Annotated in this window: 102 protein-coding genes, 1 rRNA gene, 2 pseudogenes and 3 other annotated features; of the genes and pseudogenes, 22 read left to right on the top strand and 83 right to left on the bottom strand. The window is 42.2% G+C overall.

Annotation, left to right across the window (positions count from 1 at the left end; genetic code table 11):
• Window positions 1-62: 62 nt before the first annotated feature.
• From infC to BLR82_RS19240, 20 genes and pseudogenes are all read right to left on the bottom strand, one after another.
• The gene (gene infC, locus BLR82_RS19340; protein WP_139187014.1) at window positions 63-566 is read right to left on the bottom strand and encodes a translation initiation factor IF-3; all 504 of its coding nucleotides are present in this window, start codon (window positions 564-566) and stop codon (window positions 63-65) included.
• 79 nt (window positions 567-645) lie between these two features.
• Window positions 646-767: a sequence feature (ribosomal protein L20 leader region), on the bottom strand.
• Between the two features lie 270 nt (window positions 768-1,037).
• Window positions 1,038-2,987: a threonine--tRNA ligase gene (gene thrS, locus BLR82_RS19335; RefSeq protein ID WP_074601080.1), complete on the bottom strand. Its 1,950-nt coding sequence runs from the start codon at window positions 2,985-2,987 to the stop codon at window positions 1,038-1,040.
• 365 nt (window positions 2,988-3,352) lie between these two features.
• Entirely contained in the window at window positions 3,353-4,204 is an 852-nt protein-coding gene (ytxC, locus tag BLR82_RS19330; protein WP_074601079.1) for a putative sporulation protein YtxC, read from the bottom strand.
• 554 nt (window positions 4,205-4,758) lie between these two features.
• Window positions 4,759-5,691 (bottom strand): primosomal protein DnaI, encoded by a 933-nt coding sequence (gene dnaI, locus BLR82_RS19320; RefSeq protein ID WP_074601077.1) that lies wholly within the window; start codon window positions 5,689-5,691, stop codon window positions 4,759-4,761.
• A 53-nt stretch (window positions 5,692-5,744) separates the two neighbouring features.
• Complete coding sequence (locus BLR82_RS19315) at window positions 5,745-7,121, bottom strand: replication initiation and membrane attachment family protein (protein ID WP_074601076.1); 1,377 nt, start codon at window positions 7,119-7,121, stop codon at window positions 5,745-5,747.
• 41 nt (window positions 7,122-7,162) lie between these two features.
• Window positions 7,163-7,624, bottom strand: coding sequence for a transcriptional regulator NrdR (gene nrdR, locus BLR82_RS19310; protein ID WP_026569739.1), 462 nt, complete (start codon window positions 7,622-7,624; stop codon window positions 7,163-7,165).
• Between the two features lie 34 nt (window positions 7,625-7,658).
• Window positions 7,659-8,066: a cytosolic protein gene (locus BLR82_RS19305; RefSeq protein ID WP_074601075.1), complete on the bottom strand. Its 408-nt coding sequence runs from the start codon at window positions 8,064-8,066 to the stop codon at window positions 7,659-7,661.
• A 203-nt stretch (window positions 8,067-8,269) separates the two neighbouring features.
• Window positions 8,270-8,647, bottom strand: a complete 378-nt coding sequence (gene speD, locus BLR82_RS19300; RefSeq protein ID WP_074601074.1) for an adenosylmethionine decarboxylase — start codon at window positions 8,645-8,647, stop codon at window positions 8,270-8,272.
• A 368-nt stretch (window positions 8,648-9,015) separates the two neighbouring features.
• A pseudogene (locus BLR82_RS19295) lies at window positions 9,016-10,046 on the bottom strand (glyceraldehyde-3-phosphate dehydrogenase).
• Window positions 10,047-10,331: 285 nt separating this feature from the next.
• Window positions 10,332-10,934: a dephospho-CoA kinase gene (gene coaE / locus BLR82_RS19290; protein ID WP_074601073.1), complete on the bottom strand. Its 603-nt coding sequence runs from the start codon at window positions 10,932-10,934 to the stop codon at window positions 10,332-10,334.
• A gap of 13 nt (window positions 10,935-10,947) precedes the next feature.
• On the bottom strand, window positions 10,948-11,577 hold the full coding sequence (gene ytaF / locus BLR82_RS19285) for a sporulation membrane protein YtaF (protein WP_074601072.1): 630 nt from the start codon (window positions 11,575-11,577) through the stop codon (window positions 10,948-10,950).
• A 70-nt stretch (window positions 11,578-11,647) separates the two neighbouring features.
• Window positions 11,648-12,472 carry a DNA-formamidopyrimidine glycosylase gene (mutM, locus tag BLR82_RS19280; RefSeq protein WP_074601071.1) on the bottom strand — a complete coding sequence of 275 codons (825 nt, stop codon included), beginning with the start codon at window positions 12,470-12,472 and terminating at the stop codon, window positions 11,648-11,650.
• A gap of 17 nt (window positions 12,473-12,489) precedes the next feature.
• Window positions 12,490-15,129 (bottom strand): DNA polymerase I, encoded by a 2,640-nt coding sequence (polA, locus tag BLR82_RS19275; protein ID WP_074601070.1) that lies wholly within the window; start codon window positions 15,127-15,129, stop codon window positions 12,490-12,492.
• 367 nt (window positions 15,130-15,496) lie between these two features.
• The gene (gene pnpS / locus BLR82_RS19270; RefSeq protein ID WP_074601069.1) at window positions 15,497-16,882 is read right to left on the bottom strand and encodes a two-component system histidine kinase PnpS; all 1,386 of its coding nucleotides are present in this window, start codon (window positions 16,880-16,882) and stop codon (window positions 15,497-15,499) included.
• A complete protein-coding gene (locus tag BLR82_RS19265) occupies window positions 16,869-17,576 on the bottom strand; it encodes a response regulator transcription factor (RefSeq protein WP_074601068.1) in 708 nt (235 codons plus the stop codon). Before BLR82_RS19265 ends, pnpS begins: the two co-directional genes overlap by 14 nt.
• A gap of 155 nt (window positions 17,577-17,731) precedes the next feature.
• Window positions 17,732-18,208: a MaoC/PaaZ C-terminal domain-containing protein gene (locus BLR82_RS19260; RefSeq protein ID WP_074601067.1), complete on the bottom strand. Its 477-nt coding sequence runs from the start codon at window positions 18,206-18,208 to the stop codon at window positions 17,732-17,734.
• A gap of 122 nt (window positions 18,209-18,330) precedes the next feature.
• Entirely contained in the window at window positions 18,331-19,269 is a 939-nt protein-coding gene (gene mdh, locus BLR82_RS19255) for a malate dehydrogenase (protein WP_074601066.1), read from the bottom strand.
• 25 nt (window positions 19,270-19,294) lie between these two features.
• Window positions 19,295-20,566 carry an NADP-dependent isocitrate dehydrogenase gene (gene icd, locus BLR82_RS19250; protein ID WP_074601065.1) on the bottom strand — a complete coding sequence of 424 codons (1,272 nt, stop codon included), beginning with the start codon at window positions 20,564-20,566 and terminating at the stop codon, window positions 19,295-19,297.
• Window positions 20,567-20,721: 155 nt separating this feature from the next.
• Window positions 20,722-21,837 (bottom strand): citrate synthase, encoded by a 1,116-nt coding sequence (gene citZ, locus BLR82_RS19245; RefSeq protein WP_074601064.1) that lies wholly within the window; start codon window positions 21,835-21,837, stop codon window positions 20,722-20,724.
• Window positions 21,838-22,608: 771 nt separating this feature from the next.
• Window positions 22,609-23,079, bottom strand: coding sequence for a DUF441 domain-containing protein (locus BLR82_RS19240; RefSeq protein ID WP_083334956.1), 471 nt, complete (start codon window positions 23,077-23,079; stop codon window positions 22,609-22,611).
• A 145-nt stretch (window positions 23,080-23,224) separates the two neighbouring features.
• Between BLR82_RS19240 and ytvI the strand changes: the two genes are divergently transcribed.
• Entirely contained in the window at window positions 23,225-24,331 is a 1,107-nt protein-coding gene (ytvI, locus tag BLR82_RS19235) for a sporulation integral membrane protein YtvI (protein ID WP_175486858.1), read from the top strand.
• 363 nt (window positions 24,332-24,694) lie between these two features.
• Here ytvI and BLR82_RS19230 read toward each other — a convergent pair whose 3' ends face one another.
• The 8 genes from BLR82_RS19230 to dnaE form a co-directional block, all read right to left on the bottom strand.
• Complete coding sequence (locus tag BLR82_RS19230; RefSeq protein WP_074601061.1) at window positions 24,695-25,087, bottom strand: FxsA family protein; 393 nt, start codon at window positions 25,085-25,087, stop codon at window positions 24,695-24,697.
• A 94-nt stretch (window positions 25,088-25,181) separates the two neighbouring features.
• The gene (gene pyk, locus BLR82_RS19225; protein ID WP_074601060.1) at window positions 25,182-26,942 is read right to left on the bottom strand and encodes a pyruvate kinase; all 1,761 of its coding nucleotides are present in this window, start codon (window positions 26,940-26,942) and stop codon (window positions 25,182-25,184) included.
• A gap of 41 nt (window positions 26,943-26,983) precedes the next feature.
• Entirely contained in the window at window positions 26,984-27,943 is a 960-nt protein-coding gene (pfkA, locus tag BLR82_RS19220; protein ID WP_074601059.1) for a 6-phosphofructokinase, read from the bottom strand.
• 193 nt (window positions 27,944-28,136) lie between these two features.
• Complete coding sequence (gene accA, locus BLR82_RS19215; protein WP_074601058.1) at window positions 28,137-29,102, bottom strand: acetyl-CoA carboxylase carboxyl transferase subunit alpha; 966 nt, start codon at window positions 29,100-29,102, stop codon at window positions 28,137-28,139.
• A complete protein-coding gene (gene accD, locus BLR82_RS19210; RefSeq protein WP_074601057.1) occupies window positions 29,099-29,959 on the bottom strand; it encodes an acetyl-CoA carboxylase, carboxyltransferase subunit beta in 861 nt (286 codons plus the stop codon). Before accD ends, accA begins: the two co-directional genes overlap by 4 nt.
• A gap of 82 nt (window positions 29,960-30,041) precedes the next feature.
• Window positions 30,042-30,659: a FadR/GntR family transcriptional regulator gene (locus BLR82_RS19205; protein ID WP_074601056.1), complete on the bottom strand. Its 618-nt coding sequence runs from the start codon at window positions 30,657-30,659 to the stop codon at window positions 30,042-30,044.
• A 177-nt stretch (window positions 30,660-30,836) separates the two neighbouring features.
• On the bottom strand, window positions 30,837-32,075 hold the full coding sequence (ystJ, locus tag BLR82_RS19200) for an NADP-dependent malic enzyme (RefSeq protein WP_074601055.1): 1,239 nt from the start codon (window positions 32,073-32,075) through the stop codon (window positions 30,837-30,839).
• A gap of 147 nt (window positions 32,076-32,222) precedes the next feature.
• Window positions 32,223-35,546: a DNA polymerase III subunit alpha gene (gene dnaE, locus BLR82_RS19195; RefSeq protein WP_074601054.1), complete on the bottom strand. Its 3,324-nt coding sequence runs from the start codon at window positions 35,544-35,546 to the stop codon at window positions 32,223-32,225.
• Between the two features lie 165 nt (window positions 35,547-35,711).
• Between dnaE and ytrH the strand changes: the two genes are divergently transcribed.
• Together ytrH and ytrI are read left to right on the top strand one after the other, a co-directional pair.
• Entirely contained in the window at window positions 35,712-36,044 is a 333-nt protein-coding gene (ytrH, locus tag BLR82_RS19190) for a sporulation membrane protein YtrH (protein WP_074601053.1), read from the top strand.
• Window positions 36,045-36,548: a sporulation membrane protein YtrI gene (ytrI, locus tag BLR82_RS19185; protein ID WP_074601052.1), complete on the top strand. Its 504-nt coding sequence runs from the start codon at window positions 36,045-36,047 to the stop codon at window positions 36,546-36,548.
• A gap of 64 nt (window positions 36,549-36,612) precedes the next feature.
• Here the strand turns inward: ytrI and BLR82_RS19180 are convergent, their stop codons facing one another.
• Window positions 36,613-37,560, bottom strand: coding sequence for a DHH family phosphoesterase (locus tag BLR82_RS19180; protein WP_074601051.1), 948 nt, complete (start codon window positions 37,558-37,560; stop codon window positions 36,613-36,615).
• Between the two features lie 101 nt (window positions 37,561-37,661).
• Between BLR82_RS19180 and BLR82_RS19175 the strand changes: the two genes are divergently transcribed.
• Entirely contained in the window at window positions 37,662-37,955 is a 294-nt protein-coding gene (locus tag BLR82_RS19175; RefSeq protein ID WP_074601050.1) for a YtpI family protein, read from the top strand.
• Window positions 37,956-38,017: 62 nt separating this feature from the next.
• Here BLR82_RS19175 and BLR82_RS19170 read toward each other — a convergent pair whose 3' ends face one another.
• The 8 genes from BLR82_RS19170 to BLR82_RS19135 form a co-directional block, all read right to left on the bottom strand.
• Entirely contained in the window at window positions 38,018-39,331 is a 1,314-nt protein-coding gene (locus BLR82_RS19170) for a DRTGG domain-containing protein (protein ID WP_074601049.1), read from the bottom strand.
• A gap of 73 nt (window positions 39,332-39,404) precedes the next feature.
• Entirely contained in the window at window positions 39,405-39,632 is a 228-nt protein-coding gene (locus BLR82_RS19165; protein WP_074601048.1) for a hypothetical protein, read from the bottom strand.
• A 351-nt stretch (window positions 39,633-39,983) separates the two neighbouring features.
• On the bottom strand, window positions 39,984-40,664 hold the full coding sequence (locus BLR82_RS19160) for a metal-dependent hydrolase (RefSeq protein WP_074601047.1): 681 nt from the start codon (window positions 40,662-40,664) through the stop codon (window positions 39,984-39,986).
• Window positions 40,665-40,748: 84 nt separating this feature from the next.
• On the bottom strand, window positions 40,749-42,299 hold the full coding sequence (locus BLR82_RS19155; RefSeq protein WP_074601046.1) for a polyamine aminopropyltransferase: 1,551 nt from the start codon (window positions 42,297-42,299) through the stop codon (window positions 40,749-40,751).
• Between the two features lie 98 nt (window positions 42,300-42,397).
• Window positions 42,398-42,793 (bottom strand): DUF350 domain-containing protein, encoded by a 396-nt coding sequence (locus BLR82_RS19150; protein WP_074601086.1) that lies wholly within the window; start codon window positions 42,791-42,793, stop codon window positions 42,398-42,400.
• A gap of 26 nt (window positions 42,794-42,819) precedes the next feature.
• Window positions 42,820-43,473: a DUF4247 domain-containing protein gene (locus BLR82_RS19145; RefSeq protein WP_074601045.1), complete on the bottom strand. Its 654-nt coding sequence runs from the start codon at window positions 43,471-43,473 to the stop codon at window positions 42,820-42,822.
• Between the two features lie 131 nt (window positions 43,474-43,604).
• On the bottom strand, window positions 43,605-44,273 hold the full coding sequence (locus BLR82_RS19140) for a PspA/IM30 family protein (RefSeq protein ID WP_074601044.1): 669 nt from the start codon (window positions 44,271-44,273) through the stop codon (window positions 43,605-43,607).
• A gap of 17 nt (window positions 44,274-44,290) precedes the next feature.
• Window positions 44,291-44,800 carry a DUF4178 domain-containing protein gene (locus BLR82_RS19135; RefSeq protein WP_074601043.1) on the bottom strand — a complete coding sequence of 170 codons (510 nt, stop codon included), beginning with the start codon at window positions 44,798-44,800 and terminating at the stop codon, window positions 44,291-44,293.
• A gap of 220 nt (window positions 44,801-45,020) precedes the next feature.
• On the opposite strand from BLR82_RS19135, the gene BLR82_RS19130 reads away from it, so the two are divergent.
• The gene (locus BLR82_RS19130) at window positions 45,021-46,115 is read left to right on the top strand and encodes a M24 family metallopeptidase (protein WP_074601042.1); all 1,095 of its coding nucleotides are present in this window, start codon (window positions 45,021-45,023) and stop codon (window positions 46,113-46,115) included.
• A 129-nt stretch (window positions 46,116-46,244) separates the two neighbouring features.
• Here the strand turns inward: BLR82_RS19130 and BLR82_RS19125 are convergent, their stop codons facing one another.
• From BLR82_RS19125 to BLR82_RS19115, 3 genes are all read right to left on the bottom strand, one after another.
• Window positions 46,245-46,775: a DinB family protein gene (locus tag BLR82_RS19125; protein ID WP_074601041.1), complete on the bottom strand. Its 531-nt coding sequence runs from the start codon at window positions 46,773-46,775 to the stop codon at window positions 46,245-46,247.
• A gap of 307 nt (window positions 46,776-47,082) precedes the next feature.
• The gene (gene ald / locus BLR82_RS19120; protein ID WP_074601040.1) at window positions 47,083-48,204 is read right to left on the bottom strand and encodes an alanine dehydrogenase; all 1,122 of its coding nucleotides are present in this window, start codon (window positions 48,202-48,204) and stop codon (window positions 47,083-47,085) included.
• A 66-nt stretch (window positions 48,205-48,270) separates the two neighbouring features.
• Window positions 48,271-49,038 carry an SDR family oxidoreductase gene (locus BLR82_RS19115; protein WP_074601039.1) on the bottom strand — a complete coding sequence of 256 codons (768 nt, stop codon included), beginning with the start codon at window positions 49,036-49,038 and terminating at the stop codon, window positions 48,271-48,273.
• Window positions 49,039-49,178: 140 nt separating this feature from the next.
• Here BLR82_RS19115 and BLR82_RS19110 point away from each other — a divergent pair, with 140 nt between their 5' ends.
• Complete coding sequence (locus BLR82_RS19110) at window positions 49,179-49,619, top strand: universal stress protein (RefSeq protein WP_074601038.1); 441 nt, start codon at window positions 49,179-49,181, stop codon at window positions 49,617-49,619.
• 44 nt (window positions 49,620-49,663) lie between these two features.
• On the opposite strand, the gene BLR82_RS19105 is transcribed toward BLR82_RS19110, so the two are convergent.
• The 6 genes from BLR82_RS19105 to BLR82_RS19080 form a co-directional block, all read right to left on the bottom strand.
• A complete protein-coding gene (locus tag BLR82_RS19105; RefSeq protein ID WP_074601037.1) occupies window positions 49,664-50,470 on the bottom strand; it encodes an EcsC family protein in 807 nt (268 codons plus the stop codon).
• Between the two features lie 381 nt (window positions 50,471-50,851).
• Window positions 50,852-52,036 carry an acetate kinase gene (locus BLR82_RS19100; RefSeq protein WP_074601085.1) on the bottom strand — a complete coding sequence of 395 codons (1,185 nt, stop codon included), beginning with the start codon at window positions 52,034-52,036 and terminating at the stop codon, window positions 50,852-50,854.
• Between the two features lie 143 nt (window positions 52,037-52,179).
• Window positions 52,180-53,166: a class I SAM-dependent methyltransferase gene (locus tag BLR82_RS19095; protein WP_074601036.1), complete on the bottom strand. Its 987-nt coding sequence runs from the start codon at window positions 53,164-53,166 to the stop codon at window positions 52,180-52,182.
• 225 nt (window positions 53,167-53,391) lie between these two features.
• Window positions 53,392-53,892, bottom strand: a complete 501-nt coding sequence (gene tpx / locus BLR82_RS19090; protein WP_074601035.1) for a thiol peroxidase — start codon at window positions 53,890-53,892, stop codon at window positions 53,392-53,394.
• Between the two features lie 87 nt (window positions 53,893-53,979).
• Window positions 53,980-54,522, bottom strand: coding sequence for a GerW family sporulation protein (gene ytfJ, locus BLR82_RS19085; RefSeq protein ID WP_074601034.1), 543 nt, complete (start codon window positions 54,520-54,522; stop codon window positions 53,980-53,982).
• Window positions 54,523-54,537: 15 nt separating this feature from the next.
• Window positions 54,538-55,167, bottom strand: coding sequence for a DUF2953 domain-containing protein (locus BLR82_RS19080; protein ID WP_074601033.1), 630 nt, complete (start codon window positions 55,165-55,167; stop codon window positions 54,538-54,540).
• Between the two features lie 194 nt (window positions 55,168-55,361).
• On the opposite strand from BLR82_RS19080, the gene BLR82_RS19075 reads away from it, so the two are divergent.
• Complete coding sequence (locus BLR82_RS19075; RefSeq protein WP_074601032.1) at window positions 55,362-56,162, top strand: NAD kinase; 801 nt, start codon at window positions 55,362-55,364, stop codon at window positions 56,160-56,162.
• A 91-nt stretch (window positions 56,163-56,253) separates the two neighbouring features.
• Here BLR82_RS19075 and BLR82_RS19070 read toward each other — a convergent pair whose 3' ends face one another.
• The 7 genes from BLR82_RS19070 to refZ form a co-directional block, all read right to left on the bottom strand.
• Window positions 56,254-57,867 (bottom strand): amidohydrolase, encoded by a 1,614-nt coding sequence (locus BLR82_RS19070; RefSeq protein ID WP_074601031.1) that lies wholly within the window; start codon window positions 57,865-57,867, stop codon window positions 56,254-56,256.
• Window positions 57,868-58,039: 172 nt separating this feature from the next.
• Complete coding sequence (locus tag BLR82_RS19065; protein ID WP_074601030.1) at window positions 58,040-58,234, bottom strand: alpha/beta-type small acid-soluble spore protein; 195 nt, start codon at window positions 58,232-58,234, stop codon at window positions 58,040-58,042.
• A 789-nt stretch (window positions 58,235-59,023) separates the two neighbouring features.
• On the bottom strand, window positions 59,024-60,223 hold the full coding sequence (thiI, locus tag BLR82_RS19060; RefSeq protein WP_074601029.1) for a tRNA uracil 4-sulfurtransferase ThiI: 1,200 nt from the start codon (window positions 60,221-60,223) through the stop codon (window positions 59,024-59,026).
• A 5-nt stretch (window positions 60,224-60,228) separates the two neighbouring features.
• Window positions 60,229-61,368, bottom strand: coding sequence for a cysteine desulfurase family protein (locus tag BLR82_RS19055; protein ID WP_074601028.1), 1,140 nt, complete (start codon window positions 61,366-61,368; stop codon window positions 60,229-60,231).
• 95 nt (window positions 61,369-61,463) lie between these two features.
• Window positions 61,464-61,745, bottom strand: a complete 282-nt coding sequence (locus BLR82_RS19050; protein ID WP_139187011.1) for a hypothetical protein — start codon at window positions 61,743-61,745, stop codon at window positions 61,464-61,466.
• Between the two features lie 7 nt (window positions 61,746-61,752).
• Window positions 61,753-63,444, bottom strand: coding sequence for a septation ring formation regulator EzrA (gene ezrA / locus BLR82_RS19045; RefSeq protein ID WP_074601026.1), 1,692 nt, complete (start codon window positions 63,442-63,444; stop codon window positions 61,753-61,755).
• A gap of 345 nt (window positions 63,445-63,789) precedes the next feature.
• Entirely contained in the window at window positions 63,790-64,437 is a 648-nt protein-coding gene (gene refZ, locus BLR82_RS19040; protein WP_074601025.1) for a forespore capture DNA-binding protein RefZ, read from the bottom strand.
• Between the two features lie 163 nt (window positions 64,438-64,600).
• Between refZ and BLR82_RS19035 the strand changes: the two genes are divergently transcribed.
• Entirely contained in the window at window positions 64,601-65,080 is a 480-nt protein-coding gene (locus tag BLR82_RS19035) for a GAF domain-containing protein (protein ID WP_074601024.1), read from the top strand.
• Between the two features lie 36 nt (window positions 65,081-65,116).
• Here BLR82_RS19035 and BLR82_RS19030 read toward each other — a convergent pair whose 3' ends face one another.
• Window positions 65,117-66,991, bottom strand: a complete 1,875-nt coding sequence (locus BLR82_RS19030) for a sensor domain-containing diguanylate cyclase (protein WP_245693896.1) — start codon at window positions 66,989-66,991, stop codon at window positions 65,117-65,119.
• Window positions 66,992-67,431: 440 nt separating this feature from the next.
• On the opposite strand from BLR82_RS19030, the gene rpsD reads away from it, so the two are divergent.
• Window positions 67,432-68,034: a 30S ribosomal protein S4 gene (rpsD, locus tag BLR82_RS19025; protein WP_074601023.1), complete on the top strand. Its 603-nt coding sequence runs from the start codon at window positions 67,432-67,434 to the stop codon at window positions 68,032-68,034.
• A gap of 536 nt (window positions 68,035-68,570) precedes the next feature.
• Here rpsD and tyrS read toward each other — a convergent pair.
• The gene (gene tyrS, locus BLR82_RS19015; RefSeq protein WP_074601021.1) at window positions 68,571-69,842 is read right to left on the bottom strand and encodes a tyrosine--tRNA ligase; all 1,272 of its coding nucleotides are present in this window, start codon (window positions 69,840-69,842) and stop codon (window positions 68,571-68,573) included.
• A 78-nt stretch (window positions 69,843-69,920) separates the two neighbouring features.
• Window positions 69,921-70,128: a binding site (T-box leader), on the bottom strand.
• 150 nt (window positions 70,129-70,278) lie between these two features.
• Here tyrS and BLR82_RS19005 point away from each other — a divergent pair.
• The 4 genes from BLR82_RS19005 (at window position 70,279) to BLR82_RS18990 (ending at window position 76,161) form a co-directional block, all read left to right on the top strand.
• Window positions 70,279-73,296, top strand: a complete 3,018-nt coding sequence (locus tag BLR82_RS19005; RefSeq protein ID WP_074601019.1) for a transglycosylase domain-containing protein — start codon at window positions 70,279-70,281, stop codon at window positions 73,294-73,296.
• 393 nt (window positions 73,297-73,689) lie between these two features.
• Window positions 73,690-74,343 carry a GNAT family N-acetyltransferase gene (locus BLR82_RS19000; protein ID WP_074601018.1) on the top strand — a complete coding sequence of 218 codons (654 nt, stop codon included), beginning with the start codon at window positions 73,690-73,692 and terminating at the stop codon, window positions 74,341-74,343.
• Window position 74,344: 1 nt separating this feature from the next.
• Complete coding sequence (locus BLR82_RS18995) at window positions 74,345-74,992, top strand: acetoin utilization AcuB family protein (protein ID WP_074601017.1); 648 nt, start codon at window positions 74,345-74,347, stop codon at window positions 74,990-74,992.
• Window positions 74,989-76,161: an acetoin utilization protein AcuC gene (locus BLR82_RS18990; RefSeq protein ID WP_074601016.1), complete on the top strand. Its 1,173-nt coding sequence runs from the start codon at window positions 74,989-74,991 to the stop codon at window positions 76,159-76,161. The genes BLR82_RS18995 and BLR82_RS18990 overlap by 4 nt, the downstream gene beginning before the upstream one ends.
• A 731-nt stretch (window positions 76,162-76,892) precedes the next feature.
• On the opposite strand, the gene motS is transcribed toward BLR82_RS18990, so the two are convergent.
• From motS to BLR82_RS18970, 4 genes are all read right to left on the bottom strand, one after another.
• Complete coding sequence (motS, locus tag BLR82_RS18985) at window positions 76,893-77,654, bottom strand: flagellar motor protein MotS (protein WP_074601015.1); 762 nt, start codon at window positions 77,652-77,654, stop codon at window positions 76,893-76,895.
• Window positions 77,644-78,468: a flagellar motor protein MotP gene (motP, locus tag BLR82_RS18980; RefSeq protein ID WP_074601014.1), complete on the bottom strand. Its 825-nt coding sequence runs from the start codon at window positions 78,466-78,468 to the stop codon at window positions 77,644-77,646. The genes motS and motP overlap by 11 nt, the downstream gene beginning before the upstream one ends.
• A 111-nt stretch (window positions 78,469-78,579) precedes the next feature.
• A complete protein-coding gene (ccpA, locus tag BLR82_RS18975) occupies window positions 78,580-79,581 on the bottom strand; it encodes a catabolite control protein A (protein ID WP_074601013.1) in 1,002 nt (333 codons plus the stop codon).
• A gap of 207 nt (window positions 79,582-79,788) precedes the next feature.
• On the bottom strand, window positions 79,789-80,847 hold the full coding sequence (locus tag BLR82_RS18970) for a bifunctional 3-deoxy-7-phosphoheptulonate synthase/chorismate mutase (RefSeq protein WP_074601012.1): 1,059 nt from the start codon (window positions 80,845-80,847) through the stop codon (window positions 79,789-79,791).
• Between the two features lie 170 nt (window positions 80,848-81,017).
• On the opposite strand from BLR82_RS18970, the gene BLR82_RS18965 reads away from it, so the two are divergent.
• Window positions 81,018-83,150, top strand: coding sequence for a cell division protein FtsA (locus BLR82_RS18965; RefSeq protein ID WP_074601011.1), 2,133 nt, complete (start codon window positions 81,018-81,020; stop codon window positions 83,148-83,150).
• A 143-nt stretch (window positions 83,151-83,293) separates the two neighbouring features.
• Here BLR82_RS18965 and BLR82_RS18960 read toward each other — a convergent pair whose 3' ends face one another.
• From BLR82_RS18960 to BLR82_RS18920, 9 genes are all read right to left on the bottom strand, one after another.
• Window positions 83,294-83,689, bottom strand: a complete 396-nt coding sequence (locus BLR82_RS18960) for a YtxH domain-containing protein (protein WP_083334954.1) — start codon at window positions 83,687-83,689, stop codon at window positions 83,294-83,296.
• Window positions 83,690-83,703: 14 nt separating this feature from the next.
• Window positions 83,704-84,120 carry a DUF948 domain-containing protein gene (locus tag BLR82_RS18955; RefSeq protein ID WP_026569673.1) on the bottom strand — a complete coding sequence of 139 codons (417 nt, stop codon included), beginning with the start codon at window positions 84,118-84,120 and terminating at the stop codon, window positions 83,704-83,706.
• A gap of 445 nt (window positions 84,121-84,565) precedes the next feature.
• Complete coding sequence (gene murC / locus BLR82_RS18950) at window positions 84,566-85,873, bottom strand: UDP-N-acetylmuramate--L-alanine ligase (RefSeq protein ID WP_074601009.1); 1,308 nt, start codon at window positions 85,871-85,873, stop codon at window positions 84,566-84,568.
• 126 nt (window positions 85,874-85,999) lie between these two features.
• Window positions 86,000-87,115 (bottom strand): nicotinate phosphoribosyltransferase, encoded by a 1,116-nt coding sequence (locus BLR82_RS18945; RefSeq protein WP_074601008.1) that lies wholly within the window; start codon window positions 87,113-87,115, stop codon window positions 86,000-86,002.
• Between the two features lie 153 nt (window positions 87,116-87,268).
• Window positions 87,269-89,713, bottom strand: coding sequence for a DNA translocase FtsK (locus BLR82_RS18940; protein ID WP_074601007.1), 2,445 nt, complete (start codon window positions 89,711-89,713; stop codon window positions 87,269-87,271).
• A 581-nt stretch (window positions 89,714-90,294) separates the two neighbouring features.
• On the bottom strand, window positions 90,295-90,900 hold the full coding sequence (gene ytpR / locus BLR82_RS18935; RefSeq protein ID WP_074601083.1) for a YtpR family tRNA-binding protein: 606 nt from the start codon (window positions 90,898-90,900) through the stop codon (window positions 90,295-90,297).
• A gap of 4 nt (window positions 90,901-90,904) precedes the next feature.
• On the bottom strand, window positions 90,905-91,732 hold the full coding sequence (locus BLR82_RS18930) for a DUF1444 domain-containing protein (protein WP_074601006.1): 828 nt from the start codon (window positions 91,730-91,732) through the stop codon (window positions 90,905-90,907).
• 165 nt (window positions 91,733-91,897) lie between these two features.
• Entirely contained in the window at window positions 91,898-92,218 is a 321-nt protein-coding gene (locus tag BLR82_RS18925) for a thioredoxin family protein (protein WP_074601005.1), read from the bottom strand.
• A gap of 35 nt (window positions 92,219-92,253) precedes the next feature.
• Window positions 92,254-93,270: a PTS sugar transporter subunit IIC gene (locus BLR82_RS18920; RefSeq protein ID WP_074601004.1), complete on the bottom strand. Its 1,017-nt coding sequence runs from the start codon at window positions 93,268-93,270 to the stop codon at window positions 92,254-92,256.
• A gap of 216 nt (window positions 93,271-93,486) precedes the next feature.
• On the opposite strand from BLR82_RS18920, the gene BLR82_RS21190 reads away from it, so the two are divergent.
• A complete protein-coding gene (locus BLR82_RS21190) occupies window positions 93,487-95,742 on the top strand; it encodes a methyl-accepting chemotaxis protein (RefSeq protein WP_074601003.1) in 2,256 nt (751 codons plus the stop codon).
• Between the two features lie 55 nt (window positions 95,743-95,797).
• On the opposite strand, the gene BLR82_RS18910 is transcribed toward BLR82_RS21190, so the two are convergent.
• Window positions 95,798-96,307, bottom strand: a complete 510-nt coding sequence (locus BLR82_RS18910; RefSeq protein WP_074601002.1) for a hypothetical protein — start codon at window positions 96,305-96,307, stop codon at window positions 95,798-95,800.
• A 186-nt stretch (window positions 96,308-96,493) separates the two neighbouring features.
• Between BLR82_RS18910 and BLR82_RS18905 the strand changes: the two genes are divergently transcribed.
• Together BLR82_RS18905 and BLR82_RS18895 are read left to right on the top strand one after the other, a co-directional pair.
• Complete coding sequence (locus tag BLR82_RS18905; RefSeq protein ID WP_074601001.1) at window positions 96,494-96,934, top strand: YtoQ family protein; 441 nt, start codon at window positions 96,494-96,496, stop codon at window positions 96,932-96,934.
• Window positions 96,935-97,152: 218 nt separating this feature from the next.
• Window positions 97,153-97,413 (top strand) — a binding site (T-box leader).
• Window positions 97,414-97,492: 79 nt separating this feature from the next.
• A complete protein-coding gene (locus BLR82_RS18895; RefSeq protein WP_074600999.1) occupies window positions 97,493-98,728 on the top strand; it encodes an MFS transporter in 1,236 nt (411 codons plus the stop codon).
• 380 nt (window positions 98,729-99,108) lie between these two features.
• Here the strand turns inward: BLR82_RS18895 and BLR82_RS18890 are convergent, their stop codons facing one another.
• Both BLR82_RS18890 and BLR82_RS18885 read right to left on the bottom strand, forming a co-directional pair.
• Window positions 99,109-99,609, bottom strand: coding sequence for a DUF84 family protein (locus BLR82_RS18890; RefSeq protein ID WP_074600998.1), 501 nt, complete (start codon window positions 99,607-99,609; stop codon window positions 99,109-99,111).
• Between the two features lie 69 nt (window positions 99,610-99,678).
• Window positions 99,679-100,746 (bottom strand): M42 family metallopeptidase, encoded by a 1,068-nt coding sequence (locus BLR82_RS18885; protein ID WP_074600997.1) that lies wholly within the window; start codon window positions 100,744-100,746, stop codon window positions 99,679-99,681.
• A gap of 183 nt (window positions 100,747-100,929) precedes the next feature.
• Here BLR82_RS18885 and BLR82_RS18880 point away from each other — a divergent pair, with 183 nt between their 5' ends.
• Window positions 100,930-101,244 carry a PepSY domain-containing protein gene (locus BLR82_RS18880; protein ID WP_074600996.1) on the top strand — a complete coding sequence of 105 codons (315 nt, stop codon included), beginning with the start codon at window positions 100,930-100,932 and terminating at the stop codon, window positions 101,242-101,244.
• Window positions 101,245-101,285: 41 nt separating this feature from the next.
• On the opposite strand, the gene BLR82_RS18875 is transcribed toward BLR82_RS18880, so the two are convergent.
• Both BLR82_RS18875 and trmB read right to left on the bottom strand, forming a co-directional pair.
• Window positions 101,286-102,158: a YtnP family quorum-quenching lactonase gene (locus tag BLR82_RS18875; RefSeq protein ID WP_074600995.1), complete on the bottom strand. Its 873-nt coding sequence runs from the start codon at window positions 102,156-102,158 to the stop codon at window positions 101,286-101,288.
• 23 nt (window positions 102,159-102,181) lie between these two features.
• Window positions 102,182-102,823, bottom strand: coding sequence for a tRNA (guanosine(46)-N7)-methyltransferase TrmB (gene trmB, locus BLR82_RS18870; RefSeq protein WP_074600994.1), 642 nt, complete (start codon window positions 102,821-102,823; stop codon window positions 102,182-102,184).
• Between the two features lie 263 nt (window positions 102,824-103,086).
• On the opposite strand from trmB, the gene BLR82_RS21185 reads away from it, so the two are divergent.
• Both BLR82_RS21185 and BLR82_RS18865 read left to right on the top strand, forming a co-directional pair.
• Entirely contained in the window at window positions 103,087-103,254 is a 168-nt protein-coding gene (locus BLR82_RS21185) for a hypothetical protein (protein ID WP_175486857.1), read from the top strand.
• A 208-nt stretch (window positions 103,255-103,462) separates the two neighbouring features.
• Window positions 103,463-103,750: a YtzH-like family protein gene (locus BLR82_RS18865; RefSeq protein ID WP_074600993.1), complete on the top strand. Its 288-nt coding sequence runs from the start codon at window positions 103,463-103,465 to the stop codon at window positions 103,748-103,750.
• Here the strand turns inward: BLR82_RS18865 and BLR82_RS18860 are convergent.
• From BLR82_RS18860 to BLR82_RS18835, 6 genes are all read right to left on the bottom strand, one after another.
• Window positions 103,740-104,534 carry a phosphotransferase gene (locus BLR82_RS18860; protein WP_425440915.1) on the bottom strand — a complete coding sequence of 265 codons (795 nt, stop codon included), beginning with the start codon at window positions 104,532-104,534 and terminating at the stop codon, window positions 103,740-103,742. The genes BLR82_RS18865 and BLR82_RS18860 overlap by 11 nt on opposite strands.
• Before the next feature lie 227 nt (window positions 104,535-104,761).
• A complete protein-coding gene (locus tag BLR82_RS18855; RefSeq protein WP_074600992.1) occupies window positions 104,762-105,709 on the bottom strand; it encodes a diacylglycerol/lipid kinase family protein in 948 nt (315 codons plus the stop codon).
• A gap of 363 nt (window positions 105,710-106,072) precedes the next feature.
• Window positions 106,073-106,990, bottom strand: a complete 918-nt coding sequence (locus tag BLR82_RS18850; protein WP_074600991.1) for a hypothetical protein — start codon at window positions 106,988-106,990, stop codon at window positions 106,073-106,075.
• A 9-nt stretch (window positions 106,991-106,999) separates the two neighbouring features.
• Window positions 107,000-107,551, bottom strand: coding sequence for an RNA 2',3'-cyclic phosphodiesterase (thpR, locus tag BLR82_RS18845; protein ID WP_074600990.1), 552 nt, complete (start codon window positions 107,549-107,551; stop codon window positions 107,000-107,002).
• Window positions 107,552-107,556: 5 nt separating this feature from the next.
• Window positions 107,557-108,735 carry an MFS transporter gene (locus tag BLR82_RS18840; RefSeq protein ID WP_074600989.1) on the bottom strand — a complete coding sequence of 393 codons (1,179 nt, stop codon included), beginning with the start codon at window positions 108,733-108,735 and terminating at the stop codon, window positions 107,557-107,559.
• 30 nt (window positions 108,736-108,765) lie between these two features.
• The gene (locus tag BLR82_RS18835; RefSeq protein WP_245693894.1) at window positions 108,766-109,791 is read right to left on the bottom strand and encodes a potassium channel family protein; all 1,026 of its coding nucleotides are present in this window, start codon (window positions 109,789-109,791) and stop codon (window positions 108,766-108,768) included.
• A 151-nt stretch (window positions 109,792-109,942) separates the two neighbouring features.
• Between BLR82_RS18835 and BLR82_RS18830 the strand changes: the two genes are divergently transcribed.
• Window positions 109,943-110,161 (top strand): DeoR family transcriptional regulator, encoded by a 219-nt coding sequence (locus BLR82_RS18830; protein ID WP_074600987.1) that lies wholly within the window; start codon window positions 109,943-109,945, stop codon window positions 110,159-110,161.
• 45 nt (window positions 110,162-110,206) lie between these two features.
• On the opposite strand, the gene BLR82_RS18825 is transcribed toward BLR82_RS18830, so the two are convergent.
• Window positions 110,207-110,929, bottom strand: coding sequence for a pseudouridine synthase (locus BLR82_RS18825; protein ID WP_074600986.1), 723 nt, complete (start codon window positions 110,927-110,929; stop codon window positions 110,207-110,209).
• Window positions 110,930-110,948: 19 nt separating this feature from the next.
• A complete protein-coding gene (locus tag BLR82_RS18820) occupies window positions 110,949-112,574 on the bottom strand; it encodes a putative polysaccharide biosynthesis protein (protein WP_074600985.1) in 1,626 nt (541 codons plus the stop codon).
• A gap of 279 nt (window positions 112,575-112,853) precedes the next feature.
• Here BLR82_RS18820 and BLR82_RS18815 point away from each other — a divergent pair, with 279 nt between their 5' ends.
• Window positions 112,854-114,116, top strand: coding sequence for a BaiN/RdsA family NAD(P)/FAD-dependent oxidoreductase (locus BLR82_RS18815; RefSeq protein WP_074600984.1), 1,263 nt, complete (start codon window positions 112,854-112,856; stop codon window positions 114,114-114,116).
• Between the two features lie 223 nt (window positions 114,117-114,339).
• On the opposite strand, the pseudogene BLR82_RS21405 reads toward BLR82_RS18815, so the two are convergent.
• Window positions 114,340-114,578, bottom strand: a pseudogene (locus tag BLR82_RS21405) (transposase).
• Window positions 114,579-114,792: 214 nt separating this feature from the next.
• Window positions 114,793-114,908: ribosomal RNA gene (gene rrf, locus BLR82_RS18800) — 5S ribosomal RNA — on the bottom strand.
• Window positions 114,909-115,042: the final 134 nt, after the last annotated feature.

The raw sequence follows: 115,042 nt of genomic DNA, 5'->3' as shown, positions 1-115,042 counted from the left end.
ACTTCCTTGATCTACTTGGTTCTTTTCATCCTCGTATGAACTGCAATGTGTTCTGACAAAACTTACTTTTCGGTAGTCGGTGCTAGCATTAGAAACATGCTGCGGCCTTCCATTTTCGGCTTTGTTTCAACAGTGGAAATGTCTTTACATTCCTCTGCCATTTTTTCAAGGACTTCCTGTCCTAATTCTTTATGCGTAATAGCACGACCACGGAACCGAATGGAAGCTTTCACTTTATCGCCTTTTTCAAGAAACTTTCTGGCATTGCGCAACTTCGTATTGAAATCATGCTCTTCAATGCCAGGGCTTAAGCGAACTTCTTTGACATTAATAACTTTTTGTTTTTTACGTGCTTCCTTGTCTTTCTTTTGTTGCTCAAAGCGGTATTTACCGTAATCCATGATCCGGCATACCGGCGGTTTTGCATTTGGAGCTACTAATACAAGATCCAAATTTCTTGTTTGAGCAATATCTAATGCTTCTTGGCGGGATTTTACCCCAAGTTGGTCTCCATTTGAATCAATGAGCCTGACTTCGCGAGCACGAATTTTCTCATTGACGTTCATATCTTTGCTAATAATGAGCCACCTCCATAGAGTTTGGAAAAACAATATAAGATCTTATCGACAAGTTGTTGTAAATGAAAGCATAAAAAAAATGTCGGTACATACTGCACCCACACATCTTCCCATACAATAAGGATGTTGTAACCTGCCAACTGCAAAATGCGTCGATCAGGTGAGAAGCGGGTGCTTCTGCTTGCCTCAGATCATTATTTAATTTCACCTATAAAATAATAGCATAAGCACGCTAAGATGTCAACAACCATGGTTGTGTTTCTATGAAAACGACTATTTCATCATACATAACTCAGAGCAAAAACACAAGGGGGGATTTTTCAGTACTTATCCAGGCATCCGATCTGTTTATACAGAAAAGCGGAGCAGGTAGGATTTTCTTTCTTAATAAAAAAATCACCAGCATTTCGTATACTGGTGATTTCCACTCTGGAACTCGAGTCCATCTCTTCCGTTCGCTTACTGTTTGGCTAATGTTTTTTCACGGATCTCCGCTTCGATTTGATCAATAAACATATTAAGCGGCTTTGTTTCTGAATTTTTCTCGCCATAACGCCGGACATTTACAGCATTGTCCTCTATTTCTTTGTCACCTACGACAAGGGCGTACGGGATTTTTTGTGTTTGCGCTTCACGAATTTTATATCCGATTTTCTCATCCCGCTCATCCACCTCTACACGGACACCGCGATAACGCAAGTCCTCTTCCACTTTTTTAGCATACTCTAAGTGAATCCCGGGGGATACAGGAATAATCCGGGCCTGGACAGGTGCAAGCCATGTAGGAAATGCACCTTTATATTCCTCGATAAGAAATGCCACAAAGCGCTCCATCGTAGATACAACCCCGCGATGGATGACGACAGGCCTATGTTCTTTGCCGTCTTCTCCAATGTAGGTCAGATCAAACCGCTCCGGCAAATGAAAGTCCAATTGAACGGTGGACAATGTTTCATCTTTACCTAACGCCGTTTTAACCTGAACATCCAGCTTAGGACCATAGAAAGCAGCTTCACCTTCGGCTTCCACATAATCAAGCTCCATGTCTTCCATTGTCTCTTTCAACATAGCCTGGGCTTTTTCCCACATCTCATCGTTATCGACATACTTTTCGGTATCCTCTGGATCACGGTAGGATAGACGGAAGTAATAATCATCAATACCGAAATCTTTGTAAACTGCCTGGACTAACTGTACAACACGAATAAATTCATCTTTCAGCTGATCTGGGCGCGCGAAGATATGGGCATCATTCAATGTCATAGCCCGAACACGCTGTAAGCCGGCAAGTGCACCCGACATTTCATGGCGGTGCATGGTGCCAAGTTCTGCAATACGGACAGGAAGATTACGATAGCTGTGCAGTTCATTCTTAAACACCATCATATGATGCGGACAGTTCATCGGGCGCAGGACAAGATCTTCGTTGTCCATTTCCAGTGTAGGGAACATGTCATCCTTGTAATGATCCCAATGACCACTTGTCTTATAAAGATCTACACTACCCAGAACCGGAGTATAAACATGATCATATCCCAGCCTTTCCTCCAGATCGACAATGTAACGTTCGATTGTCCGACGGATCGTGGCGCCTTTCGGCAGCCAAAGAGGTAAGCCCTGACCTACTTGTTGAGATACCGTAAACAAGTCCAATTCTTTTCCCAACTTACGGTGGTCGCGTTCTTTTGCTTCTTCACGAAGGCGCAAATATTCATCAAGACTGCTCTTTTTCTCAAAAGCAGTGCCGTATATGCGTTGCAGCATTTTATTGTCGCTATCACCTCTCCAATAAGCACCAGAAATACTCAACAGTTTAACAACTTTGATTTTGCTCGTGGAAGGGACGTGGACCCCTCGGCATAGATCAAAGAATTCACCTTGCTGATAAATGGAGACTGTTTCTCCCTCGGGAATAGCATCGATTAGTTCGAGCTTTAATTCATCACCAATTTCCCGGAACATTTCCTTCGCCTCTTCGCGTGAAACCTCTTTGCGAACAATTTCTAAATTTTCGTCGATAATTTTTTGCATTTCTTTTTCAATTCTAGGCAAATCTTCTGGAGTTACCGACTCTTCCATATCAAAATCATAATAAAATCCATCCTCAATGACAGGACCCACCCCGAATTGAACATTCTCGTACAAGCGCTTGATCGCTTGTGCCATCAAGTGGGCGGCAGAATGGCGCATTATTTCAATTCCTTCTTGCTGTTTATTGGTAATAATCTCAATCTCGCCGTTTCCAGGCAGCTCGCTGCGCAGATCATAAGGGATTCCATCCAGTTTGACTGCCAACGCCTGTTTTTTCAATCCTGGTGAAATCGAAGCTGCTATATCTTCTCCAGTCGTTCCCTGAGGAAATTCCTTCCGGGCTCCGTCTGGAAACGTAATGTGGATCATTTCTGACATAAGTAGTCTCTCCTTTAAAAATAGTTTTGTCGTTTTAAACAGAATAAATAAAAAACGCCCGTCCCGATAGCTGTTAAAAGCTAAGGGACGAGCGTTGGCCTCGTGGTTCCACCCTAATTCCCGCACACAAAGTACGGCTCATTTAGCATCTGTAACGTAGATGACACGCTGTTACTTACTATCTCAGTTCAATAACAGGGTTCAGAGGTGGTAATCAGAATCACGGTAATACAGGAAGCTTTCAGCCGGACGACTTCCCTCTCTACAGTATTCCTGGTCGATTCGATCGTGTCCTCATCAAAACCGATGTGTTAATCATTTATGAACGTAATTATAGCGATACAGTCATCAAAAATCAAGTGTATTTAATGATTTCTTAAATAATTCGGGAAAGGAAACCGGGTGAACGGTTCGAAAACCGCTTTTTCCTGAAACACATTGATTACAGTCAATGTTTTTGGCTCAGAAGGATGATCTCCGTATATGACCACCCGCTCAGGTGCCATGGCAAGCAGCGGTGTTATATTCAGCTCTGCTTCATCCAAACCGACTATGTACAGCGGTTCCTGTTGGATCAGCATTTTTATTTCCATTTTGGAAAACGGCTTTCCATTTGCTTTATAAAATTTGAAGTTCCTGCCCTGTACAACGTGGACAACTTGAAATTTGGACTTCTTTTTAGTCACGTATTCCCGTAGCGATTGAACAAACGATTGATAATCTTCTTCCCGTTTAAATTCATCAATCGCCATTCCGATGATTTCGATAAGTTCTTCTTTGTAGGGCTGTAGGCGAAAATTCACTAATGAGTCGAAGTGAACCGCTTCTTCAGTATGGATATTTTTCTGGAAGCAATTTTTCAATGTCTTCCTCAAGTCGATATCAACCGGTATCGGGACATCCCCTGATTCATCACCGGATAAAATAGAGTGGGCCAGTTCCGAAATTCGATGCACTTCCTCCTTATCTTTATAATAATAAACATTTTTGATTATATCAGCGACCCAGCTGCTTTCTTTATGCTTTGTGAAAACATATGCCATCGCCTCTGCAGTGTTCGCCAGTTGCTCCTCCATGGATCGGCTTTCCCGGATTTTGATTCGGTTTCCCCACGTGTCGTTGGTTTTCCAGTTCAGTTCTACATCGAGGCCATACTGAACTACCCGATCACAAAATGTCATGGTTTCTGCTTTTGTCTCAAAATAAACTTCAAGCAATACTCATCACCCTCATCACGATCAAACTGTTACATTATATGGATGAATGCTTCAAAAAATGTGTGATCTATCGGAAGAAAACTTATTAGATTGCAAAAAAATGGCCGAGGTGCACCATTCATTTCAGAGAAAGTTCAGTAAAGATAAACAAGGGGAATGGAATATAGAGGAAAAGGCAGTGTGCTTTAGCGTAGAGCTATATACGAGAATCCAAAATAGGATGGACGCGGGATTGAAGAAATCGCGGACATCTTTCCCATTCGAAAAAATAGAAACAATCGAGAAGCATTTACGGTTTTGTGATACCACTAAAATGGAAAGAGTAGTGATGGATTTTTGTCAAAGTCATTTAAGCAACTCCGTAAAACAATAGGAGATCCACTAATCATCGCTGATCGATTTCATTTCATGCGACAAATTCACCGGGGACTGGATGCAGTTTGTCCAACCATTAATTCACAGTTTATAAAAAACAAAAAGCCAAAAGGGCTCGAATGCCTCGGGCCCTTTTGGCTTTTTCTTTAACAACTATGCTTTTGTCCCATCCTTTTTCCTTACTCCCTCCGGTTCACTCCGAACAGAGGGATCTCTCGGCTTACTTGTTTGATTCTTTCAATAATCCTTCCAGCTTTAACTTTTTCGATGTCGCCTCTTGTAGTAGTCGCTAAATGGTTTTCCAGCTGCTCAAGACTATAATTGGAGGTAAAAAACACAGGTAACTTTTCCATCATTCTGTACTGGAGAATAGATCCCAAGATCTCATCTCTGAACCAGGCGGACTGCGACTCGGCTCCTATGTCATCCAGCATCAGAACTGGTATCGTTTTGAAACGCTCCACTTTCTGATTCAACGAGTCATCCTTTAAAGATGCCTTTATTTCTCTGACAAATTCAGGCATATAGATAATCATGGTTGCAATCCTTTTTTTTGCCAACTCGTTAGCAATTGCACCTAAGAAATGCGTTTTTCCCACTCCGAAGGGTCCATAAAAATACATTCCTTTATCAGCTTGTTTATCGGTTCCAATCGACTGAAGGTAACGAAGGGACTCTGTAATAGCCTGCCGTCGTTTATCAGTATGGTCTAAATCCGAAAAAGTGGCATTGAGGATATCCTTTGGCATATAAAGACTCTGAATGAGCGACTTATGTTTCTCCTGCTCGTCATGCTGGATTTTTTTATAGCATTTTTCATAGCTTAAACGAACCGTTTTTCCTTCTACTTGCAAGTAAGGTGTATAGCCCGGAAGGATGTTTTTACACTCTTCCAGGGCCGGACAGTCAGCACAATTTTTAGACTGCGATATAAATTCATAAAGCTTCATTAAATTCCTGTCGATGTCCTTTGTATCCAACTGAGGATTATTTAAAAGCAGCTGCTTGACCTGCGAGTCATTTACGATTGCGCTTCGCAGGTGGCTAAAATTATTTTGGAAGTTTTTGTTATCTTTCATCCATTTTTTCAAGGAAGCTTGAATAGGTTCCATCTTCGATCATCCTTATTCTTTTACTTCTGTGACCCACAAACAGATACTGCGGACTAGCTGCCATTTTCCAAATAGCTTTTTATCAAATCGCCAAGGTCTTCCTGGTTTTCTTCTTTATCGATGGAAGTTTCCGTCTCTTGCGCATTTTTTCCATTCTGCTGCGCTTTTCTTTCCTTAAACCAGTCTGGGATGACCTCTTTTTGGGCAGGTCTACGATAACTTTGCTTTGTCGAACCCCATTGCTGATATTTTTGGTTCTCCGATTTGGCTAGAGCCATTGCCTGTTTCACTGTTTTTACATTTTTTCTGGCCCAGTGACTCGCTATCTTTTCCAAATAAGCCTTGGACAGTTTCATGTCTGTTTTCAAAAGTACGTAATGAACCAACACATTCATGACACCTGGCGAAAGTCCCTGTTGTGTCATCACATCTCTGATTGTTTTTAAGTCCTGTGCCGAGGCCTGGTTACCACCCGATAAATCCTCTAACAATTGTTTAGGAGAAATTTCTTCCAGCATCTTCACAAACTGATCTTCCTTGCTTTCCGGTTCCTCTGTTGCATTTTCAGCTTTTACACTGCCAGCCTGTTTTTCCACCAATTTTATATCTGACTTTCTTGCAGAAGCCTGGAATAAATCATGGCAGGCCGATTTGAATTCCTTTGCATCCAACTGATTATCTTCATTTATTGCCCAAATCACGGCGCTTTCCAAGTCTTGAACAGGCAAATCATACAACACGCTCATTTGCCGAATCAGTTTTTTGTTAGCGACAGTCAAGACAGAACGAGAAGGTATCATCCTTTTTTGCAACATCTGTTCAATCCAGACAAAATCAACTTCCTTGTCTAGATGAGCAAGGGCCTTCTGACTTTCCTGCTGCTTTTCTTCCATCGGGGCATCGGGAGCAGCAAAATGGTGGATGTGTGTATCAAACACCTCCGCGAATTCCATGGTTACATCTTCACCCTGTAAGTGATCATGACCCTCTATATCAAATAACTGCAGCAATTCTGCGTGTTTTTTTTCACCAAGATGATGATAAAGCAACTGTGATAGCATGCCATCATTAAAAAAATCCATCGGCAAAAAAGGAGGGTTCAACTGGTATGTATACACGTTCTTTTGTTCTTGCTCAGTCTTATAAGTACTTAACAAGCCGATGCCTTCCAGTTTTAAACGGGCCTGATACAACTTATCAAGCGGAAGAGACAAGTAATTCATCAAGGTATGGTGGGTTTGCAATTCCTGGTGGTTGTTTCTTAATTGGCACTCACTCATCAAAGTGTGATATAAAGAAATGGCATCACTGCCTACAAGCGGCTGATACAAATGGGTCAAAGATTGAAGACTGTCTATGGATAAGGCCGCGGTTGTCTTTATAGCAAATCCGTCGATCGGGAGTAATTTACCAATATGTTGATGATTCACGATGTTGTCTCCTTTCTTTCCCTGGATTAGCACCCATCCACTTATTTATTGTCTGATCGGATCAAATCCTTCAATTCATCCAAAAAAACACTAATATCTTTGAACTGTCTGTACACAGAAGCAAACCGGACATATGCTACTTCATCTACTGAAGAAAGCCGATCCATGACCATTTCGCCAATTTCTTTGCTTTGCACCTCAGAGGTACCTCTGTTACGCAGTTCTTTTTCTACTTCTACGGCAATCGACTCGATTTGCTCCAACGCTACCGGACGCTTTTCGCAAGCCTTGATCAACCCTCTCATTAACTTTTCACGACTGTACTCTTCTCTTGTCCCTTCTTTTTTGACGACAATCAATGGTACTTCTTCCAGTCTTTCAAAGGTTGTAAAACGGAAAGAACATTCTTCGCATTCTCTTCTTCTTCTGATCGAACGGCCCTCTTCAATCGGACGGGAATCAAGCACTTTAGTACTTTTAAATTGGCAGTTAGGACATCTCATTATGTATCAACCCCATACTTTTATAGCAGTTTCATTATAAATCAGCATTCTTCGTCATCGATGTTTCCAAAAAAGTGAGTTCTTTCTTTAGCTGGCTGTACAATTTGGGAATCAGGTTATGACTAAATCCGAAATCAAACGGGAGAATCGATTCAGTCGTTACTGAAAAGTCGATTGCCGTTCGATAAGGTTTTACCATTATGACGGTAGCAATGATGAAAGCCTTTCTTCCCCCGGTGTAATTAACGCTGATTTCTCCGTGCTCTTTCGATTGAGCTACTATCTCATAAGAATCGGATCGTTTAAAGTATTCCTCAACAGCCTGTAAGCCTTTTTCTTTTGTCGTTTTAAAATAGTGTGTCTGTAAATTTGCATCCCAATGATTTTCACTGGTTTCTGCATGATTGCCGAAATACTTTGTAACTGTTTGTCGAAAACTCATGACAGGCACCTCATAACTTAGACAAAGTCTTTTCTTTTTATTTTAACACGTTTTCAACGATTAAACGATGATCAAAGTCTTTTCTTTGTTTTATAGCCGTCCAATCGAATTTAGCAATCGGGAAAGCCTTGAGTAACAATATGGTTTCGGCATAAAAAACCCTTGCCGTCTCCTCTCTGGCAAGGGTTTTCCTGTTTTGTTCATTATAAAGCTTTAAATTGGCTGACTTCCACGGGTCCCATTCCCCGCGGCACCTCTACTTTTTCGCTTCGATTTGACTCAAGCGATTCGGCAATATATTCCGCAGCTACGTTTGGATCGATTACATCGCCGCAAGTATAGACATCAATGCTTGCGTATCCATGTTCAGGGAAGCTGTGGATTGTTAAATGGGATTCTGAAATAATCACGACGCCGCTCACACCATAAGGAGCAAACTTATGAAATGCAACCTCGCGAATTTCGGCTCCGGCTTTTAAAGCTGCATTCACGAAAATCTTCTCGATTAAACCCATATCATTCAGCTTATCTATATTACATTCCCATAGTTCTGCGATAACGTGCCTGCCCATTGTATCCATTCAATTAATCCCCCTTTTAAAAGTAAAAAAGTTTCCTCAATAAAAGCATGGACCGCCATGGGGGAAAGTTAGTCCTAAGAGGTCCTAACCCTTAAAGCAGTGGATATCCATGCTCGGTGAAGAATTACCGGAAACCGGGTTGTAGTTGAAACAGCTTTGCATTATTTGGTATACCTCTTTTGCTCGAAGCATTAAACCATAAATCTTTCTTGCATACGACAACCGTCTACAAACGGTTGATGTGCAAAAAAAGTATATACGGTTTACCTTTTTTTTGCAAGCATGTTCAAAAACTTTTTTGTAGAGAGAATATGGGGGCATTATTCCCTCCACCTTATTATTAGGCAATCGGCAGGCACTTATCCGCATCAGGAATACTGATATCGTTCCTGCTTGGTTAAGTCTACGGAGATAAATCTGGCAAGATCCACTACACGGCAGGCATATCCCCATTCATTGTCATACCATGCTATGATTTTTATGTTATTTTCGGCAACTGCCATTGTCGATAAACCATCTACCACCGCCGAAAAATCGGAAGTTGTGTAATCGATAGAAACCAGCGGCTGATCACTATATTGTATAATACCCTCCATTGCCCCTTCGCTGGCTCGTCTAAAGCTTTCGTTTACTTTGTCAGGAGTGACGGCTGTTTGGAGGTCAATGGTTAAATCGACCAGTGAAACATTTGGAGTTGGTACACGTAAGGCAATGCCTTTTAGCTTTCCCTCCATGGCAGGTATTACATCCTTGATTGCTTCTGCAGCACCAGTGCTGGTAGGGATAATCGATTGTGTACACCCTCGTGCTCTTCGTAAATCCTTATGTGGATTATCCAAACTCTGCTGGTCATTTGTAAAAGCATGAACCGTAGTCAGCAAACCATGTTCTATACCAAAATCATGATGAAGTACTTTTAGCAACGGGGCCAGACAATTTGTTGTACACGAAGCTGCAGATATCACTCGATGCTTTTCCGGCTGAAAATCGGCTTGATTTACTCCCATAACAATGGTTGCATCCACATCCTTGCCGGGTGCGGTTATGATAACTTGCTTAGCTCCAGCCTCCAGGTGCTGTCCGGCTGCCTCTTTCGTTTTAAATTTCCCTGTTGCTTCGACAACAAGGTCTATTTCCAACTGGCTCCAGGGAAGCTCACGTGGGTTTCTGTTGGAGACAAGCAGAACTTTTTTCCGTTAACCAGCACACCATCCGAAACCGCTTTCACTTCTTGCGAAAATTTTCCATGAACGCTGTCATAATTGATTAAATGTGCGATAGTTTCTGCGGGATAACTGGCATTAATGGCGACTATATCTAATTCATTATCGCAAATAGCCCTTCTGAACACCATTCTCCCAATACGGCCAAATCCATTAATTGCTATACGAGTAGTCATTAAAGCGACCTCCTATTAAAGTGCTTTTTTAACATTAATCATACAATAGTATAGCACATTTATTTTAATAGTGTGTCACTTTTTAAAACGCAAAATAAAAAAGCCTGGAATTTCAGGCTTCTTTCAATTCATCGACTTTCTTAGCTTCTAAACAAGATTTTTCCATTCACATCAATTTCCTCACAGTATTCATTTTAGTTCATACCCAAAAAACTTCCTGTAGACAGTACATTCTATGCAAATAGTGTTCACGGTGAAGATTTTAAAAGCTGTATCGAAGTTTGTTTAGAAATGAATTTTCCATTTTTTTAAAATAGTAAGCAACTGCTCACGGGAACACTCCATACTGCCATTATTATCAATTATTTCATCTGCCATTTTTGCTTTTTTGTCTAAGGGCAGCTGGGAGTGGATGCGATCGATTGCTTCTTCTTCCGAAAAGCCATTCCGATTCATCAATCTTTGTTTTTGTGTTTGTTCATCGACATAAACTACTAATACCTTATCAACAAAATGAGTAAGGTCGCTCTCATATAATAATGGAATATCCATTACGACGGCCTCTTCCCCTTTGTCTGCATATGTGTCTCGTTGTTCAAGCATTTTTTTTCTTACTGCTGGATGGACGATACTGTTAAGTTGTTCTCTTTTTTCCTTATCTTTGAAAATAATCCTGCCCAATTTTCCACGATCTAAATTCCCATCGGAGAGAAGCACTTCTTCACCGAATACATCGACAATTTGTTCATATGCAGTCTCTCCCCTTTCTACTACCTGTCTGGAAATGATGTCTGCGTCTACTACAGGAATATCCCATTCGGCAAAAATACCGGCTATGGTACTTTTCCCACTTGCAATGCCTCCAGTCAGTCCGATTACGAGTGCCATATCTATCACACCTTCAGGTAATTTTTATGATCCCGATAACGATGAGAATCAATCCGGGAAGAAACGTCAGTCGCTGTAACCAGCGCCAATAAGAGAATAAGTAGCCGCTTTTCAATCCACCAGTCAAAAAAATGCCGGTGGTGACCCCAATTCCACATGCTGCCAGCAATGGGGCGAACCCAAGCATGGCTGCGCCTATCCCTGCTCCAAAAGAGTCAACAGACAACGCTAAACCAAGCAACAAAGCTTCTATCCCGTTTATGTTTCCAGATTTATCAAAGTCAGCCGCCATCGGTTTTTTTAATATTTCAATGACAATACCAAGCGACTTTATTTCAAATTTCAAGACGATCGGCTGATCCGGTTGGGAATTATCGGTTCGGAAAAACTGGTAAACGACCCAAATACCAATCAATATGAGCACTGTCCCACCGAACACTTCTGCTACTGAAGGATCAAGAAAAGAAGCAATTACTGAGCCGATCAACATGGAAATATAAAAAACTACGGCCGTTATTAACGCAATTAGAAGGATAGTCCGGGGTCTTATAATCATTTTCCGTAATCCATAAGTAAATCCGACCATAAAACTGTCCAAGCTGACAGCAAAAGCAAGCAGCACAAAGGTGGAGATATCAGCCATATCCTTAACTCCTTTATCCGTATACTTTTACGAGTTAGTATATGGATGGAGTATTCCACCTGTGCCTGCGTTATTTTTGACAGGTTAAGCAAATATGCGTCCCTCTGCCACCTACTTTGATTTTGGTTATAGGTCCTCCACACCTTTTGCATGGTTCATTTTCCTGGCCGTAAACAAACAATTCCTGCTGAAACATACCAATTTGCCCCTGGCTGTTTACATAGGAACGGATAGTCGTTCCTCCTTGTTCAATTGCCTGTTCCAGAGTTTCTACAGCCTTTTGATGAATGACGGAAACTTCTTTCTTAGACAAGCTGGTTCCCTTTCTCACCGGGTGAATACCTGCTTTGAACAGCGTCTCATCGACGTAAATATTCCCCAATCCAGCAATCACCGTCTGATCCAGCAAAATCGATTTAATCGTCCGTTCACTTTTATGGACCTTTTGATAAAAAACAGTAAAATCGAAATCCGGGCTGAATGGATCAGGCCCGAGCTGACTTAAAGGTTTTTGCTCGTTTGCTGTTCCCTTTTCAACCAAGTGCATTGTTCCGAATTTCCTCACATCTTTGTAGCGAAGCTCACTACCATCGGTGAACGTGAATACAACATGCGTATGATTCAACACAGGCTCATGCTGTTGATAAACTCCGTATTTGCCCTCCATGCGTAAATGGGAAATCAGAGTAAAATCATCAAGTTCGAACAACAAAAATTTCCCCTGACGGTCGATATCAAGAATTTTTTGCCCTTTTAACAGCTGTTTAAATACGTGAACATCTGTCGGCTGTTTGATTATTTTATCCCAATATACTTTTACATTAGCAATTTGTTTATCTTGTACCAGTTGCAACAAGGTTTTTCTGATTGTTTCCACTTCAGGCAATTCTGGCATTACCTATTCTCTCCCTACTATTTTGCATCATACCAAGTCTTCCCAAAAGCATAATCCACTTTTAACGGTACATTCAATTCTACTGCACCTTCCATCGCTGATGGGACAATGGTTTTCAATTTATCAATTTCACCTTTTGGTGCTTCCAAGATCAATTCATCATGTACTTGAAGCAACATTCTTGCTTCCACTTGCTCGTCCTTCAATTTCTGATGGAGATTGATCATAGCCAGTTTGATAATATCGGCAGCACTTCCTTGAATCGGCGTATTCATTGCTGTCCGCTCGGCAAAGCTCCGTTTGTTGAAATTTCTACTGGTGATATCCGGAAGATATCTTCTCCGATTCATCATCGTGGAAACGTAGCCCGTTTGCTTCGCCTCCTGAATGATTTCCTCCATATAATCTCTTACACCCAAATAAGTATCCAAATACCGGTCGATAAATTTCTTTGCTTCTTTCCTGGTAATTCCAAGGCTCTGTGATAACCCATAATCGCTTATTCCATAAACTATTCCAAAGTTGACGGCCTTCGCCTGCCTGCGCATATTCGAGGTTATCTCATCTTCAGCAACATGAAAAACCTGCATAGCAGTTTGCGTATGAATGTCTTTGTTGTCATTGAAAGCTTCAATAAGTTTTTCGTCATTGGCTATGTGCGCTAAAACCCGCAGCTCGATTTGCGAATAATCGGCCGCAAATACAATCCAATCCTCTTCAGAAGCTGTAAACGCCTGTCTTATTTTCCTTCCTTCTTCCAGACGAATCGGGATGTTTTGTAAGTTAGGATCTGTCGAACTCAGCCGGCCCGTTTGGGTGAGAGCCTGGTTGAAACGCGTGTGAATTTTATTGTTGTCTCGATGGACCACCTTTAACAATCCTTCTATATACGTGGACTGCAGTTTTCCTAACTGTCTGTACAATAACAAGTGCGGGATGATTTCATGCTGATCCTGCAACTGTTCCAAAATATCCGCAGAGGTTGAATAACCCGTTTTCGTTTTTTTGATAACAGGTAAGCCGAGTTTTTCAAACAAAATCGGCCCCAATTGTTTTGGCGAATTCAAATTGAATTCCTCACCAGCAAGCTCAAACACTTTCTCTTCGATTTCCTTGAGCCGGCGCTGGAGTTCCGTCCCCATTTCCTCCAGCCGGTTTATATCTACCCGCACACCGGTGTGTTCCATTTCACCGAGTATAATCGCAAGTGGCATTTCCAATTCATCAAACAGTTCAAACTGTTGATTTTCTTTCAGCTGTTCTTCCATTCGATCTTTTAACTGATAGATGAGCCGGGTTTTTCTGGATACATGATCGGCAAGCAGTTCCTGCTCAGGCACCTTCAGTTTCGCGCCTTTCCCATACACTTCTTCGTCATACAATACCTCTTTTTCCCCCATTCGATGGCAAATGGCTGGGATATCGTGATGATTTTCGGAAGGATTGATTAGATAGGAAGCAAGCAACAAATCAAAAGTAATACCCTTCACGTCTATTCCCTTGTTCAACAAAGCGACCGTAGTCTTCTTTGCATCAAAAACATACTTCTTCATGGACGGATCTTCTGCCCACCTTTTGAAAACAGCAGATTTTACAGCAGTTTCGGTTGGAACGAAGTAGTTGTGCTCCGCATTAACGATACCGAATCCTTCTATCGGAGCAGAATGGTAGTTGTCCTGCAGCATTTCCACCACCACAGCTTCTTCACCTGTGAACAAATCCTCGGTGATTTCCTCTAGAATGGTAACATTTAATTCCGGCAGTTCTTCCCTAGCTTCTGTATCCTCTGCATCCTCACCATCTATTCTGCTTAACAAGGATTGAAAACCCAATTCTTTGAACATGGAACTTACCTTATGCGCTTGATACCCGGGATATGGAAGGTCTTCCAAGCCTATTTCCAGGGGAGAGTCACAAGATATCGTCACCAGTTCTTTACTCATATAGGCATCCTGTTTATGGTTTTCAAGTTTTTCCTTCAGCTTTTTCCCACTGACTTCATTCAAATGGTCAAAAAGATTATCAAGTGTTTCATATTGCTTCAACAGTTTGACAGCCGTTTTTTGACCAATCCCCGGTACGCCGGGAATATTGTCAGAACTATCCCCCATCAAGGCTTTCATATCGATGATTTGCTCAGGCCTTACTTCCATCTTTTCCAGCATGAAGGAAGGAGTATATGCATCAATATCGCTAAGTCCTTTCTTCGTCAAGCTAACTGTAATATTATCAGAAACGAGTTGAAGAAGGTCCTTATCACCAGAAATAACGTTTACTTCCCATTCCTTTCCCTCGCCTTGTTTTGCAAGGGTTCCGATGATATCGTCTGCCTCGTATTGCTCCAACTGATAATGAGGAATGCTGAAGGCATCCAGCAAATCGCGAAGCAATGGAAACTGTTCGGATAGCTCAGGTGGCGTTTTCTGTCTTCCGCCTTTGTACTCCTTGTATGTTTTATGACGAAAGGTAGTTTTTCCGGCGTCAAAGGCAACAAGCATATGAGTCGGTTTTTCTGTTTCCAGTATCTTCAAAAGCATGTTGGTAAATCCATATATAGCATTGGTATAAACACCTTTGTCATTGTTCAATAGCGGCAATGCAAAAAAAGCCCGATAGGCAATACTATTGCCGTCAATAAGGATAAGTTTATTGGTCATCTTTCGCTCTCCTTTTCTTTTTAAGTAAAATATGTATTTTCATGCAAGATTTAAGTTTTGCACGTTTTGCATCTGTTTTCCAATCATCTCGTGTCATGTACCTCTGGCTACTCCTCTATCTTACCATGTTTACGGAAAAGAAGAAAAAAGGGGCGACGATTAACCATACCATACGGAGAAATCCATCTTATTACAGATTGATTTTATCATATCCATTCGTTTTCATTTAGGAATCGCAATTTGACGTCCGGGTTGAAAATTATACGAAAGATTCATCTACAAAAGGGCTCTCCACCAGTCGTTTTTTCTGACTAGTGAACAGCCCGTTCCCCTTTAGTATGAAAAGAAAAAATGATTTCTATTTTCATTAAAAATGCTCCGGTTTTAAAGGCAATTCAATCGTGAACACCGTTCCTTCGTTTACTTTGCTATCCAAATATATCGAGCCTTTGTGCGCTTCAACAATATGCTTTACAATCGCCAAACCAAGCCCCGTACCGCCGGTATTTCTGCTTCTTGCCTTATCAACACGATAAAAACGCTCAAAGATCCTGCTTTGTGCCTTTTCTGGTACTCCGATTCCAGTATCAGTAACAGTTATCTTCAATTTGTCAACATTCGGAAAGACAGACAAAGCCACTTTTCCCTGTTCTTGTGTGTAATTAACTGCATTATTCAATAGATTGATTAATACCTGTTTCAGCCGTTCTTCGTCTACCACAGCCTTCAGATGATCAGGAAGATCGACAGTCAACTCAATCTGCTTTTTGTCAGCCTGCTGCTTGACCACAGGCAGTAAGTCATGGACTACCGACGGCACATTCACTTCTTTGTACTCCAACCGTAATTCTTCTTTTTCCAACTTGGACAATTCCAGTAAATCATGTATCAAAGTCTGAAGACGACCACTCTCTTTTAAAATGATTTCCAGGAATTGCCGACGGATCTCTGTATCTTCCATCGCACCTTCCAACAATGTTTCAGCAAAACCTTTGATAGAGGTAATCGGTGTTTTTAATTCGTGGGAAACATTTGCGACAAAATCCTTTCGCATTTCTTCCAGTCTCTTCATTTCCGTTATATCATGAAAAACCAGTACTGCACCTTTCAGTTCCCGCTTATCATTAAATATCGGAGCACCGACTGTTTCTACCGCTTTTCGTTCCAGGCCAGAAGTGATCGAAAAGGAGACCTTCACCTTTTCTTCGTAAAGGAATGCTTCCTGTACCGCTTTATGTATTTTCTCCGTATCCAAGACATCATAATATAAAAATCCCAGATAATCTTTTTCGGTCGAACCAAATATAGATAAAAACTTGCGATTAACCATGTGGACATAGCCTTTCTCGTCAATCAGCATCAAACCGCTTTCCATATTGTCAATCACGGTGCTCATCTGATTTTCCTGCATTTTTTCCTGTAATGTGATCTGCTGCAGGCTTCTGGCCAGTACATTGATGGAATTACTCAGCTTGCCGGCCTCCCCGAAATAGCTGACATAGGTTCTCGCCTTGTAGTTTCCCTGCACTAATTCATCTGCAACCCTTGCTGCTGACTGAATGGGTTTTATGTATTTTTCAAAGACATTCATAATTAAAACCAAAAAAACAATTAATCCGCCAAGAAGTACACACAGGCCCATTATTCTTTCCGTAAATTCAAGCAGCGGAAGAATGATGACAGCCATCCCGGTAAATATTAGCACAACCACAAAAAGGTAGCTTAGAAAGGGCCGAATATTAACCGATCCCATTTAAATGATCCTCCATTTTGTACCCTAGTCCCCTAATGGTTTTGATGTAGACAGGGTGTTTTGTATCTGGCTCGATTTTCTCTCGTAAATGGCTGACATGAACATCCACGATGCGTGTGTCCCCGACAAAATCATAATTCCAAACTGCACTCAGCAATTGATCCCTCGATAATACCTTGCCTTTATGCTTGGCCAAATAAAGTAAAAGCTCGAATTCTTTTCTTGTAAATAATAGCGATTCTCCCTTCATAACTGCTTCGTATTGTTCGGGATAAATCACTAAATCGGCTATTTTCAAAAAAGATAACTCCGCTTCAGCAGGCTGCTTGTTCGTTCTTCGCAGTATCGCTTTGATCCGGGCGACAACTTCCTTCGGGCTGAACGGCTTTGTGAGATAATCATCAGCACCTAATTCAAGCCCCAGAACTTTATCAAATTCATCGTCCTTGGCAGTCAACATCAAAATGGGCGTGTCTATCTGTTTTTGCCTCAGCAGTTTGCACACTTCCGTTCCATCCAACTCAGGAAGCATGATATCAAGAACAATCATATCGAAATTCTCCTGAACCGCTTTTTGGACTGCTGTCTGCCCGTCATAAGCTACATCGGTTTGAAACCCTGCTTGTTCTATGTTGTACTTCAACAAGGTCACAATCGATTCCTCGTCATCCACTATTAATACCTTTCGGTTCATCCCAACACCCCATTATCTCTTTATATAGTATGTTTATTCTCTTTTTTCATCATACAATGAAGGGGGTATTATGTGAATACAAGAAACCCTATTATCGTAAAAGTCATCTGTAAAAATTCCTTTACAAACTTTACAATTACTGTCTTAGTTACTTCTCAATAGAAGTTTTCCAATGAGGAAGCGATCATCGACTTCGGTTCATACGCAGGACAGACGACCAGAGTGCCCCGTATTACAACCTTTTCTCTGCTATCCTGTCCTGTAACACTTATTCTGATTTGATGCTTTTCTAAATCAATAGAGGATATTTGCAAATGAAACACAAGCTTGCTTTCGTGATAAACGGGAGACGGGTAAGAAAGTTGTTGCTCGATAATATGGCTTCCTGGTCCAGGAAGATGCATTGAAACGATAGAAGAAACTACCCCCAACAAAGCAACGGAAGGAACAATCGGCCGCTTATAGGGAGTTTGTGAGGCATAATCATGTTGGAGATAAAGCGGATTGGCATCATTGGTGATTCCCAAATACAACAATAAATCCTGGTCAGACAAATGGTGATGATGTTTATAGGAATCACCGACATTCAACTCGGAAATTTTCTTTCCTAAAGGTCTTTTTTTAGCAAACACAGAAACATCCTCCTTTTATGTATGCGCTTTCTTTTCATTATAACGGAAATATACCAGTCAGGGAAAGAGCGCTAAATAAAAAAAGCTTTACGAGGAAGAGTTTCCCCATAAAGCTTCTTCTATTACTTCAAAACTTCCAAAACTTTTTTAACAGATTCTGCCGATTTATCCAGAGCGGCTATCTCATCGTCTAATAAATCGAGTTCGATGATATCTTCCAAACCATTTCCTCCTATAATGGTAGGAACGCCTAGAAAAATATCCGAGTAGCCATATTCTCCTTCCAAATAAGCAATCGAAGGCAGGACACGACGCTGGTCTTTCAAAATTGCTTCAGCCATTACTGTTAATGAAGCGGCCGGCGCATAATAGGCACTACCGTTTCCTAAAAGATTCACGATCTCACCGCCACCTGTCCGGGTCCGAGCAACGATTTCATCTAATCGTTCTCTGGAAATCAGTTTTTCGAGCGGTATCCCGCCAGCATAAGAGTAACGGATTAATGGTACCATGTCATCACCATGGCCGCCGAGAACAAAACCAGTTATATCCTTAACCGACAGGTTGAGCTCTTCTGCTACAAAGGTGCGAAAACGTGCAGTATCAAGCACTCCTGATTGACCGATGACCCGGTTTTTCGGAAATCCTGATTCTTTGAATACGGTGTATGTCATCGCATCTACTGGATTAGTCAAGACAACGATACAGGTATCCGGTGAATACTTAACAATTTCCTTTGTAACACTTTTCATGATTTTTGCGTTAGTGTTAACCAAGTCATCTCTGCTCATCCCCGGTTTTCTGGCAATACCCGCTGTAATGATGACGAGGTCGGAACCTTCCGTATCCTTATAATCAGCTGTACCAGTAATCTTCGCATCGAAACCTTGCACGGGACTCGCTTCTAGCATATCAAGTGCCTTTCCTTTTGTAGGATCTTCCATATCCGGTATATCTACCAAAACTATATCAGACAGTTCTTTTTGTGCAAGCATCAGGGCAGTAGTGGCTCCCGTGAAGCCACCCCCTATAACAGATACTTTTTTTCTTTTAATGCCCATGCCACAAAACCCCTTTTCTGAAAGGTTAATCCATATTTTTGATCAAAGCGTCTCCGAATCCGGAAGTTTTGACTTCTTTAGCACCGTCCATCATTCTGGCAAAGTCATAAGTTACCTCTTTGGAGGCAATGGTTTTATCCATGGACTTTGTAATCAATTCTGCTGCTTCTCTCCACTCCAAGTGTTCGAGCATTAAGACACCAGACAAAATAACAGATGACGGGTTCACCTTATCTAGTCCAGCATACTTTGGAGCTGTACCATGTGTCGCCTCGAATATAGCATGACCAGTTTCATAGTTAATATTGGCTCCCGGGGCAATACCAATACCGCCCACTTGTGCTGCCAACGCATCTGAAACATAGTCACCGTTCAGATTCATGGTAGCTACTACGTCAAATTCACGAGGACGAGTGAGAATCTGCTGTAGGAAAATATCGGCAATAGCGTCTTTGACGATAATTTTACCTGCTTTCTCTGCTTCCTCCTGTGCTTTGTTTGCCGCGTCTTTTCCTTGTTCTTCCACAATACGGTCATATTCCCACCAAGTAAAGACCTTGTCGCCGAATTCCTCTTGTGCAACTTCATAGCCCCAAGCTTTAAAAGCGCCTTCTGTAAACTTCATGATGTTTCCTTTGTGGACGAGCGTCACACTCTTACGGCCTTCATTGATTGCATACTCAATAGCCGCACGTACCAAACGCTTCGTTCCTTCTTCAGAAACCGGTTTAATACCGATGCCGGAAGTTTCAGGGAAACGGATGTTATGTACCCCCATTTCATTCCTCAAAAACTCAATGACCTTTTTGACATCATCCGTTCCTTTTTGCCATTCAATTCCAGCATAAATGTCTTCGGTATTTTCCCGGAAAATAACCATGTCCGTATCTTCAGGACGCTTAACCGGTGAAGGCACTCCCTCGAAATAACGGACAGGACGCAAACAAGTGAATAAGTCCAATTCTTGTCGCAATGCTACGTTAAGCGATCGGATACCGCCACCTACAGGAGTGGTCAATGGCCCTTTGATTGCAATCTTGTATTCACGAATCGTGTCAAGCGTATCTTTTGGAAGCCACTCACCGAAACGGTCATAAGCTTTCTGACCTGCGAAAACTTCCTTCCACTCGATCGATTTTTTTCCATCATAAGCTTTTTCTACTGCTGCTTCAATGACTCTTTTCGCTGCAGCCCAAATGTCCGGTCCAGTTCCATCTCCTTCAATGAAAGGAATTACCGGACGATCCGGAACATTCAAAACTCCGTCATTTACTGTAATTTTACCGCTTTGTGCCATAAGATGACCTCCTCTTATTTAATCAAACAGATAAATAGTATCATAAATCAAGAAATTTTTTTACTTTTTATAGGCTATATGTTCAGTCTTCTCCAAGCTATAAGAAAGAGCGCTTATAGTTAGAGCCTGATGAACCCACTTAATGGGCGACTTCCTTATCGCTCTTCAATCGGTTTATATGTTTGCAGTTTTGGCCCAACATATTCTGCGCGCGGGCGGATAAGCCGATTGTTTTCATACTGTTCAAGTATGTGAGCCAGCCAACCTGATACTCTGCTTACTGCAAAGATTGGGGTGAACAAATCGTGTTCAATTCCCAGGCTGTGGTAAACAGATGCCGAATAAAAATCCACATTTGCCGGTAAACCCTTGTTCTCTTTAATATAATCTTCAATCTTCACAGACATGTCATACCACTTAGACTGACCTGTCAGCTCCGTCAGTTCACGGGACATCTTTTTCAAATGCTTTGCTCTTGGGTCCCCAGTACGATATACACGGTGTCCCATTCCCATAACTTTTTCTTTATTGTCCAACATTTTTTTGATATAAGGAATTGCGTTGTCCACTTCCCCGATTTCTGTAAGCATCTTCATGACTCGTTCATTGGCACCGCCATGTAATGGTCCTTTCAATGCACTGATAGCGGAAGTTATTCCAGAATAAACATCCGACAATGTCGCCACACATACGCGGGCAGTAAATGTTGATGCGTTCAATTCGTGATCCGCGTGGAGCACCAGCGCCTTGTTTACCGCTTCAACCTCAAGATCTTTCGGCTCTTCTCCGTTAAGCATGTAAAGAAAATTAGCTGCATAGCTCAAACCTTGCTTGGGGGCGACTGGATCCTTCCCCTGACGAATCCTCGCAAACGCTGCCACAACAGACGAAATTTTCGCCTGCAGACCGACCGCTTTCCGCTTATTGGCTTCTTCGTTCATTTCATCTGCTTCCGGATCAAAAAGACCGAGCATTGAAACGGCAGTCCGCAAAGCCGCCATTGGGTGAACAGTTTTCAAATCATAGGATTTTAAATGCTGGATGATTTCTCCAGGCAATTCCATATTAGAAAATAAATCTTCTGTCAAACGGCCTAATTCGTCTTTAGAAGGAAGTCTCTTATTCCAAAGCAGAAAAATGACTTCCTCAAAACTAGAATTTTCAGCCAGATCATCAATTTTGTAACCAGCATAGGTCAACTGGTCATCGATAATGGAGCTGATTGATGATTCTGTAGCTACAATTCCTTCCAACCCTTTCGTTGTTGACATTACATCTCTCTCCTTTATCTGTATTTTCCATGTGCCAGCACCTGACCAACAATCCTCTTTTTTCGAAAATATCAGACACAAATCAAATCAGATACCAAGCAAAATAACCCGGTAAGCCGAGCTGTCAGGCGTAGCAATCCAGCATTGCTGTATAAGGTCAGAAAGCGACAAAACTTTCCACACATTAATTGATAGAAATGCTTTCTATTCATACCCATGTTCAATTATAAACAATAAAGATAACAAAGTGAAACGTTTTCTTTTCTGACAAAGAAGAAAGTGTCCGTTCAAGCATGAGGCTGTTTGGCTTGCATGCCCTGTTTTCTCAACCTATTCCAGGTTCTATTGCTTTCCAACTGACCAGAATACTGTCGAAAACTGTTATCTTGCTGGAGCTTGCCGTTTGACGACTGCTTCTTGCTATGTATTTTTATCTATACAGCCTGATAATTATAGACTAACTGCAATTGGGTCATTTTTCAAATAATTCAATCCATAAAAAACTTCTGAACCCTTAGTATCTCTGTTTTATACTCGATTTTATTATACGTTTTTGCCAGTTGCCATAGAAAAGCTGTAGTAAACCATTTTATACCGGTAAGTGAATAACGTGGGTCACTGAATCAACATATACGCTCACTCAGGACCCGAGAGCCGAAAGGAACTTTCTTAGTACTATCTGTGTGGTATACTATACGTCTTTTGGAATAAATGCTGCATTCCTACAATAAAATGTACAAGCAGGCAAACGAAAATCGGCGTCAGATCAATTCATCCCATTTTCAGTAAAAAATCTACAAGTTTCATTACCATGTAGGCAATTCCTGCACCTATCAACGGACCTACTGCCACTCCATGAAAAAACACAACAGCTAAAATGGTTCCCATCACAAGTGCCGTAGTCAAATGCGGATCATTTGCCAACAAATCCAATCCATTTTTTGCAATCAAAGCAACGAACATTCCTGCTGCCAATGCAATCCACGCATAATAAGATTTAACGCTGGCAAGCAAATCCTGAAACCCGATATCACCGGTCGCAATTGGTACTAGCACTGCGATGGTAATGACCGTAACGCCAAGGCTGATTCCTTTGTCTGCAAGATAAGGAAAAACCTTATCATCCAGTCGAAAAAGCTGTAAACCCAACAAAACATAAACGGCTATCATGATCGATTGGTTTTTTCCGATATATCCCAATAAAAATAGGATGAGTAAAAAAATAGTCGATTGATTAAACATGCTGTTACCTCCACTCTGCGTTTCCGAACCATTGTTAATCCTATCATATCAAGGGATGACGCAAAAGTTTCATGGCTCGATCTATTCCAGGGCCAAAGCGGCCTAGGTTTAATCTGTTAACAAAAGAATGCCGGGAGGTGAAAACTTGTCCACTACATTACTAAACAAATGGCTCCGCTTTATTCTGGTTATTGCCTGTGCGTTGGTCGGTACAATCGTCCTGTATTACGTTGTCAAGTATACCTATCCCTTCGTCATAGCAGTCTTGATTGCAATCATGCTAAACCCAGTTATTTCTTTTCTGGAACGTCTGACAAAGCTTCCTCGTGCCGTTTCGGTAGTGCTGGTGTTGGCAGGTTTTCTTGTTTTGGTTTCAGGTCTGGTGGCCATTTTAATTGTAGAACTGATAAATGGTACTAGCTTTTTGGCAGCTAGGATTCCCGGACAATTTAAGGAACTCATCCGGTTCACAGAGGAATTTGCTTCCTACTATTTGGGTCCAATCTATGAAAAAATGAATGATCTAGTCGATATGCTAGAACCCTCCCAACAGGATTTGGTAACAGGACAGTTAAAAAAACTTGGAGAGGACATTGCTGCCGCAGGAGCTCTTGTTATCCAGCACCTATTGCAAGCCATATCTCAGTCGCTGATCAAATTGCCAAGTTATTTTTCTATATGGTTATTCTCGTTATTGGGCACCTTTTTTATTTGCAAAGACTGGTACAAACTAAAGGCCGCTTTCTTTCGCTTTTTACCTTCCTCCTTCACTACTAGCACCTCAACTTTATACCAAGGCTTGAAACAGGCGTTTTTAGGTTATTTAAAGGCGCAGCTGCTTTTGATTTTCATCACTTTCCTTCTAGTGTGGACAGGTCTCCTGCTATTAAAAGTTGACTATGCGTTGACAGTTGCTTTCATTACAGCGCTGATCGATTTACTCCCTTATGTTGGTACAGGGATCATCTTTCTTCCCTGGATTGTGTATGTTTTCTTCACTGGGAATTACAGTTTGACCATCGGATTAACCGTGTTGTATGGAGTGGTGGTTATACAGCGCCAAATCAGCGAGCCGAAAATACTGTCTGCCAACATTGGCGTTAACCCCTTGGCCATGCTTGTATGCTTGTTTGTTGGATTTCAACTTTTCGGGTTATGGGGACTCATAGCAGGTCCGGTTGTCCTCGTTATGGTCACAACTTTTATAAAAAGCGGCTTGTTAACTCAGTTGTGGATTTTTGTAAAGGGATGACTAAGAGGATAGGTAAGCAACATATAGTTGGTATGAAATGGAAGAAATCGAGGAGGAAGGAATCTCCGTAGCTTGGCATCTTCGATATGTTGCAATGTGTTCTGGCTTTTGATGGATGGGTACAGTGGCAAGCAGCAATTTTTGCAGATTGGACATAGCTAGCTTTTAAAAATAATCACGACGCTGGTGGGGATAAGGAACTCTTTTATTCATTAAAACAAGAAAGCTTTATTATGGGCTGGGCTACATCACTGCTTATATAAAAAATCCGAACGACTTCGAAAGCCCCGGGGGATTTCGAATCATCGTTCGGTTTTAACTTTGGTCACGATGCTTTTCGTTCCAGCCATTTCTCGCATCGTATTACCTGCGAAAAATGGTAATTGTTCCTCGATTCATCATTCGGCGCAGCATATTCAGCATCCAGCGCTTAATTGGTTTCCTGGTAGCAGGAAATAATAGAAGGAAGCCAATCGCATCAGTAATAAAACCTGGAGTGAGCAGCACAGCAGCACCAAGCAGGATACATATGCCGTCCATGATTTCTTCCCGTGGCGCCTGCCCGTATGCCATGGATTGTCTTGCTCTGGCCAATGTCTCTAGTCCCTGCCGCTTTGCGAGCCATGCACCTAACACACCGGTAAGGATAATCAGTAAAACTACCCACCAGGGACCAATTTTGTTACCAGACCATACCAGGACACCAATTTCCAAAGCAGGAACAATTAAAACAAAAAGCAATATCCAGCGAAACATCTATTATCTCCTTCCTCCTTCAATAAACTGATTCTAACTACTCTTCTTTAAAAGAAAAGAAGAGGCCAAACTGAACCTCTTCTCTGTCTTCTCTTTATAGAACACTGGCATGTCCCTTGTATATGTCGCCCTTGCTCGCATCAATGGTAATATCTTTTCCATCTTCCACTAACTCGATAGCCCTGTCCACACCTACAATGACAGGGATTCCCAGGCTAAGACCAACTACTGCAGCATGAGAAGTCAAGCCGCCTTCCTGGGTGATCAATCCGCTTGCTTTTTCGATAGCAGGCATCATGTCTTTATCCGTTCCATACGTTACCAGAATGTCTTCTTCTTTGACCTTCTCCAACGCTTCTGCTGCACTTTTGGCAACTACTGCTCTTCCATATGTGCTGCCTTTGCCGACGCCCTGCCCTTTCGCGAGAACGTCTCCGATAACGTGGACTTTCATCAGGTTGGTCGTGCCGCTTTCACCGACTGGAACACCCGCAGTGATGATGACTCGATTCCCGCGCTGCAGCATACCAGAACTGATTCCCCGGTCGATCGCTACATCCAGGACATCATCGGTAGAGTGCGCCAGTTGTCCGACGATTGTTTGAACACCCCAAACAAGTGCAAGTCTGCGCTCGATCCGTTCATCGAAAGTCACGGCAATAATCGGTGCTTTCGGACGGTACTTCGAAATCATTCTGGCAGTATGCCCGCTGACAGTAGGAGTCAAAATCGCATCCACTTCCAAATTCATTGCCGAATGGTTAACCGACTGACTGATCGCATCAGTGATGGTCATATCGCTGTTTTTCGAACGTAAATCAAGAATCGTCTTGTGGTCAATTGCTGTCTCTGCCTTCATAGCAATATTGCTCATTGTCTGAACAGCTTCCGCAGGGTAATCACCCGCTGCAGTTTCTCCGGATAGCATGATCGCATCGGAGCCGTCAAAGATCGCGTTTGCTACGTCCGAAGCCTCTGCCCGGGTAGGCCGCGGATTACGCTGCATGGAGTCCAGCATCTGAGTCGCCGTGATAACCGGTTTACCTGCTGTATTACATTTGCGAATCATTTCCTTTTGCACCAATGGTACCTCTTCTGGAGGAATCTCAACTCCTAGATCACCTCGGGCTACCATTAAACCATCACTAACCTGGAGAATATGGTCTAAATTGTCGACGCCTTCCTGGTTTTCAATTTTAGGGATGATGTGGATATGCCCAGCATCATGTTGTTCCAGCAAGTCGCGGATCTCCAGTACGTCCGTTGCACGTCTTACAAAAGAAGCAGCAATGAAGTCTACATTCTGCTCAATGCCAAACTTGATATCGTTGGCATCCTTTTCGGTCATTCCCGGAAGGTTCACACTAACGTTTGGCACGTTAACACCTTTCTTATTTTTTAGCAAACCGGAGTTAAGTGCTTTTGTCTTGAGCTCATTTTTTTCCTTCAGGATCTCCTCTACTTCCAATTCAATCAAACCGTCGTCCAAAAGTAATTTAGATCCAACGTGAACATCATTGATTAAATCAGGGTACGTAACAGAAATACGCTCCGCTGTACCTTCAATTTCTTCCATTGAAACATAAACAGTGTCGCCCTTAGTCAACTGGGCTTCACCTTCTTTCAATGTGCCTGTTCTGATTTCAGGTCCTTTTGTGTCCAAAAGAATAGCGACCGTTTTTCCTGTTTTTTCAGCGGCCTCCCTGATGTTTTTAATACGTTGTCCATGTTCTTCGAAATCTCCATGAGAAAAGTTCAAACGGGCAACATTCATCCCCGCCTCTATCAATTTCGTCAGCATTTCAACTGACTCGGAAGCAGGCCCGATTGTACTTACTATTTTTGTCTTTCTCATTTGATTTCCTCCTTTCAAATTCCTCTTCTGTCATTTCAATCTTAGATGGATAGCTGCTTGGATAGTTCATACATTTTGAAATCGACTTTATGCTCTTCATCCAATATTTCCAAAATGTCATGATCTACTAATTTGTTGTTCTGAATGCCGACTACCCTACCAGCCTTCCCTTCGAGCAATAAATCAACCGCTTTGGCCCCAAGTCGGCTGGCAAGGACACGATCTGATGCGGTCGGGGAACCGCCACGCTGTGTATGACCAAGCACTGTTACGCGTGTTTCAAGATTGGTGGCATCCTTGATGCGCTGCCCAAAGTCCAATCCAGATCCCACACCTTCGGCAAGAACAATAATACTATGCTTCTTCCCTCTGTCTTTTCCCCTTTTCAAGCGTTCAATAACATCTTCAAAGTCATCCGCATGCTCCGGAATCAAGATACTTTCTGCGCCATCGGCCAGTCCGGCCCACAATGCTAAATCGCCTGCATGACGGCCCATCACTTCTACCACATATGTACGTTCATGCGATGTTGCTGTATCCCTGATTTTGTCGATTGCTTCTATTACGGTGTTCAATGCAGTATCAAAACCAATCGTAAAGTCCGTACCTGGGATGTCATTATCAATGGTCCCAGGCACACCTATACAAGGGTACCCTTTTTGTGTCAGCTTCTCAGCTCCACGGAAGGATCCATCTCCTCCAATAACGATCAGTCCTTCGATTCCAAACTTATTCAGTTGGGCAATGGCCTTCTCTCTTCCCTCCTCGGAACGAAATTCATCACTCCGGGCTGTATAAAGGATAGTCCCGCCTCGCTGGATGATATCCCCGACTGAACCGATTTCCATTTTTTTAATATTGCCATCTATTAATCCTTGGTAACCGTTATAGATACCATATACTTCCATGTCATGGTAAATCGACTTTCGGACAACCGCTCGAATAGCAGCGTTCATACCTGGAGAGTCGCCGCCGCTTGTCAGCACTCCAATTTTCTTCATTGATTATCACCTCTTAGTAAGTTTACTCCTATTCAATTTCCTCTCCTCATTCCAAGATAATCCTAATCACTGATATTAGCAAATAAAATTATACATGAAAAGAGCTGTATGCGCACCAAACTTCCATCCTTGAATGAATGATGACATAGAAACAGCTGTCCTGACTGACGCCGGGACAGCAAGCTAAAGGAAGCTATTGCGGTTCCATCTCTGTATAATCTCCAATTTGTTTATATTTTTCCCATCGTTTCTCCAACAATTCTTCCTTCGTCAGTGCTCCTAGTTCATTTAGAGAATCTGCAAGCACTTTTCCGATATACTCGGCCTGTTGTTTTATATCGCGATGGGCACCACCACGTACTTCCTGGATGATTTCATCAATAACATCCAATTCCTTCAGGTCATACGATGTAATTTTCATTGTCTCAGCAGCTCGTTGGGCCTGGCCGGAATCCTTCCATAGCAATGCTGCTGCACCTTCTGGCGAAATAACGGAATAAGTAGAGTTTTCAAGCATGTGAATCTTATCGCCAACTCCCAGTGCAAGTGCACCGCCGCTTCCACCCTCTCCGATAACAACACAGATGATCGGCACTTGTAAGCCCGCCATCTCCATTAAGTTTCTCGCAATCGCTTCACTCTGTCCGCGCTCTTCAGCTGCCTTTCCCGGATATGCACCTTTGGTGTCGATAAAACAAATTACCGGTCGGCGAAACTTTTCCGCCTGTTTCATATGGCGAAGTGCTTTTCGGTATCCTTCCGGGTGTGGCATACCAAAACTCCTGCGGATATTTTCTTTTGTTTCCTTACCACGCTGGTGGCCAATCACCGTGACAGGCATTTCATTAAATTTGGCGATTCCGGCAACAATCGCTTCATCATCCCCAAACAACCTGTCACCATGAAACTCTAAAAAGTCGGTGAAGAGCGACTCGATATAATCAAGCGTTGTCGGTCTCTCCGAATGACGGGCTATCTGTACTCTGTCCCAAGGTTTGAGATTTTCATATATATCGTTCTCCAAATTTTCCAAGCGTTTTTCCAGGGTTGTGATTTCATCTGTTAAATCAATCTCGCTTCCCTTCGTAAAGCTCTTCAATTCGGCAATCTTTTCGCGAAGCTCCACCACAGGTTTTTCAAATTCTAAGACCTGCTTCATGACACTCCCCCCCTTGACTGATGAATATCAAGCAGTGTAGACAATGTATGCTTGATGTCATGTCTCGCAATCACCTTATCCAACTGGCCATGTTCCAATTGAAACTCAGCAGTCTGAAAATCGTCTGGAAGGTTTTCACGGATGGTCTGCTCGATTATCCGTCTTCCCGCAAAACCAATCAATGCTCCCGGTTCCGCGAAGTTATAATCTCCCAATGAAGCGAAACTTGCCGAAACACCCCCGGTGGTAGGGTTGGTCATAATAGATACCATTAAACCACCGTTCGCACTAAAACGTTGGATTGCTACAGAAGTTTTGCTCATTTGCATGAGGCTTAGTACACCCTCCTGCATTCTTGCTCCACCTGAAGCAGTAAAAATGATGAATGGGAGTGACTGCTCTCCTGCTTTCTCGATTGCTCTTGCGATTTTTTCTCCTACGACCGAGCCCATGCTTCCCATACGGAATCTTGAATCCATTACTGCTACAGAAGCCTTTTTTCCTTCAATACTTCCTGATCCTGTCACGATTGCCTCATTTAAATCTGTTTTTTGACGGTCTTTCTCCAGCTTATCTTCATAACCGGGAAAACCGAGCGGATTAGCAGAAGTCAACTCTTTGTCCCATTCCTCAAATGTTCCTTCATCAAATAAAGCGTCAATTCGGTCATAAGCAGGCATCTGGTGGTGATAACCGCAATTAGGACATACGTTCAAGTTTTTTATCATTTCTTTTCTGTAGAATATTTTTTGACAGTTGTTGCATTTCTGCATTAAGCCTTGAGGAATATCTTGCTTCGCTTCCTCTCTTGGTATTGATGCATACTTTCTTTTCTTGCTAAAAAAGTCTTTAAGCAAGGATGACCCCTCCTTTTAACTCTCGCTTGAAGCCTTCCTGTTTTTCACAGTTATATATAAAACCGTTTCTTAACAGGCAGTCTCATTCGGCTTCGGATATTGCTTCACGCTGCAAACTGCTAAAAAGTGTTTCAATATCTTCATATTTACCATCCATATATATATGTACAAGCAGATGATAAAATTGCTTGTTATAGGAAACATTCTCCACTGCATAAGAAAAATCATTCAATAAGTGCCATATTTTTTGCAGGAGAAAGTTTTCACCACTGTTAAAAATAATCAAGAAAAACTGATAATGAAACTGCTCTGCAGTTAACTGGTCGTTATCCAGGACTTGCATCAACTCGGTTCTTTCCTCGTCAGATAAATGGCTGTAAGCCAGCTTTGCTGCTTCTTTTTCAATAACCCGCTTAGAAAAAACTATATCCTGTTTAGTATTAGAATCCCGTAAAATGAACGACGACAACAGCTCTACTGTGTGATACGGTTGGTACATTTTCAAAAAGGTTCCCTCTCCTCTTCTCGTTTCAATTAAACCAAGCAATTCAATAGCACGGAGTGCCTCTCTGACAGACGATCTGCCAGCACCTAAATGCTCTGTTAACTCGCGTTCAGAAGGCAGCTTGTCCCCCGGCGACAAATCGTTTTCCTCAATGAAATCCCGGATTTCATTGAGCACTTCTTCATAAACCTTCATTTTCTCCGGCTTGGAAACGATAAGATCCCCCCTTCCACAAAAAACAAACTCTGCGTTCAAAGCGGAACCGAAAATCTCTCTCTGGTAAGGACAACAAGGAGAGCCTTGGTGTTTGACGCCAAGGCTTTCCTTTCACATGGAGCTTCGCTCATCATAGCGGAATTCAGCATGTTTTATTTACTTTTCGTCAATCATTGTTAGTCTACGGGTTTTTTCAGCAACCTGCTCCGGATCCACATGGATTCTTGCCACTCCGGACTCCATAGCTGCCTTTGCTACACTTGCCGCTACTGCAGGGGCTACCCTTGAATCAAAAGGAGCCGGGATAACATAATCTGCATTTAACTCATCTTCGGTAATCAAATCAGCAATGGCTTCCGCAGCTGCAATTTTCATTTTTTCATTGATCCGAGTCGCCCGTACATCGAGGGCTCCTCTAAATATTCCAGGAAAAGCAAGCACATTGTTTACCTGATTTGGAAAGTCTGACCGACCTGTACCGATTACTTTTGCTCCTGCAGCCTTGGCATCTTCCGGCATAATTTCCGGATCTGGATTAGCCATTGCAAAGATGATCGGATCTTCGTTCATGCTTTCCACCATCTCTTTAGAAAGCAAGCCACCGACGGAAACACCGATAAACACGTCTGTGTCCTCCATGACTTCTTCCAATTTTCCTTCCTTACGTTCTTTATTGGTAATTTTCGCTATCTCATCTTTGACTCCATTCATCCCATAATTTCTTCCTTCAAAAATGGCTCCCTTGGAATCACACATAATAATATCTCGGACGCCAAGGCTGTGCAAGAGCTTGATAATAGCGATGCCAGCTGCTCCAGCTCCATTGGCCACCACTTTTATATCAGAAAACTTTTTATCTACCAATTTCAAGGCATTTAAGAGACCGGCAACTGTCACGATTGCTGTACCATGCTGATCATCATGAAAAATCGGGATGTTCGTTTCTTTTTTCAATCTTTCTTCGATAATGAAACAATTCGGCGCCGCAATATCTTCCAGGTTCACGCCGCCAAAGGTTGGCTCCATCAATTTCACTGTTTGAATGATTTCTTCCACGTCATGTGTAGCAAGACAAATCGGAAAAGAGTCTACACCGGCAAAGCTTTTAAAGAGGACTGATTTCCCTTCCATAACAGGCAGTGCCGCTTCCGGTCCAATGTTTCCAAGTCCGAGGACAGCTGAACCATCGCTGACAACAGCTACCATATTGCCTTTCATCGTATATTCATATACTGCTTCTTTCCGATCATAAATCTCTTTACATGGTTCCGCCACTCCTGGCGAATAGGCTAAACTGAGATCTTTGGCATTTTTCACGGGAATCTTCGTCTGCGTCGTCAACTTCCCTTGATTTTCCCGATGGATATGTAATGCCTCATCCCTTAAATTAGACATTTCCGATCCGCTCCTTTTATCATTCCGGCCGTTTTTCCCTCTGTTGTAAATTGGTCTGACCACTTAACTACTCTATTATAACAAAAGCTATTTCCGTGTAAAGGTTGACTTTCTCGTACCCTCACCAACTGGCTAATTGCCTTCTTCTTACTTCCGAACCGCTACATTTTCTTTGCCGAGCAATTGATAAAGGTTGTTCAGACTCTGATTGTTGATTTGCATATGGTAGTTGCTTGATAACTGATACGTTTTTTTGCGGCCGGCATGATAAACGATGACCGGACTGCTTCCCGGAAAAGCATCCGCTACTTTTTGTATTTGCAATAAAACTTGTTCTTCATTATGCTCGTGAATTTTAAGAAACAATCTCTTTTGATCGTTTACTTCCAGCTTCTCTTCATCAAACGGAGTGATTCCGGACAATAGCCACTGCCATCGCTCATTCCGCTGTTCAACTTTTCCTGTTATAAGAATGATAGACTCTTCCTTCAACCAGCGGTTGACCTGACGATATAGTTCTGGAAAAATGACAGCTTCCATCTGCCCTTTTTCGTCCCCCATAGTCATAAAAGCCATTGGATCCCCCCGCTTAGTCCTGATCTTTTTCAGTTCCTGGACGATTACTCCTGCTTTCAAGTTATTTCTTCCAACAAAATGCCTTGAATCTTCGAGGTGAATATACCCGGCACTTCTAAGCTGTTCCCTGTACTTTGCCAAAGGATGACTCGATATATAAATCCCTAATACTTCCTTTTCGAAGGTTAGTTTTTGCATATCAGTGAAGTCATCCATTTTTTTGTAGGTGACATCTAATTCCAGGCTGTTCTGAAAGAGAGAAGGCTGGTCACCGAACTCACCGAATAATTCTGCCTGCTCCATCGCCTGATCAATTGTTCCGAGCAAGCTTGCCCTGTTAGCGTTGCCTTCATCGAATGCCCCGGCCAATATAAGTGATTCTATAACCGGACGATTGACTATTTTCAACGAAACACGCATGCAAAAATCGAAAATATTTTTGTAAGGGCCGTTATTTTTTCTTTCTTGTACAATTTCTTTAACTGCTTGACCGCCCACTCCTTTAATTGACAACATCCCCATACGGATATGTCTGTTTTCCACATTGAATCTGCCAAAGCTTCGATTAATCGAAGGCGGCAACACTTTAATGTTTAGCTGCTTGGCTTCATTTATATAAAGTTGAATTTTTTCCTGTTGTCCTGCCGCCGCCCCCATAATTTCCGCCATAAAATGAGCAGGAAAATGGGCCTTCAGATAAGCAAGTTGATAGGAAATCATACTATATGCTACCGCATGGCTCCGGTTGAACCCGTAATTGGAGAAGCGAACGATCCAGTCAAAAATCTGATGTGCGGCTTTTTGGTCATAGCCATTGGCAAGACAACCTTTGAGAAAAGCTTGCTCTTGTTCCTGCATGACACTATGTTGTTTCTTACTCACGGCTCTCCGCAAAATATCCGCCTGTCCCAACGAAAACCCGGCCATTTTGTTGGCAATCTGCATAATTTGCTCTTGATAAACGAGTACTCCGTAGGTTTTTTCCAGAATCGGCTTCAAATCAGGATGGGGGTATTGCACGCTTTCACGGTTATGTTTACGTTCCACATACACCGAAATATATTGCATCGGTCCCGGTCTGTATAACGCGTTTACCGCCACCACATCTTCAAATGATGTCGGCTGCAGGTCCGTAAGGACGCTTTGCATTCCTTTCGACTCCAGTTGGAATACTCCGTTAGTCTGCCCGCGACGCAGCAATTGAAAAGTTGCCTCATCATTCAGCGGTATATCCTCTAGGTCAATTTCCAGTTTTTCTTTCCGTTCGATAGAGTCGGTAATCCTTTCCAGCAACGACAAGTTCCGCAAACCTAAAAAGTCCATCTTCAGCAGACCAATTGTTTCTAACTCCTTCATGGCAAACTGTGTCAATGCCACCCCATTATGACCAGCTATTAACGGAACATGATGGACTAACGGCTCTTCGCTGATTACAATCCCCGCCGCATGGGTGGAAACATGGCGCGGCAGACCTTCCAGCCGTGATGCGACCTTGAAGAGTGTCTGCAACTTCGGCGACTTATTGGCATAATTCATTATGGACTCGCTAGCCCTGACAATGTCGCTAATCGATTGAGAGGTATGATGCGGTATCTCCTTTAAAATAAAAGCTGCATCCTGTTGATCAATTTGCAATGTTTTAATCAATTCCCTGATCAGAGAGCGGGCTGCAAACGTTCCATAGGTGATAATTTGTGCAACATGATCAGGCCCATATTTATTTTTTACGTATTGAATGACTTCTTCTCTTCGGATATCGGAAAAATCGACATCGATATCGGGCATGGATACCCGTTCTGGGTTCAAAAAACGTTCGAACAACAGGTCGTATTTCACTGGATCCACTTCCGTAATTCCCAATACATAAGCAACGAGCGACCCCGCGGCAGATCCTCGGCCAGGTCCGACCATGATTCCGTTTTGTTTAGCAAAACGGATGAAATCCCAAACAATCAGGAAGTAATCACTGAATTGCATCGAACGAATCACTTCAAGCTCGTAGTCCAGACGTTTTTTAACTTGCTCTGTCACGTGACCGTATTTCTCAAAAATAAAATCATAGCACAATTTATTTAAATATTCATCTGCCGAGCCCTCTCCCGGAACCGGGTAAGATGGTAGCATCCTCCGGTCAAGTTGAAGCTCGACATTGCATTTAGCTGCCACTTCCCCTGTTTTATACAGTGCTTCCGGCCAAAACTGAAACGCATCCTGCAGTTCTTGTTTCGATTTCAAGAAATCGGCCGTATCTTCATGTTTTGTCTCAGGGACCCATTTTTCACCCTTTCTCATTGATAGCAGCACGTCATACGCATAACGATCGCTTTCCCGCAAATACCTTACGTCATTAACAGCTATCGCCGGAATACCAGCGGTTTGGCTGAACCTTTTCCATGATTCCAGGTCCGTAGATTCCCCAACACTGCTATCGATTCCCAGGTAAAAGTCCTCCTGTCGGAACAATCCTTGACTTCTTTGGAATAAATCGGATAAGTATTCGAAAGAAAAGCTTTCCAAAAAGTGTTTCGTCATGGGGATGATGCCAGTCACATCCTTAACGAAATCGGCCAGTTGATCGATGGAGGTCGACCCGGATTCTTCCAACTGAAGATCCGTGCTTAACTTCAACAACTGTTGATAGCCCTGATTACTCTGAGCTAATAGGATGATGGGCAGTCGTTCCACTTCCAATTCCACCACCATTCCCAAGATCGGCTTGATTCCCTTGGCAATACAAGCCTGGTAAAATGGCACAGTTCCATGGAATACAGCCTCGTCCGTCAATGCAAGAGACTCATATCCCAACTCTCCCGCTTTTTCCACCAACTGACTTATATGTATAGTACTTTTCATTAAACTGTATCCGCTTCGCACTTGTAAATGTGTGAAATCCATATATAATACCTTCCTTTACAATACATCCCTATTATAGCCGATAGGTTTGCCAGATTAAATGATAACCGCTTATCATAACTTGTCTTTTCTCCTCATAAACTGAAAGAGAATACGCACATTGACTGTCATACAGCCATTAGAAGGTTGAGAGGGGAGGAAAGGGACATGGAGGAAAGATTTGTGTTCTCCCTGATCCACTGCTATTTCATCGCTTTAGGGGTGATCATGGGGGGATCGATCATAGGCAGTATCGGTTATTTGGCCACAGGCGATCCGCTTTTGACATCGGTCATAACTGTCGCAAGAAAGCTGAGAATATGGGCAATCGTGGCAGCTATCGGCGGGACCTTCGATGCCATTTCCAACTTTGAAAAAGGGATTTTTCAAGGATCAACCTTGGACATCGTTAAGCAAGTATTGTTAATTGTGACAGCCATGGGAGGAGTACAAACTTCCATCCTGGTTATCGAGTGGTTTACGCAGGAGGATATTGAGTAAATGCACATTCCTCCTTATTATAAAAAAGAAAGCTGGCAGCGATTTTTTGCTGGAGGATTTTTTGGCGCCGTTATTGCTTTTATCATTTATTTATATATGTATGGACAATATTATGAAAAATGGCTGGAAGATAATATGAATCTACGTTCTCAAATAGCAGAACTGGAAAAACAGAATGAAGCACTTTTGGAAAACGAAAAAGAAATGGACGAAAAAACAAAGGAAAAAGTGGTCGTTCAGTCGATTGAAGTCGAAATTGATAATGCTGAACAGTTAAAACTCGACAGGCTCATAGTCCACCAGTTGAAGGATGCAATAAAAAAAGAGATTGACAGCGTGGTCGGCCGGGATATTGTAAGTTTGTCCGAAAATGATCAATTGCTGATTTCCACGCTCGAAAATACCGTCTACCGAGTCGAGGACATCGACTATACAGCGAGCATTAATCAACTCGTTATTGCTCCAACCTTAAAATTGCATCTTTCGCTTGATTTCTCCAGCTAAAAACAGCCAGGACTCAACACTTCCATTTGGCAAGAGGAGTCCTGACTCTACCTGTATCACATCGTTATTCGGAAAATCCTGCGCACACCTTCTCCATATCGATTATCACGTTTTCCGTTTCCTCCCAATTTGCCACGGTAGCGCCAGCAGCCATGGGATGGCCGCCACCATTATATTTCGCAGCAACTTCATTCACTACCGGTCCTTTTGAGCGTAGTCTGACACGGATAATTTCTTCCTCTTCCACGAAGAAAGCCCATGCTTTGATCCCTTCCATGTCTCCAAGGATTCCCACGAGCTGGCTCGTTTCTAAAGAGGTGACTCCGAATTGCTCCAATGTTTTTTGGGGAATTTTCACATTACAAAAACCAGCTTCGCTAATTTGAAAGTGTTGAAGGATATACCCTTTCAACCTTGCTACATTCGGTTTGGTATTATAGAGAGCATCATAAAGCTTTGACCGGTCAAACGCATACGTCACCAATTCCGAGGCATATTGAAAGGTCTTCTTGGTGGCACTAGGAAATAAGAACCTCCCTGTATCTCCGACAATCCCCGCATAAAGTAAACGGGCAGCCTTATCGTTGATAGCGAAGCCCATTTCTTTTCCATTCAAATAAAGTTCATAAATCATTTCACTGGTAGAGCTCGCGGTCGTATCCACCCAGGCATAATCCCCGTATGGATCCACATTCGGATGATGATCAATCTTGATCAATTCTTTGCCATTCTTGTAGCGTTGATCAGAAATCCGGGCCTGGTTGGCAGTATCACAAACAATGACTAAAGAAGCTTCATATATTGCATCAGGCACAGTGTCCATTTGTGCCAGAAAATGAAGAGAAGGGTCCTCGTCACCGACGAGATACACCGTTTTCTCCGGAAAAGATTGCTTGATTAATTCACCCAATCCGGCCTGAGACCCGAATGCATCCGGATCAGGTCTTACATGTCTATGAATAATGATTGTCTGGTACTGTTTGATTTTTTCTACTATTTCTTTGTTTTTCATCGAAACACTCCCTTTGGAATTATCTTATTTTCGTCCTAGCAAAACGAGTGAAAAAAAGCTACAATGGAGACGTTGTAAAATTAGGTTAGGAGTAGATTTTCATGATAATATTCCCTATCGTCATTATGGTTTCCTTAATCTTATATGTCTATTATAAGGTAGCAATCCTAAGAAGTAACGATACATTGAACCAATTGTACATGAATGCCAAAGGTAAAATCTGTTTAGGTCTATTTGTTGTGTTCTTCGGTGTCAACCAGTACCTCTATTATCAAACACAGCTTGCCTTATACATAGGGATTGTCTTCTTCCTGATGGGCGCACTGCAATTAGTGGATGGTTATAAACGGGCACGTCATTACCGTAAGGAACAAAAAAGACTCTCAAGAGAATGATATGTACACTTAATATCAGTTTCAATCTGTTTGAGCCGGCCTTGTGCGGCCGGCTTTTCATTTTACCTGTCGATCAGTTGGGCTAGTAACAAGGCTTTGCCGACTAACACTTTTTCGTTGAAAACTTCGATGTCCACCTTCGCAAATTTCCTTCCCGCTTCAAGCAGCCTTGGTCGGATCTCCAGCATGCTTTCTAATTGTACCGGTTTAATAAAGTAAATCGATAAATTTTCCACTACTAAATCGCCTTTTTTATACTGCCGCAGCAATCTGCTTGAAGCCTCAGTAACAAAGGAGGTAAACACACCGTAGGATAAGGTGCCCAGTTGGTTTGTCATTTGCGGAGTAACCACAGACCGGTAAATGGCTGGGCTGTCCCCATCCTCGACTACATCCAGCCTGCTTGTGACAAGATCGTCGATCGTCTCTCCTACATGAGGCTGCCGCTGTATGTGCTGCAATGCTTTAAGAACATCCTGCCTGGAAACAAGACCTTCCAGCTTTTGAGAGGGGCCCACAACCGGCATGATTTCTATTCCCTCCCATACCATCATATGAGCAGCATAAGTCAACGAAGTTTCCTTTTGCACAGTCATTGGGTTCTTCGTCATTACCTTTTCAACAAATAAAGACTTGTCCTTTCCTATGATATCCTTGGAAGTCACCATGCCGATGACACGATTGTTTTCGTCTACGACTGGATAGCGGCTATGAGTTGTTTGTTCATTCATTTGATACCATTTTTCCAGTTTGTCCTTTGCTGTCATAAAAACGACTTCGTTTTTGGAAGTATAGATATCTCCTACGAGGACGATTTCCTTTTTTATCAGCTGATCGTAGATCGCTCTATTGATCATGGCTGCAACCGTAAAGGTATCATAACTGGTAGAAATGATTGGAAGTTTTTTTTCATCCGCCAGACGTTTCACATGCTCGTCTGTATCAAAACCTCCAGTAATCAGTACTGCTGCCCCTTCCTGAATTGCCAGTTCATGAGCGCCCACCCTGTTGCCGACGATCAGCAAAGAATCTCTTTCTGTGTACCGCATCATGGCATCCAGTTTCATCGCTCCGATGACAAATTTGTTCAGCGTCTTATGAAGCCCTTCTCTCCCGCCTAATACTTGGCCGTCGACAATACTGATTATTTCCGCAAACGTTAAATGCTCAAAATTCTCTTTTTTCTTCGTTTCAATCCTAATCGTGCCGACACGTTCAATCGTGCTGACCATCCCCCGATTCTCCGCTTCTTTAATAGCACGGTAAGCTGTTCCCTCACTGACATTCAACTCTTTTGCAATCTGTCTCACAGAAATTTTATTTCCGACTGTCAGTGAATCTATGAACGCGAGGATTTGTTCATGTTTGGTAGCCAAGCTATTCACCATTCTTTCATCTGTACTAATAATTTTTATCTACTTGTTATTATACAGATGTTCGATGCCACCATCAATTTTTACCAGGTGCCAGCCGCTCCTCCTTTCTTTGTTCCATGACCGGAGGCTTGGTCATTTGCAAAAGTGTAGCCAAATTCGCCCCGGCAACAAGAAGAAAGAATGCCAGCCATCCGGCCCAGAAGTAACCTGCTGCCTGGCCAGTCTGCTGGCCGATTTCCGGCCAAGCAACATATAAAAAGAAACAAGCCAGCAGTATTCTCAACAACGCATACTGTTTCACTTTTTCACCCCCATCTGTTTTGTTCTATTGTATGCGTTGACCATAAGGTACATGCTCTCCATAAACAAAGCTTGCAATTCCTCACGCTGGCAGCCGATTGCTTGTCACCAATGTTCTTTATCCATCCGACGTTTTCCAAGAGAAACCCGATTCTTTTCCAAGGTTGCGCTAGGATTTTCACTCCACCACCTCCTCGATTCCCTCATGCTGATTTTTCGTCTACGGCGCTGTTTAGATACCTATCAGCCAGTATCATCGTCTTTAGACCCTGAACACCTAGCGAAGGCAAGAGCGGCCAATATAACAAAAAAGGAGCCCCGCCATATTAGGCAGATGCTCCTTTTACATCTGTTAAAGATCAATCGATTCGCCCGGTTTAAGTGCTATACCCTTTCCAGGTTTTACTTTCTCCGCAAATGCGTCCCCGTCCTGTTCGATCAATGGAAATGTATTGTAGTGAATCGGCACCACCTGTTTCGCATTGATCCACTCAGCAGCAACCAGCGCATCTTCCGGTCCCATAGTAAAATTATCACCAATTGGCAGAAATGCAAGGTCAATTTCATTCCGCTCACCGATTAATTTCAAATCGGAAAACAGCCCCGTATCACCTGCGTGATAGATTGTTTTCCCTTCTACCGTCAGCAATATCCCCGCAGGCATTCCGGTATATATACTCTCGCCATTTTCATCCGTGAACGCAGAGCCATGAAAAGCCTGTGTGAGTTTGACCTTGCCAAAATCAAACAGATGTGCGCCGCCAATATGCATCGGATGGGTATTTAATCCTCGTGATGACAAATAGTTGGCCAATTCATTCGGAGCCACTACCAGCGATTCATTCCGTTTAGCGATTTCGATCGTATCACCGACATGATCATTGTGACCATGCGTAAGTAGAATGACATCAGCTTCGACATTGCTTGCATCAAGATCGGATGTTTCGTTGCCCGTAATAAATGGATCAATAAAAATCGTATGCTTTTCTGTCACTACTTTCACAGCTGATTGACCGTGGAAAGACACTTTCATTTCTCTCACTCCTCCAATATTTTGATTAATTTCATCCTAGCAAGACGAAATGATCTATTCAAATGTTATACCCTTTTTTCCTTTTTAGTAGTTTTCCCAGGCCCTTTCGTACTTTTGAATTAGATTGGGATCAATTAACGTATTCGGCCGTAATTCTGTTGTTTCACCTTTATCGTCTTCCATTGGATTGCCTTCATCCTTACCGAACACTGTTAAACCAGGAATCATGTCGTTGGTGATAAAGCGGACAGGTACAGTTATTGCCAGTTCGTTTGCATGGATCTCTTTCCTGCTTCCCATGACGAATCCCCAATTTCCAAAACTGGGCACATCAACGTGAAAATTTTCTATATTCAATCCAGTCGCGGCAATCGTTTCGGATATGGTCCAGTACACGTCTCTGGCAAATACAGGACTGGTCGCCTGCACCATTAAGGCCCCCTCAGGCCGCAAATGATTTCGAGCAAGCGAATAGAATTCTTTCGTATATAATTTGTTTAAACTTTCATCATTCGGATCAGGAAGATCAACAAGGATCACATCAAACCAGCGATCGGTATTCTCTAAAAACTGAAAGGCATCCTGATGGATAATTTCCACCTTTTCATCCTGCAATGATCCGTGGTTAAGTTCCAGCAAATGCGGTTCCTGTTCGGCAAGTTCAACAACTGCCGGGTCCAAATCTACCAGCGTGATATTTTCCACATCCGGATATTTTAATACCTCTTTGGCAGCAATTCCATCACCGCCACCTAATATCAAAACATTTCGATGCTCGTCCGCTTGTGCCATGGCTGGATGGACAAGCACTTCATGATAGCGGTATTCATCAGTAGAGCTAAGCTGCAGTCCTCCATTCAAATACAATCGGGTATCGTTGCCGTCCTTTGTCAAGATGATTTTTTGATACTGACTTTCTTCCATATGGATAATAGGATCCTGGTAAAGTTTTTGTTCAAAGCTAAATGCCATTTCCTCCCCAAACAAGAAACCCAGCAGAAGTGTCACCAATATGACGCCGCCAACCACAAAGTGAATGGCTATATGGCTGATTTCTTTCCGAAAAAGCCATAAAACGATAAGTGCGACCAACAGGTTGATACAGCCGACAAAAAAGGCACTCTTCACCATGCCCAATGCCGGGCGCAAAAAAAACACGAACAGAAGTCCCCCTATCAGGCCCCCTGCATAATCAGAAAACAATACACGGGCGGTACTTCGGTTCAGAGCAACACCGATTTCGTTCGCTTTCCTGATTAAAATAGGCAGTTCCAGACCTGTCAATCCCCCTACAGTCAATGTAATGATATAAAGAAACAGCGCGTCGGATCCATCAGGAGAAAAAGCAGTAATTCCGAACATAGCAAAACTGGAAAAACCGCCGATCAACGCTACAAGAAATTCAATATAAACAAAAGCAATCAGTAAATGCTTCATCACTTTTTCACTTATACTTGCGCCGATTCCCATTCCAGTCAAGAAAAAAGAGATGACCAATGTGTACTGCTTGACGCCATCTCCAAGGATATAGGATCCGAGTGCACCAAACAGCACCTCGAATACAATCCCGCAAATCGACACAATTCCTGAAGCCCAATAGATAAAATTACTTTGCCTGACAGCTTGTTGATCCAATTAAATTCACTCCGTCTTTCCATAGTCTGTTGCAAAAAATAAAGTTGGGCCTGACTTCTTTGAAACGTAAAGTCAGACCCATGTGATACAACTGGTATTTATGTAATGGATGCCCCGATTACAAAAGCCAATCCAATGGAGACAGCCAGTGATACAATGCCGACTGCTGTATTATTTTCTTTAAGCTTTACCTCTACCGAAAATTTTCTTGTCAGCACTTCGAACACCAAATAAGCGACAACTTGCAACACCACACCGTAAACGCCCCAAACGACTGTCTCCCAAATGCTCACACTATGATAGATAGCGAAAGAAAGTACAATACAGATACCGATGATTTTTCCAGAGACGGACAGTGCAACAGCAGCGTTCCCATTCTCGATTTCCTCCCAATCGCGATACTTCCTTGTCAATGTTTCAAAAACAGCCAGTCCGGCCAGCACAACCAATATAGCAATAATAAAATAAATAAACGTTGATATAAACGGACCCATTTCCATTTCTTTCCCTCCTCTAAAATTTATTTACCAGCACTCGCTCCACCACCACGGTAGGAAGACATCCCCCTTTTTGTGTTCAATCCTCCACGGTCACTCGTCCTATAGCCTCCATAACAGGCGCCATTTCGGCATTGGTCCATTCTGGATTTCTCCCAGTTGGAAGTACCAAGCATCCTGTTCAACAGTAAAAAAGTAAAAAAGCCATTCAAGTGATTGGGTGAATAATTGCTTCGCACGAATTGATCAGAAGCCACTTCGATCAGCAACACATCCTGGTCTTCCTCGCTAGGTTTGAATGTGACAAAATAATCAGGATAAATCAATATCTGTTCTCCATCTTTCACCTCACTTTTTTCATCGGGTTCCTTTATACTTGAGATAAGCGAAACCAGCTGTTCCCTCGTAAATTGTCTCGTAGCATAGACATTCGCTTGAGCATCTTCACCAGAAACGACGTCCAATAAATAAAAATTGTTGGCAAAAACAGCTTCGATATCCTGAGCGGAAGAAGCTTTTAGCTGCTCCTCTATTTCCTGTCTATCCGGTTCATCCGGAATTTCTTCTACGGACACCGATGGTTCTTCCTCCGTACCTGATAGCTGAGAAAGGTCTGATCCACAGGCAGTCAGCAATAAGACAAGTGACAGCAAACAAACACCTATTATTTTGTGCATAACGGAAGGTGTACCTCCTTTCTATATAGGAAGAAAACCCGCAAAAACCCTTGCAGCCTATAGCAGGTACAAGGGTTTTTACTGGTGACTTCTTCACTGTCTAATCCATCCCCTGGTTGTTACGGCAATACTTATTCCTTGCCGAGTTTCTTCTTCAAGTCGGCTAATTCATCATCTACACCGCTCTTTTCCAGACTTTCAAACTCATCATCAAGCGACTTGCTTGATTCAGACAAGTCGTCAGATGTATCTGCTTCCGCTTCAAATTGCAAAACCTTTTCTTCCATGCGTTCAAATCCCCGTTTTGAATCGTCGCTTCCTATCGACGACATCGTCCGATTCATTTTTGTCCGGGTTTTTGCAGATTCGGCACGAGCCTTCAGCGAATCTTTTTTCAATTTCATCTGCTGGTACTCTTTTTTCATTTCATCAAGCTTATCGCGAAGCACCTGGGAATCATTCTTCGCCCTCTCCCAAGATTCTTTTAATGTATCAGCTTGCTCTTGCTGGTCCTTTTTATCCTCCAACGCACGACGGGCAAGATCCTCGTTCCCTGCTTCTATCGCTTTCTCCGCCTGGCCTTGCCTTTTATCGACCAATGCCTGGGCGTCATCATATTTCCGTTTCAGCATTTTTTCATTAGCGATTTGTTTCGCAACTGAGCTTTCCACTTCGCGAATATCTGATTCCATGTCGCGCATGAACTGCTCCAGCATTTTCACTGGATCTTCCGCTTTATCCAACATGGAGTTCAGCTCCGAGTTTACAATCGTACTAACGCGTTTGAACATTTTAAACATAGGTAAGTCCTCCTTTATTATATGGAACCTGCAATGATTTTAATTTCATATGGGGCAATTTCATACCCGTAACTTGCCTCAATCTCGCCTCCCCAGTCCTCCAGGCTAAGATAATGCTCTTCCGCTTCATCATAATACTCAGCATATTGAATCTGCCTGCCGTTTATGTTTCTGCTCCTGCCTTCACCTACCACCCTTGCTTCTCCCTGCTCATCAAGGTAGTAAATGGAATCCTGATAAGTCAGTTGTTTTGGAAAAGGTTTCGATACAGGAAGATTTACCGATTGGTAAATACCAAGCTCCAGCTGTTCATCCATCTCTGCAGATAGCCATAGGGTATTTTTCCCCTCGAGGAGCTGGTATCCGAACCACTCATAACTGTCCTGACGATAGGTGATCTTTCCGACCACCTCATAATCAACGAGATCGTAGGTCACAATATCGCCGACCTCTATCGACAAGGGGGATCGTTCCTTTATTTCTGGTCTTTGTGGATCTTTTTTGAACAGTTTCGAAAATAGTCCCACTGGTTCACCTCATCTTTCCAAGAAAATTCCTTGTATATTCCTGTTTACGGATAAAATACCCCTCAGGTTTCAATTCTTTTTATATTTTCTTTTCTTCATTATTTATGGTAACAAAATTCCCGCTAAAAAGATATTTCATTCTTCTTAGCCTGCTATTATTGTCATTAACCCAGACCAATTTGTTATACTAATAAAAGACAAGGAAAGGTGGAAGAGATTAATGGAACGATTGCAGACGTTGATACAAAAACTCAAACAGAACAATTTCGATAGCGCCCTGGTAACCTCCAAGGCAAATGTCTACTATCTAAGCGGTCATTATACCGATCCACACGAACGGCTGGTGGCCCTATACACAGGTAATGACGGAGAGTCTTTATTCATACTTCCGGAAATGGAAAAAGAAGATGCCATCGCCTCCGGTTGGAAAGGGGATTTTCTCACCTACAAGGACCAGGATAATCCTTGGACACTATTCAAGGAATACTTAACAAAACGAAATAAAACACCCGATTCCATCGCCATTGAAAAAGATGATTTCTCTGTTTCCAGATTGGAACAATTACAGCAAACGGTTCCAGGGGCTGAAATTGTCGACGGGACAGAGATACTGGCCGGTTTGCGTGTAATTAAAGACAAAAAAGAATATACCATTCTTAAACAAGCTGCAGATTTAGCAGACTTCGGTGTCAAAACCGGTGTAGAAGCCATCCGGGAGGGCGCTTCTGAAATGGAAATCCTGGCCAAAATCGAATTTGAACTAAAAAAACAAGGTGTAAGGGAGATGTCTTTCTCCACCATGGTGCTGTCTGGTAAAAAAACAGCATCTCCTCACGGAACACCGGGCCAGGATAAAATCGAAGCAGGTGATCTTGTTCTGTTTGATCTTGGTGTCGTTTTTGGAGGATATTGTTCTGATATCACCAGAACCGTCGCATTTAAACAGATAGACCCAGAACAAGAGAAAATCTATCAAACAGTCCTGCAGGCACAGGAAAAGGCGATTGACGCTGCATTGATTGGAAATGCCGCCGGGTCTATGGATCAGGTCGCTCGAGAGCATATTGCAAGTAAGGGGTATGGTGAGTATTTCACCCATCGAATCGGTCACGGAATCGGTGTCGATGTACATGAGTACCCATCACTCACTTCTGAAAATGATTTAACCTTAAAAGAAGGAATGAGCTTTACCCTGGAGCCTGGAATATATGTGCCCGGGGTGGGCGGCGTCAGGATTGAAGATGAAATATTCCTGACCAAAAAAGGACCAGAACTACTGACAAGCTATCCGAAAACGTTGCAGATAATCGAATAAGAACGAAATGGCTGGAATAAAAATAGTGCCGAAGCAAAAACCGAACGATGATTCGAATTGTTATTCGAACTCGTTCGGTTTTCTTTTTGATAAATAATGAAAGTTTTTAACTTAACTCGGATTTTTATGTTAATTAGATTCCATTGTATTATTTTTTTGATTCATACGATAAACGACATAGTCAGTGGAAACTCCTTTATACCCCAACTGTCTCAACATGGCAGTAATGTTCCCTCTATGATAGGTCGCATGATTAATAAGATGGCATAATAAGTGGAAAATTGTGATCTCCATTCTTCCGAATCCTGGATGATCAATTGTCTTTGTAACCATAGGATCAGCGGTGGCATTCAGGAAAGACCGGTATTCTGCTTCAAGCTGCTTGTAGTCAGCTTCTATCTCATGGAGATTTTTTTGTGCAAATCTGCGTGTCAAATCCTGCCGGTCAACATATTCTTCGATCGTATCAAATGCCTTTCCCTGCATTACTCTTAACCATATTGTTTCCGTGAAATAAGCATGCACCAGCACAGTGGCAAGCGTTGGAAACACACTTTCTACCTCTTGGTGAATAACGCTTTCCGGAATTTCTCTTAAATGTTCAAACAGACGTTTATTCGACCATACATGATAGTTATATTGATCGCAACTGCTGACGATTTTCCATTTTTCTCCTCCTGCTTTCTTTTATAAAATTGTTAACCAGGAATGAGGATGAAAGTAGACAAGGCACTCTTGTTATTCATTTATTTATTTAAAAGCCTAAATCACGATCAGTGACTTAGGCTTTTAGTGGAATAAACATCATGGGCTCTGTGCTTATCTTATCCTGATTTTTTCTAGAATCGCACAACTGGTTTAAAATCCAATTGCTTCAGCACATATTACAGGGTCTTTATACCTCTTTGCAATGTTAAAATATTGTTTTTACAGTAAGATATCGTGCCTGGTTGATTGATTTCTGCAATCAACTGTCTTGTAATATGCTGTCGACTTCAGCATAATCTAACTTATGGGCTTCAGCCACTGCTTTGTACGTAACAAAACCATCTAACGTATTGATTCCTTTCAAGAGCGCTTTGTTCTCTGTACAAGCCTTTCGATAACCCTTATTCGCCAATTGCAATGCATAAGGTACCGTAACATTCGTCAGACCGATTGTTGACGTACGCGGTACTGCTCCAGGCATATTGGCTACTGCATAATGCAGGACACCGTGCTTGTTATAGGTAGGATCATCATGGGTAGTTATTCGATCAGTTGTTTCAAAAATCCCTCCCTGATCGATGGCAACATCCACAATCACTGAACCCTCCCGCATCGATTTGATCATATCCTCGCTAACCAGCTTCGGTGCTTTGGCACCCGGAATCAGTACAGCCCCTATGACCAAATCAGATTCTTCCAGTGCTTCTGCGATATTCAACGGATTGGACATGAATGTATTAATGGTCGATCCAAAGATATCATCGAGCTGGCGAAGACGCTCAGGATTCAAGTCGATGATGGTGACATCGGCCCCCAGACCGACTGCTATTTTGGCAGCATTTGTTCCAACCACTCCACCGCCTATGATGGTCACTTTTCCTCTTCTCACTCCAGGAATCCCCGAAAGAAGCACACCTCTTCCGCCTTTTGGTTTTTCAAGAAATTGAGCTCCTATTTGAGAAGCCATACGTCCTGCTACCTCACTCATGGGGGTCAAAAGTGGTAACGAACCATTATCAAGCTGGACCGTCTCATAAGCAATCGATACTACTTTATTGTCAATCAACGCCTTGGTCAATTCCGGTTCCGGGGCCAAATGCAAATAGGTGAATAGGATTAGCCCTTCATAAAAGAACTTATACTCCTCTGAAAGCGGTTCCTTTACTTTCATGACCATCTCCTGTTGCCATGCTTCGCCGGCAGTAGAAACGATTTCTGCTCCAGCAGCAATGTACTGTTCATCGGTAAAACCCGAACCCAGACCGGCTCCTGTTTCCACGAACACTCGATGACCAGCACTTTCAAGCGTTACAACCCCTGCAGGCGTCATCGCCACACGATTTTCATTGTTTTTAATCTCTCTAGGTACTCCGATATTCATTTGTCATCCCTCCAAATAGTCTGTATTCCTTGCAGGATTTTTTGTTATGTATGGAAAGAACACCCTTCACCGATACCGGTGAATGACATCCAAACCGCCTGTGACTTCAAAAACAGAACCCGTGATCATGTCGGAGTCTTTCTCGCAAAGAAATAAAATGGACCTGGCAATATCCTCTCCCGTTCCGGATCTGCCTATCGGCGTCTTTTCATCAGGTATTTTACGACTTTCCTCAATACCTGCTTCCTTCATGGAACCAGTAATATTACCCGGGCATACCATATTAGAAGTAATTCCATACTCTGCTTCTTCATATGCAATGGATTTGGTTAAGGATACTAACCCAACCTTTGCTGCTGCAAAAGCCGAACGATATAGCCATCCAGCTGCTGTGTTGGCGCCCTGAAATCCGTAATTGATCACCCGGCCAAAGTTCTGCTCACGCATCCTTGGGATGGTGAGTTGTAATAAATGAAAAACAGAATCAAGATTCCCTTTCATCATAGCATTCCATTCTTCCTGTGAATAGTCCATTAATTTCTTTCTTTCAAATATGTAGGGGCCGGCATTGTTGATTAAATAATCAATTGTTCCATATTTCGCCATTGCTTGTGTTACTAGTCCTTGCAAATCTTGTTTGCAGGTTACATCCGCTTGAACAATTTGTAAAGGGTCCTCTTTATGTAACGCAGCCAATGCCTCTGCTTTCGTATCATCTTTCCAGTAGGTAGCTGTGACTTGGTGTCCGGCCTCCAAAAAAGCTTCTGTCACTTTTCTGCCCAACCCTTTTGTTCCAGCAGTTATCAGTGCATGTCCCACACTTTGCACCTCCATATCGATGAATCTTTTATCTAATCCATCTTTATCCTATCTTAATGTGAACAAAAATTCTATTTTCACGTATTTAGTGCTATCTATCTGTGAAGTTGCGACCATGGTATAATAGAATAAAGAAGTAGAAAGGAGTCTTTTCTATGGAGTTTGAATACAAGCATATTGTAGCAGCTGTCGATGGTTCAAAAGCTGCAGAACTCGCCTTTAACAAAGCAGTTGACATTGCTAAAAGGAACCACGCCCAGCTAATCCTCGCCCATGTCATTGATCATCGGACCTTCGCAACCGCTGAAGCTTATGATCGGTCATTGGCGGAACGGGCGGAGACTTATGCGAACGAACTGTTGAACGGCTATCGGGAAAAAGCTGAAAGAGCTGGTGTGAACAATATTGTTAGCGACATAGAATACGGATCTCCTAAAATCAAAATTGCCAAAGATATCGCCAAAAAACATGGTGCTGACTTGATTATCTGCGGTGCTACCGGTATGAATGCTGTGGAAAGGTTCCTTATCGGCAGTGTTTCCGAAAGTGTCACTCGTTATGCTTCGTGTGATGTTTTAGTAGTTAGAAGTGAATAATTAGCAATGGCCTATCCTCTGTAACCAGGGGATAGGATTTGACGTTACAGTAAGCACCTTTTCTGATAATACCGAAGTGAAAACTCCCCAACACGTTTTGCCAGTCGGTAGTTCCAGGCAGCTCCAGCCGCGATTCCAAGCAGCGGAATACCTTGAACGACTTTTTTTCTTACCTTCAAAATAAGTAACGATTTCACTGCCTGTTTTATCGGCTCGTGCAGCCATTTGTCGTCCACCAACTCATCATTTCCCTGATACATGTAATCTGAGGCAGATCTTGTTTCTGTAAGCAGGCTTTGCCATGCGTTCCATTGCATTCGTCGAGGCAGGGTCGCGGCTTGAAAAACCTTTAACGACAACATCATTTCAATCGGCCGACGAATTTCTCTTCCAAATCCCATTGCAATCAACTGGACAAGACGCAGATTCATAATCACCTGCAATGGAAAATCTGTTCCGAGCAACAGTACACCGCCTGTTCCTGCGGCACCTCCTTGTGCCATTGCATACAACCGCCCCTTTGCCATCTCCTGCGTAGAAATGTAAGAGGATTGTTCTATCGACAATGATTGCATGTCTTCAATAGAATTTATTTCCGGGAGAAAAATCCTTCCCTGGGCGATTAATCTTTCCCTTGCTTCCTTTTGTAGTGCCGAGCCTTGTAAATAGGCGTGTGAATGAAACAAAAGAGTATCAACCATGCGGAACCATTCTTGTTTACTGGACTGGTTCAACCTAATCATTGTCTGCTTTTCCAGTGCATCATAAATCCGTTCAAAATCATTGGCAGATTGCGCTTCAAGCTTGTTTTCCCAGCTGGAAATTTCCTTACCAATTGGATTAACAGCCACATGACCCCTTCTTCCCTGCTTTTTTTCTATCATATCACTAGGACAAGATTCAGCGCATTGTACGATATAAAATTTCTTAAAGCTCTCTAAAACTAAACTTCAGGATGGTGTTGTTCACGCTTTGTTGCTTAAAGTTTTTTAGCGAAGTGAAGGCGCTTATTAGGTGAGAAATCCCCCACCCAAGCGAAGGAAAGGTGCGCAGACTCAAATTGAAAAGTGCGGTTGAAGACTCGCTTTTAAAACGTCTAAATAGAGAGCCAATTCATCATTTGTAATAATAAAAAACCGAACGATGACTCGAATTCCAACCATTCGAACTCGTTCGGCTTTTACTTTGGCCGCTAGCTTTACCCAGCAGCTTCTACCTGAATATTTTTTTAATTAAGCAAGTCTCACAGTATCCCGTGCGATCATGACCTCTTCATTGGTAGGGATGACGATTACTTTAACTGGTGAATGCGGATAGTTGATGAACGCTTCTTTTCCGCGAATATTATTTAGAGAAGGATCCCAATAAACACCCATGAATTCAAGCCCTTTTAAGACACGTTCACGAATCTCCGTACTGTTCTCTCCTACGCCAGCAGTGAAGATAATCGCATCCACGCCATGCATTCTAGCAGCATAAGAACCCAAGTATTTGTGGATCCTTTCTGCGAATACTTCAAGAGCTAGTTCGGCACGCTCATCTTTATCGTTAGCCCGCTCCGTAATGTCCCGTAAATCACTGGAAAAGCCAGATAATGCAAGCATTCCGCTTTCTTTGTTCAGAACCGTCATAACTTCACTGGCTGTCTTTCCAGTTTTATCCATGATATAAGGGATCAAAGCTGGGTCAATGTTTCCAGACCTGGTACCCATTGTCACACCTGCTAAAGGAGTGAAGCCCATTGAAGTATCTATTGATTTCCCATTCTCAATGGCAGCGATACTTGCTCCATTACCCAAGTGGCAGGAAATTAGCCGCAACTGCTCAAGCGGTAATCCAAGCAGTTCAGCAGCACGCTGAGACACATATTTGTGAGAAGTACCATGGAAACCGTATTTCCTAATGCCATACTTTTCGTAATATTCATATGGAAGACTGTATAAATAAGATTGCTCCGGCATCGTCTGGTGAAAAGCTGTATCGAATACAGCAACGGCTGGTACATCCGGAAGAATTTCACGGAATGCACGGATTCCCGTAAGGTTTGCCGGGTTGTGCAACGGTGCAAGGTCCGAAACCTCTTCAATTTCTCTGATTACCTCGTCAGTAATTTTTACCGAATCACTGAAACGCTCGCCACCATGTACCACACGGTGACCGACACCCTCGATTTCATCCAGGGATTGAATAACCCCGGATGCAGTCAGCTTGTCCAACAGCATTTTGACTGCCTGTTCATGATTGGGAATATCCGTGGTTGTCTCGTCCTTCTCTCCTGCTGCCTCAATCGTGAAAACAGAGTTTTCGATGCCGATCCGTTCGACCAGGCCTTTCGCAATCACTGTTTCTTCTGGCATCTCGATCAATTGAAACTTCAGAGAGGAACTTCCTGCATTTATCGCTAATGTTTTGCTCACTATATTCAATCCTTTCATTCAAACGTCCTTATATACTCCCTTACTCATTTAAACACCGCTTTATCAAGTTTGCAATATCAAGGTTTTAATGATAACGCTTGCCTGTCAAAATCTTTATTTTCAAACTATTTTTCGGCAGTTTTTCAAGAAATGCCTTCTTGTTTGAACCATTGATTTATTTTCACGAGGATGTCGTTCATAGCCTGGACATTTTTAAACGATGGCAGCTTTGCCATTAATGCCTCTTTTGGAGCCTTGGTGTTCTGCCCCTTTTTTTGAAGCAAAAAGATGCTTTTCGCATTTTGTTCTGACTTGAATATGGATTCCGGCAATTGGACAATACCGAATATATGAGCATTTTTTTGCAGGAAAGCGTTCAATTTCGATGCCTGATCACTATCAAACAAAAAGTTCGGGATGATTAAAACCAGATAACCGCCTTCCTTTGTATACTTGATGCTTTGCTCGATCAATAAGTGATGAGCATAAGAATGCCCTTCATCCGCCTTAAGTTCAAAATCGTTGGCAACGATATCATCCGGATAGTAGCCCACCGGTAAATCGGAAACTATCAAGTCTGCAGGCTCCATTAAAAACGGCCGAAGACTGTCCTGATGAAACAGTTCCATGTCGATTTGTTGGAAATTGGCACTCATCAAAGCAATTCTAATTAATGTGACATCGACTTCACTTCCGAATGGCGCCGTTTGTTGCGGCAGCTGATTATGAACGGCGGTCAACAAGTTTCCTGTTCCACAAGCAGGGTCAAATAAACGTATTTGTTCCCTGCCTTTCATTAATTTATTTGCCAAATATCCTGCGAACATCGCAACGGTGTCAGGAGTAATTAAATGTTGCTGCTGTGTTGCACCATGCATCCCTTTCAACGTTGCCAATTGGATTGATTTTCTAATCTCCTCCCGGTCAAAAGAACTGATTACAAACTCGTTGGCTTTTTTACGTAAATGTTGCAGCGCAAATTCGTTGAGATCCTCTGTCGTTTCACCGGCAAAAAAGTATTCCAGCACAAAGGCCAGACTGTCTAAATACGGTTGTTCCGTCTGGCGTCCAACTTGCTCAGTAGTTTCATCCAAAAAGGTATATATTGTTTCCACATTATTGTGTTCCATTTTGCTTCCCCCATTCGTTTACACTCGTTAACCTATTATTTTAACAAAACCCAACTATTCAGAGAAAATATATGTTTATGTACCCCTTTCCTTAGCCATTCGGAAAGCCGCAAAAAGCCCCGAATGCCTGGTCGGCCGATTCCACACAAAGAACACAAAGTTCCTCATACGGAGCATCGGCGGACAAGACACTCGGGGCAAGTCCTGAATCACATTAGCAAAAAATTATTTCGTCTCTTTTACCGCAGCAAGGGCTTTTTCATAATCAGGATGGTTGGTTCCTTCGCTTACGTATTCTGTGTACGTTACCTTGCCTTCAGAATCGATGACAAAAACAGAACGTGCCAATAGGCGCAGTTCTTCCATCAACACCCCATATTGTTGGGCAAAGTCTGCATCTTTATGATCGGAAAAGATGTCGATGTGCTGGATATCATTCGCTTGTATCCAACGTTTTTGCGCAAACGGTAAATCCATGCTGACAGTCAACACTTTAACATTGCTCAGCTTTTCCGCTGCATCGTTAAAGCGTTGGGTCTGCTCAGCACATACTCCTGTGTCGACAGAGGGAACGACACTGATCAAACGCACTTGGCCGCTGTAATCAGATAAACGGACTTCATTCAAATCGTTATCAAGCACTTTAAAATCGGGTGCTGCGTCGCCAACTTTCACTTCGTCCCCTATAAGCGTCATCGGGGTACCTTTAAAGGTTACATTCGCCATTCTATCAGCCTCCATCATTTATTGTCGCTTCTTATTATGAAGGCATTGAAAAAGAATGTCTAACATAAAGGCCGAGCTACCCTGTTATCACTCGTCTTCACTTTCCTCCGAGTCCTCGTCATCGCTTTCCTCTTTGTTTTTCTTGTCTTTCCCTTTTTTGTCCTTCTTATCTTTTCCCGCTTTCTCGCCCTTTTCTTTCTCCTCTTTCCCGCTGCCCTTTTCCAGTTTTCCCAGGGAACCTTTCAGCATTTCCTGAATTTTATCCATTGCTTGCGGTGCGAAATCCAATAACTTCTCATAAAGATGGGTACTTTGATCGAGATGGATCATTTGCACACCCTTTTCATTGACAATCAAAAACGCTATCGGTGTGATCGATACACCTCCACCACTTCCTCCACCAAACGGCATCCCACTGCCGCCCTCAGAATCGGAGCTGTCTCCTCCACCCGACTGACCCTTGAATTCTGATCCTCCTGCTGCAAAGCCAAATCCAACGCGGGAAACGGTAATGATCATGCTGCCATCAGGAGATTCTACCGGATCTCCAATAATCGTATTGACATCGACCATATCTTTCAGATTCTCCATAGCAGTAGTCATTAAACCTTCAATTGGATGTTCACTCATTTATTATCGGCCTCCTTAAGTATTTACTGGTTCGTTCGCAGTCTTCAACGTTTTAGTTGAGAACTGTTTCATAATATGTCGAATGATGCGTATAGCTTTACCTAAACGGAAGGAAAAGATACATTCCGCTTTTGTATAAAGATATTCATGTTGAAACAATGGCTGGATATCGATTTCCTCCCTAGGCATTCGTTTGACGCGAGAATGCAGCCAAGCAACCAGACTATACTTAATTCCCCACCCAGTACCGGCTGCTATCCCTGTAGCTCTTGCATCCGCCAAGCCCAGCTTTGTTTTCCAAGACAACTGATGGACCGAAATTTCCGAAATGAATTCGAAAAGCAGAGGCAGAATGGACCGGTATGCCTTCAAATGACGCTTCCAATCCTGCCATTTCTGCTCCAATGGCTCGCCTTCTTCCCTTGCCGAAATCCCTGCCGAATGATACTGGTTCTCCCCTTCCGAAAACAGGGAAAGTTCTTTATGAAAAACACGAAAACCCAATATTTCCACCTGGATTTGGATATGGTCAGAACCGTTTTCGTATTGATAATCGAATATCAAGTAAACTCTTAGCCATAACAGAAGGATAATAATTAACAAGATAAGAAACAGAATGATACCTCCGAATAGAAGCCAACCCATACAAACACCTCCATTGTCACCAGTATTTTCAAAATGACAATGGATTAAACAAGATTTGCTCACTATGTTCCTGCTGGGCTTATGAAAAAAAGAATGATAACATAGTTATAAAGCGTTTACTCACAGAGTTGGATATTTCTGTGAAATTGGAAAACAGCTAACGATAACTTTACAGTCAGACAGGAGGAAGCATAATGGACAATCGCCGTAACCTTTATTTCTACTACCCAAAAGAAGAGAAACTTGAAAAAAATTTGCAGCCTTTATTCAAGCTTGCGGAAGAGAATGGATTTAATATTGTAGACAACTCAGACGATGCAAATATTATCATCAGTGTAGGAGGAGACGGTGCCTTTTTACAGGCCGTAAGAAAAACAGGTTTTCGTCAGGATTGTTTATATACAGGAATTGCCAAGTCTAATGAAGCAGGGTTGTATTGTGACTTTAACCTCGATAACTATGATGAAATGGTCAATTCAATTCTTCATGAGGAACTGGAGGTTCGCCGCTTCCCGGTCATCGATGTACAGGTAAATAACCAGGCACACTTTTTATGTCTCAATGAAGCAAGCATCCGATCAACATTGATTAAAACGATAGTGATGGATGTGTTTATCGATGACCAGCATTTTGAAACGTTCCGCGGAGATGGATTGATCGTGGCAACTCCTACTGGCAGTACAGGGTACAATAAATCTACCAACGGTGCCGTCGTCGATCCGAAAACACCATGTTTTCAAGTGACTGAACTGGCATCTTTGAACAACAACCGATACAGGACGCTAGGATCTTCTTTTATATTGGATAAGTCGAGGAAACTAACGTTGAAAGTTGTACAGGATGGCAATGATTATCCTATCATCGGATTTGACAATGAAGCATATTCGGTTCGTAACGTTCAAGATTTAACCGTCACACTAAGTGATAAAAAAGTCAAAACGGTAAAATTAAAGAACAATTCTTATTGGGATAGAGTGAAAAGAACCTTTTTATAAATCATTAAATTAGCAGGCTGTCGAATAAATACTCGACAGCCTGCTTTAATGTTTCTAATGCTCTTTCTGCATCCATTGCTTGTCCGTGCTTTTAATAGGTTTCGGCTTTCCAGTGATTTTTTTGGTAGACGACTGTCTCATCGACTACCGTCTTTTGTACTTGCAGTGTTGTTATCTGTTCAGGATCGATTGTAAAAGGATCCTGATCCAAAATGGTAAAGTCAGCATTATAGCCAGGTGCGATTTTTCCCTGACTGAGCTCATGACACGATGCATAGGCACTGCCATTAGTATATAACGAGATCGCCTCATACATGGACAATCGCTGTTCATGTTGATAACTGGCACCATCGACACTCGACTTTCTTAAAACAGCAGCTTCAATACCAAGCAGCGGATTGATACTCTCTATCGGTGCATCTGAACCGGCGGCACAAGGAATCTTACGCTCCAGGAAGGTTTTCCAGGCATATGCATGAGCCAACCGCTGGCTTCCTATCCGGTCAATAATCCAGGGGAAATCCGAGGCCACAAACGTCGGTTGAATATCAAGCACCACATCAAGCTCTGCTAATAAGTCCAGCAGACGATCATTTACGATTTGAGCATGAATAATCCTGTCCCGCCGTCCATTCCTTAGCGGGTATTTTCTCAGTGTTTCGGCAACTGCTTCGACTGCCTTGTCCCCAATCGCATGAACAGCAACCGGCATGCCATAGCCTCTCGCTTTTTGAACAAGTTCTTCAAGGTCCTCCATGCTATGAATATTGATTCCTGCATTTTCCGGATCATCGTCATATGGTTCTGAAAGCCAGGCTGTTCTGCCGCCAAGTGCTCCATCCGAAAAAATCTTCATCGCACCGATTTCAATGAATTCTGTACCTTTATGGTAATCTAATCCAGATGAGACCATATCGTCGATTACCTCATGGTGAACAAGCAAATGAGCGCGAAACTTCCGTTTGACTCCGTCAATCCCATTAGTGAATGCATGGTATGTTTTTAGAAAACCGCCATAATAATTTAAATCTTCTGTATGTCCGCCGACCAGACCATTACGGTGTAAATCATCGACTGCTGTTTGAACAATCGCAGTTAGATGCTCTTCGGACATTTCCGGTATGACATTCTTAATATATTCTTGTGCCGTATCAAGAAAATAACCGGTTGCCTTTCCGGAACTATTTCTAACAATGACACCGCCCTGCGGGTTTTCCGTCTTGTCGTTAATGCCCGCTTGCTCCATAGCCAACGAATTGGCCAGCAACGCATGCCGGCAAATACGGGTCAACATCATCGGATTTTGGGGACTGATCTCGTCCAGCTCATCCCTTTGAAGGATGACTGGATCTTTCCAGTGGTTTTCATTCCACCCCTCCCCGATTAACCATTCTCCAGGCTCGAGCTGGGACACACGACTGCGAAGGGCATCCTTTACCTCCTCTACAGATTTCATTGCAGATAAATCCAAATGAATTAACTTTTCGCCATGTCCGATAACATGTAAGTGGCTGTCAGTAAAACCAGGGAACATGGTATTACCTTGTAAATCCTGAACCTTATCTATTCTTCCACGATATTTTCTTTTTAAATCAGAAACAGATCCAGTATCAACTACTTTTCCGTCTTCTGTAAAAACGGCTTCCACAGTATCCATCTCAGCTATCATTGTATAAATGGTTCCGCCTTGCCAGATAGTTCCCATAAAACGTTTCCCCTTTTCTGATGATTCCTTTGTTGCTCAGTAAATATAAAAGTTCCCCAGGCCTCCAGGGAAGTTGTCGGAGTTTAATGAATTGTAAATTATTTTAACCGTTTTTAGAAAAAATGAAAAGGGTAGTGCTCGCACACTACCCTTTTTGCCATCATATATATTTTTAACCGCGGAATTGTTGTTGTGCCATCGATACCAAACGTTTAGTGATTTCTCCACCAACGGAACCGTTAGCACGGGAAGTTGTATCAGCGCCAAGTTGGACACCGAATTCTTGAGCAATTTCAGTTTTCATTTGGTTTAAAGCTTGTTCCACTCCAGGTACAAGAAGCTGGTTGCTGTTATTATTGTTAGCCATGTCTTCTCACCTCCTTCCCTGTATCCCTAGCATGCTCGGGAAGAAAGTGATTGATACAGTGAGATAACTGGGAGATATGACAGCTTTAACCAATTATTATAGAAACTACGACATAGTCTGAATGCTTCTTCCTAACTTCCTACTTTTATTGAGTGGGAGTACGCGCTGCGGGATCTCACCGAGGCCTTTCCTCCCGCAGGACAGGTGTTTTCGGTGGGACGAGTAATCGCAGTCCCAAGGAAAGCTGCGGCAGCGATGCATCGCACGAAGAAAATCGTATTGTATTTTCGAGGAGTCTTCGGGTTTTTCCTTCGCTAGGAGAAGCTTCCTGTTTATAAACGAGGGTACTAGACATTTTTTGGATTCACTTGGTACTCCATGAACCGTCTTATCAAAAGACAAAGCTGGGAAAACAAGCAGAAAGTCTAAGAAAAGGAGAAAAGACGGAACCACCACTGTCTTTTTATGAAAAGAAGAACCTATTTCCTGACAACCGTTTTTAAGACAGCTTGTTGAGTCTCAAGGAAAAAAGTTTCTACGCTTGCGACATTCAGCATGCTTCTTAGCGCAGGTAGCATACGCAGACTCCTGCGGGAACAGCGCGAGCTGAAGATCCACTTGGGAAAGCGGTTTTCTTTACCAAGTTAGCTTAAGCCGTGCCCGCGGAAAGCGAAGTATGCTACCGAAGCGTTAGTTAACACTCTTTTTGAATAGGCAATGGAACTTACCATCACAGTTACTGCGTAGTTCGAATCAACCACAACGGTTTAGGATGAATATAAAAGAGCTTTATAATAGAGCATCGAATTCTTCTTCTTTTGCCTGGGAATCGATGGTTACTACTTCCACGTTTTCCAAAGTTTCAGCTAACAAGTCACCAAAATCTTCTGCCTGTTCAAATTGGTTCACTTTTTCTTTACGCGGCATGGTCTTTGGTGCGTCCGGTACAAAAACGGTACAGCAATCTTCGTAAGGGCGAATCGATATATCGTAGGTATCGATTTTTTGAGAAACATCGATTATGTCCTCTTTGTCCATGGCGATTAGCGGACGCAATACCGGATAATTGGTCACTTCATTGATAGCATGCATGCTTTCCATCGTTTGACTGGCAACCTGCCCAAGACTCTCCCCAGTCGTTAACGACAAAATACCTTCCTTAGAAGCGATTTGTTCACTGATACGCATCATCATCCGGCGCATGACTGTCATGGAGTAGCCGTGTGGTATCGCTTGATGCACCTTTTGCTGCAGTTTGGTAAACGGTACGACATGTATGCGTATAGAATGACCATATTTCGTCAATTGCCGCGCCAGATCAAACACCTTTTGTTTCGCACGTTCACTCGTAAAAGGTGGAGAATGAAAATGAACAGCCTCCACTTGGACTCCTCGCTTCATGGTTAGATAACCTGCAACCGGACTGTCAATTCCTCCTGATAGCAGGAGTAGTGTTTTACCTGATGAACCGACCGGCAAGCCGCCTGCCGCTTGTATCTTTTGTGAAGTGATATACGTGCCGTCTTGCCGGATTTCTACTCTTAATTCCATATCGGGCTGATGTACATCCACTGTATATCCTTCTGTATTCTTCAGCAAATAACCGCCTAATACTTGGTTGAATTGCTGCGATCTTACAGGAAAATCTTTATCCGTCCGCTTTGTCGTTACTTTGAAAGTTTTAACTCCTTCTGCTTCTTGAAGAGCAAACAAAGCAGCCTTTTTAATCTGCTCTTCTTCATTGTTTACCTTTATTGCTTTGCTCAGACTGTGGATTCCAAATATTGTTCTGCAACGTTCAATAATCGGTTCCGGATCCTGACCATTTAGCAAAATGTACATCCGATCCCGCTGCCGCTTTACTTTGATATCTGGTATATCCTTTACTTTATTTTGAACGTTTTCTTGTAATTTCTGGGTGAAAATTTTCCGGTTTTTCCCTTTTAATGCAATTTCACCATATCGAATCAAAATATATTCATAATTCATAGTATCTACCCCATTAATTCGCTAAATTGATGCAGAACCTCGTCAAGCGCTTTGCAAAAGCCTTCGATTTCCTTCTGCTGATTATGATAAGAAAGACTGATACGCAATGCAGAACTGCTTATTGATTCAGGCATTCCGCAAGCAGCCAGTACAGAGCTGACATCTTCATTTTTAGATGAACAGGCTGACTTAGTCGAGATATAATATCCTTTTTCGCTTAAGGCATGAATTAGAACCTCTGGTTTATAACCCGGAACAGATAGATTAATGATGTGTGGTGCGTGTCCAGCTGGTGAATTGATTGAAACCTGTTTCATCTTATCCAGGCATGACCACAGTGTCTCTTTCATTTCCAAAAGGTGCTTTTTTTGCTTCTTTTGTTCTTCTAATATGAGACGAACAGCCTTCACCAGAGAAACAATCCCCGCAAGATTCTCTGTTCCAGAACGGATGGATTGCTCCTGTCCACCGCCATGCATTAATGGAAACAGATCGGTTCCCTTTTTTGAAAAAAGAAGTCCTGTCCCTTTCAATCCGTGTATTTTATGACCTGAAATCGTGCATAAATCAATGCCACTGTCAGATAACGATAACGGCACTTTCCCAAAGCCTTGCACATGATCCACATGAAAATGCAATTTTGGATATCGCTTGGCTATATTACCGATTTCTTCAATTGGTTGTACGGTCCCCAGTTCATTATTAACATGCATAATGCTGATTAAGATTGTTTCTTCGGTAATCGCAGCTTCCACTGCGGCAGGATCGATAAGACCTAAATGGTTTACTGGAAGATAGGTTATAGAAAAACCCAATTTTTCCAATCCTCTGCAGGCTTCGAGCACAGATGGATGCTCAATCTGGGAAGTGATAATATGCCTGCCTCTATTTTGATGGGCTAGTGCAGTTCCCTTTATAGCTGTATTGTTCCCTTCTGTACCGCCAGATGTGAAAACAATTTCTTCCTCTTTCACATTAAGCAATTCTGCTGCCTGCTGTCTGGCCCTCAACAAAAGCTTTTCAGCTTCTGCGCCAGTTCGATGGATCGATGAGGGATTTCCATAATACTTTTCCGAAACTTGGGTAAAACTATCGATAACTTCTGGATAAGGTTTTGTTGTAGCACTATTATCTAAATAAATCATGGAAACACCCCTCCCCTTTCATATTTATGCAATCATTTATAATACCATAATTAATCCCCTGCTACAAAATCTTGTCAGCAAGGGATTAATTCGTGTTATTTCGAGTCAATATGGAGATCAGAAAGTAATTCATCGATTGAAATGACAGGTCTTTCGTTATTTGTTTCATTTGATTCAATTTCTACCGCACTGCTTCGGTTTGCAAAAAGACCAGCACTATCAAGCTTTCTATCTATCCTTTTTGCCAGCGAATGCTTGACTGTAAGTCTGCTGTCATCTTCATGCTGGAAGTCCTCCCACATCAACACAGCTGTAGTAGCCCATAACAGGATGGCCGTCACAGTCAATATGCCAATGAACAAGCTTATCTTCTTCATTTTACAATCAGCTTGGCACCTTACTATACGCTTCGAGTCTCTTTAATGCACCCGGTTCTACTTCCTCCAAGGCCTGAACAGCTTCTTCTAATGCAGGCTCATATTCAAAACTGCGGAATCTATTTTCTGCTTCGGAAAGTCTTGCTGCCAATAAAGGATATTTACTCCGATATCGATTGGCATACTGGATGACCAATTCGACCAGGTGTGCCTGTTCCAACAGCATTTCCGTCTGCTCTGTCATGGAAGACACTGCCTTTTCAGCTTCCGCTAGCGAGTGCTGGACTTCCCCCATATCAAGGGGCTGTTTTTCCAATTTTCCGGCCACGTCGTCTACCCGATCTGCAGCCTCCTCGAAAAGCTCCCAAATGAATCCCGGGACACCCGGTATATTACTTTTCATTAGCGTCCGATGCGTATCCTGAAGTGCCTTCCGCATTTCAAGGATCATTTCTTTGGCTTCCAATTCATCTTTTCTCAAAGTCTGAATCTGACTGCTAAAAGCTTCATGTCTTGCTTTAAGCTTCTCCAATTCATTGGACGCTGTCTCTATTTTTTCACGAAGTTCGATGTGGGTAGCCGTATGTTCATCAAGGCCACGATCAATACTATCAAGATCTTCTTTCAATTGTTTGACCAGTTTATCCAAGTTCAAGTGGTTCTCCAAATCTGTGTCCTCTAAATAGTAGGACTCCTGCAGGTTTTCGACTTCCTGTGTTGTTTCCTCAAAAGACTGAATTTCCGTTTCCAAATCCCGTCGGAACGAAGGCAACTGCTTTTCTACATAGTTTTTTGCAATTGCTTCTTTCTCAAGCAACTGGTACATTTCCTTCATTCGTTCTTCGACATGTTCGAGGAAAGGCACGACTTCCTCCAATACCCCTTTATCAAGCTGGTCTATAAAATCTTGCAGCTTGGTCTTATACTGATGGATCTCTTTTTCAAATCCTAAATGGGATATATGATATCCATCCTTTTTCATACCCACGATACCGTTTTGCAGTTCATCTAACTGATTAGGAAGGGTTTGCCGGCATTTTTTGTAAATCCCCGGGAATTCCTTCATTTTTGTTTCTAACTCCGACAAGTGCTCGCGTAATCCATCAACAAGTTTCTGAGCCTCAAAATAGTTGCCTTCTTCTGTAAGCTGGTAGTAGTTTTCAATCGTTCGATTGATTTCGTCCAATTCACCTTCAAAACGAGCTTCAGATTTCCCAAAATGATGGCGGTTATGCAGAAGTGATTTCCTCAGTTCTTTCACTCTCGGGTTTAACTCTTCGATTGCTTTTCGACTGTTCTCTTCCGAGTCAAGCAATTGTTCCAGCTCTACATACATTTGTTCAATGTCCGATTCAATTGCTTTCAGCGCATCATCTACACGAAGCAGATTTTGCTTCGAGACCGAAAAACGGTACCTGTCAGCTGCTTCTTCGGCGTCAAACAAGTACTCTTCCATATCTGGAAGTTCCCTCGTTAGAATTGAATCCCACCGATCCTTCCATTTTTCAAAGTTTTCCTGTGTTTCACCGGATAAATTCAATGATTTCACCCGGGATAATTCTGCACTTACATTCCTGTTCATAATATCCATCTTCCATCCTTCCAGACGGTCGACTTCATCATAAATCCTTTTGCGCCAAATAAGTCCAAAAATGATTAAAGCGATTAAAATAAGGATACCGCCGATTATGTACGCCATAAAAAACCTCCTGACTAATCCAATAAACTGTTTACATATGAGAATGAGAGGAAAAAACTTCCGTTACAGAAGGCCATCTCCCTCTCTTTTTCAAGCTCCACAGCGTTCAGTTGTTTCCGGTGACTTCAAACTTCCTGATAAAACAACGAACTCCTTTTTTCCAGATGAAAATGATTACTATTATGATACCATGTTAACTGGCATTTTTGTTTATTAATTTTCAAATTTATTCACACACCGACAAATTTTTCAAACAAACCGCCATCTGTTGTCGGATAGATGATTTTTCCGAGGGTTTGGAGATGATTTGATAGCAAGAAAAAAGCAGGTGTCGAGTACACCTGCTTAACGAGACAGTATGCTAGGCTTGCTTTTTTTATCCATTTCAGTACCTTCTGACAAGTGATCGATCCAGCGACAAATCAGATGGACATATTTCTTCGCAAAGAACTCTTGAGATTGATTCCAGTTCACCAGTGTTTTCCACTCATTCGCAGACGAATACGGGCTGTTCAACAAGCCTTTCAACTGAACATATAAAAACTGTAAATCTAATTTTGTATTACCCGAGTCTCGCAATGCTTCTTTAAATACACTGTTGATCAGGTGATTTTCCTTCGCTAAATAAGTAACCATCATTTCTCTGACGAAAACGGAATCAAGCGAAAGTTCACGATGAATAAAACAAGTAAATTGATGCTGTTCTTGCTTATAATGTATAATAGTTGCAATCATCTGCTTCAGTCGATCAATCTTCGGCATCGCTTCGGTAGTTGTCATTGTTTCCTCGAGAACAGTTAGGTATTGTTCATAATAACTGGTAACGATCGACTCCAGTAAGCCCTGCTTGCTTTTAAAATAATAACTGATCAATGATACATTAACCGAAGCTGAATGAGCAATATCGCGTACAGATGTGCCATGGTAGCCTTTTGCGTAAAATAACCTGCAAGCTGCTTCCATCACCTTTTGTTTCGTTTGATTATTCGTCACAGGTACCACCTCCTCTTGTCTTTTACGACATAAGCGGGGAGAGTCCTGCAACAGTCGCTCGTCAAATACCGCATCCTTTTGTCGAGATGACGTCTATTACCAAGAACTGTTGCAGTATGTCAGATTAATTGTCTAATAATGCAAAGGAAAAGGCGGGGATACAATGTTTGAAGTAAAAAATTATTCCGGATCCAAAGAGAAGGATTATAAACTGCTATTAAAGCAGCTGGAGGCTTTAATAGAAGATGAGCCAGATCTCATAGCTAATCTTTCCAATGCTTCTGCTTTGCTCAATCAATTTTTGGGTGATGTCAATTGGGTGGGATTCTATATTTGGAGAGAAGACGAGTTAGTTTTGGGACCGTTCCAAGGATTGCCGGCTTGTGTACGAATCAAATCCGGCAAAGGGGTATGCGGAACAGCTGTACAGGAAGGAAAAACGCAGCTTGTTGAAGATGTGAACCAGTTCCCTGGACATATAGCCTGTGATGCGGCAAGCCAGTCTGAAATTGTCGTGCCGATTCATAGAGAAGGATCTATTTTTGGTGTACTTGATATCGACAGTCCAAATAAAGGCAGATTCGATAAAGAAGATCAACATTATTTGGAACAATTTGCCGCGATTTTGGAAAAACATATATAAAAAACCAAATGAGAAGGCTGGTCATGTAGACCAGCCTTACTTTGGCTCTCCGATGCACTTGGCTTTGACTACGCAGTTTTTCCCCAGCTCCTTTGCCTGATACAGTGCTTCGTCCGCCCTGTCAAATACATTGTCCGAATGTTGTTCCTGCCCTTTATTCCAATAAGACACACCAATCGATATGGTGACGGTAGGCTCTGTAAAAGCTTCAACTTGCTTGACTAACTGGTGAGCTGTATCCATGCCATCCTCTGTGGAAGCGTTCGGAAGATAAACGGCAAGTTCTTCGCCTCCCCATCTGGCGGCAAAATCTTCCGCACCTAAATGCCCTTTTATAATCGTGGCAACTTGAATGATTAGTTCATCTCCCAGTTCGTGTCCGTATGTGTCGTTGAATTTTTTAAAGTCATCGATATCTATTAATAAAAAAGCACCTTGTTCGTCCTCCGACAAGTGTTCCTGAAGCCGTTCATCCAAATATTTTCTCGAATAAAGACTGGTGAGATAATCGGTAATGACCAGGTGTTCCAGTTGTTCTCGAAGCATCGAATTGACAAAAGCCAGCGTGGAATGATGGACAAGTGATTGGATCAGCTTGAATGCTTCAAAAGAGAAATAGTATGCATCTGGATGGAGTACAAAAATAGCTCCTTTGACTTGTTTCGATTGTACCATCGGTATTGCCATAACCGAATGATAAGGCAAACGTATTTCCGGATACTTAATGGAAAAATCGCCAATGAACACAGCATCATGTTGCCTTTTAAGAAGTTCTAGGGTATTGCCAAGGAATTGTTTCGCACTTCTGGATAAAAAGTAATCCGTACTTCCGTCTAAGACTTCGTATTCATCCTGGCTGTCTTCTTTAAAAAGAATGAATCCGATTTCTTCTGCACCGAATTTATCCTTGATTTGCCGATTCATAAAAGTGGTTGTTTCAATTAATCGCAAGTTTGAATTCAATGTATGGGACGTTTCATTAATTAATTGAAGGTCCTCGATTAGTTGTTTAGACTGTTGATAAAGACGGGCATTCTCCATAGCGTTTCCAGCTTCATTCGCCAATAAGGAGATAAATTCCACATCTTCAGCAGGGAAGGTAATAACAGTGGAAGCACAAATTTGCAAAACACCATAAACCCCTTGCTTACCTTTGAGCGGAATATACAAATTTGATTCGCAAGCTTCCGCTAATTGCTCGTATTGAACATCACCAGTAAGGAAGGCATGGACGCTAACTCTGTTGGTCACATTGTCATTATAAATCAATTCTTTAGTAGGCAGATCATCCGCCCCGGGGAACTCCTGCGACAGGAATAAATAATAATCAAACCCGGGATAAACATCCTTCAATGTGGCAATAACTTCTTCCAATACCTCTTTCGTATTAATAGAAGCATGAAATGAAGACGTAACCTGGTATAGTATCTGATTATTGTAATTGGTTTTCGCGGTATGTATGTAATTGGATAATGCGCGAAGTTGACCTGAAATCTCTTCTGCTATGGAATTCGCTTCCCGCCGGCACCAATCCGAAAAGTAATCTGCTGCTGTAAAAAGGAAGCCGACCTTTTTTTCTTCATCTCGTAAAGGAATCAGCATGGCCTGAAGAGAAGACGTAGAAAGGAACAACTCTTTTCCAGCCTCCCAGGGATCTTCTTTAGCCACTATGGAAGCTGGAAGTGTTTCTACTGCCATTTTTTCAAGTGCAGAATCATCAGTTTTCAAGCTATATCCATTTTTCCATGCATCATAATAATAGATGCCCGTATATTGTACAGGTATAAATTGCTTTACTTTCTCACAAATTTTTTTAATTACCTCATCAATGGAAGGGGTATTTTCTTGCATGAACATATCGAGCATGCGGTACCAGCTTTCACACCTCGATAATCTATTGTTGATATCCATAAATTCTCACCTATCATTAGTACGGCAGCCTACCGAAAATACGGAAGTGCCTGGAATGTTATGTTCTCTTCTAACTGTTCAAAAATTAATTGTAAATATGATATAATCATGTTTCCATCTAGTAAGTGATATAGGAGATATATCCTAATTATATATGATTAAACATGCTTTTCCTACTTATTTCCTAGAATTATTCCGAATATTTGTATCCAAGCAATCATTCCTTGACTTCTCTAATCAAAAAAACTATAATGGACTTTGTGTAAAAAAGGTAGCCTTCGTGAACCTCCGACTGTTTCATTTTGTTCCTTACAACAAGTAAGGTGTATCGTGTAACTCTCTGCTGCTGGAGCGATGGTACATGAAAACAAAATGGGCAGCGATTGGGAACACACTGTCTTATTTTATGCAAATCTTATATATAAAGGAGAAGATGTACAATGGCTCGCTATACAGGTCCTGTATGGAAAAAGTCTCGTCGTCTTGGAATTTCTTTAACTGGTACTGGTAAGGAACTAGATAAGCGTCCTTACGCTCCAGGTCAACATGGTGCTAACCAGCGCCGCAAACTATCTGAATATGGTCTTCAATTGCAAGAGAAGCAAAAGCTTCGCTTCATGTACGGAATTAACGAACGACAATTCCGCCGCTTGTTTGACCAAGCTGGAAAGATGAAAGGTATCCATGGTGAAAACTTCATGATCCTTCTTGAATCCCGTTTGGATAACCTTGTTTATCGTCTGGGTCTTGCCCGCACTCGCAGACAAGCACGCCAGCTCGTAAGTCACGGTCACGTTACCGTCGATGGCGGAAGAGTGGACATTGCTTCTTACCGAGTGAAACCAGGACAAGTGATTGGTCTTCGTGAAAAATCACAAAGTCTTAATATCGTTAAAGAAGCTGTGGAAACGAACAACTTTGTTCCTGAATACCTATCTTTCAATGAAGATGCTTTGGAAGGAACTTACACTCGTTACCCTGAACGTTCTGAACTTCCAGCAGAAATCAACGAAGCACTTATCGTTGAATTCTACTCTCGTTAATCGGGATAATTTGGAGATTAACATACAAAGAGCCCTTGAAATGTTGTTGGATCAACGTTTCAAGGGCTTTTGCATTTTATTTAACCATAATGCACCGACTTGGAAAAAAGGATAGCTTGCAAAATGCTTATTCAAGATCCAAACCTTTCCTTTATGTATATTCTAACCAAACATATTTACAGCGCACTCGTCAAATACGGTCAGCTGATAAACGTGATAGTCTCCTTTATTTTCCACATTATCGTTTGGGCCGTTCACGAACATGTTTTGTTCTTTGTTCTTCTTATGTTTCTAATTAGTTCAAGAATAAATTTTAGGGTTATACGAAAGTCACACCCTCAAAGGTGCCTCGCAATACTTCTTCACACTAAAGAAGCCCAGATTTCACCTATTCTCATGTAATCTTACATCTTAATATGAACTGGCTTATAGTATAAAATTGCAGAATTACCCTCTCTAAATTCACCTTCTCCGTATCCCTCCCCTATTGAAAAAGCAGACAGTTTCCAAGAACTGTCTGCTCTTATGAAAGTCAATCATTGAAAGCGAATCAAAAAGTACTTTTTCTTTCCTCTTCTTATGATGGTAAAGCGATCGTCGATACGATCTTCCGCTCCTATGGCTTTGTCTAAGTCCTGCTGTCTGTCGCCGTTGATGTAAATAGCCCCGTTTTTGACATCCTCCCTGGCTTGCCTTTTCGAAGAAGAAATTCCCGCTTCCACCAGAAGCTCGACGATGTTGGCATCTTCTTTTGTTTTGGTGTAAGAAGGGACGTCCTTGAAGCCCTGTTCGATTTCTTCAGCATTCAAAGACTTAATATCTCCATTGAATAAAGCGCTGGAAATCCGCTTCGCTTGATCAAGCGCATCATTGCCATGGACCATCTCCGTCATTTCTTCGGCAAGCCTTGTATGGGCAGTACGTTTTTCTGGCGCTGTCTCGAGCTCTTTTTCCAGTGACTGCAACTCCTCTTGTTCCATAAATGTGAAATATTTGAGGAATTTCATCACATCCCGGTCATCTGTATTGATCCAAAACTGGTAGAATTCGTACGGAGATGTTTTATCCGGATCTAGCCATACAGCTCCGCCTGCTGTCTTACCAAACTTGGTTCCATCCGCTTTGGTGATCAATGGCATCGTCAAACCGAAAACCTTTGCCTCTGTTTCCTCGTCCTCGCGTGTTCTGCGAATCAGTTCCATTCCTGCGGTGATATTTCCCCATTGATCACTTCCGCCGATTTGTAGCGTACAGTTCTCTTTTTCATAAAGATTCTGAAAGTCAAGGGATTGCAAAATCATGTAGCTGAATTCAGTAAAAGATATACCATTCTGGATCCGGGATTCAACGGACTCCTTGGCGAGCATGTAATTGATACCGAAGTGCTTTCCAGTATCCCTCAGGAAGTCAATTATGGTCATTTTGGACAGCCACTCGAAATTATCTCGCGCTGCCGCCGCATTCTCCCCTTGCTCAAAATTAAGCAATTTAGCAAGCTGTTGTTTGATTTTTTCACTAAACCCTTTTACAACCTCTGCTTCATTTAACGTTCTTTCCGTAGAACGGCCGCTCGGGTCTCCAATCATACCGGTACCACCGCCAATTAAGGCAATCGGACGGTGTCCAGCCAGCTGAAACCTTTTCAGCATGATAACAGGAAGCAAATGTCCTATATGCAGACTGTCAGCTGTAGGATCAAATCCGCAGTATAAGGTGACCACATTTTCCTCTAAATGTTTTTTCAATCCTTCTTCGTCGGTGGTCTGTTGCACAAGACCCCGCATTTGCAAATCTTCTAAAATATCCATGCTTTACACTCCTTCTTCAACTATTGGCTAAATGGACTAACTAAAAAGCAAGACAAACAAAAAAACCTCCTCCCCAAAAAAAGGGACGAAGTTGTTCGCGGTACCACCCTTGTTGCATTCCAAAGAATGCCACTTGATTCGATAACGGCCAGGCAAGCCGTCTCCTGGTTTCGCAGGAGAAACTCCAGAACGTAATTCATGAATTTGTTTTGTACTGCCTTTCAGCATCCGGCAGCTCTCTGACAACAGGGAACAATCCACTACTTCATTCCTTCTTCGCTGTTACATTTCAGAAGTTCTGAAAATATTACATTTTATTTACTAATGATACATTAATACCATATCTTTTGGGTAAATGCAATAATATATGGAGGAATGCCTGCGATTAAGTTGACTGCTGTGCTATAATATAGATTGATATTTAGGAGGTTTTGCTGTGAATCTGAAAAATTTTGCGGTCAAATATAGAGATAAACTGAAGGAATGGTGGCAGGCAGGTAAGATTCAGAAAAGCTTTCGAATCACCTACGATGTTGTTTGGAATATCATGCTCTTCTTTATCATCATCGGATGTATCGGACTGTTTTTTGCAGGTGGTACGGGAGCCGGATACTTTGCCTCACTTGTTAAGGATGAACCGGTAAGATCAGCTGAAAACATGAAAGAAGAAATATATAACTATGAAGAAACATCGGAATTATACTTTGCTGATAACAAATACTTAGGAAACATCCGCTCTGATTTGTACCGGGAGGAAACCAGTCTAGACAAGGTATCTGATTATGTAAAGGATGCCATCATCGCCACGGAGGACTCCGAATTTGAAACACACAACGGCGTTGTCCCCAAAGCGATTTTACGCGCTATTTATCAGGAAGCGACAAATTCATCAGTTAAGACCGGTGGAAGTACGCTGACCCAGCAGTTAATCAAAAACCAAATTCTCACCAACGAAGTGTCCTTTGAAAGAAAGGCTAAAGAAATACTCTTGGCCATGCGATTGGAAAAATCACTTAGCAAGGATGAAATTTTGGAAGCCTATCTTAACATTGTCCCGTTTGGCAGAAACGCATCGGGAGACAATATTGCAGGGATCGAAACAGCAGCACAGGGTATTTTCGGTGTGAAAGCAAGCGAAATCAATCTTGCACAGGCAGCATTCATCGCCGGTCTCCCGCAGAGTCCATCCTACTACACACCTTTTACCAATACGGGAGAAATAAAAGATGAAGATGCGCTTCAGCCTGGCTTGAATCGGATGCAGACCGTCCTGAACAGAATGCTGGAAGCCGGGTATATCACCCAGGACGAATATGAGAAAGCAGCTGACTACGATATCACTGCTGACTTCACAGAGCCTACACCTACTCCTTTGGACAAGTATCCTTACTTGACTAATGAAGTGGAAGAACGTGCCAAGGATATCATCATGAAGCAGCTTGCGGAGCAAGATGGTTACACAGAAGAAGACATTGCCGGCAACGACTCACTTCAGGAAGAATATAGTATTCTAGCAGACAGGAATTTACGACGGAAAGGATACAAGATTCATACGACCATCAACAAAAAAATCTATGATGCCTTCCAAAAAATTGGCGAGGAGTATGATAATTACGGCCCTGATAAGCCGCAAACTGTAATTGATCCCGAAACTGGTGAAGAAACAACCATTATGGAACCAGTCCAGGCTGCTGGAATGCTGATTGAAAACAGCAGTGGAAAGATCATCAGTTTCCTCGGCGGGCGGGGATACGATACTTCAGAAGTAAACCATGCGACAGACACGTTGCGTAACAACGGAAGTACCATGAAACCACTATTAGTTTATGGACCTGCTATGGAAGCTGGTGTGATCCAGCCGGGATCGATTGTTCTTGATCACCATTTAAATGCAAGATATCCACAGCTTCCGAAAAATTGGCCAAAGAACTACACAGGTACAACACATGGACTTGTTACAGCGAGGGAGGCACTGAAAAAGTCTTACAATATTCCGGCCGCTACGACGTATCAGGAAATTGTCTCCAGCGATCCGGCAACCAACTACCTGGAAAAAATGGGCTTCTCCTCTCTTACAGAAGAGGATCACACCAATGCTTCTTTAGCAATTGGTTCCCTGGGTGAAGGGGTCACCGTAGAAGAAAACGTAAATGCTTTCTCCACTTTTGGAAACAATGGAAAGTTTGTCGATGCTTACATGATCGATAAAATAGAAACAAAAGACGGAGACGTTCTATACGAGCATGAAAGCAAGCCGGTCGACGTTTTCACGCCGCAAACCAATTATCTGACTGTGGATATGATGCGGGATGTACTAACAAGCGGAACAGCTACCTATACGCAATCCCGTTTATCCAACCGAAGCGTCGACTGGGCCGGCAAGACAGGTACCTCCGTTGATTGGTGGGACGCATGGTTTGTAGCCACCAACCCAAATGTAACGATGGGAACCTGGATCGGTTATGATACACCAAAAGAATTGACTTGTAACGCTCAATATCCGTGTAGCACAGGATACAGCAATCGGAACATCGGTTTATGGTCCGAACTGGTCAATGCAGCTACCGAGATCGATCCGAGCCTGATGGCTCCCGACAACAAATTCGACAGACCCGATAATATTGTAGAACGTTCTTTCTGCCGTACTTCCGGGATGTCTCCTTCCGATTTATGTAAAGATATCGGATTAGTGGGCTCTGATATATTCAACAGTAAATTTGCCCCAGACGAAGAAGATAACAGTCTTGTTAGCGGTGATTTTGTTAAGGTTGATGGGAAGTCCGTGAAGGCCGGAGATAAATCGCCATCTGAATTCACCGATGGTGACGGCGTGTCCTTGAATCCGGATTGGCTCGAGGTAAACATGTATGACACATTAAGTGACTTATCCGTATTAAAGCCAAGAAATGCGGGAGGAGCATGGGATAAGGTATCGTTTACGGCAGGAAGCAGTGCTTCTTCCGATATCTCTGATGACGGAAAAGCCCCTGCGCCGCCGTCTTCCTTATCTAATAGCGGAACAAAGCTTAAGTGGAAAAAGTCATCAAGCAATGATGTAGTCGGCTATCGAATATTCCGTGCAGAAAGTAAAGATGGACCGTTTAGTTTAATCGGGAATACAACCGATTCAAGCTTTACTGTTCCAAGTAAAGGAGCAGTCTATCAGGTAAAAGCAGTGGACTACTTCGGCAGGGAATCCTCCGCTTCCAAAACGATTCAAATCGGAAAATTGAAGGATGAATCGAAAGACAAGAAAGCTGATGAGAAAATGGACAAAGATAAAAAAGAAAAAAAGAAACAGGAAGAAGACAAGGAAAAGCAGGACGAATCTTCTTCTGATGATGAAGCGGAACAGCAGTCAGATAGTAACGAACAGGAAAACGATGATCAAACTGAGGACCAAGACAATCAGCAGAATGAACAAGAAGATGATTCAGAGCAACCAGAAGAATAGTGGTCAAATGAGACATCCCAAAGGCCCTTCGGTTTCGAAAAAACCACCAGCATGTTGGTATCATGCTGGTGGTTTTCCTTTTAGGTCGGAAGTCCTGAATACATTTTTTCATCGACCAAACAAAGAGAATAAATTGCAGGCTATTTTATCATGTTTTCTGTTCAAGATAGGATTAGAAGTATGCTAATCCAGCACTGCGTAAATTGCCTCAGCTAACATCTGCTTAGTTTACTGGGATAGCCTATCTTTCGCCTAATTAGATTAAAGCTGCCAAGTAGTATATTGACTCTCTTTTCTAAACGACTAGTGGATGTATGTCTATCATTCTTGTTTTTAAACACTTGCAGTTCCTGTATAATGAAAATATACATTGAACATTCAGGTGGTGACACGGTGAAGCATGATAAAAACTACCATTCCCTGCAATTGGATACAGAGCAGGGAAATATAATTGTAGAAGGCCCACTCCCTTCTTCTGCTTTAAAAGCTTACCATTTCCATGAAGGACTTAGCGCTTTCCGTCCTGCTCCTAAACAATTTGAAGCATTACAGGATATTGCCGATTTCCCAGAAGGTCGTATTGTTATTGCAAGGACTGCGGACACAATCATTGGATATGTTACTTATTTGTATCCCGATCCGCTTGAACGCTGGTCTGAGTTCAATATGGACGATTTGATTGAACTTGGCGCTATTGAAATAGCAGCAGATTACCGAGGAAACAAGATTGGTTCTCACCTTTTAAGCGTCTCCATGCTCGATGAAGAAATGGAGAATTATATTATTATTTCAACAGAATATTACTGGCACTGGGATTTAAAAGGAACAAAATTAAGCGTCTGGAATTATCGGAAGGTAATGGAGAAAATGATGTATGCGGGTGGACTGACCCCTGCCCCGACAGACGACCCGGAAATTGTTTCCCATCCTGCAAATTGCTTGATGGTGCGAATTGGCAAAAATGTACCGAAAAGCTCGATTGAACAGTTCGACAAGCTGCGCTTTTTACAGAGGGAAAAGTACCGTTCTTTAAGGGAGGGAATCTAACATGCTTGTAGAAGAAATCATGAAAACGAAAGTAATCACGTTGACTCCCAAATCAACCATAGCCGAAGCCTTGAAAATTTTGAACGAGCATCCCATCCGGCATATCCCGATAGTGAATAGCGGGAAACAGGTCGTTGGCATCGTCTCAGATCGGGATGTCCGTGACGCCAGTCCATCTATTTTTCAACAAGACCACGCTTCTGATGAATTATATAACCCGATTCATACAATCATGAGCACCCCTGTAGTGACGGTTCACCCGCTTGATTTTGTAGAAGAAATAGCAGCGATTTTCTATGAACAGGAATTCGCATGCGTACCTGTGGTCAGTGAGAATAAGCTTGTTGGAATCGTTACGGAAAAAGACATGCTGTACACACTGATTCAATTGACTGGTACAAATGTACAAAGTTCTCAATTAGAGGTGAAAGTACCCGACAGAGCCGGAATTCTTCCCGAAGTGGCAAATATTTTCGGCAAACGAAAAGTGAATATTACCTCGGTACTGATTTATCCATACAAAAGTGATCGCCAGTATAAGATCCTCGTTTTTCGTTTTCAAACAATGAACCCGCTTCCAATAAAAGCTGACTTAAAAGCAGCTGGTTATCAAGTGCTTGGTCCTGATGCAGAGGATCCTGCCTTATGAAGCGAGAACCAGTATTTATATATTCAACCGCTTATACGGACTATCATTTCAATGCCGACCATCCATTCAACCAACAAAGGGTCGTTATGACAAAGGAACTCTTAGAAGCGGAAGGCAGGCTATTTGATCATCAGATTGTTACGCCAAGACTGGCTAAAGAAGATGAATTAGCCCTAGTCCATGACCCCCGGTACATAGAGGCCGTCAAACAGGCAGGAAACGGGCAGTTACAACAAGAGGAAGCATGGCAATTTGGATTAGGCACTGAGGATACCCCTATGTTCTCCGGCATGCATGAGGCTGCTTCATTGTTAGTAGGCGGTACATTGACAGCAATAGACAGTGTACTGAACAACCGGGCTCCTCAAGCATTGAATTTAGGCGGTGGACTGCATCACGGATTTAAACGGAAGGCTTCCGGTTTTTGTATTTACAACGATGCTGCGGTTGCAATCAAGTATATCCGCGAGCACTATGGCTTACGGGTTTTATACGTAGATACCGATGCCCATCATGGAGATGGCGTACAATCCTTCTTTTATCATGATCCGGAGGTCTGTACACTATCCATTCATGAAACAGGCAGATACTTATTCCCAGGTACGGGAAGCACGAGTGAACGTGGTGTTAAAAATGGCTATGGATATACGTTCAATCTCCCTGTCGATGCTTTTACAGAAGATGAATCTTTTATATCTCTCTATGAATCCGCTTTCAAAGAAGTGGCCGAATATTTTCAACCTGATATCATTATCACCCAAAACGGTGCCGACGCACATTGTTACGATCCGCTTACCCACTTGTGTTCCACAACGAAGACATTTGAAGTTATTCCCAGATTGGCGAAAGAGATCGCCGAGCAATATTGTGGCGGCAAATGGATCGGCTTAGGAGGCGGCGGGTACGATATCTGGCGGGTGGTACCTCGAGTATGGGGGCAGCTATGGAGTGTCATGATGACAGGGGACATTTTGACTGGCCCCCTTCCTGCTGAATGGAAAGGAAAATGGGAAAGGATGTCTCCGGTTTCGCTTCCTGACAATTGGCAAGACGAAGCGGGGATATACAAACCAATCCCCCGTAAACAGGAAATCACGGAAAAAAACCGGCTGACACTTAATCAATGCCTGCAATATTGCAGAAATAAGCAGCAGTATAACAATAGTTGAAAAAGCCTTTTCACAGCAACACAATTGAAAATGCTTTTATAATAAGAATGTTTTTCACAGTAAATTAAACTGCGCAGTAACTGTAATAAGAGGTTTCATTGCCTATTCAAAAAGAGTATTAGCCAACGCTTCGGGAGCATACTTTGCTTTCCGCTGGCACGGCTTCAGCTAACTTGGTAAAGAAAACCGCTTTACCAAGTGGATCTTCAGCTCGCGCTTTTCCCGCAGGAGTCTACGTAAATTTCCTGCGCTAAGAAGCATGTTGATTAACGCTAGCGTAGAAACTTTTATTTTGAAACCCATATCAGGAAACGAGTATTTTTCTTCATAAAAAACAGGTAGGGTTCCGGCTTTTCTCCTTCTCTTGGACTTTCTCCTTGTTTTCCTAGTTATATGCAGTACCAAGTGATTCAAGAGAAAAATGTCTAGTACACTCGTTTATAAACAGGAAGCTGTTCTCAGCGGAGGAAATGCATCGGTGAAATCCCGCAGAGCGCAAGCTCGAGGAAGTTCACCAGCCGCCCGCGGGAAGCGCAGGGTATTTCCGCAGCGTCAGACTCCAACTAAATATTTAAAAAAAATTAGGTAGACTAATTCAAACTATGTCGCAGTTTCTATCTAATGCGCCAGTTGCTTCTTTTAAGGGAAATGGTTGATATTTGTCCATAGTAAAACCCGAGCCTAAATTCGGGCTCGGGTTTCCGTAAATAACTAAATCTTTCTTGCTAGTTCTATTCATCCGTTTCCTGAAGCAAGACAATTTCCACGCGACGATTCTTGGCCCAGTTAGCTGAAGAATCATTTGGTACAAGCGGACGAGTATCACCATAACCTGCAGCACTGAAACGTTCTTTTTCCACATCGCCGTTATTGATCAAATACCGGACCACCCGACTTGCTCTTGCAGCTGATAATTCCCAGTTGGACGGAAATCGATAATTCGAAATTGGACGGTTGTCTGTGTGTCCTTCTATCCTGACAGCATTGGAAATATTGCTTAACAAAATATCAACCTTGTCCAACAGTACTTCTCCATCGTCGATAATATCGGCTTCCCCAGACTCGAATAAGACTTTTTCCTGGAGAATCAGGACAACTCCGTCATCGGTTTGATTCGCTGTAATCACATTGTTTAAATCATTTTTATCCAGAAAAGCAGTCACCTGACGCATTAAATCATCCGTTGAATCCGCTTTTTCCTGTTCAGAAGAATCTTGCTCATCCATTTTTTCATCTGATTCATTCATCTGTAAGCCTGACTGCTTATTATCGGTATTTTCAGCAGGATTTTCCATAGGGATCGGTGATGGTGATTGTTCAAAAATCTTACTACTGCGGAATGATTCTGCCAACGCCTCAAATTTCTCTAAATCAATCTGGGACATGGAAAATAACAGGATAAAGAAAACGAGGATCAGTGTCACCATATCGGCATATGTAACCATCCATTTCGGTGCTCCCTTATCTTTCCGCCTTCTCTTTCTAAGCTTCATGAATGGAATCTCCCAAAATCGAACTCTCTACCTCTTCATCTGCCTTGTATTTCACATCATCGGATAGAAAAGCGGTCAGTTTTTCTTCCAGTATTCTCGGATTTTGTCCTGATTGCACTCCGATGACACCTTCAATAATAATTTGTTTAAAAAAGATTTCTTCCTCCGTCTTGTTTTCCAATTTCCCTGCCATCGGGATAAATACCAGATTGGCCAGCACTGTCCCGTAAAAAGTCGTTAACAAAGCGACTGCCATATTCGGCCCCAGTGTAGAGGGATCTTGTAGATTATTGAGCATGAGTACAAGTCCAATCAGAGTTCCAATCATTCCCCACGCGGGTGCATATTCGCCAGCCTTTTCAATAATTAAACGTCCCTTGTGGTGGCGTTCTTCCAAGGCAGTGATTTCTGCATGCATGATATCATGAATAACTTCTGATTCGATCCCATCCACTGCAAGAAGAATCCCCTTTTTAAGAAAAGGATCATCCACTTCTTCCAGCTCATTTTCCAAAGCAAGCAACCCTTCTCTCCTCGCTCTCTCTGACAGATGGACGAATAGACGGATTAATGCTGGCAGACTTATGTCACTTTTCGTAAAAGCTTCTTTCATGACATGACTGGTAAGTTTTATTTGCTCTAGATTGAAGTTAATCAATATAGCTGCGGCAAGTCCGCCGATCACAATTAAAATCGATGAAACTTGAAGGAAGGAAAGGACTCCTCCACTTCCTCCGCTCGCTAAAATACCAAACATCAGCATGACAAAACCCAACGTGATACCGACTGGAGTCAGGATGTCTCTTTTTTTCATACTCTCTCTCCCCAATTAATTAATGCACCGCACTCTACTAACTGTTTCGACAAGATAATGAAGGCAGCCATAAAAGCTGATTCCCACCCATGCGTTTTGCAGGAATTGATATTACTGGGACTTGGTTGAATTTCGCTCAATAATACGATGCGGCAAAATGATGTTCTGTTCGGTGACTTCCTCTTTATTCATATATTTTGTCAATAAACGCATTGCAACAGCACCAATATCATACATCGGTTGAACAATTGTCGAAAGCGTCGGACGGACCATCGTTGCTAAACGAGTGTTGTCGAAACCGAAAACTTCCAAATCCTCCGGCACTTTCAAGCCTCTGTCCTGTGCCCCGTGTATCACGCCAAGAGCCATTTCATCTGATGCGACAAAGATACTTGTTGGTTTTTTACCCAAAGCCATCAGTTGTTCTAATGCTTCGATACCGGAATCATACGTATAATCCCCTTTTATAACATACTCTTCGTTCAAAGTTACATTTTTTTCTTCCAAGGCACGCTTATAGCCATTGAATTTTTGATTATTGATTTCGGTTTCTTCCTGTGCCGATACAAAAGCTGGATGCTCATTTCCATGATCCAACAACAAAGAAGTCGCTTCATATGCGGCTTGTTCATAATCAATATTCACAGAAGGGGTGGACTCTGTCTCATCAATCGTCGCAGCTAATGCAACAGGGACAGGAGAAGTCTTGAATTGTTGGACATGCTCTTCCGTGATTTTCCCTCCCATAAAGACAATCCCATCGACTTGTTTCTCGAGCATTGTGTTGATAAGATGAAGTTCCTTGTCTTTGTTTTGGTCGGAATTGCTCAATATTATATTGTAGTTATACATCGTGGCGATGTCCTCAATTCCGCGGGCTAATTCGGCAAAAAAGATGCTGGATATATCCGGAATGATCGCGCCAACCGTTGTTGTTTTCTTACTCGCCAGGCCACGGGCAACGGCATTGGGACGATATCCAAGACGTTCTATGGTATTTAACACTTTTTTCCTGGTTGCAGGCTTGACATTCGGGTTTCCGTTGACAACCCTTGATACAGTAGCCATGGATACATTCGCTTCACGTGCTACATCATATATTGTAATATTCATAAGTAAAAACCTCCTATATCTATTCCTATATCTCGTACTGCTTTTCATTAATAATACGATACTCTACAAGGTTCCGCAATGTTTGCAAACAAAATGCTCACTTCTTTACCAGTTTCCACGAAAACGTACCCGATTAAACAAAAATAAAGCCCTCACCATATAATAGCAGGCAAGGGCTTTATGACCAAGCGATGAAACTTGGTTACATTATTTTTTTAATTCTGCCATGAAACGATTGAATGTTTCAATATCCATTTGCTGGGCAGAATCAGAAAGCGCAACCGCTGGATCTGGATGTACTTCCGCCATTACACCGTCTGATCCAATTGCAAGTGCTGCTTTAGCTGCCGGTAAAAGCAAGTCCCGGCGACCAGTCGAGTGAGTAACATCCACCATGACAGGCAAATGTGTTTCCTGTTTAAGAATTGGAACAGCGGTAATATCAAGCGTGTTCCTGGTCGCCCGTTCATACGTGCGTATTCCTCTCTCACAAAGGATGATGTCGCCGTTGCCTTTGGAAATAATGTATTCTGCAGCATTTATAAATTCTGAAATCGTAGCTGACAATCCTCGCTTAAGAAGAACAGGTTTATTTACCTCGCCTGCAGCTTTTAACAGTTCAAAGTTCTGCATGTTCCGAGCACCGATTTGGATGACATCGATGTATTCAACCGCCTTCTCTATATCTGCTGGATTAACAATTTCACTTACCACCGCAAGTCCATATTCATCCGCCACTCTTTTCAAAATTTGCAGACCTTCCAAACCGAGCCCTTGAAAGTCATACGGGGAGGTACGCGGCTTGAACGCTCCGCCTCTTAACAACTTCAAGCCTTGGTTTTTGACAGCTTCAGCTACCTGTGCCACTTGCTCATAACTTTCCACCGCACAAGGCCCCATAATGAAATGCTGGTTGCCATCTCCGAATTTTTCGCCATTAATATTGATAACCGTGTCTTCTGGCTTTTTCTTTCTGGATACAAGCAATGCTTTTCGATGATCATCCTCCTGCAGCTCCAGGCTTGCTTTAAATATCTCCTTGAATAGAGCTTCCAATGTGGAGTTCTCAAATGGACCATTGTTATGTTCGGTAATCAAATCAAGCATTGCCCGTTCCCGTACTGGATCAAAACGGTAAGCACCTTGTTTTTCTTTTATCTGTCCGATCTCCTGAACCAGTTCGGCACGTTTGTTGATTAGCTCAAGAATCTCTAGATTCACCTGATCAAGTTTGTTTCGTAATTGATCTAATTGTTCATTACTCACTGTCAAACTCCCCCTTGAATATGTAATAATAGTAGGTAATAGAATAATAATGTACTAATTTTTAATAATTAGGGATTATTATAGCTAAAATATTGCTTGTTGTCATTAGTAAGATTTATAAAATTTCGTATATTTGATTTTTTATTCAGTACTTGAAGGGGATACGGACAATGACGGAAAAAATATTTTCCCTTGATATAGGGACACGGACCGTGATCGGCCTAATTTTAGAGAAAAAAGACGCAAATTACGAGCTGATTGATTATTATGTGGAAGAGCATCAGGAACGAGCGATGCTTGATGGGCAAATCCATGACGTCGTCGCAGTTGCCGAAACGATTGAAAAAGTGAAACTACATTTGGAAAACAGCCATGGTCCTTTGAAAAGTGTATGTGTGGCTGCAGCCGGAAGAGCATTGAAAACAAAAAGGACACAGGTCTCCAAAGAGATTGATCAGCAGCCGCTTATGAGCAAAGAAGATATATTGTTTTTAGAGCTTTCTGCCGTACAGAAAGCACAGTATGCCTTGGCTAATGAAGCCTTAGAAGATACCAGCACGGAATATTATTGTGTTGGTTACTCTGTGATTCGGTACCAATTAGATGCACAGACGATCGGATCCCTTATTGATCAACAGGGAAAAACCGCATCGGTTGAAATCATCGCCACCTTTTTGCCAAAGGTTGTCGTCGAATCCTTGATTTCCTCTCTTACAAGAGCAGGACTGGAAATGCAAGCATTGACGCTTGAGCCGATTGCGGCTATAGATGTTTTAATCCCGGCTTCTATGAGAAAACTCAACGTCGCCTTAGTAGATATCGGAGCCGGTACAAGTGATATTGCTTTGACAGACGACGGAACCGTCTCTGCTTATGGAATGGTTCCGAAGGCCGGAGATGAAATAACTGAAGCGCTTAGCGAGCATTTCCTTTTGGATTTCCCTCAGGCAGAACAAATGAAACGGGAATTGAGCAGTCAACAAGAAGTTACCATCACAGATATACTGGGTTTTGAACAAACTATAACTTATGAAGAGGCTGTTACAGCAATTTCGGAGGATATTGACGCATTGGCAGAAGCGATTCAAGCTGAAATTCTCACACTGAATAATTGCGCTCCAAAGGCGGTAATGCTGGTGGGAGGCGGAAGCTTAACGCCAGAAATCACCAGTAGACTGGCTTCTAAACTGGAATTGCCGGGAAACCGTGTGGCAATAAGAGGAAGCGAGGCAATACCGGCTTTGACTAAAACCGATCGTCTTCCTGGCGGTCCGGCATACGTAACACCTATCGGCATAGCGATAGCAGCTAAACAAAATCCAGTGCATTACATCAGTGTGACGGTCAATGAAAGAGCCGTACGCTTATTTGATATGAAGCAGCTTACTGCTGCAGACTGTTTACTGGCTGCCGGTATCAATGTTGATAAATTATATGGGCTGCCGGGCATGGCTGCCATCGTGTCGGTGAATGGAAAAGAAGTCACGATTCCCGGAAGTTACGGTACCCCTCCTACATTATGGCTTAACGACGAGGCTGCACAAATCGACGAGGCAATTAAACAAGGTGATAAATTAGTGGTGGAAAAAGGAAATGATGGTTCCCCTCCAGATATAACGGTGGCTGAACTGCTTGGCGACATACCAAAAACTTCTATATCACTGAATGGAACGGAAATTGAAATGGAAACGAAAATCCTGGTTAACGACATGGAAGCTGGACCGGATACAAAATTGGAGGATCGGGATAACATTAGGGTGGAAACGGTAAAAACCGTTAGAGATCTGCTTATATATGCCGGCCGGGAAGAGTGGCTCGAGGGTACAGAAGATTTCACTGTATTTGTAAACGGAAACCAACTACTGCTAGATAACATTCCAGCTTATTTGCAGAAAAACAACCAACAGGCAAAACTGGAAGATAAAATCAAAAACGGGGACAGTATTACGTACACTAGCAGTCAAAATCCGACTGTCAATCATATCCTGGAAAAAATGCAATTACAGATGAAGTATCATCTTCCCATTACATTCAACGAGGAAAAATTAGTATTGGAAAAGCCGGCTGTAAAGGTGACCAGGAATAGCAGGCAGCTGACTGAAGAAGACACAATCAATCCAGGAGACCATCTTTCCATCGAAAAAATACCACATTCTCCATTTATCTTTCAGGATATTTTTCGATTCGCAACTGTAAATTTATCGGAAGCAACTGGAAACTTCCACATTTACAAAAACGGGGAACCGGCAGCTTTTTTTGACGAATTAGCGCCTCACGATGAGTTGGTCCTGCATTTCCAATAAGGTAACGGAATTCCTTGCCAGTTTGGAGTAACCTACAAACCTGCCGTTTAGAAAAATAAGGGCAGGATTAGAACACCTTGGCTATGCATCTTTATCTTCTGCAAAAAGGCTGCAGCATGAATTACTCGCTGCAGCCTTTTTTATTATGCTTTGTTTTCTTCTTGCTCTTTTTCGATTTCATCAGCCGCTTCTTCAATTGCCCGGGCTACTTCCTCGGCAGCTTTCTCAGCTTCTTCATCCGAATTTTTTCCACGGTTTTTGAAAGAATCGGTAGTGTCTTTCATCATTTTTGTTAAATCCTGCGATTTAACTGTAGCCTTTTCCCGCCACTCAGAGCTTTTTTCGTATGCAACGTCTTTCCACTCGTTTGCGCGGTCTTTCACGTAACCGGCGTTTTCATTCAACGAGGTACGGAGTTCCCTGCCGGACTTAGGAGCCAACAGAAGTGCCACAGAAGCACCGACTACACCGCCAATTATAGAACCAATCAGAAAGTCTTTCCCATTTACATTTTGGTTTTGATCTGGCTGATTTGCCATCATCATTCCTCCCGTTAAACGTTTTTATTGTTTTTTCTTTGTTTCCACAAATTCATGACGACCGTACCCCAATTCATCGCCTGTGCTGTTGTTTCTTTATTTTGCTCTGCAACTACTGTTACTTTGCTGGATACGGAGCGAATGGTATTGTTAAATTCTTTGACAGATTCGCCAATTCCTTTCACACCATCAACAAGTGTATTTAACTTTTGAGACTTATCATTAATATCTTCTGCAAGCTTATTCGTTTTATTTAACAAAGCCGTACTCTCTGTTGTAATGCCTTCCATCTGTTTTTCCAGTCCTTCCAAAGTGGAAGCAACGTCATTCAGTGTACGCTGAGCTGCTTTCAATACCATCGCTAAATAAACTACTAAAACTGCAAAAGCTATTGCTGCAATCAGTGCCGCAATATAAAGTAAGTTTTCCATGTAACTTCAACTCCTTTTCTTATGTAATTAGTAAATGCTTGCTGCAATAGGAAAACACTTATTGGATGAGAATCCAACAGAAATATTCATTTCCTCATATGGGAACAATATACCCTAATGCGACAAAACTAAACAACTTAAAGTTTACTATTAGCACGGCAGGAAAGAAAGCAATCAGCATGTTTTCATGAGATCAAACGATTAAATTTCGGCTTTGGCACCCATCTTTCAGCAAAAATTTTGTACATTTTGAATGGGTAAGCTAAAATCAGCTCATAGCCACACAGAGATTTACTTAAGACCTCGAGGGGGTTGGCGCTGAAGCCAGACAACATCTCGCCAGCTCACCCCTCATACCTTGCAAAAAAATAACAGGGAGAATGATGTCTCTCCCTGTTATCCATTCGATATAAAACGATAAAAATCCTGTCTGCATAAAAACTTATTACTGTTTCGTATGTTTTAGTCCTGCTTCATAAGCTTGCTGGAACTTTTGAATATCCCCAGCCCCCATGAATACCAGAACGCTATCCTCATACTCCCTAAGTATCTCTGTATGCTCCAACTCCAAAAGGGACGCATCTTCAACCCGTTCAATAAGGTCGTTGATTGTCAAATTCCCATTATCTTCCCGGGCAGATCCGAAAATATCACAAAGAAATACCTTGTCCGCCTGCTTCAAGCTATCGGCAAATTCCTGCAGGAACTTTTGTGTGCGTGTGTAAGTATGAGGTTGAAAAATCCCCACTACTGTTTTGTTTGGATATTTTTTTCGCGCTGATTCAATCGTCGCCTCGATTTCCTTTGGATGATGTGCATAGTCATCCACTAACACCTGTGTACCGATCTGTTTTTCCGAAAATCGGCGTTTAACTCCTGAAAAGGTGCTGATTTTTTTAATATCCTCTGCCTTCATGTCTTCATAGTGGCAAAGCGCAATAACTCCAAGCGCATTCAAGACATGATGATTACCGTAGCCTGGAATCGTAAATGTATCATAATAAGTATTGCGAACAAACACGTCAAAAGAAGTGCCATCTTCGGTTTCTGCAATATTCTTAGCTTGGAAATCATTTGAGTCCGATAGCCCATAATAAAGCACCGGTACTTTTGCCTGCAGCTTTTGTAAGTATTCATCATCGCCACAAGCGATAATCCCCTTCTTGACTTGATAAGCCATTTGCTGAAAAGCATCGATGACATCGTCAATGCTTTGAAAATAATCCGGATGGTCAAAGTCGATATTGGTCATAATCGCATAATCGGGCTCGTATGCAAGAAAATGACGACGATATTCACAAGCCTCGAAGGCAAAGTACTTACTATCTGCATGACCCATTCCCGAGCCATCACCGATTAAATAGGAAATTGGGTACGTTTCCTTCAGAACATGCGCAAGCAAACCGGTCGTCGATGTTTTGCCATGTGCACCTGTAACTGCAATACTGGTGTATTGTTTCAGCCATTCCCCAAGAAAATCATGATAGCGATAGTACGTAAGACCAAGACGCTTGGCTTCCTGTATTTCCACGTGATCCTCTTTGAAGGCATTGCCTGCGATGATGGTCAACCCTTCTTTAATGTTATCCTTTGAAAAAGGCATAATGGGTATATTTTTTCTTTCAAGGGCTTCCTGGGTAAAGAAGCGTTTTTCAATATCAGATCCTTGGACATTCTCCCCCGAATCATTCAGGATCTGTGCCAATGCGCTCATTCCCGTCCCCTTAATACCAATAAAATGGTAAGTTGTCATAAAACAGTACCTCCAAAATGAGTCATAATTTTATCTCTTTATGTACGTATTGGTGTACATCAATTTACGGTTATCAGTTCCGCTCGATAACATAGATTTTCCCGATAACATATGTTTCAAACTATCCTATTGGTCCGAATCGACAAAGTCTACTTTTTCAAGCCGTGGATTCGGGCGGTAGCGTCTGCCCTCTTTCGCTTGTGGCTTGCCATTCAACAACACATTGTCTCCTGTAAAACCGATGTTGATTTTTAACAGGCTTCCACCAATCCCATACATATCAACCGGCACCTTCAACTCTTCAAATTCTTTGATCCTGCTTTCGGTAAAACCACCGCTGACCATTATTTTCACATGCTGGTATCCCTCTTCATCCAGGGAACGCCTCAAAGCAAAAACCAATTCAGGGTTCACTCCCCTTGGATCAAATGTGCCCATCAAATGTTGGTTGCGAAGGAAGTACTTATCCACCAGTGTCCGTGATGTGTCAAGTCGAACACCTTTTAATGTTTCACCGAATTCACGGGCGACTTTTAAAGAATCGGTAATCACGTCATTATTGTAATCCACTAGTGCCATTAAGTCGTCTTCCGGATACAATTGATGATAAGCTTTGGAAGCTTCTACAATATCTCCTTCAAACATTTGAATCAAAGCGTGTGGCATCGTGCCCATTCCCTGCTTTCCCCACCATTCATTCATGGCATGGGTAGCCTGAGCCGTAGATCCCCCAATAAATGCTGCATAGCCGTCTCCGGCCTGCTGTGTAAAGTGATCATCACGGTCTCCCATAAAAATCACAGGCTTTTGCTTGCCGGATGTCCTTGCGGCTTTTACCACATTATATACATTCGTGGCAACTGACGTTCTTCTGGCTAGTATTCCATCAATGATGCCTTCTAAATATCCAAAATATTGATAGGGGCCTGTCACCGTCAATACAGACTCAAAAGGGCTGATCTTATCCCCGTCCTTCAAAGAATGTATTTCCAATTTCTCCGGGTGGTCGGCGAAAGTATGTAGCAATGCAATGGCTTCGTCAGTACCGCATAAAACAGCATGGTCTTTTTGAAAAAACTGCATGGTTACATAATTGTCAGGAACCTTATTCTTGGCAATTTCCCTGGTCTTTAAAAAGTAGACTGCCGAAAACCAGCCCTCTTTGACTCTTTCATCAAATTTAAATGTTTTATTCGTTAAACGGCTTATTTCGCCGTTTAATTTTTGTGTGATTTCCTTCATGTTCAATTACTCCTTAGAGATTGTCTTTACCCATGATAATAGTTCATTCTCTATCATATAAGAAGCTGAAGCTCACGACAAGTTATTTCCTCCTGATTCATGACTAGCCGTGACAGAATTCGACCCCCATTGATATCTCAATGGGGGTCGTGTTCACTTATAAGATTCTTCCAGATAACTCTCGGCTTGTGTACTGGATATCAATACATCACGTGGTTTGCTTCCCTTTTGCTCGGAAATAATCCCGTGAGACTCCATATAATCAATCAGCCTTGCCGCACGGTTATACCCTATTTTAAAACGTCGCTGCAGCAGGGACGCGCTGGCGCCGTTTTGTTGAAGGACGAATGCAACGGCTTCGTTGAACAATTCATCCTCTTCTTCTTCGACGTTTACTTGTTCTAGCAGCTGTTCCTGTTCAAACAGGTAGTTAGTCGGCGCCAATTTTCTAACATAATTCGTCACACGCTCAATCTCCTCATCCGATACGAATGCCCCTTGAATTCTGACAGACTGACCCGATCCGTTCTCCAAGAAGAGCATATCACCCCTGCCGAGTAATTTTTCCGCACCATTGGTATCGATGATCGTCCGTGAATCCACTTGAGAAGAAACGCTGAACGCAATACGTGTAGGAATATTTGCTTTTATCAGGCCTGTGATGACATCCACTGACGGACGCTGCGTTGCCAGCAATAAGTGCATACCGCAAGCCCTGGCTTTCTGAGCAATCCGGCAAATCGCATCTTCGACATCTTGCGGGGAAACCATCATCAAATCAGCCAGTTCGTCAATAACGATCACCAAGTAAGGGAGATGCTCGTCATCTCGCTGTTGCTGCTTCATCTTTTGGTTATAGCGTTCTACATCCCGTACACCTTCTTTGACAAACTTCTCGTAACGCTCTTCCATCTCATTAACAGCCCACTTCAAAGCCGAGGTTGCAGCTTTCACATCGGTAATGACCGGGGAGACCAAATGTGGAAGTTCATTATAGGGAGCAAGCTCTACCATTTTCGGATCTATCAGCAGAAACCTAACATCTTTATGGGATGCTTTATAAAGAAGGCTAATCAAGATCGTATTGATACAGACACTTTTCCCCGATCCAGTTGCACCCGCAATTAAACCGTGCGGCATTTTCTGCAAGTCCGTGACAATCGGCTTGCCGGCTATATCAAGACCGAGTGCCACAGATAACGGGGACATTGCATCCCGAAAAACTTCCGCTGAAAATATTTCCTGCAACCCAACCGCTTGTGCCTGCGGATTGGGCACCTCGATTCCGATTGCGTTTTTGCCGGGAATCGGCGCTTCCATCCTTATATCCCTTGCAGCCATATTCAATTTTATATCATCGCTGAGGTTTTTAATTTTGCTTACCTTTACACCAAGCTCAGGTTGAACTTCAAATCTCGTAACAGCAGGGCCGCTCATCGCATTTACTACTTTAGCTTTGACATGAAAATGAGCTAATGTCGTTTCAAGTAATTCAATTTGTTGATTCACCCAATCACGATTTTCCTGCGATTTTTGAACTGGATCATTCAGCAAATAACCCGGCGGTCCCTTAGGTTCCTTTTCAACCGAAGTTTCCTCTTTTCGTTCTTTCCGGAAGCGGTTGCGCTTATCCCTCGGCGTCATGATAACGTTGAACGGTGTCCGGGTTTTAGGTCGGACCGGAGGTTCCTTAGCATCAGTATGCTGTTCCTGTTGCTTCTCATCGAAAAGCGTCTGTTCAACTGGTTCCTCCATTTTCTCGGAATCAAGTCCATTTCCGGCGATTTCCCACCTATCTTCCATCATCGTAAGCTTTTCTTGTTCTTCCACTTTCTCTTTTTCATAAGAACTTTCCTGCGCTCGCTCCGTCGTCGATTCTACCGTTTCGCCACTTACTTCTGTAAGCTCTGCCTCTGAATTTTCTTTATCCCTAACGTTCGAACTTAAGGATACGGCTTCAGCAATTGTTATATCTTTTTGTTCCAAATGTTTTTCCAGTTCGGCATCTTTTGCCTCCCAACTGCTATCAATGGGGGGTTCCAGTGGTAAATCCCCCGTCGGTTCTTTCTGGGGATTCTCCATTCCTCTATCATCCATCTCTGCATGATTTGAATCCTTTTTTGTGAGAGAACTCTCCGCCCTCTTTACCCCTTCCTCCTTTTGTTTTCGCAAAAAAGCTGGAGTATCAGTGTCCTTCTTGACTTGGCGAAAACCATAAATCGGGGATGGAACCTCAGTCAATTTGAATGGTTGTTTCGATTCAGCAGGCTCTACCTTTGTTGAGCCTTTATTTTGTTGTTTTTTAACAGGTCTGTGTACGTCCAGATCCTGATCTTTTCTACTGGTTTCATTGACTTTGTGCTTCTTCTCCGGTTTTCTTCGCTCGTATGCCGGTCTTGCTCCTTCCCCTTTCTCCTGCATGTCAGGAATGACGGGAAATTTAAAGGAAGAATTTTTGGGATATTGATAAGAAACTTTCGTATGTATACGGTTTGTGCTGCTATTCTCTTGACTGTCTTTTTCCTGTGGTATTGTTTCTGTTTCTGGCTCCTCATCAGCCAAAAGCTGTTTGAATTTTCTTTTTAGTTGCTCCCACATAGACTTCACTCTTTCTCATAAATAGTTACTTTACTATTCTATCAGTTTTCCCAACCAATTTGGATAAATAAAATGAATCATATTTTTTAAGCAAAGCACAAATCTATTCCAGGTAAAGCGAACTTGCCAAATAGTGATGCAGAGACGAAGTTATTCTTAAGAAGACCTCGAGAGGATTGGTCGCATGAGCCGCTTCCAAAACAGCGATTCACCGTCTTTTTCAAAAGTGTGGCCGGCGTTTCTATGTTTAATCTTTAGGCTTGTGTAGAACCTAAAGGGACTTTGACAAAATCATCCCTTCTCTTGTGAATAATGCAGCCCTCATTTCAGCAAGGCACTTCACTTTCTGAAAAAAGTTGAAGCCGTCCCCGTGGAACGCGCAGTACCTTGTTGCAGCGATACGAAGCATGCAGAAAACAACAGGATAAAAAGAGACCATACAAATAAACTGAACGGAGTCAATTAGCATTTAACTGATGACATGCTTTTTTCCCCGCCTCCAGATGGTATAATGTTAATCTGCATCCCAGGATAGAAAAACCTTTGCCCATATCTAACAGGGCAAAGGTCTGCTTGAAAAATTAAAATTCAAAGATTTGTCCAACTTGATAATCATCATCCAGTACGTAAATCCCTTTTTCCTTTGGAGCATTCGGAAGACCGAGCTCTTTTTGAGAACAGATCATGCCAAAAGAATCGACACCTCTAAGCTTGGTCGGCTTAATCTCCATACCGCTTGGCATGACGGCGCCTACTTTCGCGACAACTACCTTTTGTTCTTTGTCGATATTCGGTGCGCCGCACACGATTTGCAGGGTTTCATCTCCAGTGTCCACCTGACAGACACTTAATTTATCCGCATTTTCATGAGGCTGTTTTTCCTTCACAAAACCGACGACAAATTTAGGAGTTAGATCCACATCAAAAGCCTCCTGCAAGCCATTCTGAGAAAATACATCCTGTATGCTGGCTGCTAGTTCCTCTGTCAGTGTTATTTTACCCGTTTCTGCAAGAGACAGTTGGGAAGCAGCATCGAAGATATTATATCCCAGTAACGCTCCATTCTGTTCATCGGTAATCTTTACAACTTTCCCAAATGTGTCCTTTTTGATGTGATGGCGATCCCCTTGTTTGATAGGAACAATCAGAACATCGCCTATTCCATTTGGATTGTAATATACATCCATCTTCTTATTCATCCTCTCCTGAGTTCTGCTGGGTTTCCGGTTTGTTTTTTGCAAGGATGAAGACCGGTTCTAAATGCTTGTCCTCATACATGAAGGGCAATGAAGTAATCGGTACTCTTCCTTCAGCGAAAAATTTCATGGTCATCTGCGCTAATATATCATAGCCCATTTTATTTTGAATGTCGGCAAAAATCAACACGTCCTGGTGCGGAACTGCTACCGCAAGCTCTCCTTTACTATTCGCTTTCATTTCTTCAAGAAGCGACTCATTAAGGATTCTGCTTGCATCATAACCATCCTGGCTGGCCATAAAGTAAAAGTCATTGCCGGCAACCTGGTCATGGTTCATGTCGGTGGGAAGGGAACGCACATTGAAGGCAGCAACTTCTTCGAGCCGTTCCTGTGTCCATTCTTCCTCCTCCAACATGGACTGGTCGATCAGCTGATAAGATTTCCCCAAATCAAGCGCATAATAAATGCGTGTTTCTGCCGTATGTTCAGTCACTACCATTTGTTTCCCGGACTTTGACTTTTTCGGGAATGAAGTAGCACGGATGACAGGAAAGATGTTCTTTTCTTTTCCGCTCAACTCATTCGTCTGATCCATAATTCGTAAAGCTTCTTCAATATGGTCCTCCAGCTCATCTAAAGCTGCTTCGCCCCTCCGTTCATATTTGGCTATGATATTGGGAATGGTGACGGTTATCCCTTGATGGGAATGTTTCCATTCAATTCGAAAAGTATCTTTATCTCTATTAAAGGAAGTATTCCATTCCGGATTATTCATTCTTTCTTCCAATTTCTTTTTCATTTTAATACTGGTCATTTTCATTCTTATCTGTTCCTCCTTTCGGAAACAAAACTGCCTCTCATTATTTTAGCATTAAACAGTTCACCAATAAACTGAAAGCATTCAGCTGCTGCTGACGAAAAAAGTCTGCTAACAAACAAGCTGCTTTCCCAGCTTTGGTAAAAAACGGGAAAGCAGCTATATTCCTTATTGATTAACTGGTAACTTTTCGATGAATGTCTCAATTTCTTCTTTCGTTTTTCGGTCTTTGCTGACAAAACGGCCAATTTCTTCGCCTTGATCGAAGGCAAGAAAACTTGGGATACCGAAAATATCCAGTTCAGCACATAAATCGATAAATTTATCGCGATCCACATAGATAAATGTATATTCCTTATATTCCGCTTCTATTTCCGGCAGTATCGGCTCAATTACTCTGCAGTCTGGACACCAGTCTGCTGAAAACATGAAAATGGCTTTTTCCTTTTTCCATTGTGAAAAGGCCTCTTTAGATTCTAGTTCTTTCATTATTCGACACCTCCGTTTTTCATGATAGCATGTTTTTACTCATAATCAATTTTCATGTCTCCAGCCTGAATCCATCCCCGTTTCCTAAGCAGTTCTGCAACAATGAAACTGATAGCTGCCGGCCCGACAATATGTAAACCAAGAACGATCCAAAGAGTATCCATGCTGAATCCCATCGATTCAAATGTCATAATTTGCCCAACAAGTCCCGCTGTCCCCATTCCCGCTCCCGACGGGTTGTTGACTAAAGCAAAAACGACTGTCGCGAAAGGGGCTAACAGTGCCCCTGCGATGGTTGGCGGCAATAATATGATCGGCTTCTTGATTATATTTCCGACCTGCAGCATGGATGTTCCAATGCCTTGCGCCAGCAAACCACCCAAACCATTATCGCGATAACTTGCAACGGCAAATCCGACCATTTGCGCAGCACAACCGACAGTTGCAGCCCCTGCCGCCAGTCCTTCCAAAGATAGCATCAAGGCGATAGCTACACTGGAGATCGGTGCCGTCAACGCCCATCCCATTAGAACAGCCACAATAATGCCCATAATCAATGGCTGTTGTTCGGTAGACCAGTTGACGATTTCACCAAACCATGTTAATGCTGTCTGGATGGGAGGCCCGATAAACTTGGCTGTAAAAAATCCAGCTGCTATCGTCAGAAAAGGCGTTAGCAAGATATCGAGCCTTGTTTCTTTGTAAATGACCTTTCCTATTTCGGTAGCAAGCAATGCTGAAACATAACTTCCAGCCGGTCCTCCCAACTCCGCTCCGAATGCACCACTGAACAGAGCTGCGAACACAACAAGCGGCGGTGCTTTTAGTCCGTAAGCAATCGCAGTGCCGATTGCCCCTCCCCAAATTTTTGTTTCCATCGCGAAACTGCCCATTTCCTCGAGTGAATCGATATGTAATTGAACACCGATCGTGTTGATGATCGTACCAATGATGAGAGAGGAAAACAGTCCTAATGCCATATAGCTTAAAGCGGTTATGAAGTAATCCTTTGCTGATAGCGTGACCCCTTTTTTATATAAAAACTCTTTCATTTTCCCGTCTCCTTTGCAAGATTCCTAAATATAATCTTACACAAACTGGCCTGACAAGACAATTCCTGTTATTTTATTGACAATTTTCAAAAGATTAATTGTCTTTCTATTCGAATAACTCTATAATTAGTCATATAGTAGCATTTCTGTCTTACGAAAAATGTCCTATTACGACAGATCTTGCAAATCACAGAATAGACAAAAGGGGGCCTATACGTGGGATCTATCCGAAACCGGGTGCGCTTAATTTTGGGGCTATCCGTAATTAGTATTGTTTTTCTCGGCGTATTCGCAGGTTATTTTCTCAACAAACATTCACAGTGGGAGGAAGAAAAGACAGATGTACAAAAGGCGTTGATGGATAGTGACGAAATTAGATATGAGATGTCACTCACAAGGCAAAAAGAACAACAGTTCCTTGCGTCACCCAGTCAGGAAAGTGCAGAAGAAATGGAAAAAGCAATCAGTGATGTAGAAAGTTCTGCGAGTAACTTTGCAGATGAACATAAAAACTACCAGGCAATCGCTGAAAACTTTACCGCCATTTCCGAAAATGCTGCAAAGTATAAAGAACAGATGGAACCTATGGTCAATATGTACCGGATGGTTGGTTTTTCCGAAGAAGAAGGATTACTCAAGACCATAAAGGAGACCTTTGCCGAATTTGAAAAATTAGTGGACGGTCTCGACAGTCCTGAATTGGATAGTGCCTTGATGGAAATAAAAGTGTTGGAGCAAGAGTACATAGAACAAGGGAAAGACGGAGAAGCAGAAAGTAAGTTAACTGAGGCAACACGTGCCTTTTCCAATTTGATTGAGAACTCAGAGTTAAGTGAAAAAGAATCTTCCGAAATCAGCAGCGGTTTACTGAAGTACCAGCAGTCATTAAATACTATCGCCAATACTAACACCCAGTCCGCAGCCATAACCGACTCTTTTTCCAAGGTAGCGGATGATGTTTCTTCCCAGGTTGAGCAGGTGAAAACAGAAGCAGAAACTATCAGCAGCAAACTATCAGCAGATCAGGCAAATGCACGACAAAACATGACGACATTATTTATCATTCTCGGAGTGCTTGCTTTACTAACAATGAGCATTATCGGCTTAATCCTTATCCGTTCTATCGGCCGGTCTATCAGTTCCTTGAAAGAAGGAGCGCAAATAATCGGAGACGGAAATTTGGCCTACCGAGTACCGATTACAACGAAAGATGAGATGGCCGAGTTGGCAGATACTTTCAATTCCATGGCGCAAAAAATGGAACAGTCCATGTTAAAGGTGAACAATGCTTCTAAAGTATTAAGTGATTCATCAACCAATCTTGCGGCCATCAGCGAACAGTCATCGGCACAGACAGAAGAAGTCAATGAAGCGATTAACCAGGTCGCGACTGGTTCACAAAATCAAGCTTTACGCATAGAGGAAAGCTCTCAGTTAATAGAAGCAGTATCGGGAGCAATAACCAATACGAACAATGCAGCAGTGGATATATCGGACGCACTGGAACTGGCTGAAAAAGAAGGAAACACCGGCCTAGAAACGATGAAAACCTTGGAGGGAACATCGACCTCTTTTATTGACTTAGCCGGACACCTTTCCTCTGAAGTCAAACAGGCAGCCGACCAATCGAAACAGATAACATCGATTGTATCGGCAATTGAAGAAATAGCGGATAGTACAAACCTGCTTGCCCTGAATGCCGCGATTGAATCTGCAAGGGCCGGCGAAAGCGGCAGAGGCTTTGCCGTCGTTGCTGACGAGGTTCGGAAATTGGCAGAGAGATCAAAGCACGAAGCCCAGGAAATTCAGCAGTTGGTCAAAACAATGCATGCCCAAATGCATAATTTAACAACAGAAGCAGGAAAATTTGACACCTACCAACAGGAACAATCAACGGCAGTCGATCAGACAAAAGCTGCGTTTCATCGCATTGCAAATCATATCTATAAGATGAACGATAAAATTAAAGGGGTAAAAGATTCTCTACAGGATGTAGGCAGCGCCAATAATGACTTACGGGAAAAAATGGAGCAAATCAGCGTCATTTCGGAAGAAGCAGTTGCAACAGCAGAAGAAGTTGCTGCTTCCAGTGAAACACAATCCCAATCTATTGAAGAGGTAAATCAGTCTGCAGTCGATTTGCAGGGGCTTTCTCAGGAACTTGCAGCTGAAGTCAGTCAATTTAATTTAGACGAGACACGTTTTCAAGACATCGTAGAACAAGATTCCGAAAAAATAGAAAATGGGATTGATGACACGGATTATTATCTGACAGACAATGAGGAAGCAGCCGCTGCATTGGATCTAGACAAAGATGAAAATGCCGCTGAAACAGATGAAGAAACGGTGATAGAAAGTGAGACGCAAACAGACGAGAAGTTGAATGAACATTTAGATGAACAATCGGTTGAAGAACCTCTAGAAGAAAAACATGAATTTACAGATGACGTGGCAAAAAAGGAGCATTTATAAAAATTAGTAAAGAGGCTGTCCCATAAGGTATTAAACACTTGTGGAACAGCCTCTTTTAATAGGAAACAGACCTAGCCATTTTCATCATCATCTGTGCATCTTTTTCTAATTGGTTTTTGGTTGTCAACGTCGTCACTTTCACGCTGCCTGTCCCTACCTGTAGTTCGTATTTCCGTCCTTCAGGTTCGGAAATTTTAAGGTAGCCGAACCTGTCTTTCTCCTTAAATGACTCTAAAAGAGCATTATCTTTCGCTTCTTCTGCTTCTTGATAATTAATCTCGCTGATAGCAGGTTCAAACCGATTGTAAAATAAAATATAGGTTTGCTCCCCATCTTCCAATATCAAATTATTATTAGTGTTTTCAGCGATTTCCAAGTTGTCCGGAATATATACAGCTAAACCATCCAGTTCGTTATTGGTTTCCGGTTTTGCTTTTTTAAAGACCGAGTCGGTTACAGTCATTGCTTCATCAAATGCTTTGCTTTCAGCTTTTAATGTACAGCCAGCCAAAAGAACTACTATCAAGGCAGAGGCGATCAGCTGACCAAATTTCCATTTGTTCACGTTCTTTCCTCCTGATTCGGTTGCTTCTTATTTTCCCTCTTATATCATACTATTATTTTTCTGTTTGACAAGCACAGAACCGAAATTTGTCGATAACAATAACTTCCACTACTGTTCAGGCATCCAGGAAGCAGAATTAATCTACTAATGGTACAATGAAAAAAATCAAAAAAGGGGTGTTGTTCAATGGATTTCACTGTTTACTTAGCCGGCCAGATACACGATAACTGGCGGTCGGAGCTGAAAGAAAATGCAAAAGAAAGAGGTTTGTCCTTTCAGTTCGTCGGTCCGCAGGAGAACCATGAACTATCAGATAAAATCGGGGATGAAATTTTGGGTGAACAGCCTGGAAAGCTCTATCGTGATGAAGCAGCTTCGGCAATTAACAATTTTAGAACAGAAGTTTTGATGAACAAAGCTGATTTTGTTATTGCCCTATTTGGTGAAAGTTACAAACAGTGGAATACGGCAATGGATGCTGCCACTGCTATTGCATTAAAAAAACCAACAATTATCATACGGCCTGAATCATTGATTCACCCGCTCAAAGAATTGTCGAATAAAGCAAATGTCACCGTCGAAACCACAAGCCAGGCGCTCGATGTCCTTGCTTACCTTTTTGAGTGAGCCGCTGATAGAATATCAACATAATAACCAGGGCTCGACTATTCCCTTTATGCAGGTAATAATCCCTCTGTCCATGGAAGATAAGTTGTTTCGTTATCCTATTAATTAACATTCGATCATGAATTAACCTTAATTTTCTGCTTATGTATCAATGATTATTTGAATATTGAGTTTTCACCTTTTACATGATAACCTATATAAAATTAAAGATTTTTGTCAAAAATGCGATGAAGAGAAGAGTAAATGAAATCAAATCATAACAGAGAGCTCCAAATGCTGAAAAGGAGCATGATTTATTTCATTGAAACAAGCCTCAGAGCATCACGTTGGATTCCGGTAGATGATGGCGTGACAGGTGCTCCTGTTATAGAGCTAAAGTATAAGCAATTTTTTGCCGTACTTAAAGAGGTTAATATGGTGACATATTGACAAACTGGGGTGGCACCGCGATTATAAAATATCCAAAACTCGCCCCCAAGGCTAATGTCTTGGGGGTGAGTTTTTTTTTAAAAATGAAATCTAGAGATATTTTAAATCCATCACCTCAGGAGGTTAAATATGAATTTCAGAAAAATAGTGGATTATTGGAAGTACCCTTCCATTTTATTATGTGGGATAGGTGTTTCTAATATTGGAACATGGATATACTTTCTTACGTTGAATGTAATAGTATTTAATATGACAGGATCTCCCCTTGCAGTTTCAGCGCTTTATATAATCCGACCACTGGCTACGTTATTTACCAACTTATGGGGTGGTAGTGTTATTGACCGCGCAAATAAAAAGCACCTAATGGTATGGTTGGACATGATCCAAGGAATGCTTATTACATGCTTAATATTTTCGACTGACACATTATGGCTTATTTATTTACTTGTCTTTTTTATTAATATTGCAAGTTCCTTATATAATCCAACTTCTGTTAGCTATATAACTAGATTAATTCCCAGAGAACAAAGGCAAAGATTTAATTCCTTAAGAAGTCTACTTGATTCTGGTGCATTTTTACTTGGTCCTGCAATCACAGGAGTACTTTTTTTAGTAGGAACGCCTGTCTATGCCATTTTAATTAATGCATTATCGTTTTACTTTTCAGCTTTTGTCACCTTATTGATGCCTAATGTTGAGAAGGGGATACTAAATAATCGAGCTACCCAAAATATATCACTAATAGTAATAAAGGAAGATTTAAAGGTAGTATTTCAATTTAGTCGTAGTTATTTATATGTAATGACAGTTTATTTTCTATTTAGCGCTTTTGTTGTCATGCAAACCGCTGTTGATTCACTTGAAGTAGCATTCTCGAAAGAAGTTATTTCTCTTTCAGATGATGAATATGGCTTTCTTGTAAGTATTGCTGGTGCAGGCATTCTTATGGGTTCATTAATTAATGCGATATATACGAAAAAATTAGCACTTTCCTTTATTATTGGCTTGGGCTCCGTAATGGTATCAGCGGGATATATTATTTTTGCTTTTTCTAATAATTTCATCATTGCGTCTATCGGGGTGTTTGTCTTAGCATTTTCACTTGCTTTTGCAAATACCGGCTTTTATACTTTCTATCAAAACAATATACCGGTAGAGGTCATTGGTCGGATTGGAAGCCTTTATGGGTTTCTGGAGGCTTTGTTAGTCATAATTGTTACTTCAATATTCGCCGTGGGAGCCGAATTATTATCTATTAAGTTAGTTGTTGTCTCAGGTGCAATCTTCATGTTGTTTTTAACGGGGGTCTTACTCTTCATTAGTTTACGACCATCAAAGAAGCAATACTACAAAGCTGTGTCATGATTGATTCAACCTACCTAAATATAGGACATACATCGAATGAGAACATAGTTTATCCAATTTATAAAACCTTGTATTAATGGGATGGAGTGCTTGTTTTAGGAGAAGAAACAACAGAGTCATTAGCTGAACAGTAAACGATCCTGCACCTTAAAAGCATATTATTTTGCTAGTCTTGTAAGATGGTACTACAGATATATTAGTATTGCCCAAGACAATATAAAAAACGCTTGGATATTTAATTTATATCCAAGCGTTTTTTGCAATTTTGTTCAGTAGCTATGGTGATACACACCCATCTTCTAGGATGTTGTATCCCTGTTAATTCAACTATTTTACTTACACAATATCTTAGTAATTGCCATAAAAGGTATCTTTTATTATTACTGTTGAAAGTGATATTGTCCTTTAAGGAGCTTCATTACATGGGTGAACATTTCCTCCCGGCTAACCAGTTCATTCGTAAAAATACCTATGGCACCCTCTTTTTTTCGGATATCCTGTCGCTGAGCAAATTCATCCATTACTTCGCCAAGCTCGATCCCTTTTTCCAACTGCGCTGCAACTTCATGTGGGAGAGGAATCCTGGCACCACTCGCTAGAAAGGTCTTTCCATTCTCACTAATGAGCGCCCCCCAGTTGCACAAGTATAGCTCCTCATTTAATTCCATAACTCCGCCCTCTAGGCCAATTCCAATACTATCCGGATTCATGGACGCACATTCTCTTGCCCGGTTCACTGCTCCCTCCATGGTCTCTTCATCTGAAAATGGCTGCAGCGAAACCTTGGAAGCTACATCCATTTCAACTACTTCATCCTCTGGAAATACATTTTTCACAGCTTTGATCTTCGCAGGGTTCATTGAACCTATATAAATTTTCATTAACGGTCATCCTTTTCCAAATCGCAGCAGCGGTTTATTAACCAGCCTTTACAGCGACAAACTCAAATTTCAGCCTTGTTGATGAATTTGTTCTACAGCAGCTTTATCTGTTGTTTTCACCAGCTTAACAATTAATTCTTTTGCTGCTGCATAGTCATCCACATGAATAATAGAAGCGTGCGTATGGATATAACGTGAACAAATTCCAATCACTGCAGATGGAACTCCCTCATTGGAAATATGAACTCGCCCAGCATCGGTTCCGCCTTGGGAAATAAAGTATTGATAAGGAATATCGTTAGACTCAGCAGTATCCAACACAAAATCCCTCATCCCATGATGGGTGATCATGGAGCGGTCAAATATACGTAACAGGGCGCCTTTTCCAAGTTGGCCGAATTCCTTGTCGTCCCCAGACATATCATTTGCAGGAGAGGCATCAAGCGCATAAAACACATCAGGCTGAATCATATTTGCCGCAACTTGAGCACCACGCAAACCGACTTCCTCCTGTACAGTTGCACCAGAAAATAATTGGTTTGGCAGTTTTTCACCTTGCAACTCTTTTAATAGCTCAATCGACAAGCCACATCCATAGCGGTTATCCCAAGCCTTAGCCAATATTTTCTTTTCATTAGCCATAGGAGTGAAAGGTGTCACAGGAACGACCTGCTGTCCGGGCTTCACACCGATCCGTTTAACATCTTCCTCATCATCAGCCCCGATGTCGATCAGCATATTTTTTTGTTCCATCGGCTTTTTACGTTGTGCCTCCGTTAAATTGTGTGGTGGAATCGAACCGATCACCCCGATAACAGGGCCATTATCGGTCATGATTTGCACTCGCTGGGCAAGCAATACCTGAGACCACCAGCCGCCAAGCGTTTGAAAACGAATCATTCCGTTTTTCGTGATTTGTGTGACCATAAAACCTACCTCATCCATATGGCCAGCCACCATTACTTTCGGCCCTTCACCATTTTTGACACCGAATACACCACCTAGGCGGTCCTGTATAACCTCATCCGCATACGTTTCCAATTGTTGTTTCATAAATTTTCTTACTAAATGTTCATTGCCAGGAGCACCCTGCAATTCCGTCAGTTCCCGGAACAACTGCTTTGTTTCATTATTCATTATGTATTCCCTCCAACTTTTGGTTCCTATGATTATTGTATCTGAACTTTCCCCTCGTTTCCAGATAAAGCTCTCTGTCTGAGAAGAGCGTCATTTTGACAGAGCAATTTACTTCATAATATTTTCTATTTTTCACTGTATCAGGTATACTACAATTAAAATCTTAACCTGAGGTGACTAACAATGAATTGGAAAAGAATCGCAGTCGGCGCTGGAGTCGGGGCAGTAGCAGGATATTTTGCTTTACAACAATACGAAAAACAACGTAAGGTTACACCAGAGAAAGCGTTGAAATCTGCTAAAGAAGCATTTAAACAGCAGGGTCCAATCAGTGGTTCATGGATTTATATGAAGCCTGAGGAAATGGAGAAAAACGGACTTACTTATACCGTTTACCGCGGCGGAATCACCCGAACTGTAGATGGCGAAAACACACAGTATGAATTTAAAGTGGATGCAGAGACCGGTTCTATTCTTGACGTGCTGCAATCTGCCTAAATAAATAATAAAAACAGGACCAGCCATTTGGTCCTGTTTTTTCATAGAGAAGTTCCATTTTCTGTATAAGGATAACGGGCGCGCTCCACTTGTCCTTGTGGATTGCCATCCTTGTCAAACTTCAACGCACGGTAATAAGCATCATGGTAAAAGGTGTACCAGGCATTATGCTCTAACCCGTATTCCATCCATTTTTGTTTCTCGTGAACAGAAGTTACCGGATAGTCATCATATGCGAGTGCCCAAAGTTTATTCTGATGGGCGTGCGTAGGCATCAAATCAGCCATATGGATGAACATGTCTATTCCATCTTTAAATAATAAAATTGAATGGCCGTTACTGTGGCCACCCGTATGGATCATTTCCAGACCTGGTGCTATTGACAGCTGTTCTTCAAAGCTGACAAATTGGTTCTCAATTGGCTGCCAATTATCTGGCCAATAAGTGTTTACAGAACGGATATTAGGATTTCTCATTTCCTCCCACTCCGTTTGATTTACATATATCGGCGTGTCAGGAAAAACAGCTGTTAACATATTATCCTGCCACTTTGTCAATCCGCAGGCATGGTCAAAATGTAAGTGTGTCATCAACACCGCATCGATATCGGCGACAGATAGTCCCAGTTCCTGAAGCGAACTTTCCACACTTGACTGTTCCGCCACCCCGAAATTACGAATTTGCTTTTCTGTCAATTTCCCGTAGCCAATACCAGAATCTACCAAGTACCGTTTGCCATCCAATTCAAGCAATATGGGATCTGTCCTTAATTCAATTTGATTCTTTTCATTACAAGGATACTTTTTGCTCCATAACGCTTTTGGAACTACACCAAACATAGCTCCGCCGTCCAAGTGATTGACACCACCGTTCAGCCAAGTCAGCTTCGCCCTCCCAATTGTCAACGACTCCATTTTCTCTCCCACTCCCCTTTTTCTTATGAAGAAAAATATGCTTTACAGCGGTAAATCGGTTGTCCTTTTCCAGAAAATTTTTCCTCATATTCTGTCTGGACATTTTCCGGATCTTGGTAATCATGTAAATCCAATAGTACTTCATCCAGTATCATGCCGAATTTAGAAAAACTGACCAAAGAATATTCAAATAGTTTCCGGTTGTCCGTCTTTAGAACGATTTCTCCGTCAGGCTTAAGAATTCCTTTATATTGCTGTAAAAAAGTATGGTAAGTAAGCCTTCTTTTTTCATGTTTTGTTTTTGGCCAAGGGTCGGAAAAATTCAAATAAATTTTATCCACTTCATTTTCCGCAAACAAATCGCGTAAATCCTGTGCATTTTCATTTAGCAGTCTTGCATTCTCGATTTCCGCCTGTTTCACTTTCTCTACGGCGCTGACAATAATGCTTTTCGCCCTTTCAATTCCGATAAAGTTGATTTCCCTGTGTTGAGTGGCCATACCGGCGATGAACTGGCCCTTGCCCGTACCGATCTCTATATGAAGTGGCTGGTCTTCGGAAAACAGAGAATTCCATTTTCCCTTCTGATCAAATGGATTTTGAACCACTATATCATCATTTTCTTTTAAATAATCATCTGCCCATGGCTTATGTCTTAAACGCAATGTCGTAACCCCTCTCTTTTTATACCGTATAAACCTTACCATTATTTCAACAAAAACGAAAGATTATCGCAAATTTTGCGTATATGTAAGAAAACCTAACCAAAACAGGCTATATATTATCGTTGAAGAGATAAATTTTTCTGAAGGACCCTTAGCAGTTTAAATCAAAGCTCAACATGTCAAATAGACATTGTAGTGGCAACGCTTTCAAGGATATGATGATAGACATGCGAGATTAATCGGACTAACAGGAGTGAATACAATTGAAACTAATTACCACAACGATTGAAACGATTGTGCTGGCTATATTTTCCGTCATGTTTGCCGGTTATGCACTATTTATTTATCCTTTCGAAAAACTGAACGAAAAAGCAAACCGGGAAGTAAAGGCCAAGCAAGTGAAATATTCCCCTCAAGTAAACAAAGCCTGATATTCAGGTTAACAGGCTGATCTATGCAGTCTTGGTCAATGATTTTTCTTAGAAAAAAATCGTAAACCGCTTCACATCCATTTATCCAAGCTCCATTATCATTATGCTAGAAAAAGGACATGACTCCAAAAAGTTGGAGCCATGTCCTTTTTCGTTATGCATAATATAAAAATCACGACAAATAATAGCAGTAAAAGGGGGAATTTCAATGACCAAAAATGTCCAAAATCAACTGGACTTGCTTTATGATATACTAAGCGAGCACTCCGAGGAATGCTGCGGCAGTGTAGCTGAATGCCAGCAAATTCAACGACTGGTCAAATCGATGATAGCGGAAGAGTCTGTGACTGATTCCGTATTGCAAAAGCATCTGCCTGCCATTTATGATTACAGCAGACAGGGTGAACTCGTCCAAAATTTAGATGACCATATTGAAAGCAATCGGGAAAATTTACAACAATGGGTTAACGCCATCAACCCACCGACTATTGGTTAACACGCTCAAGCAAACGCTCAAGCTCATGCAGACGCTGGTCTGCCTTTTTGATTTCCCCGCGGTCTTTGTGCCATAAAATGTAACTTACAGACTGTGCAATCAAATACCAATACATTCTTTCAATTAACCGGTTATCTCGTGCCACTCCATAACGGGATAACCAGTCATCCCAGTCATGTTCAGGTATATACCAGTATAAAATCATCCCTATGTCCATAGCAGGATCAGCCACTTTGGCATTATCCCAATCGATCAGATAAAGCTGGCCATCTCCGGACAATAACCAGTTATTATGATTCATATCACAGTGACAAACCACTTGCTTAAAGTATTGTACACGTGGAAGCATTGTTTCTAAGTATTTCATTGCTTTATGAATCTCTATTTGTGTTGCTGTTTCTTCATGGATCCGAATATTGGATTTGACATCATACAAAATATCTTCCGGCTTGATCGGACGCTTTCCTATCCGCATAAGCATATCCAGCAATTCTGAAGAATGATGGATCCTGCTTAATAATTTTGCAACACGGGGATGCTGCATTTCTTCAGGTGTCAGTTCGCGACTGTCCAGCCATTGCTGTGCTGTAATAACATCTCCATTTTCCATTCGTTTTGTCCAAACTAGCTTCGGTACGATTCCTTCTGCAGACAATACTGCTAAAAAGGGAGATGAGTTACGCTTCAGAAAAAGTCGCTTTCGCTCACTGTGTGCATAATATGCTTCCCCTGAAGACCCGCCAGCAGGAGTTATTGTCCAATCATCGCCTAATATGTTATCCAACCAATTCACCTTCAATTCCTCAAATCCGTCTTGATTTTCTCCATCAGAAAAGCATCGTTGTTCCGTGTTCCTATGTTGTTTTCTCGTCATCATATTGTTCCTGCCCTGTATTTTCCGATACTACCGTTCCGCCGATTGCGTACAGAAGTTCACAAAATGCAAAGTTGAACAATATCCGTGCTAAATAAGCAGACATATTTTAGGTTAACTCATTTAATGGGTGGATTTCAAGAAGTTAATTTCGTAAAAGCACCAAATATTTTCCTGGTGTCGGGTTCTTTACTGACCTGACAACTCTTACATGTGCCTACCTGTCCATCTGTTTGGAATAGAATAGGTGTTTCTGAGTCTACCGTCAAGGAGGTTACTTGATAATGGGAAACTTCCTTTAATTTCATATGCTTCCCCCAGTACACACTTATAAATAAAAGTAATAATTTCCACCTTGTAATATTCTCCACTGTCAGTACAGAAAACGACCCCGGCTGTATTTTTGCAGTGGGATTGATTTTCATTCCACCTCCGAAATAAGGATGGTTGGATACTGTTATCATCCAGACATTGTCTAACTGTCTTTTCTCACCATCTAGATTCACGGTTATCCGTAACGGTTTAAATTCTTTGATCACCACAAACAAGCCAAGCAGATAGCTCCATCTCGAAAGCTTAAACAGGGAGAACCATTTTCTTGATTTTATCCGTTCCGCTGCTAATGTAACCTCGGCTTCCAAACCGAATCCTAGCGTATTCACGAAATGGCGGTAGTATTTTTTTGCGCGATTATCAGTCAAATAAACTCCTGGCCAGTAAGATTTGTGGCGCCTTTTTGAAACAATTGATCGGAATATGGCTAGTGGATCGCTGGCCATTCCTACTCCTCTTGCAAAATCATTTCCACTGCCCGCTGGAATGAAGCCAACGGGTATCCAACTATGAAGTTTGAGCCCATTTATCACTTCATGCAAGGTACCATCCCCGCCAATGACTATCACGCATTCAACCTGCTCTTTATGTATCTCGGCAACCTGCTGAGCCAGTTTCTCTGCATGTCCCTTGTACTCTGTACGGAATGATCTACAGTAGCTCTTTTGAAATAATGGATCAGATTCCAGCTTTTTCAGTATCTTCAATCCTCTTCCATTTGCTGCCAGTGTATTTACGATAAAAATATACATGCCCTTATCCCCTATTCGGTTTTCTGGATCTCACCCAGACCATATTCTTGTTTAACTCACTTCGTGTGCATAAACTTGTAAATAAATGAAAATGCTGTGGAAACCTCGTTTTATCCGATTCTTCCAAAAAGGTTAATACACCAACTCCGGCAGCACGCACTTTTTTTCTCCGGGTGAAAAGACTCCGGTGATATTCTGCAGAGTACTAGCTTGAGGAAGTTCATCAACCGCCCACGGAAAGTCCGGGGACTTCCGAAGCGATAGATTATCACTCTTCCAAATGGTCGGAAGGGGTTAAGGGGAAGTTAACTTCACCGTTAATATTTGTTACGTTAAACGGCAGATACACCTGAAAATCGCCTTTTATAATGGTTGGGAACCGTCGTTTTCTTCCCATTCTCTTCGCCTGACTGCTACTGTCTGACAATGGTCTAGCAGCGCTTTACAGACCACCAATTGATTATGCTTCAGTGGAGAAACTTCTTGTCTATGTTGTTGCAGCCATTCATCGTGTCCCTGCTTATCAACAAAGCGAGTACGAAAAGGTACGTGTTCGGATTGAATTGAATTCATGCGGGAAAGCACTGTCTTTTGTATAGGAAATTCGACCTGATGCAAATCCAAAATGCTTTTGATAACCTGCTCGGTCCTTCTCAAAGACAGCATCGGACTTAGTAACCGTTCCTTGTTACCTTGAATGGTGATTTCCCACATCCGTTCTTCCTTAGCAAAAATTGTATCTGCTGCAGGATTTTCTACTAGATTGATAATCTCTATGCCTTGCGGCTGTATAAAAACAATGTCGCCCTCCATCGTGCTATTTTTCAAGGTGAAAACAGGTTCGTACATGAATAAATACGTATCTGGAAACCGCTGCAGAAAATACTTCAGCGTTTGGTCTTGTAAAAAAGATCTATCCAAAAACGACATTTGACTTACAGTTGAAGAGGCCCATTTTAATTGAAAAGCAACCAGCCGATCAAGGAATTGATGTTTCAAGTCCTCTTTAGTATGTGGAAGCCCTGGTTTTTCCTTCTCCCCGGACCAGATTTCTTCTTGCTTATTTTGTTTACTGAACAAAGAACGCCACTTCGCCATGGAAGCCTGCTCTGTTTGCTGGAACCTTTCCAACTCCTGTTCTGAAGAATGCCGTTCCGCTTCCCAATGTTCCAAGGTTTTATTCCATTTTTCCTTTTTCATTCTGCTAAACTGTCCCGGATAATGAAAAATATCCTTCTCATAACGAGAGATGTAATTCTGTAATTTAACCAGTTGCGCCAATCGCTCACCTCATTTTAAGCTGATAGTTTCAATCGCTTCGTACTTGGGAGTTTGAGATGGATGTATTTGATATAAATGAATACGTTCTACTTCTAAGTTACCAAAAGGGAACTCCTCTGTAATCGGGATATTCACTTTTTTATTACCCGCCCATTTTTTCGCAAGCGTAATATGCGGACGGTATGGCCTGTTTTCCAGGGACCATCCGAGAGTTTGGCATAATCCATCCACTTGTTTTTGCAGAGCTGCCAGCGGGCTGGCATTTTCCACACCAGCCCAGACAACTCTTGGCTCCTGAGGATTTCCAAAGTGACCAATCCCTTTGATATCAAGGGAGAAACAGTGTTTTTGTGAGATTTGCTGCAAGTCTCTTTTTAATTCTTTAATAGTACTATCGGGTGAAGGACCGAGAAATTTAAGTGTAATGTGCATATCCTGCGGGTGCGTCCAATTTTTATACGCTAAATCAGGACGCCTTTTTAATTTCTCTTGAACAAGTTTCAATTGATGTTGTATTCGTTCATTCAACGGGATGCCAATAAAGTAATGCGAATCAGCCATCAAACTCAACCTCCTACTGTAAGCAGATCCTCGGTCTTTACCAACCGCTGTATATAGACAAGCAGCCCAAGGCCGAACAGTGTAATTAGTGAGAAGAAACCATACATGATAAAAATGGTTCCTGCGTCTATCATTATGCCACCAAGAAATGTGAAAAATGCATTTCCTACACCATTCCCCACGGCACTATAAACTCCGACAGCTGTGGCTTGTAAAGCATTTGGCGCGATGTCCCGGATGAAGATCAACGCTGCTGGTACATAAAGACCGACAGAAATGCCCTGTACGATGGTCGTGCCATAAACGACGCTGGTAGGTGGTTCAAAGAAGTATAATAACCACCTTGCACTTGATACACCACCACTGATTAACAGCACGTTCATGATGCCGACTTTATTGATGACGTTCTGTGTGAATCGCATAAACGGCGCCTCACTCCCGGCTGCCAGCAAGAAAGCGACTCCGACGCCTGCAAGTGTTCCGCCAGCGGTAAGCACAAATGTACTGAAGTAAAAATTATTGGCTAAAACGGGGCCGAAGACTAAAAAGTTGGCCAGTAAAAACAAGCTGAACTCTTTTTGTTTAAACAGACTGGTGAGCCCTGTCCGAAAAGATACAGTCACGCCTTGTCCACGTTTCGGAAAGTCAAACAATGTTAACAGGGCCAGCAAAATTGCTAAAGAAAAAGCATAAAAAATCCAATTGATGGAATTGGTCATGTCCGTTAAACGTCCAAGTAAAAACGCAGCGATAGCAAAGCCGACAGATCCCATTAACCGGATGTTCCCATAATCTTTTTTATGAGTTTGTACATAATTAAGCGTCAAGCTGTCCGATAACGGGATAATTGCACACTGGAATATCGCAATAATGATAATCCCGAACACTAAGGGATAATATCCATTCAATAAAGGATACCCGAAGCCGAGCAGCCCTGCTGCAAGTCCCGAAATCAGTAATAATTTTCTAGGGTTTTTCGTAAAGTCACTGATTGCTCCCCAAATAGGCTGGAGAAATACAGTCACCAAAGGAATTGCTGATACGATGACGCCGATTTCCGTGTGGTTTAATCCTTTTTCTTCTTCAAGGAAAACGGCTAGTAATGGAAATAAAGCACCATTAGAAAAAAAGGTGAAAAAATAGAATACTTGTAAAAAACGGTATGTTTTTTCGTGTTGTGCCATTCTATCCCCTCTCTATTTATATTTTTCTATTTAGTGTCTATTCCCAGAATACTTTTGGTGTATTCGTTCATATGTTTCTAAATCACATATAACATATAATTCTGCGTCTTCCGGCAATTGTATATCCAGCATCCGGTTAACACTGAGATTGGTATGATCAGCAATAAGGGTAGCTCCTTCTGCCAGTAATTCATTGAAAGCATCACGGTACGTTTTCCAGTGCTTTTGCCGGGGGACATGGAACAAATCATCCCCAAATGATCTACGAAGCAGTTGATTATACACACTGGAAATCCCCTTACGAAAAGCAGAACGGACAAACAGAGACGAAATCGTTTCATGGGAAATAATGAACTCATCTACTTGGATGTGTTCAAAATTCTTGATGTGTGCTTCTTCCATAACTTCCGCGATGGTATGGACGGCCGGTGCTACAGCTTCCACAGCCGTAGCAATCAAAAGCGTACGACCGTCACTAAGCTGCTTATCCTGTACCCGTTCATCCGCAAAAATCAACACGGCTTCCGCTTCTTTTATGTTGGCCTTATCCAGGACGTCTTCTGACGAAACATTTCCTCTTATGTAATGAATATTTTCCGCCAGCATTGGCGCCTTTTCCAAATCATCTACGATGACAATTTCTGCATCTTTGTTGGTTTCCTGCATTTCCTTTATGGCTGCTTTTGCTTTATATGACCAGCCAATGATAATATAATGCCCCTTTTCATAATACATGATATTACCCTCCTCGCGGTTTTTCCGGAATTTTCCGAGACCATCCAAAACTTTTCCAATGACGACACCGATAAGTCCGATACCCAGTATGTATAGAACCAAAGCAATCATCCTGCCGCTGAAAGTTGCGGGGGAATAGTCTCCATATCCGACTGTTGTCACCGTAGTCATCGTCCACCAGAAACCATCAAAGACAGACGGAAACGTTTCCGGTTCCACAACGACAATCAAGACAGAAGCCAGAAGAATCAGCAATGCGCTGGAAACAAACAGCATGGTGTTGCTTATTGCAACCACTTTCAAGATAATTTTTCTTATCAAACAATCATCCCCCATTTGTGAAAATAACGTGAATTGTCAGTAAAATAGCCAGAAATTCTAGCGTTTTTACTTAAAAAGGTGTAAAATTATAATAACTTCAAAGGTTCACTTGCACCACAATTCAATGACTTGAACGTTAAGGAGTGGTTTTTTGAATCAATCAACAACCCGGATGCTGACTCGAGTGAAGGCTGTTTATCTTTATATAAGAGAAAACGGGACAGTCACCACAACCGAGTTAGCTGAAGAATTTGGAATCACCGATCGTACTGTACAACGAGACCTTCATGTACTAGAGCATAACGGCCTGGTAGTGAGCCCAAATCGGGGAAGATGGAAAATCACTAGAAAGAAAGTCAAAATTTCGTGAATTATTGTTAATAAATAAACAAATGGCTGACTTATTTTCGTCAGTCTATTTTTTTATCTGCTCGTTTTGTAACTGTTCCAATTCTTGATCTGTTAGTTCCCGATATTCACCTGTCTGCAAATCAGGATCAAGCTTGAGACTCCCCATAGAAAGCCGTTTTAAATAGGTGACCCGCTTTCCTACTGACTCAAACATTCGTTTCACCTGATGGAACTTGCCTTCCGTAATGGTTAGTTCGATTTCAGAGGTCTCACCATGTGACATAATTTTTAAGTCTGCTGGCTGGGTGACATAGCCATCATCCAAGGGCACACCCTTTTGGAAAGCCTCTATATCCTCTTCTGTGACCCTACCTTCGATAATTGCGAAATATGTTTTCCCCACATGTCTTTTAGGAGAAAGCAATTGATGGGCGAGCTTTCCGTCGTTCGTGATCAACAGCAGCCCTTCAGTGTCTTTATCCAGACGGCCGACCGGAAAAGGATTCAAAACAGCATCTTCCGGTTCCAGTAAATCGACCACTGTCAAGTCGCGTTGATCCTCTGTGGCAGATACGTATCCCGGCGGCTTATTCATCATTAAATAAACCGCCTCTTTGTACTCAACTGTTTCACCAAATACGGTGATGATGTTTTTTCCCGGATCTACATGAACCTGGGGAGACTTAACTACTTTATCATCGCAACGGACATTCCCTTTTTTCAATAGATCTTTTACTTCTTTTCTGCTTCCATATCCCATATTGGCAAGCAGCTTATCGATTCTCATACCAGTCCCTCCTTTTTACTTATCTTCGTTTCAGAAATTTATCGATGATTCTTACCCTGCTTCCCAGGACACGCTCCAGCAAAGTAGATTCATAACAAAGCCATAAATAGACGATCGCTCCGGCAATTACACCAACAGCCAGCACTAAGACTCCCTCTGCCCGGCCATCCTGGTAAGAAATGAAAAAGCCAAGCCCCCATTTCACCAGCCAGACTATGACTCCCATGAATAGAGTGAAAATGGAAATCAGCATTGATCGCTTAATAAATTGTTTTAATGGGAAAGCCACTGCTTGTTTTACTCTCCATAGATTCAGAAATACAGCCGTAACGACTGCCAGCATGGTAGCGAGTACCGCTCCTTTAGCCCCGAAAGTATGGATGAACGGGAGGTTCAAAAAGACTTTCACCATCAAACCAGCGGTGAGGCTGATCACGGCAAATCGCTGTTGGTTGATTCCCTGCAATATCGATGAACTCACCGTAAAAAATCCAAAAGCGAGAGCTACCGGGGCATACCATCCCAATAATGATCCATTTAAATCGATTTTGTAAGTCCCATAAAAAGACTGGTATGCCTCATTAGAGAGGATAGATAATCCAACAATCGAAGGGAGAATCAGCAGCATGATCGTTTGCAAAGATTGATTGATTTGCTGATACATCCTTTGCCGGTTCTTTTCTGTAAACGATTTTGTAATCGCAGGCAAAGCGGCTAATGACATTCCAGTCGCGAGGGTGACTGGAATAATCACCAGCTTATGCCCGTACAAGTTAATGTTTGACAAAGCGACATCTGCAATATCGCTTTGCCCAATCGCTGCCATTCCGCGTTTGAACGTAACCGAATCGACAAATTGATAGAGGGGCGTAGCAATTCCCACCAGCACAAACGGTCCTGCATAGCGAAACAGCTCTTTAAACAAGGCGCCCATCGGCAAATTGTAACTTTCCACCTGCTGTTGAACCTGCCTGTCCAAGTGACGCTTTCTTTTCCGCCAAAAAAACCACAACACGACACAGGAAGCAATTGCTCCTACAAAGGCCGCAAATGTTGCAAAACCTACAGCTAATTTTGTTGTTCCATCAAATACATCGATTATTAAGTACACGGCAACCAACAAAAATATAATGCGTACGATTTGCTCGACCACTTGTGACACCGCAGTTGGTCCCATTGATTCATATCCCTGGAAAAAACCCCTGACAATACTCATTGCTGGAATAACCAACAGGGCAAAACTAACCATTCGGATGACCATTGCCACATCTGCCGCAGCAATCCCTTCTGAATCATCTGGTATATAAATATTAGCCAATATGCCAGCACCCAGAAACATTATTAAAAAAGCAATGAAACCTGTTACCGCCATTAGGCTGAATCCGGCCTTAAACATTTTTCTTCCGGTTTGATAGTCGCCGAGTGAGTTGTATTTCGACACAAATTTAGAAACGGCCAAAGGTACACCGACCGTCGAAATGCTGATCAGGATGTTATATGGTATGTACGCATACTGGTATAAAGCCCCCCCTTCAGCACCTACGATCTCATTAAACGGGATAACATAAATCATCCCTAAAAATTTCGATAAAAATGTAGCGGCAGTTAAAAGCATCGTGCCACGTACTATATTATTAACAGCCATGATAATTCACCTGCATCTCCTTTATCTAACCAGTCTATTTTATCATATCGTTCGACTTCTAACAGATTTTTGCGGTTTATTTTGTATAATGTTATATTTTGGCGAATGCCGGGGTGAAGTTCCAACCTGTCATATACTTTTGCGTAACAGGTTTATATCCTATGGAAATACTGCATTTTTTGCGTCTACTGACGACATGCTATGCTATAGTAGTGACAGGCTATATAAGGAGTCCTACCCTATATACCCAGACAGATAACAGGAAGGAATGAAGAAATTTTGACTTACCAAGTTGTCGTGATCGGTGGAGGTCCGTCTGGACTGATGGCTGCAATTGCTGCTGCCGAATACGGTGCGCATACACTTTTGATTGATAAAGGAAACAAATTGGGGAAAAAGCTGGCCATTTCTGGAGGCGGTCGGTGCAATGTCACTAACCGGCTTCCCCAAGAAGAAGTAATCAAACATATTCCAGGAAATGGCCGTTTTTTATACAGTGCTTTTTCTGTTTTTGACAATTACGATATCATTGATTTTTTTGAGGGGCTAGGTGTCAAACTGAAAGAAGAAGACCATGGCAGAATGTTTCCAGTAAGCAATTCCGCTAAAAGTGTTGTGAATGCATTGCTTAACCGGCTGGCGGAATTGAATGTAACGATTAGGACGAACACTCCAGTTGAAGCGATTGATTACGGTGAAAGCCAGCACACCATTATCCTTAAAGACAAAGAAAAAATCACAGCTGACGCAATCATCATTGCAGTTGGGGGAAAAGCTGTTCCACATACCGGAAGTACAGGGGACGGTTATGCATGGGCAAAGAAAGCAGGACATACGATTACCGATATCTATCCTACAGAGGTACCCCTCCTTTCTTCCGAAACGTTTATCAAGGAAAAGAAATTGCAAGGTCTTGCTCTTCGTGACATAGCTTTATCCGTGTTGAATAGAAAAAACAAACCGATTATCACGCACAGGATGGACATGCTTTTTACGCATTTTGGTGTTTCTGGGCCAGCTGTATTGAGGTGTTCGCAATTTGTTGTCAAAGAATTAAAGAAAGGAAACAAGGAAGTAACAATGGAAATCGATGCTTTACCTGGTCATCCCCTCCATGGTTTGCTGGATGATTATAAAAAACGATTGGAGGAAAATCCGAAAAAGACAGTGAAAAATGTATGTAAGGGATTAATTCCTGAACGTTTTCTTGATTATTCACTTCAAAAAAACGGAATCTCTCTAGAAGATCGGGCAGCAAATATTTCCCGGGAAAAGTTCACCCACTTTTTAAGTGATTTAAAACACTTCCAATTTAAAGTTAATGGTTCACAGCCTATAGAGAAGGCATTTGTGACAGGTGGAGGGGTTTCCACTAAAGAGGTGATACCTAACACACTGCAATCTAAGTTCATGCACGGACTTTATTTTAGCGGGGAAATCTTAGACATCCATGGCTACACTGGAGGTTATAACATCACCTCCGCTATGGTAACAGGAAGAGTAGCTGGAATGAATGCAGCATGGGAAGCATTGGCCAAGTAACGGTTGCTAAACTAAAGTGGGGGCAGAATTTCCCCACTTTTTTTCAAGTTTCCTGAGACCGCAGAGGAACTAAACTCGCTTTCCGCGGACGAACGCCCAAGCCTCCTCGCAAAGCCCGCTGCGGGGTCTCGGTCGTCCGTTTTTCCGCAGGAGACTCGCTTAGCTCCTCTGCTACGCTATTTCGCTCTATAGAGTCTTTTTAACCTCCTGCTGCCATGAAATTTTATGCTTTAATCCTTCCAAAGGAATCTCGTTTTAAAACTTTTATCGTATTGTTTATTCCCTCGATACACTCATTGTTAAATGGATACATGAATGACTGTAAAATCTCTTGTTTCCAACGCATGAACGTTTTTCTTACACGGCGAAATCCTCTATGTTTGAAGTACGCATCCATTCCAGACATTCCTCCAGCCCTTTTCTGGCTGTCTTCTCATCACTCGCCTTAAACCATTCATCCAACCGTTTCTTTAACGCATATGCTTCTTTTTTCCTTAGGTGTCAGCAACTTTAGGGTAACAAAGAGAGAGGGAATGAGTGTGTTTTTTGCCCAATGTAGCAACCCTCATCATGATAGGGGACACCACCACATTCAGTATAGAGCTACAAATTTTGGAGAAAAACACACAAAAAACCCCCGTGAATGAGGTTATCCTCATTCACGGGGGTTTGGTTTGCCTGGCGGCGTCCTACTCTCGCAGGGGCAAAGCCCCAACTACCATGAGCGCTGGAGAGCTTAACTGCTGTGTTCGGCATGGGAACAGGTGTGGCCTCTCCGCTATTGCCACCAGGCCTGCAGGATGCAGGTCGTTCTGTGTTGTTCACAGGACGTGAACGGGCTTAACAGAACTTCCTTCGTGTTTTTTTTAGAAAAAGTGTACCTTCAAAACTAGATAAGAAGGAAGACATCAACGAACTTCACACGT

This window comes from Sediminibacillus halophilus (assembly GCF_900103695.1).
In the GTDB taxonomy this organism is placed as follows: Bacteria; Bacillota; Bacilli; order Bacillales; family Amphibacillaceae; genus Sediminibacillus; species Sediminibacillus halophilus.
Note: the sequence above shows the minus strand (reverse complement) of the source record. Positions and strands in the feature narration are given on the sequence as shown.

Excerpts from the sequence above, each read along its gene's own strand:
- accA (WP_074601058.1), bottom strand. The coding sequence starts at position 29,102 with ATGAAGCAGGTCTTAGAATTTGAAAAACCTGTGGTGGAGCTTCGCGAA.
- BLR82_RS19080 (WP_074601033.1), bottom strand. The coding sequence starts at position 55,167 with ATGGGTTGGCTTCTATTCGGAGGTATCATTCTGTTTCTTATCTTGTTA.
- BLR82_RS18925 (WP_074601005.1), bottom strand. The coding sequence starts at position 92,218 with ATGAAAGAACTAGAATCTAAAGAGGCCTTTTCACAATGGAAAAAGGAA.
- ytaF (WP_074601072.1), bottom strand. The coding sequence starts at position 11,577 with ATGGCTGATATCTCCACCTTTGTGCTGCTTGCTTTTGCTGTCAGCTTG.
- BLR82_RS19175 (WP_074601050.1), top strand. The coding sequence starts at position 37,662 with ATGATAATATTCCCTATCGTCATTATGGTTTCCTTAATCTTATATGTC.
- ezrA (WP_074601026.1), bottom strand. The coding sequence starts at position 63,444 with ATGGCGTACATAATCGGCGGTATCCTTATTTTAATCGCTTTAATCATT.
- ystJ (WP_074601055.1), bottom strand. The coding sequence starts at position 32,075 with ATGTCTAATTTAAGGGATGAGGCATTACATATCCATCGGGAAAATCAA.
- BLR82_RS18965 (WP_074601011.1), top strand. The coding sequence starts at position 81,018 with ATGACGGAAAAAATATTTTCCCTTGATATAGGGACACGGACCGTGATC.
- ytpR (WP_074601083.1), bottom strand. The coding sequence starts at position 90,900 with ATGGATGTATATTACAATCCAAATGGAATAGGCGATGTTCTGATTGTT.
- speD (WP_074601074.1), bottom strand. The coding sequence starts at position 8,647 with ATGGATACAATGGGCAGGCACGTTATCGCAGAACTATGGGAATGTAAT.
- motS (WP_074601015.1), bottom strand. The coding sequence starts at position 77,654 with ATGAAGCTTAGAAAGAGAAGGCGGAAAGATAAGGGAGCACCGAAATGG.
- BLR82_RS18990 (WP_074601016.1), top strand. The coding sequence starts at position 74,989 with ATGAAGCGAGAACCAGTATTTATATATTCAACCGCTTATACGGACTAT.
- pnpS (WP_074601069.1), bottom strand. The coding sequence starts at position 16,882 with ATGGGATCGGTTAATATTCGGCCCTTTCTAAGCTACCTTTTTGTGGTT.
- BLR82_RS19265 (WP_074601068.1), bottom strand. The coding sequence starts at position 17,576 with ATGAACCGAAAGGTATTAATAGTGGATGACGAGGAATCGATTGTGACC.
- ytfJ (WP_074601034.1), bottom strand. The coding sequence starts at position 54,522 with ATGAGTGAACATCCAATTGAAGGTTTAATGACTACTGCTATGGAGAAT.
- BLR82_RS19115 (WP_074601039.1), bottom strand. The coding sequence starts at position 49,038 with ATGGAGGTGCAAAGTGTGGGACATGCACTGATAACTGCTGGAACAAAA.
- ccpA (WP_074601013.1), bottom strand. The coding sequence starts at position 79,581 with ATGAATATTACAATATATGATGTAGCACGTGAAGCGAATGTATCCATG.
- BLR82_RS19180 (WP_074601051.1), bottom strand. The coding sequence starts at position 37,560 with ATGAAAAACAAAGAAATAGTAGAAAAAATCAAACAGTACCAGACAATC.
- BLR82_RS18840 (WP_074600989.1), bottom strand. The coding sequence starts at position 108,735 with ATGGCACAACACGAAAAAACATACCGTTTTTTACAAGTATTCTATTTT.
- ytrH (WP_074601053.1), top strand. The coding sequence starts at position 35,712 with ATGGAGGAAAGATTTGTGTTCTCCCTGATCCACTGCTATTTCATCGCT.
- BLR82_RS19130 (WP_074601042.1), top strand. The coding sequence starts at position 45,021 with ATGGAACGATTGCAGACGTTGATACAAAAACTCAAACAGAACAATTTC.
- BLR82_RS19230 (WP_074601061.1), bottom strand. The coding sequence starts at position 25,087 with ATGTTTCGCTGGATATTGCTTTTTGTTTTAATTGTTCCTGCTTTGGAA.
- BLR82_RS18875 (WP_074600995.1), bottom strand. The coding sequence starts at position 102,158 with ATGGAGTCGTTGACAATTGGGAGGGCGAAGCTGACTTGGCTGAACGGT.
- BLR82_RS19145 (WP_074601045.1), bottom strand. The coding sequence starts at position 43,473 with ATGCACAAAATAATAGGTGTTTGTTTGCTGTCACTTGTCTTATTGCTG.
- BLR82_RS19075 (WP_074601032.1), top strand. The coding sequence starts at position 55,362 with ATGGACAATCGCCGTAACCTTTATTTCTACTACCCAAAAGAAGAGAAA.
- BLR82_RS19050 (WP_139187011.1), bottom strand. The coding sequence starts at position 61,745 with ATGAAGAAGATAAGCTTGTTCATTGGCATATTGACTGTGACGGCCATC.
- thpR (WP_074600990.1), bottom strand. The coding sequence starts at position 107,551 with ATGGCTGATTCGCATTACTTTATTGGCATCCCGTTGAATGAACGAATA.
- pyk (WP_074601060.1), bottom strand. The coding sequence starts at position 26,942 with ATGAGAAAGACAAAAATAGTAAGTACAATCGGGCCTGCTTCCGAGTCA.
- infC (WP_139187014.1), bottom strand. The coding sequence starts at position 566 with ATGAACGTCAATGAGAAAATTCGTGCTCGCGAAGTCAGGCTCATTGAT.
- BLR82_RS18955 (WP_026569673.1), bottom strand. The coding sequence starts at position 84,120 with ATGGAAAACTTACTTTATATTGCGGCACTGATTGCAGCAATAGCTTTT.
- icd (WP_074601065.1), bottom strand. The coding sequence starts at position 20,566 with ATGGCACAAAGCGGTAAAATTACAGTAAATGACGGAGTTTTGAATGTT.
- BLR82_RS18865 (WP_074600993.1), top strand. The coding sequence starts at position 103,463 with ATGACCAAAAATGTCCAAAATCAACTGGACTTGCTTTATGATATACTA.
- BLR82_RS19140 (WP_074601044.1), bottom strand. The coding sequence starts at position 44,273 with ATGTTTAAAATGTTCAAACGCGTTAGTACGATTGTAAACTCGGAGCTG.
- nrdR (WP_026569739.1), bottom strand. The coding sequence starts at position 7,624 with ATGAGATGTCCTAACTGCCAATTTAAAAGTACTAAAGTGCTTGATTCC.
- pfkA (WP_074601059.1), bottom strand. The coding sequence starts at position 27,943 with ATGAAGAAAATTGGAGTGCTGACAAGCGGCGGCGACTCTCCAGGTATG.
- tpx (WP_074601035.1), bottom strand. The coding sequence starts at position 53,892 with ATGGCGAATGTAACCTTTAAAGGTACCCCGATGACGCTTATAGGGGAC.
- BLR82_RS18895 (WP_074600999.1), top strand. The coding sequence starts at position 97,493 with ATGAATTTCAGAAAAATAGTGGATTATTGGAAGTACCCTTCCATTTTA.
- BLR82_RS19150 (WP_074601086.1), bottom strand. The coding sequence starts at position 42,793 with ATGGGTCCGTTTATATCAACGTTTATTTATTTTATTATTGCTATATTG.
- BLR82_RS19055 (WP_074601028.1), bottom strand. The coding sequence starts at position 61,368 with ATGATTTATTTAGATAATAGTGCTACAACAAAACCTTATCCAGAAGTT.
- motP (WP_074601014.1), bottom strand. The coding sequence starts at position 78,468 with ATGAAAAAAAGAGACATCCTGACTCCAGTCGGTATCACGTTGGGTTTT.
- thrS (WP_074601080.1), bottom strand. The coding sequence starts at position 2,987 with ATGTCAGAAATGATCCACATTACGTTTCCAGACGGAGCCCGGAAGGAA.
- BLR82_RS18880 (WP_074600996.1), top strand. The coding sequence starts at position 100,930 with ATGAATTGGAAAAGAATCGCAGTCGGCGCTGGAGTCGGGGCAGTAGCA.
- BLR82_RS19035 (WP_074601024.1), top strand. The coding sequence starts at position 64,601 with ATGTTTGAAGTAAAAAATTATTCCGGATCCAAAGAGAAGGATTATAAA.
- rpsD (WP_074601023.1), top strand. The coding sequence starts at position 67,432 with ATGGCTCGCTATACAGGTCCTGTATGGAAAAAGTCTCGTCGTCTTGGA.
- BLR82_RS18820 (WP_074600985.1), bottom strand. The coding sequence starts at position 112,574 with ATGGCTGTTAATAATATAGTACGTGGCACGATGCTTTTAACTGCCGCT.
- BLR82_RS18995 (WP_074601017.1), top strand. The coding sequence starts at position 74,345 with ATGCTTGTAGAAGAAATCATGAAAACGAAAGTAATCACGTTGACTCCC.
- polA (WP_074601070.1), bottom strand. The coding sequence starts at position 15,129 with ATGACCAATAAACTTATCCTTATTGACGGCAATAGTATTGCCTATCGG.
- BLR82_RS19160 (WP_074601047.1), bottom strand. The coding sequence starts at position 40,664 with ATGAAAGTGTCTTTCCACGGTCAATCAGCTGTGAAAGTAGTGACAGAA.
- BLR82_RS18890 (WP_074600998.1), bottom strand. The coding sequence starts at position 99,609 with ATGAAAATTTATATAGGTTCAATGAACCCTGCGAAGATCAAAGCTGTG.
- coaE (WP_074601073.1), bottom strand. The coding sequence starts at position 10,934 with ATGGCACTCGTAATCGGACTGACTGGAGGCATTGCAAGTGGGAAAAGT.
- BLR82_RS19095 (WP_074601036.1), bottom strand. The coding sequence starts at position 53,166 with ATGGAACACAATAATGTGGAAACAATATATACCTTTTTGGATGAAACT.
- mutM (WP_074601071.1), bottom strand. The coding sequence starts at position 12,472 with ATGCCAGAATTGCCTGAAGTGGAAACAATCAGAAAAACCTTGTTGCAA.
- BLR82_RS18930 (WP_074601006.1), bottom strand. The coding sequence starts at position 91,732 with ATGAAAATGACCAGTATTAAAATGAAAAAGAAATTGGAAGAAAGAATG.
- thiI (WP_074601029.1), bottom strand. The coding sequence starts at position 60,223 with ATGAATTATGAATATATTTTGATTCGATATGGTGAAATTGCATTAAAA.
- BLR82_RS19070 (WP_074601031.1), bottom strand. The coding sequence starts at position 57,867 with ATGGGAACTATCTGGCAAGGCGGAACCATTTATACAATGATAGCTGAG.
- BLR82_RS18905 (WP_074601001.1), top strand. The coding sequence starts at position 96,494 with ATGGATTTCACTGTTTACTTAGCCGGCCAGATACACGATAACTGGCGG.
- BLR82_RS19030 (WP_245693896.1), bottom strand. The coding sequence starts at position 66,991 with ATGGATATCAACAATAGATTATCGAGGTGTGAAAGCTGGTACCGCATG.
- BLR82_RS19240 (WP_083334956.1), bottom strand. The coding sequence starts at position 23,079 with ATGTTTAATCAATCGACTATTTTTTTACTCATCCTATTTTTATTGGGA.
- BLR82_RS19205 (WP_074601056.1), bottom strand. The coding sequence starts at position 30,659 with ATGAAGGTTTATGAAGAAGTGCTCAATGAAATCCGGGATTTCATTGAG.
- BLR82_RS19305 (WP_074601075.1), bottom strand. The coding sequence starts at position 8,066 with ATGAGTTTTCGACAAACAGTTACAAAGTATTTCGGCAATCATGCAGAA.
- murC (WP_074601009.1), bottom strand. The coding sequence starts at position 85,873 with ATGACAACTTACCATTTTATTGGTATTAAGGGGACGGGAATGAGCGCA.
- BLR82_RS19065 (WP_074601030.1), bottom strand. The coding sequence starts at position 58,234 with ATGGCTAACAATAATAACAGCAACCAGCTTCTTGTACCTGGAGTGGAA.
- mdh (WP_074601066.1), bottom strand. The coding sequence starts at position 19,269 with ATGGGCATTAAAAGAAAAAAAGTATCTGTTATAGGGGGTGGCTTCACG.
- BLR82_RS19110 (WP_074601038.1), top strand. The coding sequence starts at position 49,179 with ATGGAGTTTGAATACAAGCATATTGTAGCAGCTGTCGATGGTTCAAAA.
- BLR82_RS18920 (WP_074601004.1), bottom strand. The coding sequence starts at position 93,270 with ATGAAAGAGTTTTTATATAAAAAAGGGGTCACGCTATCAGCAAAGGAT.
- BLR82_RS18885 (WP_074600997.1), bottom strand. The coding sequence starts at position 100,746 with ATGAATAATGAAACAAAGCAGTTGTTCCGGGAACTGACGGAATTGCAG.
- ytrI (WP_074601052.1), top strand. The coding sequence starts at position 36,045 with ATGCACATTCCTCCTTATTATAAAAAAGAAAGCTGGCAGCGATTTTTT.
- dnaE (WP_074601054.1), bottom strand. The coding sequence starts at position 35,546 with ATGGATTTCACACATTTACAAGTGCGAAGCGGATACAGTTTAATGAAA.
- ald (WP_074601040.1), bottom strand. The coding sequence starts at position 48,204 with ATGAATATCGGAGTACCTAGAGAGATTAAAAACAATGAAAATCGTGTG.
- BLR82_RS18945 (WP_074601008.1), bottom strand. The coding sequence starts at position 87,115 with ATGAAGGAAATCACACAAAAATTAAACGGCGAAATAAGCCGTTTAACG.
- BLR82_RS18855 (WP_074600992.1), bottom strand. The coding sequence starts at position 105,709 with ATGTATATTTTTATCGTAAATACACTGGCAGCAAATGGAAGAGGATTG.
- tyrS (WP_074601021.1), bottom strand. The coding sequence starts at position 69,842 with ATGGATATTTTAGAAGATTTGCAAATGCGGGGTCTTGTGCAACAGACC.
- citZ (WP_074601064.1), bottom strand. The coding sequence starts at position 21,837 with ATGTCAACAACGAAAGGGTTGGAAGGAATTGTAGCTACAGAATCATCA.
- BLR82_RS18825 (WP_074600986.1), bottom strand. The coding sequence starts at position 110,929 with ATGAGAATCGATAAGCTGCTTGCCAATATGGGATATGGAAGCAGAAAA.
- BLR82_RS18960 (WP_083334954.1), bottom strand. The coding sequence starts at position 83,689 with ATGGCAAATCAGCCAGATCAAAACCAAAATGTAAATGGGAAAGACTTT.
- dnaI (WP_074601077.1), bottom strand. The coding sequence starts at position 5,691 with ATGGAACCTATTCAAGCTTCCTTGAAAAAATGGATGAAAGATAACAAA.
- BLR82_RS18940 (WP_074601007.1), bottom strand. The coding sequence starts at position 89,713 with ATGTGGGAGCAACTAAAAAGAAAATTCAAACAGCTTTTGGCTGATGAG.